At 63.4% G+C, this 113613-nt stretch carries 106 protein-coding genes, 3 pseudogenes and 1 riboswitch (1 of these 110 only partly in view); of the genes and pseudogenes, 49 read left to right on the top strand and 60 right to left on the bottom strand.

Annotated elements, in window-relative coordinates; translation table 11 throughout:
- Positions 1-3, top strand: the final stretch of a protein-coding gene (locus tag ANI01nite_RS03305) for an iron ABC transporter ATP-binding protein (RefSeq protein ID WP_066143314.1). 753 nt of this gene lie to the left of the window's left edge; 3 of the gene's 756 nt are visible here — the last part of the coding sequence; its start codon lies off the left edge, out of view; its stop codon occupies positions 1-3.
- A gap of 110 nt (positions 4-113) precedes the next feature.
- Here ANI01nite_RS03305 and ANI01nite_RS03300 read toward each other — a convergent pair whose 3' ends face one another.
- From ANI01nite_RS03300 to ANI01nite_RS03290, 3 genes are all read right to left on the bottom strand, one after another.
- Positions 114-707: a GNAT family N-acetyltransferase gene (locus ANI01nite_RS03300; protein WP_141356001.1), complete on the bottom strand. Its 594-nt coding sequence runs from the start codon at positions 705-707 to the stop codon at positions 114-116.
- Positions 708-757: 50 nt separating this feature from the next.
- Positions 758-1978 (bottom strand): MFS transporter, encoded by a 1221-nt coding sequence (locus tag ANI01nite_RS03295; protein WP_170214554.1) that lies wholly within the window; start codon positions 1976-1978, stop codon positions 758-760.
- A 139-nt stretch (positions 1979-2117) separates the two neighbouring features.
- On the bottom strand, positions 2118-2900 hold the full coding sequence (locus tag ANI01nite_RS03290; RefSeq protein ID WP_141355997.1) for a carbonic anhydrase: 783 nt from the start codon (positions 2898-2900) through the stop codon (positions 2118-2120).
- A gap of 229 nt (positions 2901-3129) precedes the next feature.
- Here ANI01nite_RS03290 and ANI01nite_RS03285 point away from each other — a divergent pair, with 229 nt between their 5' ends.
- The 7 genes from ANI01nite_RS03285 to ANI01nite_RS03255 all read left to right on the top strand — a co-directional run bounded on the left by ANI01nite_RS03285 (position 3130) and on the right by ANI01nite_RS03255 (position 10785).
- Entirely contained in the window at positions 3130-3765 is a 636-nt protein-coding gene (locus tag ANI01nite_RS03285) for a TetR/AcrR family transcriptional regulator (RefSeq protein WP_141355995.1), read from the top strand.
- Positions 3766-3769: 4 nt separating this feature from the next.
- A complete protein-coding gene (locus tag ANI01nite_RS03280; RefSeq protein ID WP_141355993.1) occupies positions 3770-5374 on the top strand; it encodes a carboxyl transferase domain-containing protein in 1605 nt (534 codons plus the stop codon).
- Positions 5375-5389: 15 nt separating this feature from the next.
- Positions 5390-7447 (top strand): ATP-binding protein, encoded by a 2058-nt coding sequence (locus tag ANI01nite_RS03275; RefSeq protein ID WP_141355991.1) that lies wholly within the window; start codon positions 5390-5392, stop codon positions 7445-7447.
- Complete coding sequence (locus ANI01nite_RS03270; RefSeq protein WP_073707079.1) at positions 7444-7968, top strand: MaoC family dehydratase; 525 nt, start codon at positions 7444-7446, stop codon at positions 7966-7968. The genes ANI01nite_RS03275 and ANI01nite_RS03270 overlap by 4 nt, the downstream gene beginning before the upstream one ends.
- On the top strand, positions 7961-8761 hold the full coding sequence (locus ANI01nite_RS03265) for an HpcH/HpaI aldolase/citrate lyase family protein (RefSeq protein ID WP_073707080.1): 801 nt from the start codon (positions 7961-7963) through the stop codon (positions 8759-8761). Before ANI01nite_RS03270 ends, ANI01nite_RS03265 begins: the two co-directional genes overlap by 8 nt.
- 33 nt (positions 8762-8794) lie before the next feature.
- On the top strand, positions 8795-9328 hold the full coding sequence (locus ANI01nite_RS03260) for a hypothetical protein (RefSeq protein WP_066143281.1): 534 nt from the start codon (positions 8795-8797) through the stop codon (positions 9326-9328).
- A 155-nt stretch (positions 9329-9483) separates the two neighbouring features.
- Positions 9484-10785 carry an MFS transporter gene (locus ANI01nite_RS03255; protein WP_141355989.1) on the top strand — a complete coding sequence of 434 codons (1302 nt, stop codon included), beginning with the start codon at positions 9484-9486 and terminating at the stop codon, positions 10783-10785.
- A gap of 93 nt (positions 10786-10878) precedes the next feature.
- On the opposite strand, the gene ANI01nite_RS03250 is transcribed toward ANI01nite_RS03255, so the two are convergent.
- The 4 genes from ANI01nite_RS03250 to ANI01nite_RS03235 form a co-directional block, all read right to left on the bottom strand.
- Positions 10879-11316, bottom strand: a complete 438-nt coding sequence (locus ANI01nite_RS03250) for a DUF6069 family protein (protein ID WP_141355987.1) — start codon at positions 11314-11316, stop codon at positions 10879-10881.
- Positions 11317-11414: 98 nt separating this feature from the next.
- A complete protein-coding gene (locus ANI01nite_RS03245; RefSeq protein WP_255314373.1) occupies positions 11415-11825 on the bottom strand; it encodes a DUF6069 family protein in 411 nt (136 codons plus the stop codon).
- A 157-nt stretch (positions 11826-11982) separates the two neighbouring features.
- Complete coding sequence (locus ANI01nite_RS03240) at positions 11983-12315, bottom strand: DUF202 domain-containing protein (RefSeq protein WP_141355983.1); 333 nt, start codon at positions 12313-12315, stop codon at positions 11983-11985.
- A complete protein-coding gene (locus ANI01nite_RS03235; protein ID WP_066143268.1) occupies positions 12312-12695 on the bottom strand; it encodes a YidH family protein in 384 nt (127 codons plus the stop codon). Before ANI01nite_RS03235 ends, ANI01nite_RS03240 begins: the two co-directional genes overlap by 4 nt.
- A 149-nt stretch (positions 12696-12844) precedes the next feature.
- On the opposite strand from ANI01nite_RS03235, the gene ANI01nite_RS03230 reads away from it, so the two are divergent.
- A complete protein-coding gene (locus ANI01nite_RS03230) occupies positions 12845-13891 on the top strand; it encodes an MBL fold metallo-hydrolase (RefSeq protein WP_141355981.1) in 1047 nt (348 codons plus the stop codon).
- Positions 13888-15237, top strand: a complete 1350-nt coding sequence (locus ANI01nite_RS03225; protein WP_141355979.1) for an MFS transporter — start codon at positions 13888-13890, stop codon at positions 15235-15237. Before ANI01nite_RS03230 ends, ANI01nite_RS03225 begins: the two co-directional genes overlap by 4 nt.
- Before the next feature lie 36 nt (positions 15238-15273).
- Here the strand turns inward: ANI01nite_RS03225 and ANI01nite_RS03220 are convergent, their stop codons facing one another.
- The 3 genes from ANI01nite_RS03220 to ANI01nite_RS03210 all read right to left on the bottom strand — a co-directional run bounded on the left by ANI01nite_RS03220 (position 15274) and on the right by ANI01nite_RS03210 (position 18785).
- Positions 15274-16200: a LysR family transcriptional regulator gene (locus tag ANI01nite_RS03220; RefSeq protein ID WP_141355977.1), complete on the bottom strand. Its 927-nt coding sequence runs from the start codon at positions 16198-16200 to the stop codon at positions 15274-15276.
- 91 nt (positions 16201-16291) lie between these two features.
- A complete protein-coding gene (locus tag ANI01nite_RS03215) occupies positions 16292-17521 on the bottom strand; it encodes an acyl-CoA dehydrogenase family protein (RefSeq protein ID WP_141355975.1) in 1230 nt (409 codons plus the stop codon).
- Between the two features lie 25 nt (positions 17522-17546).
- Complete coding sequence (locus ANI01nite_RS03210) at positions 17547-18785, bottom strand: acyl-CoA dehydrogenase family protein (RefSeq protein WP_141355973.1); 1239 nt, start codon at positions 18783-18785, stop codon at positions 17547-17549.
- Between the two features lie 48 nt (positions 18786-18833).
- A riboswitch (SAM riboswitch) is annotated at positions 18834-18924 on the bottom strand.
- Between the two features lie 216 nt (positions 18925-19140).
- On the opposite strand from ANI01nite_RS03210, the gene ANI01nite_RS03205 reads away from it, so the two are divergent.
- A complete protein-coding gene (locus ANI01nite_RS03205) occupies positions 19141-19497 on the top strand; it encodes an SdpI family protein (RefSeq protein ID WP_141355971.1) in 357 nt (118 codons plus the stop codon).
- A 107-nt stretch (positions 19498-19604) separates the two neighbouring features.
- On the opposite strand, the gene ANI01nite_RS03200 is transcribed toward ANI01nite_RS03205, so the two are convergent.
- The 3 genes from ANI01nite_RS03200 to ANI01nite_RS03190 all read right to left on the bottom strand — a co-directional run bounded on the left by ANI01nite_RS03200 (position 19605) and on the right by ANI01nite_RS03190 (position 23273).
- Positions 19605-20966, bottom strand: a complete 1362-nt coding sequence (locus tag ANI01nite_RS03200; RefSeq protein WP_141355969.1) for a GntP family permease — start codon at positions 20964-20966, stop codon at positions 19605-19607.
- Positions 20967-21257: 291 nt separating this feature from the next.
- Positions 21258-22319 (bottom strand): CdaR family transcriptional regulator, encoded by a 1062-nt coding sequence (locus ANI01nite_RS03195; RefSeq protein ID WP_141355967.1) that lies wholly within the window; start codon positions 22317-22319, stop codon positions 21258-21260.
- A 405-nt stretch (positions 22320-22724) separates the two neighbouring features.
- On the bottom strand, positions 22725-23273 hold the full coding sequence (locus tag ANI01nite_RS03190; RefSeq protein WP_141355965.1) for a hypothetical protein: 549 nt from the start codon (positions 23271-23273) through the stop codon (positions 22725-22727).
- A gap of 184 nt (positions 23274-23457) precedes the next feature.
- Here ANI01nite_RS03190 and ANI01nite_RS03185 point away from each other — a divergent pair, with 184 nt between their 5' ends.
- Complete coding sequence (locus ANI01nite_RS03185) at positions 23458-24306, top strand: SDR family oxidoreductase (RefSeq protein WP_141355963.1); 849 nt, start codon at positions 23458-23460, stop codon at positions 24304-24306.
- A gap of 15 nt (positions 24307-24321) precedes the next feature.
- Here ANI01nite_RS03185 and ANI01nite_RS03180 read toward each other — a convergent pair whose 3' ends face one another.
- Both ANI01nite_RS03180 and ANI01nite_RS03175 read right to left on the bottom strand, forming a co-directional pair.
- Positions 24322-25500 (bottom strand): glycerate kinase, encoded by a 1179-nt coding sequence (locus tag ANI01nite_RS03180; protein WP_141355961.1) that lies wholly within the window; start codon positions 25498-25500, stop codon positions 24322-24324.
- 254 nt (positions 25501-25754) lie between these two features.
- Complete coding sequence (locus tag ANI01nite_RS03175; protein ID WP_141355959.1) at positions 25755-26042, bottom strand: MarR family winged helix-turn-helix transcriptional regulator; 288 nt, start codon at positions 26040-26042, stop codon at positions 25755-25757.
- A 520-nt stretch (positions 26043-26562) separates the two neighbouring features.
- On the opposite strand from ANI01nite_RS03175, the gene ANI01nite_RS03170 reads away from it, so the two are divergent.
- The gene (locus ANI01nite_RS03170; protein WP_141355957.1) at positions 26563-28053 is read left to right on the top strand and encodes a SulP family inorganic anion transporter; all 1491 of its coding nucleotides are present in this window, start codon (positions 26563-26565) and stop codon (positions 28051-28053) included.
- A gap of 9 nt (positions 28054-28062) precedes the next feature.
- Here ANI01nite_RS03170 and ANI01nite_RS03165 read toward each other — a convergent pair whose 3' ends face one another.
- A complete protein-coding gene (locus ANI01nite_RS03165) occupies positions 28063-29103 on the bottom strand; it encodes a GGDEF domain-containing protein (protein WP_170214553.1) in 1041 nt (346 codons plus the stop codon).
- A 130-nt stretch (positions 29104-29233) separates the two neighbouring features.
- Here ANI01nite_RS03165 and ANI01nite_RS03160 point away from each other — a divergent pair, with 130 nt between their 5' ends.
- Positions 29234-29929, top strand: coding sequence for an EAL domain-containing protein (locus tag ANI01nite_RS03160; RefSeq protein ID WP_141355953.1), 696 nt, complete (start codon positions 29234-29236; stop codon positions 29927-29929).
- Here the strand turns inward: ANI01nite_RS03160 and ANI01nite_RS03155 are convergent.
- The 3 genes from ANI01nite_RS03155 to ANI01nite_RS03145 form a co-directional block, all read right to left on the bottom strand.
- Complete coding sequence (locus ANI01nite_RS03155; RefSeq protein WP_223308829.1) at positions 29891-30112, bottom strand: hypothetical protein; 222 nt, start codon at positions 30110-30112, stop codon at positions 29891-29893. The genes ANI01nite_RS03160 and ANI01nite_RS03155 overlap by 39 nt on opposite strands.
- The gene (locus tag ANI01nite_RS03150) at positions 30109-31548 is read right to left on the bottom strand and encodes a glycosyltransferase family 2 protein (protein ID WP_255314369.1); all 1440 of its coding nucleotides are present in this window, start codon (positions 31546-31548) and stop codon (positions 30109-30111) included. Before ANI01nite_RS03150 ends, ANI01nite_RS03155 begins: the two co-directional genes overlap by 4 nt.
- 168 nt (positions 31549-31716) lie before the next feature.
- Positions 31717-33330 carry an AMP-binding protein gene (locus ANI01nite_RS03145; protein WP_141355950.1) on the bottom strand — a complete coding sequence of 538 codons (1614 nt, stop codon included), beginning with the start codon at positions 33328-33330 and terminating at the stop codon, positions 31717-31719.
- Between the two features lie 608 nt (positions 33331-33938).
- Between ANI01nite_RS03145 and ANI01nite_RS03140 the strand changes: the two are divergent.
- A pseudogene (locus tag ANI01nite_RS03140) lies at positions 33939-34232 on the top strand (dioxygenase family protein); the annotation flags it as partial.
- Positions 34233-34331: 99 nt separating this feature from the next.
- Here ANI01nite_RS03140 and ANI01nite_RS03135 read toward each other — a convergent pair.
- On the bottom strand, positions 34332-34673 hold the full coding sequence (locus ANI01nite_RS03135) for a DUF1801 domain-containing protein (protein ID WP_254589239.1): 342 nt from the start codon (positions 34671-34673) through the stop codon (positions 34332-34334).
- A 208-nt stretch (positions 34674-34881) separates the two neighbouring features.
- Between ANI01nite_RS03135 and ANI01nite_RS03130 the strand changes: the two genes are divergently transcribed.
- Complete coding sequence (locus tag ANI01nite_RS03130) at positions 34882-35382, top strand: hypothetical protein (RefSeq protein ID WP_141355948.1); 501 nt, start codon at positions 34882-34884, stop codon at positions 35380-35382.
- A gap of 60 nt (positions 35383-35442) precedes the next feature.
- Here the strand turns inward: ANI01nite_RS03130 and ANI01nite_RS03125 are convergent, their stop codons facing one another.
- The gene (locus ANI01nite_RS03125; RefSeq protein ID WP_218024299.1) at positions 35443-35730 is read right to left on the bottom strand and encodes a Rieske (2Fe-2S) protein; all 288 of its coding nucleotides are present in this window, start codon (positions 35728-35730) and stop codon (positions 35443-35445) included.
- A gap of 237 nt (positions 35731-35967) precedes the next feature.
- On the opposite strand from ANI01nite_RS03125, the gene ANI01nite_RS03120 reads away from it, so the two are divergent.
- Together ANI01nite_RS03120 and ANI01nite_RS03115 are read left to right on the top strand one after the other, a co-directional pair.
- Positions 35968-37386, top strand: a complete 1419-nt coding sequence (locus ANI01nite_RS03120; protein WP_038992883.1) for an MFS transporter — start codon at positions 35968-35970, stop codon at positions 37384-37386.
- On the top strand, positions 37355-37780 hold the full coding sequence (locus ANI01nite_RS03115; protein ID WP_038992882.1) for a DUF1801 domain-containing protein: 426 nt from the start codon (positions 37355-37357) through the stop codon (positions 37778-37780). The genes ANI01nite_RS03120 and ANI01nite_RS03115 overlap by 32 nt, the downstream gene beginning before the upstream one ends.
- A 15-nt stretch (positions 37781-37795) precedes the next feature.
- On the opposite strand, the gene ANI01nite_RS03110 is transcribed toward ANI01nite_RS03115, so the two are convergent.
- Together ANI01nite_RS03110 and ANI01nite_RS03105 are read right to left on the bottom strand one after the other, a co-directional pair.
- On the bottom strand, positions 37796-38200 hold the full coding sequence (locus ANI01nite_RS03110) for a hypothetical protein (protein WP_141355946.1): 405 nt from the start codon (positions 38198-38200) through the stop codon (positions 37796-37798).
- A gap of 126 nt (positions 38201-38326) precedes the next feature.
- Positions 38327-39436: a hypothetical protein gene (locus ANI01nite_RS03105; protein WP_141355944.1), complete on the bottom strand. Its 1110-nt coding sequence runs from the start codon at positions 39434-39436 to the stop codon at positions 38327-38329.
- A gap of 401 nt (positions 39437-39837) precedes the next feature.
- Here ANI01nite_RS03105 and ANI01nite_RS03100 point away from each other — a divergent pair, with 401 nt between their 5' ends.
- From ANI01nite_RS03100 to ANI01nite_RS03080, 6 genes are all read left to right on the top strand, one after another.
- Positions 39838-40614, top strand: coding sequence for an electron transfer flavoprotein subunit beta/FixA family protein (locus ANI01nite_RS03100; RefSeq protein WP_141355942.1), 777 nt, complete (start codon positions 39838-39840; stop codon positions 40612-40614).
- Positions 40615-40628: 14 nt separating this feature from the next.
- Complete coding sequence (locus tag ANI01nite_RS03095) at positions 40629-41609, top strand: electron transfer flavoprotein subunit alpha/FixB family protein (protein ID WP_141355940.1); 981 nt, start codon at positions 40629-40631, stop codon at positions 41607-41609.
- Between the two features lie 5 nt (positions 41610-41614).
- The gene (locus tag ANI01nite_RS03090; RefSeq protein ID WP_141355938.1) at positions 41615-43483 is read left to right on the top strand and encodes a cytochrome b/b6 domain-containing protein; all 1869 of its coding nucleotides are present in this window, start codon (positions 41615-41617) and stop codon (positions 43481-43483) included.
- A gap of 102 nt (positions 43484-43585) precedes the next feature.
- The gene (locus ANI01nite_RS03085; protein WP_141355936.1) at positions 43586-44242 is read left to right on the top strand and encodes a class I SAM-dependent methyltransferase; all 657 of its coding nucleotides are present in this window, start codon (positions 43586-43588) and stop codon (positions 44240-44242) included.
- Positions 44243-44380: 138 nt separating this feature from the next.
- Complete coding sequence (locus ANI01nite_RS16630) at positions 44381-44542, top strand: hypothetical protein (RefSeq protein WP_161567510.1); 162 nt, start codon at positions 44381-44383, stop codon at positions 44540-44542.
- A 434-nt stretch (positions 44543-44976) separates the two neighbouring features.
- On the top strand, positions 44977-45438 hold the full coding sequence (locus ANI01nite_RS03080) for a DUF3817 domain-containing protein (RefSeq protein WP_141355934.1): 462 nt from the start codon (positions 44977-44979) through the stop codon (positions 45436-45438).
- Between the two features lie 292 nt (positions 45439-45730).
- On the opposite strand, the gene ANI01nite_RS03070 is transcribed toward ANI01nite_RS03080, so the two are convergent.
- Entirely contained in the window at positions 45731-47500 is a 1770-nt protein-coding gene (locus tag ANI01nite_RS03070; protein ID WP_141355932.1) for a plasmid pRiA4b ORF-3 family protein, read from the bottom strand.
- Positions 47501-47703: 203 nt separating this feature from the next.
- On the opposite strand from ANI01nite_RS03070, the gene ANI01nite_RS03065 reads away from it, so the two are divergent.
- The 5 genes and pseudogenes from ANI01nite_RS03065 (at position 47704) to ANI01nite_RS16625 (ending at position 50699) form a co-directional block, all read left to right on the top strand.
- On the top strand, positions 47704-48402 hold the full coding sequence (locus tag ANI01nite_RS03065; RefSeq protein WP_141355930.1) for a maleylpyruvate isomerase family mycothiol-dependent enzyme: 699 nt from the start codon (positions 47704-47706) through the stop codon (positions 48400-48402).
- Positions 48403-48495: 93 nt separating this feature from the next.
- Positions 48496-49551 (top strand): CobW family GTP-binding protein, encoded by a 1056-nt coding sequence (locus ANI01nite_RS03060; protein ID WP_141355928.1) that lies wholly within the window; start codon positions 48496-48498, stop codon positions 49549-49551.
- A gap of 356 nt (positions 49552-49907) precedes the next feature.
- On the top strand, positions 49908-50159 hold the full coding sequence (locus ANI01nite_RS03055) for a type II toxin-antitoxin system Phd/YefM family antitoxin (protein ID WP_038992858.1): 252 nt from the start codon (positions 49908-49910) through the stop codon (positions 50157-50159).
- A complete protein-coding gene (locus tag ANI01nite_RS03050; protein WP_128470932.1) occupies positions 50160-50414 on the top strand; it encodes a Txe/YoeB family addiction module toxin in 255 nt (84 codons plus the stop codon).
- Positions 50415-50481: 67 nt separating this feature from the next.
- Positions 50482-50699, top strand: a pseudogene (locus ANI01nite_RS16625) (Wadjet anti-phage system protein JetD domain-containing protein).
- A gap of 1066 nt (positions 50700-51765) precedes the next feature.
- Here the strand turns inward: ANI01nite_RS16625 and ANI01nite_RS03040 are convergent.
- The 4 genes from ANI01nite_RS03040 to ANI01nite_RS03025 all read right to left on the bottom strand — a co-directional run bounded on the left by ANI01nite_RS03040 (position 51766) and on the right by ANI01nite_RS03025 (position 56960).
- Entirely contained in the window at positions 51766-52602 is an 837-nt protein-coding gene (locus ANI01nite_RS03040; RefSeq protein WP_038992854.1) for a bifunctional allantoicase/(S)-ureidoglycine aminohydrolase, read from the bottom strand.
- A gap of 10 nt (positions 52603-52612) precedes the next feature.
- Positions 52613-53866 (bottom strand): DUF6986 family protein, encoded by a 1254-nt coding sequence (locus ANI01nite_RS03035; RefSeq protein ID WP_141355924.1) that lies wholly within the window; start codon positions 53864-53866, stop codon positions 52613-52615.
- The gene (aceB, locus tag ANI01nite_RS03030) at positions 53863-55494 is read right to left on the bottom strand and encodes a malate synthase A (RefSeq protein ID WP_141355922.1); all 1632 of its coding nucleotides are present in this window, start codon (positions 55492-55494) and stop codon (positions 53863-53865) included. The genes ANI01nite_RS03035 and aceB overlap by 4 nt, the downstream gene beginning before the upstream one ends.
- An 80-nt stretch (positions 55495-55574) precedes the next feature.
- Positions 55575-56960, bottom strand: a complete 1386-nt coding sequence (locus ANI01nite_RS03025; RefSeq protein WP_141355920.1) for an NAD-dependent malic enzyme — start codon at positions 56958-56960, stop codon at positions 55575-55577.
- Positions 56961-57178: 218 nt separating this feature from the next.
- On the opposite strand from ANI01nite_RS03025, the gene ANI01nite_RS03020 reads away from it, so the two are divergent.
- Positions 57179-57952: an IclR family transcriptional regulator gene (locus ANI01nite_RS03020; protein WP_141355918.1), complete on the top strand. Its 774-nt coding sequence runs from the start codon at positions 57179-57181 to the stop codon at positions 57950-57952.
- A gap of 56 nt (positions 57953-58008) precedes the next feature.
- Here the strand turns inward: ANI01nite_RS03020 and ANI01nite_RS03015 are convergent, their stop codons facing one another.
- Entirely contained in the window at positions 58009-59862 is a 1854-nt protein-coding gene (locus tag ANI01nite_RS03015) for an ABC transporter ATP-binding protein (protein WP_141355916.1), read from the bottom strand.
- 415 nt (positions 59863-60277) lie between these two features.
- Between ANI01nite_RS03015 and ANI01nite_RS03010 the strand changes: the two genes are divergently transcribed.
- Both ANI01nite_RS03010 and ANI01nite_RS03005 read left to right on the top strand, forming a co-directional pair.
- The gene (locus tag ANI01nite_RS03010) at positions 60278-60586 is read left to right on the top strand and encodes a type II toxin-antitoxin system Phd/YefM family antitoxin (RefSeq protein ID WP_174787664.1); all 309 of its coding nucleotides are present in this window, start codon (positions 60278-60280) and stop codon (positions 60584-60586) included.
- Positions 60583-61149, top strand: a complete 567-nt coding sequence (locus ANI01nite_RS03005) for a type II toxin-antitoxin system RelE family toxin (protein ID WP_141355914.1) — start codon at positions 60583-60585, stop codon at positions 61147-61149. The genes ANI01nite_RS03010 and ANI01nite_RS03005 overlap by 4 nt, the downstream gene beginning before the upstream one ends.
- 399 nt (positions 61150-61548) lie before the next feature.
- On the opposite strand, the gene ANI01nite_RS03000 is transcribed toward ANI01nite_RS03005, so the two are convergent.
- Both ANI01nite_RS03000 and ANI01nite_RS02995 read right to left on the bottom strand, forming a co-directional pair.
- Positions 61549-62373, bottom strand: a complete 825-nt coding sequence (locus ANI01nite_RS03000) for a hypothetical protein (protein ID WP_141355912.1) — start codon at positions 62371-62373, stop codon at positions 61549-61551.
- A gap of 117 nt (positions 62374-62490) precedes the next feature.
- Positions 62491-63531, bottom strand: a complete 1041-nt coding sequence (locus ANI01nite_RS02995) for a carbon-nitrogen hydrolase family protein (protein WP_141355910.1) — start codon at positions 63529-63531, stop codon at positions 62491-62493.
- A 191-nt stretch (positions 63532-63722) separates the two neighbouring features.
- Here ANI01nite_RS02995 and ANI01nite_RS02990 point away from each other — a divergent pair, with 191 nt between their 5' ends.
- Positions 63723-64610: a helix-turn-helix transcriptional regulator gene (locus ANI01nite_RS02990; RefSeq protein WP_141355908.1), complete on the top strand. Its 888-nt coding sequence runs from the start codon at positions 63723-63725 to the stop codon at positions 64608-64610.
- On the opposite strand, the gene ANI01nite_RS02985 is transcribed toward ANI01nite_RS02990, so the two are convergent.
- A complete protein-coding gene (locus ANI01nite_RS02985) occupies positions 64603-65499 on the bottom strand; it encodes a LysR family transcriptional regulator (protein ID WP_141355906.1) in 897 nt (298 codons plus the stop codon). The two genes, ANI01nite_RS02990 and ANI01nite_RS02985, sit on opposite strands and share 8 nt — an antisense overlap.
- A gap of 113 nt (positions 65500-65612) precedes the next feature.
- Here ANI01nite_RS02985 and mdlC point away from each other — a divergent pair, with 113 nt between their 5' ends.
- The 5 genes and pseudogenes from mdlC (at position 65613) to ANI01nite_RS02960 (ending at position 73109) form a co-directional block, all read left to right on the top strand.
- Positions 65613-67280 (top strand): benzoylformate decarboxylase, encoded by a 1668-nt coding sequence (gene mdlC / locus ANI01nite_RS02980; RefSeq protein ID WP_255314367.1) that lies wholly within the window; start codon positions 65613-65615, stop codon positions 67278-67280.
- 64 nt (positions 67281-67344) lie between these two features.
- Positions 67345-68712 (top strand): MFS transporter, encoded by a 1368-nt coding sequence (locus tag ANI01nite_RS02975; RefSeq protein WP_141355904.1) that lies wholly within the window; start codon positions 67345-67347, stop codon positions 68710-68712.
- A 66-nt stretch (positions 68713-68778) separates the two neighbouring features.
- Positions 68779-70257, top strand: a complete 1479-nt coding sequence (locus ANI01nite_RS02970; RefSeq protein ID WP_141355902.1) for an aldehyde dehydrogenase family protein — start codon at positions 68779-68781, stop codon at positions 70255-70257.
- A gap of 56 nt (positions 70258-70313) precedes the next feature.
- Positions 70314-71246, top strand: a complete 933-nt coding sequence (locus ANI01nite_RS02965) for a ketopantoate reductase family protein (protein ID WP_141355900.1) — start codon at positions 70314-70316, stop codon at positions 71244-71246.
- Between the two features lie 330 nt (positions 71247-71576).
- Positions 71577-73109 (top strand): annotated as a pseudogene (locus ANI01nite_RS02960) (cation:dicarboxylate symporter family transporter).
- Positions 73110-73297: 188 nt separating this feature from the next.
- On the opposite strand, the gene ANI01nite_RS02955 reads toward ANI01nite_RS02960, so the two are convergent.
- A complete protein-coding gene (locus tag ANI01nite_RS02955) occupies positions 73298-73894 on the bottom strand; it encodes a TetR family transcriptional regulator (RefSeq protein ID WP_141355898.1) in 597 nt (198 codons plus the stop codon).
- Between the two features lie 195 nt (positions 73895-74089).
- Here ANI01nite_RS02955 and ANI01nite_RS02950 point away from each other — a divergent pair, with 195 nt between their 5' ends.
- Together ANI01nite_RS02950 and ANI01nite_RS02945 are read left to right on the top strand one after the other, a co-directional pair.
- Positions 74090-75118 (top strand): aldo/keto reductase, encoded by a 1029-nt coding sequence (locus tag ANI01nite_RS02950; RefSeq protein WP_141355896.1) that lies wholly within the window; start codon positions 74090-74092, stop codon positions 75116-75118.
- Positions 75119-75193: 75 nt separating this feature from the next.
- Positions 75194-75988: a carbon-nitrogen hydrolase family protein gene (locus ANI01nite_RS02945; RefSeq protein WP_141355894.1), complete on the top strand. Its 795-nt coding sequence runs from the start codon at positions 75194-75196 to the stop codon at positions 75986-75988.
- A gap of 13 nt (positions 75989-76001) precedes the next feature.
- Here ANI01nite_RS02945 and ANI01nite_RS02940 read toward each other — a convergent pair whose 3' ends face one another.
- The 3 genes from ANI01nite_RS02940 to ANI01nite_RS02930 all read right to left on the bottom strand — a co-directional run bounded on the left by ANI01nite_RS02940 (position 76002) and on the right by ANI01nite_RS02930 (position 79304).
- A complete protein-coding gene (locus ANI01nite_RS02940; protein WP_141355892.1) occupies positions 76002-76877 on the bottom strand; it encodes an alpha/beta hydrolase family protein in 876 nt (291 codons plus the stop codon).
- A gap of 58 nt (positions 76878-76935) precedes the next feature.
- Positions 76936-78297: an APC family permease gene (locus ANI01nite_RS02935; protein WP_141356400.1), complete on the bottom strand. Its 1362-nt coding sequence runs from the start codon at positions 78295-78297 to the stop codon at positions 76936-76938.
- 341 nt (positions 78298-78638) lie between these two features.
- Positions 78639-79304, bottom strand: coding sequence for a TetR family transcriptional regulator (locus ANI01nite_RS02930; RefSeq protein WP_170214550.1), 666 nt, complete (start codon positions 79302-79304; stop codon positions 78639-78641).
- A gap of 111 nt (positions 79305-79415) precedes the next feature.
- Between ANI01nite_RS02930 and ANI01nite_RS02925 the strand changes: the two genes are divergently transcribed.
- A complete protein-coding gene (locus ANI01nite_RS02925; protein WP_170214549.1) occupies positions 79416-81059 on the top strand; it encodes an amidohydrolase in 1644 nt (547 codons plus the stop codon).
- A gap of 107 nt (positions 81060-81166) precedes the next feature.
- On the top strand, positions 81167-82195 hold the full coding sequence (locus ANI01nite_RS02920) for a Gfo/Idh/MocA family protein (RefSeq protein WP_170214548.1): 1029 nt from the start codon (positions 81167-81169) through the stop codon (positions 82193-82195).
- Here the strand turns inward: ANI01nite_RS02920 and galE are convergent, their stop codons facing one another.
- From galE to ANI01nite_RS02860, 12 genes are all read right to left on the bottom strand, one after another.
- Positions 82196-83158, bottom strand: a complete 963-nt coding sequence (gene galE / locus ANI01nite_RS02915) for a UDP-glucose 4-epimerase GalE (protein WP_141355888.1) — start codon at positions 83156-83158, stop codon at positions 82196-82198.
- Positions 83155-84342, bottom strand: coding sequence for a galactokinase (gene galK, locus ANI01nite_RS02910; protein WP_141355887.1), 1188 nt, complete (start codon positions 84340-84342; stop codon positions 83155-83157). The genes galE and galK overlap by 4 nt, the downstream gene beginning before the upstream one ends.
- Positions 84339-85448 carry a galactose-1-phosphate uridylyltransferase gene (gene galT / locus ANI01nite_RS02905; protein ID WP_170214547.1) on the bottom strand — a complete coding sequence of 370 codons (1110 nt, stop codon included), beginning with the start codon at positions 85446-85448 and terminating at the stop codon, positions 84339-84341. Before galT ends, galK begins: the two co-directional genes overlap by 4 nt.
- A gap of 66 nt (positions 85449-85514) precedes the next feature.
- Positions 85515-86459 carry an aldose 1-epimerase family protein gene (locus ANI01nite_RS02900; protein WP_170214546.1) on the bottom strand — a complete coding sequence of 315 codons (945 nt, stop codon included), beginning with the start codon at positions 86457-86459 and terminating at the stop codon, positions 85515-85517.
- Positions 86460-86552: 93 nt separating this feature from the next.
- Positions 86553-87734 (bottom strand): multiple monosaccharide ABC transporter permease, encoded by a 1182-nt coding sequence (gene mmsB / locus ANI01nite_RS02895; protein ID WP_141355882.1) that lies wholly within the window; start codon positions 87732-87734, stop codon positions 86553-86555.
- Positions 87731-89269, bottom strand: a complete 1539-nt coding sequence (gene mmsA / locus ANI01nite_RS02890) for a multiple monosaccharide ABC transporter ATP-binding protein (RefSeq protein ID WP_141355880.1) — start codon at positions 89267-89269, stop codon at positions 87731-87733. The genes mmsB and mmsA overlap by 4 nt, the downstream gene beginning before the upstream one ends.
- 93 nt (positions 89270-89362) lie before the next feature.
- Positions 89363-90532, bottom strand: coding sequence for a multiple monosaccharide ABC transporter substrate-binding protein (gene chvE / locus ANI01nite_RS02885; RefSeq protein WP_141355878.1), 1170 nt, complete (start codon positions 90530-90532; stop codon positions 89363-89365).
- Positions 90533-90707: 175 nt separating this feature from the next.
- Positions 90708-92219, bottom strand: coding sequence for an L-arabinose isomerase (araA, locus tag ANI01nite_RS02880; RefSeq protein ID WP_141355876.1), 1512 nt, complete (start codon positions 92217-92219; stop codon positions 90708-90710).
- Positions 92220-92226: 7 nt separating this feature from the next.
- Positions 92227-92943, bottom strand: coding sequence for an L-ribulose-5-phosphate 4-epimerase (locus ANI01nite_RS02875; RefSeq protein ID WP_141355874.1), 717 nt, complete (start codon positions 92941-92943; stop codon positions 92227-92229).
- Positions 92944-92968: 25 nt separating this feature from the next.
- Complete coding sequence (locus tag ANI01nite_RS02870) at positions 92969-94582, bottom strand: xylulokinase (RefSeq protein ID WP_141355872.1); 1614 nt, start codon at positions 94580-94582, stop codon at positions 92969-92971.
- Between the two features lie 163 nt (positions 94583-94745).
- Positions 94746-95747, bottom strand: a complete 1002-nt coding sequence (locus tag ANI01nite_RS02865) for a LacI family DNA-binding transcriptional regulator (protein ID WP_255314365.1) — start codon at positions 95745-95747, stop codon at positions 94746-94748.
- A gap of 532 nt (positions 95748-96279) precedes the next feature.
- The gene (locus ANI01nite_RS02860) at positions 96280-98019 is read right to left on the bottom strand and encodes a hypothetical protein (protein WP_141355868.1); all 1740 of its coding nucleotides are present in this window, start codon (positions 98017-98019) and stop codon (positions 96280-96282) included.
- 447 nt (positions 98020-98466) lie between these two features.
- Here ANI01nite_RS02860 and ANI01nite_RS02855 point away from each other — a divergent pair, with 447 nt between their 5' ends.
- Positions 98467-98949 (top strand): hypothetical protein, encoded by a 483-nt coding sequence (locus ANI01nite_RS02855; protein ID WP_170214545.1) that lies wholly within the window; start codon positions 98467-98469, stop codon positions 98947-98949.
- A gap of 173 nt (positions 98950-99122) precedes the next feature.
- Here ANI01nite_RS02855 and ANI01nite_RS02850 read toward each other — a convergent pair whose 3' ends face one another.
- The 4 genes from ANI01nite_RS02850 to uraD all read right to left on the bottom strand — a co-directional run bounded on the left by ANI01nite_RS02850 (position 99123) and on the right by uraD (position 102582).
- Positions 99123-100658 carry a nucleobase:cation symporter-2 family protein gene (locus tag ANI01nite_RS02850; RefSeq protein ID WP_141355864.1) on the bottom strand — a complete coding sequence of 512 codons (1536 nt, stop codon included), beginning with the start codon at positions 100656-100658 and terminating at the stop codon, positions 99123-99125.
- A gap of 75 nt (positions 100659-100733) precedes the next feature.
- Positions 100734-101657, bottom strand: coding sequence for a factor-independent urate hydroxylase (gene pucL, locus ANI01nite_RS02845; protein WP_141355862.1), 924 nt, complete (start codon positions 101655-101657; stop codon positions 100734-100736).
- Between the two features lie 4 nt (positions 101658-101661).
- Positions 101662-102018, bottom strand: coding sequence for a hydroxyisourate hydrolase (gene uraH, locus ANI01nite_RS02840; protein WP_038993376.1), 357 nt, complete (start codon positions 102016-102018; stop codon positions 101662-101664).
- Positions 102019-102087: 69 nt separating this feature from the next.
- On the bottom strand, positions 102088-102582 hold the full coding sequence (uraD, locus tag ANI01nite_RS02835; RefSeq protein WP_066142904.1) for a 2-oxo-4-hydroxy-4-carboxy-5-ureidoimidazoline decarboxylase: 495 nt from the start codon (positions 102580-102582) through the stop codon (positions 102088-102090).
- Between the two features lie 322 nt (positions 102583-102904).
- Between uraD and ANI01nite_RS02830 the strand changes: the two genes are divergently transcribed.
- A complete protein-coding gene (locus tag ANI01nite_RS02830) occupies positions 102905-103099 on the top strand; it encodes a hypothetical protein (RefSeq protein ID WP_141355860.1) in 195 nt (64 codons plus the stop codon).
- Positions 103100-103207: 108 nt separating this feature from the next.
- Here the strand turns inward: ANI01nite_RS02830 and ANI01nite_RS02825 are convergent, their stop codons facing one another.
- Positions 103208-103861 carry a TetR/AcrR family transcriptional regulator gene (locus ANI01nite_RS02825; protein WP_170214544.1) on the bottom strand — a complete coding sequence of 218 codons (654 nt, stop codon included), beginning with the start codon at positions 103859-103861 and terminating at the stop codon, positions 103208-103210.
- Positions 103862-104033: 172 nt separating this feature from the next.
- Between ANI01nite_RS02825 and ANI01nite_RS02820 the strand changes: the two genes are divergently transcribed.
- Entirely contained in the window at positions 104034-106307 is a 2274-nt protein-coding gene (locus ANI01nite_RS02820) for an ABC transporter permease (RefSeq protein WP_218024298.1), read from the top strand.
- A gap of 68 nt (positions 106308-106375) precedes the next feature.
- Here ANI01nite_RS02820 and ANI01nite_RS02815 read toward each other — a convergent pair whose 3' ends face one another.
- Both ANI01nite_RS02815 and ANI01nite_RS02810 read right to left on the bottom strand, forming a co-directional pair.
- On the bottom strand, positions 106376-106711 hold the full coding sequence (locus tag ANI01nite_RS02815) for a cupin domain-containing protein (protein ID WP_141355856.1): 336 nt from the start codon (positions 106709-106711) through the stop codon (positions 106376-106378).
- Between the two features lie 106 nt (positions 106712-106817).
- Positions 106818-107834 carry an AEC family transporter gene (locus ANI01nite_RS02810; protein ID WP_141355854.1) on the bottom strand — a complete coding sequence of 339 codons (1017 nt, stop codon included), beginning with the start codon at positions 107832-107834 and terminating at the stop codon, positions 106818-106820.
- Positions 107835-108033: 199 nt separating this feature from the next.
- Between ANI01nite_RS02810 and ANI01nite_RS02805 the strand changes: the two genes are divergently transcribed.
- A complete protein-coding gene (locus ANI01nite_RS02805) occupies positions 108034-108798 on the top strand; it encodes an SDR family oxidoreductase (protein WP_038992802.1) in 765 nt (254 codons plus the stop codon).
- A gap of 29 nt (positions 108799-108827) precedes the next feature.
- A complete protein-coding gene (locus tag ANI01nite_RS02800; protein WP_052253949.1) occupies positions 108828-109211 on the top strand; it encodes a nuclear transport factor 2 family protein in 384 nt (127 codons plus the stop codon).
- 3 nt (positions 109212-109214) lie between these two features.
- Here ANI01nite_RS02800 and ANI01nite_RS02795 read toward each other — a convergent pair whose 3' ends face one another.
- From ANI01nite_RS02795 to ANI01nite_RS02785, 3 genes are all read right to left on the bottom strand, one after another.
- Complete coding sequence (locus ANI01nite_RS02795; protein ID WP_038992801.1) at positions 109215-109664, bottom strand: SRPBCC family protein; 450 nt, start codon at positions 109662-109664, stop codon at positions 109215-109217.
- Positions 109665-109709: 45 nt separating this feature from the next.
- Complete coding sequence (locus ANI01nite_RS02790; protein ID WP_052253948.1) at positions 109710-109967, bottom strand: hypothetical protein; 258 nt, start codon at positions 109965-109967, stop codon at positions 109710-109712.
- An 85-nt stretch (positions 109968-110052) separates the two neighbouring features.
- Positions 110053-110514, bottom strand: coding sequence for a MarR family winged helix-turn-helix transcriptional regulator (locus ANI01nite_RS02785; RefSeq protein WP_141355852.1), 462 nt, complete (start codon positions 110512-110514; stop codon positions 110053-110055).
- Between the two features lie 169 nt (positions 110515-110683).
- Between ANI01nite_RS02785 and ANI01nite_RS02780 the strand changes: the two genes are divergently transcribed.
- Together ANI01nite_RS02780 and ANI01nite_RS02775 are read left to right on the top strand one after the other, a co-directional pair.
- A complete protein-coding gene (locus tag ANI01nite_RS02780) occupies positions 110684-111685 on the top strand; it encodes a pirin family protein (protein WP_038992798.1) in 1002 nt (333 codons plus the stop codon).
- Positions 111686-111702: 17 nt separating this feature from the next.
- Entirely contained in the window at positions 111703-112035 is a 333-nt protein-coding gene (locus ANI01nite_RS02775) for a GNAT family N-acetyltransferase (protein ID WP_141355850.1), read from the top strand.
- A gap of 10 nt (positions 112036-112045) precedes the next feature.
- On the opposite strand, the gene ANI01nite_RS02770 is transcribed toward ANI01nite_RS02775, so the two are convergent.
- Together ANI01nite_RS02770 and ANI01nite_RS02765 are read right to left on the bottom strand one after the other, a co-directional pair.
- Complete coding sequence (locus ANI01nite_RS02770) at positions 112046-112234, bottom strand: helix-hairpin-helix domain-containing protein (protein ID WP_066142870.1); 189 nt, start codon at positions 112232-112234, stop codon at positions 112046-112048.
- A gap of 13 nt (positions 112235-112247) precedes the next feature.
- Positions 112248-113613 (bottom strand): MFS transporter (locus ANI01nite_RS02765; protein ID WP_141355847.1); only part of this gene is annotated, 1366 nt, incomplete at its 5' end.

Below are 113613 nucleotides of genomic sequence, written 5' to 3'. Positions count from 1 at the left end.
TGAGTTCGCGAAATTTCAGTACAGCAAGACCCCATGACCGTCAGTGGTCACGGGGTCTTGCTGTGTCGCGGCAACTTTGATGAGGTTCCCATGCTAAAACTCGAAGAGCACCTTCAGCAGGAAGTCGAGTCCGTCCATTCCTCGGCCAACAGCGCATAGGCCATGGAATCCATCCATTCCCCGCTGCGGTGCAGACTGTCCTTGCGGCCATGGAATTCCTTGCGCATCCCCAAGCGCTCCATCAATCTCCACGATGGCTCATTGGCGGCGAAGCATTCGGCAGTAACCCGGTGCAGGCCCAGTGGGCCGAAGCACAGGCCGATGGCAGCACGGATGGCTTCGGTGGCGTAGCCCTTGCCGCCGTAGGCCGGGTCGAAGCTCCAGCCGAGGTTTCCCTCAACGCCTTTGGCACTCTGCTCAACTTCGCTTTGGCCCCAGCCATCCACGATATTCAGCATGACCGTGCCAATCAGCTCGGTCCCCTGGCCGGCATCCAGTTCCACGGCCAGATCCTTCAGCGGATAGTCCTTCGCGAAGAACATGGCGCGGAAATCTTCCAGTGTCCCAGGACCAGCGGTGATCCACTGCGTAACTTCAGCAAGCTGCCGGTAGCGCCAGATTGCTTCCACATCATCCGGCGTCACCCGGCGCAAGCTCAGCCGCTCGGTGCGTACCGGCCAGCTGATCTTCTTCAGCGCATCTTCCATGCTCCAAGCCTATCCGCAGGTATTCGAGATGAGCGCTAGTCGCGACCGCTTTACTGCACGTCCCCGTCCTCAGGTGATTTCTTTCCGCGCAGCACCGGCGAGCAAATCAGCACTATCAGACCCGCAATGGGGAAAACCAGCAGCGCCAGCCGCAACCCGACATTCTCGGCAAGGAATCCGACCAGTGGCGGCGAGAGCAAGAAGCCCAATCGCATGAGCCAGGAGACAATGCTCAGGCCAGTTCCCGGGGACAGGCCAGGGAGCTTGTCGGCTTGGTCCATTACCGCCGGGACCAGAGTTGCCGAGCCGAATCCAGCCGCCGCGAAACCCAGCAATGTGCCCGGCACGCTGGGGAACAGCAACGCCAAGCCCATGCCGAGCGCTATCAGCGCGCCGCCGAACTGGGCCATGCGGCGCTGTCCAAAGCGGTTGACCATCCCATCGCCGAGGATCCGGCCAACGAACTGGGCGCCAACCAAGGCGATGAACCCGCTGGCCGCCAGTGCCGCTGGTGCCCCGAGCTCGCCCAGATACAGTGTCGACCAGGAATTTCCGGCATCCTCGACCATCACTCCAGCCACGGAGATCAAGACCAAGGCGCTCATCATCAGCAGCAGCCGGCCGCGGGACCCTGCTGGGCGCGCGGTCCGGATGGCCTCGGCAGCCGGCGGCTCAACGGGTTCGATGGCCGCCTGCTCAGCCGACCGGGGAAGGCAGAATTTCAATGCGATCAGCGCCACCACGGCGAACAGCGCCATCGATATGCCCAAATGCACCGGCAGCGCCAGGTTCAGCTGAATCGCCCCGGCGGCCATCAATCCGCCAAGCACCGCTCCGACAGACCACAAGGCGTGGAAGGAGTTCAAGATCGAACGCCCATAACGCCGTTGCACCACCAGGCCGTGCGCGTTCTGCCCGACATCGGTAATCGAGTCCATGGCACCGCCCACGGCGAAAGCCAGCACCACCCAGGGCACCTCCGGGGCGCTGCCGGCGGCGAGCAATGCCGCACCGGTAGCCATCGTGCCGAAGACGGCAACTTGCGCGGAACCGAATCGGCGCACCAGCGTACCGGCGGCCAACCCGGCAAGGATCGCCCCGACGGGCCACGCCGTAACCAGCAAGCCGTAGCTTGCGGTGTCCAATCCCAGTTCCCGCTTCAACTCGGGAAGACGCGGCGCCATATTGGCAAAAAGCGCTCCATTGGTGAGGAACAGGGCAGCGACTGCTGCACGGGCGCGGGAGTTTGCACTGGATTCGGTGGCTGTCATGGGGCCTTTCACCGCAGCTGACTGCGGACTGATCACTGGCGAATGCTGCAATGGCATCCAGCGTCGAGAGTACCAGTGCCGCTGCGACTCAATGGCGGCACCGTGCCGATAAGCCCGGGAGTTGGATTTCTCCGGATGGTCAGCCCTCCAGCCAGCTCACCTCTCCGGTCTCCAGGTCGTAGACCGCCGGCACCACCCGGGTCCGCTGTTCTTCCACCGCCTTGCGGATGATGGCAGAGCGCTCGAGCAGCTGCTCAACCACGGCTCGGGCATTGGCCTGCACCACCGTGTCCACCGCTTCGCTTCCCGATCCCTCGACTCCTGCTGTGCGGGCTACGGGTGCAATCTGAGCTGCGAAGTCTTCCATCTCCCCGGGCAACTGCGGGTTCCCGGCATCTTTCTCCATCGCCTTCAACGTGCCCGTCACCGCGCCGCAGGCGGTGTGCCCGAGGATCACCAGCAGCGGTACCGAATACGGACTGGAGACAGCGAATTCCATGCTGCCCACCAAGGTGTCATCGAGCACGGCACCGGCTGTCCGGGTGACGAACAGGTCTCCAATCCCCTGGTCGAACAGGAGCTCGGGGGTGACGCGGGAATCCACGCAGCCGTGAATCAAGGCGAAGGGGCTCTGGTGCTCGGCTTGCTCGCTGCGCCGGTCAATTGCCTGGTTGGGGTGCTCCGGCTTGCCGGCGCAATAGCGCTGGTTTCCGGCGCGCAGCACCTGCAGCACTTCGTCGGGGGTCCGCGCGGGGTCGGCCAGATGCGCGCGGTCCGCGTCGGAGGCCTGCGGCGAAGCGCAGGCCGCCAGTCCGGCCAGGGCAATGAGCCCGGAGGCGCCGGCGAGCAGACCGCGGCGCGAAGGGCCGGTCGAGGTTGCATCGTTGCATTTGGGGGTTGCTGATTCGGGTTGGGGCATCATGCCTTCCTGTGGCGTCTGACGAGCTGAAAAGTCGGATTATCTATAGCTTGTTAGTAAATAACATCAAGCAGTCTAGTGTTATGCATTTGATTCATGAATAGCAGGCGTCATATTTCGGCGAGATTTAATATGCCGGCAACAGGAGGCTGTGATTGACACCACAGCCGTTCTTCGGTTGGATGGGGACTGTCAATCGATTGATTGGCTTTTGAGTCACAAGGTGGTGTCCATGGAACTTGGAAAGGTCCAGCAAGCAGCCGTAGCCTGCTTTGCCCAGCGCGGCTTCGCCGCCACGGGCATCCGCGAACTGGGCAGCGCCGTGGGACTGAACTCGGCCACCCTCTACCACTACGTCGGCGGCAAGGAAGACCTGCTGCTGGGCATCATGAACGACTGCCTGTCCGCCATGATCTCCGGCGCCAAGCAGGCGCTGGACGGCAGCACCGACCCGGTGCGCCAGCTTGCTTTGCTCGTCGCCTTCCACGTCGGATTCACCGCCACCAACCCCAGCACCGCACGCGTCACCGAATACGAGATGCGCGCGCTGTCGCCCGCCGCCCGCAAGCAGATGCAGGCGCTGCGCGATGCCTACGAGCAGCTCTTCGCCGACGCGCTGCAGGCCGGCGAGCGCCAGGGAAGCTTCAGCACCGCGGACCTGGGCATCGCACGCCTGGCACTGATGGAAATGGGCACCGGCGTCTCGCACTGGTACCGCCCAGATGGCCGGCTCTCGCTGGCCGAGGTGCAGCTGAACTTCATCTCCCTGGCCATGCGCATCCTCGCGGTACCCGACGAATTCCCGCTGCCACCGCAGCAGCTGCCCGTACCCCAGGTAATCGCCAGCGAACCGACCAGCAAGGACTGACTTCGTGAAGACCCTTTCCTCCCAACTGAACCCCGAGCAGTTCGAACGCAACGCCGCCGACCAGGCGCCGCTGCTGGCCGAACTGCATGAACGGCTGGAACGCGCCGCCCGTGGCGGTTCCGAGAAGTCCCGGCAACGGCATGTGGATCGCGGCAAGCTGCTGCCCCGCGAGCGGGTGGACGCGCTGCTGGATGACGGTTCGCCGTTCCTGGAAATCGCCCCGCTGGCCGCCGAGGACATGTACGACGGCGCGAGCCCCGGTGCCGGAGTAATTGCCGGCATCGGCCTGGTGCATGGGCGGCACGTGCTGGTCATCGCCAATGACGCCACGGTCAAGGGCGGCACCTACTTCCCGATGACGGTCAAGAAGCACCTGCGCGCCCAGGAAATTGCGTTGGAGAACAACCTGCCGTGCATCTACCTGGTGGATTCGGGCGGAGCCTTCCTGCCGATGCAGGACGAGGTGTTCCCCGACCGCGAGCACTTCGGGCGCATCTTCTACAACCAGGCGCAGCTTTCGGCGGCCAAGATCCCGCAGTTGGCAGCGGTGCTCGGCTCCTGCACTGCCGGCGGCGCCTACGTGCCGGCGATGAGCGACGAGACGGTGATCGTGCGCAACCAGGGCACGATCTTCCTCGGCGGCCCGCCGCTGGTGAAGGCTGCCATCGGGGAAATCGTCACGGCCGAGGAATTGGGCGGCGGCGACCTGCATGCCAAGACCTCCGGGGTGGTGGACCACCTGGCCGAGAACGACGAGCATGCGCTGATGATCATCCGCGATATCGTCTCCACCCTGCCGGCCAACCCGGCCCCCGCCTGGGGCATCGAGGGGCAGGTGGCCGAGCCGCTGTACCCGGGCAGCGAACTGGCCGGCGTGGTGCCGGTGGATGTCAACGCGCCCTACGACGTGCACGAGGTCATCGCCCGCATCGTCGATTCCAGCAAGTTCCACGAGTTCAAGGCCGAATACGGCACCACCCTGGTCACCGGCTTCGCGCGCATCCATGGCCACCAGGTGGGCATCATCGCCAATAACGGCGTGCTGTTCTCGGAATCCGCGATGAAGGGCGCGCACTTCATCGAGCTGTGCGACCAGCGCGGCATTCCGTTGCTGTTCCTGCAGAACCTCGCGGGGTTCATGGTGGGCCGCGACTACGAGGCCGATGGCATTGCCAAGCACGGGGCGAAGATGGTCACTGCGGTGGCCACCGCCCGGGTTCCCAAGCTGACCGTGATCATCGGCGGCTCCTTCGGCGCCGGCAACTACTCGATGTGCGGCCGGGCCTACTCCCCGCGATTCCTGTGGATGTGGCCGAACGCGCGGATCTCGGTGATGGGCGGGGCCCAGGCTTCATCCGTGTTGTCCACGGTCAAGCGCGACGGGATCGAGGCGGCCGGCGGCAGCTGGAGCGATGAGGAAGAGGAAGCGTTCAAGGCGCCAATCCGCGAGCAATACGAAACCCAAGGCAACCCCTACTATTCCACCGCCAGGCTATGGGACGACGGGGTCATCGACCCGGCCGATACCCGCCGGGTGCTCGGCCTGGCCTTGGATGTCTGCGCCCGCCAGCCACTGCCGGAGACCAGCTTCGGCCTCTTCCGGATGTAGTGCGAGGAAAGAACCATGACTGCCAAGCTCTTTGATACCGTCCTGATCGCCAACCGCGGGGAAATCGCGGTGCGCATCATCCGCACCCTGCGCCGCCTGGGCATCGAATCCGTCGCCGTGTACTCCGATGCCGACGCCGGGGCCCTGCATGTGTCCGAAGCCGACCGCGCGGTGCGCATCGGCGCGGCCCCGGCCAATGAAAGCTACCTGGATATCGACGCGGTGATCGCCGCCTGCAGGCGCACCGGCGCCCAGGCGGTCCACCCGGGCTACGGGTTCCTCTCCGAGAACGTGGACTTCGCCCGCGCCTTGGAAGCCGCCGGCATCACCTTCATCGGACCGCCGGTGAACTCGATCAACCTGATGGGCGACAAGATCCGCTCCAAGAACCATGTGCTCTCCCACCAGGTGCCGGTGGTTCCCGGCATCGCCGAACCCGGCCTGGGCGACGAGCAGCTGCTCGCGGCCGCCACGGATGTCGGCTTCCCGCTGCTGATCAAGCCCTCGGCCGGTGGCGGCGGCAAGGGCATGTTCGCGGTGGAATCCGCCGCGCAGCTGCCCGAGGCGCTGGCCAGCGCCCGGCGCACCGCGCGCAGCGCGTTTGGCGATGACACCCTGTTCCTCGAGCGGCTGGTGCGCAATCCGCGCCATATCGAGGTGCAGATCCTGGCCGACGCGCATGGGAACACCGTGCATCTGGGCGAACGCGAATGCTCCTTGCAGCGCCGCCACCAGAAGGTCATCGAGGAAGCCCCGGCCCCGCTGTTCGAGAACCTGGAGCACGGCGCGCAGATCCGCGAGCGCATCGGCGCCGCCGCGGTAGCCGCCGCGCAGTCCGTGGGCTACGTCGGCGCGGGCACCGTCGAGTTCCTGGTCAGCGACCAGAACCCCGACGAGTTCTTCTTCATGGAAATGAATACCCGCCTGCAGGTGGAGCACCCGGTCACCGAGGACGTCGTACGGGTCAACGGGGAAAAACTGGATCTGGTGCAGTGGCAGGTGCGCATCGCGGCCGGCCAGGCGCTGGACTTCACCCAGGACCAGGTGGGGCTGTGCGGCCATGCCATCGAGGCCCGGCTCTACGCCGAGGACCCGTCCTCCGGCTTCCTGCCTTCGGTGGGCACCGTGCTGCGCGTGAGCGAGCCGGAGAATGTCCGCGTGGATTCCTCGCTGCGCGACGGCTTGGAGATCAGCGCCCACTACGACCCGATGCTCTCCAAGCTCATCGCCTGGGGCGAGGACCGCACCGAGGCGCTGGTCCGGCTGGATCAGGCGCTGGCCGGCACCGTGGTGCTGGGCGTGCTGGCCAACAGCGAGTACCTGCGGCTGCTGCTGGCCGACGAGGATGTGGCCGCCGGACGCCTGGACACCAACCTGATTGAGCGGAAGCTGGACCAGTTCGCCTTCCGCCAGATCAGCGAGCGCGAACTGGCACTGGCGGCGCACCTTGAGGACCAGCGGATTCCTGCGGCGAAAACACCCTGGGGCCTGCGCGATGGCTGGCGGGCCCAGCATCGCCGGGCCAGCATCCAGTACTTCGATGCCGAGGCGGCCGAGGGCAAGACCGCGCTGCTCAGGGAACAGGATGCCAGCTTGGTGCGAGTAGGCGGCGAAGAATTCACTGTGCGCCAGGAACCGGATGGAACCCTGTCCGTCAACGGCCAGCGCACAGCACTCCAGCACGCCTTCGCCGAAGACGGCACGCTGTGGCTGTGCGAGGACGGGTGGACCGCGGCGGTGCGCAAGCTTTCCCGCGAAGAAGTCCTCGAACGCCACCTGGCCACCCTCGCCATCGAGTCCGGGACCTTCTCCCCGCATGTCGAATCCCCCATGCCCGGCACCGTGATCAGCGTGCAGGTTGCCGATGGCGATGAGGTCGCCGCCGGCCAGCTGCTGCTGAGCATCGAGGCGATGAAAATGGAACACCAGCTCCTATCCCCCGCCGATGGCATCGTGCGGATGACCGGCCTGAAGTCCGGGGATCTGGTCAAGGCCAAGCAGGTCGTGGCCACCGTGGAACCAACCGAGCCAACCGGCACAACCGAAGCGAAGCATCAGGAGCAGGACGCATGAGCGAGCAAACCCCCAACCGTGTCGAGCAGCGCGGCCTCTACTTCGACGAGCTGCAGCTCGGCGCCACCTACGTGCACAAGCCCGGACGCACCCTGACCGAAGCGGACAACGTCGCCTTCACGACGATGACCATGAACAACCAGGGCCTGCATCTGGACGCCGCGTGGGCTTCCACCCAGCCCTTCGGCAAGCCGCTGGTCAACTCGCTGCTGACCTTGAGCACCATGATCGGCCAGTCGGTGGGCCAGCTGACCGAAGGCACCATCGTGGGGCAGCTGGGCATCAACGACGTGAAGTTCCCGCACCCGATGTTCCACGGCGATACGCTCTACACCGAAACCGAGATCACCGCACTGCGCGAATCCAAGTCGCGCCCCGGCCAGGGACTGGCGTCCATGACGCACACCGGCCGCAACCAGCACGGCGACATCGTGGCAACCGCCACCCGCACCTGCCTGATGTGGACCAGGCAAGCGCACCAGGACTCACTGGAAGCCAAGGGGGAAAATACCGATGGCTAGCTTCCTGATGGGTCCTTCCCTGCTGTTCTGCCCAGCCGACCGGCCCGAGCGCTATGCCAAGGCGGCGCAGCGCGCCGACGCGGTCATCATCGACCTGGAAGATGCGGTGGCCCCCGCGAACAAGGACGCTGCCCGCAGAGCCTTGGTGGAGACCCCGCTGGATCCCGAACGGGTGATTGTGCGCGTGAACCCGGTGGACAGCGAGCACTTCGCCAAGGACTTCGAAGCGCTGGAGCAGACCGCCTACCGCACCGTGATGCTGCCCAAGTGCGAGTCCGCGGAGGATCCGTCCGCGTTGGCCGGATACGACGTGCTGGCGCTATGCGAAACTGCCAAGGGCATCACCAATGCCGGACAGATTGCCGAGGCGCCGAATGTCGTCGCACTGATGTGGGGCGCCGAAGACTTGATCGCCTCGCTCGGCGGCACCTCCTCGCGCGGAGAGGACGGCAGCTACCGCGAGGTGGCGCGGTTCGCGCGGTCGCAGGTGCTGCTGCATGCGGCCACCCACGGCAAAGCCGCCGTTGATTCCGTGTACCTGGACATCCCCGACCTGGAAGGCCTAGGCGCAGAGTCCCGCGATGCCAAGGCTTCGGGATTCGCGGCGAAAGCCTCGATCCACCCCAACCAGATGCCGGTCATCCGCGAGGCGTTTGCGCCCACCGAAGCGGAACTGGACCGCGCGAGGCGGATCCTTGACGCCGCCAAGGAGAACCCAGGGGTGTTTGCCTTCGAGGGGCAGATGGTCGACGAACCGCTGCTGCGCCAGGCCCGGGCCACCTTGGGCAGATAACCCGTTTTCCGCCATGCACTAAAGTGTGTAGCAATGACCGCCGACAGCTGGCCAACGGAGGTTCACATGGCTGTGGTGAAGAAACCCGGCGCCGATGCCCTGGTGTACTTCTGGTTTGCGATTTCACTAGCCGTGCTCGGCGTAGTGATCGGGCAAATCGGCGCGGTCATGATGCTAAACGGCACGTTGGAGCTGAACGTCCTGAACGTGACCACGCTGCACCTGGTCGCCTGGGGCTGCTATGCCGGAGCGGTGATTTTCACCATCGTGGTCATGCACAAGGCCCTGGCAATGCTGATCTATCTGGTGCACCACCAACGCCCGCTGCCTCCACGCAGGATGCCGGTGATCCGCGATGCCCCGGTCACCGCCCAGACTTCCGAGACGAGCCCAGTAAGCCACGCATCAGCTGGCCCGACGGATCTGGCGGATCCGCTGGGCAAGGATGAGCTGCCCTCCGGGTCCAAGCCGAAAACCTTCCCGCGGCAGGCGCTGGGTGCACTGCCCGCGCAGGACCGGTGGCCTCGCAACCGGCGCCAGAACTCCGGCAAAGGCGACCCCGCCTAGCGAACCCTGCGGCCACTGCGCTTCGGCAATTGCAGCAAGTCCCGGTAATGCAAGACGCTCCACAACCGGGGGAGTCAATATTTGTTCCACGGGTGTCATGAAGTTCAATGCCCGCCAAAGCCGGTGCAATGCTTTAAGCATCGTCTATAAGGAGCGTGCGATTGAGTTCCCGGAAGCCATCGCGGATCCACCGAGCGTGGCTGGTCGCCATCGTGACCACACTGGCACTCGTTGCCACGGCAGCTTTCCGCTCCACCACCGGAGCGTTCTTCGAACCGCTCGAATCCGAATTCGGCTGGCTCCGCTCCCAGCTGTCGACCGCGGTGACCATCAACCTGGTGGTCTACGGCCTGGCGGCACCCTTCGCCGCGACCTTGCTGGAACGCTATTCCATGCGCAAGGTGGCCGCCATTGCCCTGGCGCTGGTGGCTTCGGGCGCCGGATTATCGGTGTTCATCAGCCAAATCTGGCAGTTGTGGGTGCTGTGGGGCGTGCTGGTTGGACTGGGCACCGGGGCGATGGCACTGGTTTTCGGTTCCGTGGTGGCCAACCGCTGGTTCTCCGAACGCCGCGGCCTGGTGATGGGCATCTTCTCCGGCGCGAATGCCGCCGGCCAGTTGGTGTTTCTTCCGAGCATCGTGGTGATCATCGAGCAGTATTCATGGCGGATCGCTGCCCTGGTGGTTGCCGTTTTCGCGGTGCTGATCATCCCGCTGCTGCGCTGGCCTTTTGCCAACTCCCCTGCCGAAGCCGGGGTGCTTCCCTACGGCGGAACCGATGCCGTGGACACGCCGGAGGCCGAACCCCGGCAGGGTTCGATGGCCGCCGCGACGCTCAAGGCCCTGTTCTCGGCTTCGCGCTACCCGGCATTCTGGGTCTTGGCGATGACCTTCTGGATCTGCGGCTGGTCAACCAACGGCCTGGTACAGACGCACTTCATCCCTGCGGCGCACGACCACGGCATGCCGGCCACGACCGCGTCCGGGTTGCTGGCGCTGGTTGGCATTTTCGACATCGTCGGAACCGTGTTCTCCGGGTGGCTGACCGACCGCGTACGCCCGTGGCTGCTGCTTGCGGTGTACTACGCGCTGCGCGGGCTCTCGCTGCTGTTCCTGCATTCGCTGATGGGTCCCACCGTCGAGCCGCTGCTGTGGATCTTCATCATCTTCTACGGCCTGGACTGGGTGGCCACGGTGCCTCCTACGGTGGTGCTCTGCCGCCAGTACTTCGGTCCGGTCAAGGCCACCGTGGTCTTCGGCTGGGTCTTCGCCTTCCACATGATCGGCGCCGGCGCAGGTTCGCTGACCGCGGGGCTGTCGCGGGAAACCACCGGCAGCTACCTGGCCGCATGGATTACCGCCGCGGTGCTGTGCTTCGCGGCGGCCGGGAGCCTGCTGTTCCTGCCGCGCATGCGCAAGGCCTACGAGGATCCGCAGCTCGAACAAGTCGGGGTGTAACCGCACGGCACCACTGCGGCACATCCGTTTAACGCAAAGAACCTCGCAGAGCAGATCATTGCTGATCGTTCTGCGAGGTTTTGCGCATCAGGCTCAGGCCACTGCTACGTCCTTGGAAGGAACGTGCAGCTTCTTGTTGCCGTAGTGCACGGAGAAGAACCAGCCGATGCCGGTCACGATATGGATTAGGCTCAGGCCCACTGCGGTAGCTGCATCCGCTGCGTGCATGATCGGGAAGGCGATCGATGCGACAGCTATAACCAGGCCGACCCACTGCGCGATCTTGCAAATGCCCTTGCTTGCCCGTCCAATCAGGAAGACCACCAGGCCGAAGAACAGGATCGGGATCAAGGTGAACTGAAGCAGGTGGTCGAAGGTGACAACATCGGTTGGATTCGGACCGATCCGGCGGGATGCTCCAGCGGCGCCAGCCAGGAAGAAAATGATGACGTTCAGGTAGCTGGTACCCAGCGCACCGATAATCACCTGAATGAAATTGAATGGGCTGTTGGGCTGTCCCTGAGCCGTCATGGCACTCCTAGAATTGTTGAAAGTTCTCAACCATTCTATTCCTGACCGCCTGTGCCGCGGCTCTCAATAACCCGTGAGAACCGCGACACTTAGCATGGCTATATGTTTTCCAGCTCCGCGATCTCGTTGAACTTCCTGTTCGAGTAGTTCACCGCGATATACCAGGATGCCGCGACCACCAGGTGCATGATCGTCACCGTCAGGGCGGTCCCCCAGTCCTCGGCGAAGAACCACTGCACCACCGCCGAGGCCAGCACGACTGCAACGCCGATGACCTGGGCGATACGGCAGAACCCCGGCTTGGCCCGGCCAATCAAGAAGGTCAGAAACCCGAGCACGAGGATCGGCGGGGCGGTGAAGCGCACGATATGGATGAAATCCAGATTCTGGAACAAGCCGCCGGAGTACTCCATGGATGCGCCGATGACCCTGGCAATGAAATAGGCCAAGACACTCAGCGACATGGCCCCAAAAGCCGCAATCACCACCTGGGCGAAAATGAACGGCATCTTGAATCTAGCCTCAGCCTGCATCGCGAATCATCCCCTTTTACGGCGAATTCGAGCTGAACCGGTAGTTCCACTGTACGCCCGCTGGCGGCAAATGGATCCGGCGATTTTCCGATGCTTTCAGCAGCGGCATCAACGGCACGCGGTTGCACCGTGCTTAGTTCGGGCCGAGCACCAGGAACAGCGCATATCCGCCCAGCGCACAAAGCGCCAGCGTGGTCATCAGCACCGCAACCACGTCCGCCTGGACCTTCTCGTGCTTGACCCCGAGGGCCATGCGCCGATACCGCGCACGCTGCGAGAGCAGGATCCCCAGAGCCATCGACGAGGACACCGCGATCAGCAGGATCATGCCGATGCCGTAGTGCGGCAGCCAGCGCAGGAAAACAGCGGAGACCACGAGGAAGGAGACCATCGTGCGATTCCACGCGAAGATGGTCCGCTCGGGCTGCAGGCCCGCATCGGCGATCTCGACGGGTTCGTTCTTCACGAGCCGAGCGACCAGAAGATCATGACGATGGCCGCCAGCGAGGCGACCACCGCGCCGAAGGCCAGCAGCGGGACGATGGCGGGAATCGGCAGCGGGCGGCCGGTGCGCATGCTGCGTTCCACGCGGACCCAGCGCACCGCGGCCCCGGCGGCGATCAGGATGCCGACGCCGATCACCAGCACCGCCAGCCAGGTGCGCAGCGGCGACGGGAACGCCTCGGCGGCGAAGGCCTCCAGCGCTGTGCCGCCGGCAAGGAACGCCAATGAGGTGCGGACCCAGGCCAGGAAGGTGCGCTCGTTGGCAAGGGTGAAGCGCGGGTCGGGCTCGCTGCCGTGCGGCAGTAGCCAGCGTGAGATCCGGCTGCGTTCTGGCTCGGACATGACCCTCCTTGGTGTACGTCGATGCTATGAGCATACCCAACCAATCATCGGTGAAACCTATTTAGCTGGTTGATAAAAACAGTTTTACGGATGTGATCCAGCGCATAAGAATTGAATGCAGCACTTGAACGAAAGAAAGGGCGCATTCCATGGCCTCCACCAATCTCAATCCCCACGTCGTGACGCTGGGCACCGCCGGCGGTCCGCGCTGGTGGATCGGCGAGAACGCCGGCAAGCGCGCAGGCATTTCCACCGCCGTCGTCGTGGGCGACAGCGTCTATCTGGTGGATGCCGGAACCGGCGTGGGCAACCAGCTGATGAAGGCAGGATTCACCCCGGCTAACCTTCGCGGCATCTTCCTCACCCACCTGCATTCGGATCACACCATCGACCTGGCGTCGCTGGCCATCTTCGGCATGTTCACCCTGCCAGCCGGCAAGGCCCCGATCTCCATCATCGGCCCGGGCGACCGCGGCGCCCTGCCGCCAGCGTCGCCACGCGCCACCACCGCACCGCAGCCGGTCTTCGCGCAGAACCCGACCCCGGGCACCGCTTCGATGTTCGAGCACCTGATGCAGGCCTACGCCACTGATCTGAACGACCGCGTGATCGACGCCCTGCGCCCTTCCCCGTTGGACCACTTCATCGCCTCGGACATCGAGATCCCTGACGGCACCGGGTACCACCCGAATGCCAACCCGACCCCGGCGGACTTCGCGCCATTCGTGATCTACCGCGATGAGCTGGTCACGGTGACTGCAACCCTGGTCAAGCACCCGCCAATCGCCCCGGCCTTCGCCTTCCGCTTCGACACCGCAGAAGGCTCGGTGACTATTTCCGGGGACACCGCGCCGTGCCAGAACCTGGTGGCCCTGGCCCGGGATACCGACCTGCTGCTGCATGAGGCCATCGACTTCGACTGGGTGGAACGCGCGTACGGTTCGGTGGGCACCTTGGAAGCCCAAGCGTCAATGGACCACCACCGCGCTTCGCACACCTCGCCGGAACAGGCAATCGCGATTGCCCACGAAGCCGGGGCGCGCACCCTTGCGTTGCACCACCTGGTCCCCGGAACCACGCCCCTGGCAGTCTGGGAGGCCCACGCCGAGAAATTCTCCGGCACCTACCTCGTGCCCAACGACCTGGACACGATATCCTTTTCCCGCGTCACTAGTGAAATGGCGGCAGCACGATGAGCAGCACCCTTAACAACCGCAGCAGCGTGGAGGCACCAATGAAGGTCCCCTCGCTGAACTCCCCGCAGATGCGCCGGATCCTGGCTTCCAGCTTCATCGGCAGCGCGATCGAATTCTACGATTTCATCCTCTACGCCACCGCGGCCTCGCTGGTCTTCAACAAGGTCTTCTTCGTGGGACTGACCCCAGGCGTGGCAATCTTCGCTTCCTTCGCCACCCTGGCCGTGGGCTACCTGGCCCGCCCTCTGGGCGGCATCATCTTCGGCCACTTCGGCGACAAGATCGGGCGCAAGGGCGTGCTGATCACCTCGATGGCCATGATGGGCGGCGCCTCGACGCTGATCGGGCTGCTGCCTCCCACTGCCCAGATCGGCATGCTGGCCCCGATCGCACTGATTACCCTGCGCATCGTCCAGGGCCTGGCCGTGGGTGGCGAATGGGGTGGCGCCATGCTGATGGCTCTCGAGCACGCGCCGAAGGAACGCCGCGGCTTCGCCGCGAGCTTCGCGAACATGGGCGGCCCGGCCGGCGCCGTGATGGCTACCTTGGCGGTCTCCGCCGTCTCCATCATGCCCAATGAGCAGTTCCTGGCCTGGGGCTGGCGCATTCCGTTCCTGATCAGCATCGCGCTGGTGGGCATCGGGCTGGTCATCCGCCTGAAGGTCACCGAATCCCCGCTGTTCCTGGCCCTTGAAGACAAGGCCGAAGAGCGCAAGACCCCATTCATGGAGGTCATCACCAAGTACCCGAAATCGGTCATCCGCGGAACCCTGGTGGGCATGAGCTCCTACACCGTGCAGGGCCTGATGACCGTCTGGGCCATCTCCTACGTGGTCGAGGAAGTCGGTTTGGACCGCACGGCGGTGCTGAACATCAAGGCCATCGGTGCCGCACTGACCGTGGTGGGCATCTGGGTATCCTCGCGCTACTCCGACAAGCTGGGCCGCCGCCCGGTCATGATGGTCGGCATCCTCGCCGGCGCCATCGCCGCCCTGCCGATCATGTGGATGCTGGAACTGGGCCAGCTGTGGCTGTTCGCCATCGCCCTGTTCGTGGCCAACGGCATCATCCAGGCCTTCATCTTCGGGCCGTTCGGCGCGTTCACCGCCGAGCTGTTCCCCACCCGCATCCGCTACACCGGCGCCTCGCTGGTTTACCAGCTCTCCTCCACCGTTGGCGCAGGCTTCACCCCGATGATCGTTGCCGGCCTGGTGCTGCTCGGCGGCGGATCGCTGTGGATCGCCGGCGCCGTCTGGGCTGCCGCGTTCATTGTCGCCGCGCTGGCCATGCGCGGCATCAAGGAAGGCCGCGATGCCGACCTCGAAGCCGAGGAGATGAGCCACTAGCCTCCTGGCTGGCTGAAGCGCGAGGCCGGTTGGAACCTACGGGTTCCGGCCGGCCTCGCGCTCTTTCTCGGCCCCGGTTTCCTCGCAGAAATCCAGGAACGCGCGCAGCCGCAGGCTCGGGCGTTCCGAGGCGGTATAGGCCACGCAGATGTCGCTGACCCCGACCTCGCCTTCGATCTCCAGCACCGACAGCGGCAATCCGTCGTAGCTCAGGTTGACTGGCGGACGCTGCACCAGCACGGTGTAGCCCAGACCCCGGGCCACCATCCCGCGCACGGCCTCGAAGCTCTGCGAACTCCAGCGCACCTTCGGATCAAGGCCCGACATGCGCAGGTTCACCAGCTGGTTATCGCGCACCGTGGGAATGTCCAGGGAAACGAAATCGTCATCGGCCAGCTCGGCGAGCGCAACCGAGGTGCGGTCCGCCAGCCGGTGGTTGCCGCCTACCAGCACATAGGGACGGCCCGACATCACCCGGCGCCAGGAAACCTGCGGCAGCAGGTGGCGGGTATGGGTGAGCACCGCATCCAGGTGGCCCTTGAGCATGCGTTCTTGCAGCTCGGCGCCATCGCCTTCCACCAAGGTCACCTGCAGGTCCGGGTGGACATTGGTGAAGCGTTCGCAGATCACCGGGATCCAGAACGCTGCCAGCGAGGAATAGCAGCCGATCACCAGCGGGCCCGAGAGCTTGGTCTGGCGCTCGACGATCAGGTCCTGCACCTCTTCGGCATGGCGCACCAGCGCCCGTGAATCCAGCAGGAAGTCGGTGCCGACAGCGGTGAGCACCACCCCGCGCGCCCGGCGGCGCACCAGCAGCTGGGAGCCGACGGCGCGCTCCAGCTCGTCCATCGACTGCGACATGGCGGCCTGGGAAATATGGCACTGCTTCGCCGCCGCGGAAATGGAGCCGAGTTCCGCGACGGCGACGAAGTACTGCAGCTGGCGCAGGGTGTAATTGATCACCCACACAGTCTAGCCAGCGGGCGATTCTGCAGGCGCAAAACAACAGGCCCAGCATCGGCAAAGAATGCTGGGCCTGCTACGGAAATGGAAGCTACTTCGAGGCGCCGATCGACCACACGCGTGGAAGCTCGGTGCCGTTGACCGCCAGGTCGCCGATCAACCGCGCCTTGAAGACCCAGGGATTGTGGTTGCCCGCGGTTCGGGCATTGCGCCAGTGCCGATCAAGGTTCTTGGAAACGCTCGTCGCGCTGGCAGCCAGCGCATCGAAGGCATGGGTGATGGCATTGAGCACCAGCGGGGTGAGCACCACCTGCGCCTGTGCGCTGGCCAGTTCGGCCGCGTCATTGGCCGCTTCGTCCTCTTCTGCGCTCGCCTGGCCGGTGTGCAGCGCCAGCGCTGTTTCGTAGGCTCCCTGCAACGCCGCCGAAACGCGTTGAACCGTTGCCGCGGCGGCGAAGGATGCAGCGGAGACCTCGCCGATCACCTGCAGCAGCTGCGGGTCTTCGGCCGCCACATTGGCTGCGGCATGGCTGAAGGTCCGCTTGCGCGCTTTCAGCTCGGCGGCGAAGTCCCGCTCTGCCGCCTTGGCAGAGCCGGCCAGGACCGCCAGGAGCACCTGCTGGTAGAACGCGGTCTGGTACTTGAAACGGGTGTCGAAGTCGACCAGGTCTTCCTCGGCCACCACCGCATCGGTGAACGTGGAGGTTCCGGTGCCCGTGGTGCGCTGGCCGAAGCCATCCCAGTCATCGGCCAGCTCGACACCGGGCTGGTGGCGGTTGACCGCGGCGATCACGCGTTTTCCGGTGTCGGTGCGCTCGGCATAGGTGTCCAGCCAGTCAGCGAAAATTGAGCCGGTGGAATAGTACTTGGTTCCATTGATCTTGAAGCCGCCCTCGCCGTCCGGGGTGACCTTGGTGATCACGTCCCCGACCTTCACGGTTCCAACCTCGGTCCACGAGTTGCCCACCAGTTCCCCGGCAGCGAAGCGGGCCAGCCACTTGTCGCGCCCCGGGCCTTCGGCGGCGACCAGCCGATCCTCGACGAAGGCGAAGTGCGCGCGCAGCGCCTGGGCGATATTGGAATCAGCGGCCGCAAGATCCACGAACAGCTCGAAGAGCTCAGGCAGGGTCGCCCCGGCCCCGCCGTGCGATTCCGGAACCCGGACGGCGCCGAAGCCGGCGGCAGCCAGGTCCGCGACTGCCTGGTAGGGCAGTTCGCCGGTGCGGTCGCGTTCGGCAGCTCCCTGCGCGATGTCCGCGAAGAGCGGGGCAAAACGGGCTTTGAGCCCTGCAAGCCGAGTGCCAGTTGCAAGTACAGTCATCGTTGAATCCAATCCGTTCGAAATTCTAGGTGTAGAGCGAGAGCGGCTGGGATTCTCCGCGCAGGAAGTACGCGCCGACCTCGATTTTCTTGTAGTCCACCGGGTCATGCAGCGAGTGCGTGCGCACGTTGCGCCAATACAAATCCAGGCCCACCGAGCTCGCGGTCGAGGATGATCCGGTCACCTCGAAGATCCGGTTCGCCACCTCGACGCCAACCTCGGTGGAGACCACCTTGGCTTCGGCGATTTCCACTGCCAGCGCGGCCCGCTCGGGCTGGGTGACGTCCCCGGCCTTCGACAGCAGCGCATCGAATTTCCGGCCGAGCTTCTCGGTCAGTGCAGCCACCGCGGCGGTGCGGGCTTTGAGCTCTCCGACGGTCCGCTGGAAAATCGGATCCTGGGAGTAGGTGTCGGCCTGCGAGAACAGCCAGGCGTTCTTGCGGCCCAGCAGGATCTGCTTGCCGCGCTCCAGCGCTCCTTCGGCAATGCCCAGGTAGAAATTGGCGAAAGCCAGCTGGATGCCCGGGGTGAGCAAGGTGGACACCGGTTCGTCGGTGACGAATCCGAGCAAATCCTCGGCTTCAAGCCTGACGTTGTGGTACTTCAGCGAGTTGGATGCGCTGAGCCGCTGGCCCAGGTAGTCCCAGTCCTCAACGATTTCCAGTCCTTCGATGTCGCGGGGCAGCACGAAGGCGAGAATCTGCCCGTCGTATTCCCCGCCTTGGACCAGCGCGTTGATGACGATGACCTCGCCAACACCGGAACCGGTGGAGAACCGCTTGGCCCCGTTCAGCCGGTACCCATCCCCTTCGACGCTCAGCGTCAGATCCGGGTCAACCGGATTAACCGAATCGCCCCAGAGCCAGCCGCCTTCCACGGTGCGTTGCCACCATTTGCCTTGCGCTTCCGCCGGAGCATAGAAGGCAATGCCCGACTGGTTGATGTAGTGGTAGGCCAGCAGCTGCGCGATGGAGCCATCCGCCGCGGCCAGGATGCGGACCACGTCGAATGCCGTTTCCCAGTGGGCTCCTGCTCCGCCGAATTCTGCAGGCACCAAAAGGTTCAGCAAGCCGGCTTCGCGCAGCAGCTGCACCTCGGCGAATGGCTGCTGGTTCTTGCGGTCGCGTTCCAGGGCGTCTTGTACGAGCGTGCCTGCCACCTGCTGGGCAACTTCGCGCCACTGCTCCAGCTCGGTTTCGCTGGCGTTCCCGTAGTAGGGAACTCGGCGTAGTCCGGTGTCTTGTACGGTATCTTGCACTGTCATCTTCTTCTCCCTTGCGTTGCAGGTTCCGAAGGACGCAGGGTCCCTGCGATTCCATCGATCCTGGCGTTAGCACTACCTGCGGGATGCAGACTTGCTGCGGCGTCGCGGAGCCAGGTCTCTCAGCCGCTCTGGATGGGTTGTGCTCCGAGTCAACCACTGCCGGCAGCAGTCACGGAAGGGCACTGTCATGCGAGGGAACGGCAGGACAAAATACGTCATCTTCGAACCACCTGCTTGCCTGATCGATGGCTGCGCGGCCTTCATATGACACTTGCATGACGAAATTTGAACTCGGGAACTGCGCAGCTTCCGAATAGGATGGCTGTTCACGGCGAATAGGCAGGATAGGTGGAACGTGGATCCAGCAGGCGTCATCTCCTTCATGCTCGGGTTGCTGGCCATCACTTTGGTGGCAGCGCTCCTCGCACCCATGGCCCGGGATGGAAAGCTCGCGCGCAATGCGGCCATCGGCATCAGGACGCGCCACACCTTGGCCAGCAACGAGGCTTGGTTGGCAGGGCATCGGCGGGCTGCGCCGCTGGTGGCCGCGGCTGCATGGGCAGGCTGGGCCGCGTTAGCCGGTTCAGCGGTACTCTGCGTGCTGGGCCAGTTCGGTGTCGCCTTCGCCACGACCGGAGCCGGCTATCTGGCCATTATCGTGTTGCTAATGGTCTCGGCTGCCAAGGCGAACAAGGCCGCGCGGGGCGTCTAGCGGGCAGGACGTCGCTCTTCGGCTACCGCTTTCAGACACATCCTTAAAGCAACGGATCGCGCCATCGGCAGATGGTGCGATCCGTTGCTTGCTTAGCCAGCGTCCTGCTACAGCAGCACGGCTCCCAGGAGCATTACCGTCAGGAAGGCGGCGGTACCCTGAATGGCGGTCGCCACGCTCAAGGTCTTGTATGCGGTAATCACCGGAATGCGGCTGAGCTGCGACACGACCCAGAAGTAGGAGTCGTTGGCGTGCGAGACAACCATCGCACCGGCACCGACGGCCAAGACCGTGAGCACCATGCCCAGTTCCGAACCCAGACCCAAGGAGCCGAGCATCGGCGCGACCAGCGCAGAGGTGGTCACCATGGACACAGTGGACGAGCCCTGCGCGGACTTCAGCGCAGCGGCGATCAGGAACGGCACCGCCAGGCCCAAGCCCAGCCCGCTGAGCGAATCCGATAGGATCGTGGTCAGATCCGATGCTGCCAGCACCGCGCCGAAGCCCGCACCGGCACCGGTGATCAGCAAGATCGGGGCAGCGGTGCGCACGGCTTCATGCATCTGCTCATTGAAGTCCGCCAGCTTGCTGTCGCCGCTGAGCAGGAAGGTCGAGGAGATCAAGCCGAAGATCAGGGCGATCACCGGAGTACCGATGAAGGAAAGGATTTCCAGTGCAATGCCCTCGCCGAACGGGTGCGAAGGCAGCTTCGCAATCGAAGCGGCGCAGATCAGTACCAGCGGAACCACGATCGGCATGAATGCCAATGCCGGGCTCGGCAATTTGCCGAAGCTCGCGCGCAGCTGCCCGTAGTCGAGTTCGGAGATATCGTCATCGCCCTCGCTGGGCAACGGGGTCCACTTGGACTTGTTGAAACGGCTGGCGTAGGCCAAGCCTGCCAGCGCCGAGATGGCGGCAACAGGCAAGCCGACAGCGATGATCAGGCCCAGGTTATCGGCAACCCCGATGCTTTCCGCTGCGGCCAGCGGACCCGGAGTCGGCGGCACCATGGTGTGGGTTGCGTACAGGCCGGTCATCAGGGCGATGGATGTCGCCAGCGCAGAAACGCCGGTGCGCAGGGTGATGGCTTTGCGCAGCGAGTTGAGCACCACGTACCCGGAGTCGCAGAAGACCGGGATGGAAACGATATAGCCGATGATCGACAGCGTCAGGTTGGGGAACCGTGTGCCCAGGACCTTGATCAGCGCATCTGCCATGGAGATCGCGGCACCGGATTTCTCCAGGATCACACCAATCATTGTTCCGAACAGGATCACCAGACCGATGTTGCCCATGGTGCTGCCAAAGGCCGTGGTGACCGTCGAGGCCACGTCGGCCAGCGGAATCCGGTAGGCGAAGGCAGCCAGGATGGCGGCGCCAATGAGGGCGAGGAATGGGCTGATTTTCAAGCGTGCCGTGACCATTACGATGGCCACGACAAGGATCAGCAGAACAAGAAGTTCATACACGGCGGGTTGGCTCCTTTGCCAAAAACAGTTGTTCTCTGCTCCCGGCCCACGATGGCACAACCGGTGGATCAGCCCCGTCGGCAAAGCTGCTCAAAGCCTTGGCTGTTGGACTAGATACCTCCGTGCCGCCACGGAATTCGGGCGCAAAGATCGATCATCCTGCCAATACTAGAAAAACCCGCACCGATTACCTATGGGCACACGACCATATTTGCCCACTTTCGATTTGGGTCAATGTGTGCAAATATCCGGCTACTGCCACAACTGTCACCGCAACCCAGTTCCCGGGTCCTAGAAAATATGCAGCTGCCCCAAGGCCTCTCTGGCGTAAATCGCATGCTGGAGTTTCAGTGACTCGCTGGACTGCCGGATGTCCACACCGCTAATCCGGCCGATCCGCTCAAGCCGTTGAACCAAGGTGTTGCGGTGAATATGCAGGTCCGAGGCGGCTTGGCTCATCGATGCAGCCGTCGAAACCACCAAGAGGGTTTTGGCCTGTTCCTCATTGAGCTGTTGCGCCGGAGCGGCGGCATGTTCCAGGCTGCGCGCTGGGGTGCGGGCGATAGCCACCGCAATTTCCCGGCTCCACATTCCGCGCTGGGCATGGCGGGGCACGAGCGACGGGTACCCCATCAGCACGCGCAGCACTTCGGTTTCGGCCATGAGCTCCTCCGCAGTTTCCACCGGCATGGACACAAGGAAACGTTCCTCGTTCAAGAGTTCTTCAGCGAAAGCAGGCTCGTGGGCTGCGCGCAGCCTCCAGTACGCACCGGACAGGCTGATCCAAGACGTGCGGTGGTGCTCCTTGGCAGGTTCTTCGAGCAACGGATCCTCGACGCTTCGCGGGAGCCATGCTTCGATGCACTTCGGCCCGCGCAAGCCATGGGCAGCCAGCGAGCGGTCGATGACTTCGGGGGCCACGCGGCCTGCGATCAGCGCAGAAATGATGTCTCGGGCCTCGGTCTCGCGGCGCGCACTGCGCGAGTGCTCGTAGTCCTGGGCGAAGAGCAATTGCACCGTCAAGGCAATCAAACCGGCCAGCGGCTCCACCTCATGCGGAGCACCGGTCACGCCGACAACTCCGCACAGCTGGCCGTTCAGCGTCAGAGGGACATTGACCCCTGGCAGGGTTCCCGCGGAACCGTCAGCCTGGCTGACCCGGATGATGGCGTTGCGACTGATTGCCTCTGCGCTGCCGTCGTGGTGGGTGCCGATTCGCGCGGCATCGGTCGAAGCGATGATGACCCCGTGAGCATTCATGATGTTCACGTTGCGGTTGATGGTCGGAGCGATAGTATCAACGACCTTTTGCGCCAATGCGCTGGCCAGCCGAGGTTGCTCCTTTTGATTCATGTCTTCATCCTAGCCGCCACCTTCCATACGGACATGGAAGTCCAAAACAGCTGCTCAAGGTCCTAGGCTCCCACGCTTGGAGATGCTAGGCTCGCTGAAGCAAGTTCTCCCCACGAAAGGTTCATCATGAGTTCAGCTGTCAGCTACCTGACGGGGGGATTTTTGGTCGCTCTGCTCGTGACGTTCAATATGACCTGGAGCCAGCAGCTTCCGGGCCTACTCGGTTTCTCTGTGATTCTGCTCAGCTTCCTCGGACTGGCCGGTTGCATTGTGTACGCAACTCGGTTAGCTCCGAACACCAACAGCTAGAGACCGACTTCCTTCGAACCATGAATTCGCAAGCCACCGGCCAAGTCACAGCAGAATGGCTTTGCGGCCTGCGAATCATGGTCGACCAGTTGAAAGCTACTTGTTGTTCTCGGCCGCCGCGCGCTCTTTCTCAATGGCCTGCACCTGGACAACCAAGTCGGGGGCAAAGGCATAAAGTTTTCCATCGGCCTGGTGGACCCAGAACCGTCCGCAGAGATCCGTGGTATGCGTCTGGGCGTCGTCTGGCCACCAGTCCGCATCCAACGTTCTAGTTTTGGATATTTCGACTGCTGCCAGATCCTTGGTACGCGGATCGGAAGCGTAGGCCTTAGCCAATTCTGCGTCGGTTGGATCTCCGACTTTGCTCAGAGCGGTGCACTGGCCATCGTTGAGTTCTCCTTCGTAGTCCATCACGAAAATACGTTCGTTGCCTGTGTTGCGCTGCACCAGTTCGATATTTGTTCCGCCTTCAGGAACCCAGTTCGGCAAGAGGCCATCTGCCACAGCTTTGCTGGAGGATTCCGCAGTTCTAGTCGTTGACTCATCCAGCTTGTCCGACAACAGATCGCTGACACTGCATCCGGATAGCAGGAGTGCAGAAATGATGCTCAGGGAGCCAACGGCGAGGTACCTTTTCTTGTTCATGGTTCAATCGTAGAAATCCACCCGCGCAAGGACATCGGCAGACTGAGGTAACTCGGGGCAGCCGATCTCAACCCCTCGGCTGACACCTCACGCCGCCGAAGTCGTCCCAACGCTGGGGTATCGAATAGGGCGCGCTTCGCCTAGGCTGGCACTGGGCATTGCACCAGAGGGGAAGTGAGCAGCCATGGGGTCCACGCCAAGCATTGCAGTCACCGGCTCCACCGGAGCGCTCGGATCACTGGTGGCCCATCAGCTCGCCCACCGCGGGATCGCCCAGCGCCTGCTGGCGCGCACGCCGTCGAAGGCCCCGGAATTGCCCGAGGCCGAGGTGCGGCAATTCGACTATGCCGACCAGTCCGCCAGCGCCGAGGCCCTTGACGGCGTTGAGGTGCTCTTCATGGTCTCCGCTCCGGAAGGGCCGCAGCGGATGGATCTGCACCGTGCCTTCATCGACGCGGCCAGCAAGGCCGGGGTCACGCAGGTCGTCTATACGTCCTTCGCTGCCGCGGCACCCGATGCGCTGTTCACCCTTGCCCGCGAGCACCACGCCACCGAGCAATACCTGAAGGAGTCCGGGATGCGCTGGACTTTCCTGCGCGACAGCTTCTACCAGGACCTCATGCCGCACCTTGCCGGGCGGGACGGGGTCATCCGCGGACCGGCAGGCGAGGGCCGCTTCGTTCCGGTCGCCCGGGCCGACGTGGCGCGGTCCGCGGCCGCCGTGCTCGCAGATCCGGCAGAGCATGCCGGCGCCACCTACGAGCTGACCGGGCCGCAGTCCCTGGACATGGCCGATGTGGCACGCATCCTCAGCGAGGCCGGCGGCAAGCAGATCGTGTTCCACAACGAAACCATCGAGGAGGCCTACGCCTCGCGCGCGGTCTTCGGTGCCCCGGACTGGCAGCTGGATGCCTGGGTCAGCACCTATACAGCCATCGCCAGCGATGCGATGTCACGGGTGAGCAACCACGTCGAAATCATCACCGGCACCCCGCCGATGTCCCTCGGGGAATTCCTGCGCACGGCCGGCTGACCCCGAACGTGCAGGCTAGCGCAGGTAGGTGCGCGCCACGCTGAACGCGGTGCGCTCCACCAGGGACGGGGTCTGCGCGGAGAGTTCTGCCAGCGTTGCCGGCCCCGGGGCAATGGAATAAGCGGCCAAGATCCCGGATTCCTCCAGCTGCTCATCGGTCAGGTCCACCGACCCGGCAACCACGATCACCTCGGCGTTCTCGCCGGCTGCCTGCAGCACCCCGGAGACCACCTTTCCGTCCAGCGACTGCGAATCCAGGCGCCCTTCCCCGGTCAGTACCAGATCCGCGCCCTCGAGGATGCCGTGGGCGCCAAGCACTTTCGCCACCAAATCCCAGCCGGGGACCAGATCCACCTGGAAGTAGGATCCGAGGCTGATGGCCAAGCCGCCGGCCGCGCCCATGCCCGGCTGCTCGCGCAGCTTGCGCCCGGTATCGGCTTCCAGCACATCGGCCAGCCGGGCCAGGCCTGCATCCAGGAGCTGCACCTGCTCCTGGCTGGCGCCCTTCTGCGGACCGAACACCGCGGCCGCGCCCTTGGCGCCGAGCAGCGGGTTGGTGACATCGCAGGCGATCTGCCATTGGACGTTCGCCGCCCGCGGGTCAAGCCCCGAAACGTCGATGGAGGCCAGATTCTGCAGCACTCCGCCCCCAGCGGGCAGCTTCGCGCCGTCGGCATCCAGGAAGCTGGCACCAAGGGCAGCAAGCAGCCCGGTGCCGCCGTCGGTGGTGGCCGAGCCGCCCAAGCACAAGATAATCTGCGAGACGCCCAGTTCCAGGGCACGGGAGACCAGCGCGCCCAGGCCGTAGGTCGTTGCCTCCAGCGGCCTGCGTTCGACGTCGCTGACCTGCGGCAGGCCGGCAGCTTCGGCCGCTTCAACCACGGCGATCTTCCCGTCGGCCGACAGTCCCAGCCGGGACGCGACAGGGCGGCCCAGGGCGTCGGTGGTCTGTACGCTGATCGCTTCGGTGCCCCAGGCATCGATCAACGCTTCGAGGGTTCCTTCGCCGCCATCGGCGAAGGGCACTGCGGTGATCTCGACGTCGCGCTTGCGGCTGGCCGCTCCCTTGGCGAAGCCGCCGGCCAGGGCCGATGCCACTTCGCTGGCCCGCGCACTGCCTTTGAAGGAATCAGGCACGATGGCCACGTTCAACGGACGGGTCGCTGCGGGTGCTGGCTTCTGCGTTGGAGTCATGCTTCCCAGCATAAGGAGAAGCGGCTCGCGGGCCTATGGAAATTTGACCAAGTTTCGTGCCGGTCGGCCCGTGGATCTATGTGCATTTCGCCCAACGGCATTCTGTGTACCTTGCCTGTGCGGAAGCATCGAATATGCGTAGCTGAGCCAAAGGGACGGCACAGAATCCGCCAGTAGTGTTGTAAACACCTCTTGAAGGTGCGAGTGATGATCGTAGAAGTTCCCGTTGGATATTGCCCAACGGGAACTTCTCTTTAAGCCCTTTTGGCTTCGCTGTACTCTTCGATCGAGCTGTTGAAGCGATTCAGGTACTTGGCGAACTGCTCGATTTCCGCGCAGCTCCAATCCCCCAGGATCTGCTCCAGCGAAGCAATCGACTGCGCACGGGAATCCGACAGCCGCTCGGCGCCCAGCGCGGTCAGGCAGATCTTGCGGGCGACATTTCCCTGGGGATCGGCAATGCGTTCCAGGTATCCGTCCTTGATGGCCGCGGTCACCTGGCGCTGCAGGGTTGAATTATCCAGGCACAGGGCATGGCTCAATTCACCAGCCGGAGTTGCTGGCTAACCAGAAGCATCCTGCCCGATGCATGGCCTACGCGCAGTGCATGCTTATCGCATCCACAGACTGCCGCTCTAGAGTTGTAAGTACCTCATGAAGGTGCGAGTGATGACGCGGAAACTGGCACTGTCGGTCTTGCGACAGTGCCAGTTCCTGTATCCAAAACCATTCGCCTGCTTCCAGCAATTTTCGAAACCGCGAACTGCAGGCGGGTCATGGAAACTATTTCCGTCTACCGACGGCACAGTTTTCTCCAAATCTGCAGTCAGCGCTCAGCACCGGCATAGCTTCGCCTCCTATATTGGTAAATACCTCATGAAGGTGCGAGTGATGATCGAGAAATCCCGGCGAAGCAATTCGCCGGGATTTCGAATTTAAGCTTCCTGTTCGCCTCGTGTAGCGCAGATCTCCGACATCTCCGGGCGCAGGCATCCCCCGGTGCGATAACGTAGACGGGTTCCCACTTTCCTTCCCTGGGACACCTGACGAAACGGAGCCCCGGTGAGTACCGCGACCGCTGAATTGACGCCCCTGCAACGGCAGTCGGTGCTGCGCACCCTCAAGTCCCCGCGGCTGCTGAAAACCGAACTGCTCGCCGGCCTGGTCGTTTCCCTGGCACTGATCCCCGAGGTCATCGCGTTCACCGTGATCGCCGGGGTGGACCCGCGCGTAGGCATCTTCGCCTCCTTCACCATGTCGGTGGTCATCGCGATCACCGGCGGGCGCCCGGCGATGATTTCCGCCGCCGCCGGTGCGGTGGCACTGGTGGTCGCCCCGCTGGTGCGCACCCACGGAGTGGAATACCTCTTCGCGGCGGTGGTGCTGGCCGGCATCATCCAGGTCACGCTGGCTGTGCTGGGCGTGGCCAAGCTGCTGCGCTTCATTCCGCGCCAGGTGATGATCGGTTTCGTCAATGGCCTGGCCATCTCGATTTTCTGGGCGCAGATGCCCGAGCTGCGCAATGTCCCGTGGATGGTCTACCCGCTGGTGATCCTCGGCGTCGCCATCGTCTGCTACTTCCCGAAGATCACCAAGGCGGTCCCGGCGCCGCTGATCGCCATCGTGGTGCTCACCGCGATCACCATCTTCGCGAAGGTCTCCGTGCCCACCGTGGGTGACAAGGGGGAACTGCCCGACTCGCTGCCGGTCTTCCACCTGCCCGGCGTGCCGCTGAACCTGGAGACGCTGCAGATCATCGCGCCCTATGCGATCGCGGTGGCTTTCGTCGGCCTGCTCGAATCCCTGCTGACCGCCAAGCTGGTCGATGACATCACCGACACCCCGTCGAGCAAGACCCGCGAGTCCTGGGCGCAGGGCACCGCGAATATCGTCACCGGGTTCTTCGGCGGGATCTGCGGCTGCGCGATGATCGGCCAGACCATGGTGGGAGTGAAGGTCTCCGGCGGGCGCACCCGGATCTCCACGGCCTTCGCCGGCATCTTCATGCTGCTGCTGGCCGTGCTGCTCGGCGACATCGTCGCCCGGATTCCGATGGCCGCGCTGGTCGCGGTGATGATCGTGGTTTCGGCCACCACCTTCAACTGGCATTCCATTCGCCCGAGCACGCTGAAGATGATGCCCAAGAGCGAAACTTTCGTCATGGCCATCACCGTGGCGCTCACCGTGATCACCAGCAACCTCGCCATCGGCGTGGGCGCGGGCATCCTTGCTGCCATGGTGCTCTTCGCCAACCGCGTAGCGCATATGGTCACCGTGGACCGCAGCGCTACCGAAGATTCGGCCGTGTACAAGGTCAACGGCGAGCTGTTCTTCGCTTCCTCCAATGACCTGTACATGCAGTTCGACTACGCGCAGGATCCCGAGAAGGTCATCATCGACATGTCAGATTCGCATCTCTGGGATGCCTCGACCGTCGCCGCATTGGACTCGATCCGCACCAAATACGAGCACTACGGGAAGAGTGTGGAAATCCAGGGCCTGAACGAGGCCAGCCAGAAAATGCAGGACCGGTTAGGCGGCAAGCTCGGCTAGGGCCTGGACTCAGCTTTCCCCTGCGGACTTGCCGCGTTCGGCAGCACGCTGGCGCTTGGAGGCGTACATGTCCCGGTCGGCGCGCAGGATCATGGTGCTCAAGTTGTCATCGGCTCGGGCCTGTGCCGTTCCGAAGCTCCAGGCCAGCTTGGATGACCCTTCAATGCGCTCCATCAAGAGCTGCGCCTGGCCCTGGGTCGTATTGGGGAACACCAGCACGAATTCGTCTCCGCCCAATCGGCAGACCAGGTCTCCGGCACGGATCGAGCTGCGCAGATGCCGCACCAGCTCCTTCAGCGCACGGTCCCCCGCGTCATGGCCATCTTGGTCGTTGATCTCCTTGAATCCGTCCATGTCCAGCAGCGCCACAGCCAGCGGCCTGCGGTGCTTCCGCGACGCGAGCAAGGCGGGCTCGCCACGCGCCGACAGCCCGACGCGGTTCAAGGCGCCGGTCAGCGCATCAACCTGGGTTTGCTGGCGGAATCGGCGCTTGACGTAGTGGCCGACGAACATCCCAATGACTGTGAAGAAGACCAGGCTCAGCACGTTCAACGGACCGCTTTGGTGCTCGGTGCCTACGGCAGGGCCGAAGAACACCGAGTAGGGAATGGTGAAAGCCATGACCGGATAGATGGTCCACCGGGTGACCGCCGGCGGAAAGAGCCAGGACATATAGAGCGCGATGAGCGGAAATTCCTGGAGCCTGAAGACGATCTGCTCATGGTTGACCGAGAACCCCACGAAGACGACAAAGGCCGACAACTCGGCCAGGGCCCCGAGATAGGCAATCCACAGTGGAAAACGGTCAAGCAGCATCCACACGGTGATCACCATGGCCAAGGTCCCGGCAACCCTTGCCACCGCCAGCTTCTGGATGAGCGGAGAACTGAAATCATTGCCCAGGTTGACCAGATAGAACACCAGCAGGAATGCCGCCACCATCCCGGTGACAGCAACTTCCAGTCGCTCGATCCTGCGGAGCCTGGCTGGCAGCAGCCGGCTCCACCAGATTCCGTCATCGTTGGCCCGCCGGTTCCTTGTCCTGGGCATGCTGCTCCCGCTTCCTTGTGAATTCATCAGTACCGCGTATCCCTGGCCAGCTTCAGGGTAATATCACCTTCGTACCCAACAGCCTAACCAGCATCATGTTGCCAATCCGCATCGCCAGCCTAGGTGGACCATGAAGTTCGCATTCCAGCCCCTGATCAACCTGCGCTCCGACGCGTTGCTGGGCTTCGAGGCGCTGGCACGATTCAGCGACGGACGCCGGCCAGATGAGCACTTCGCCGAAGCCCGGGCCGAAGGCAATCTGCTGGCGCTGGAGCTGCGCGCCCTGGAGGGCATCGTCCACGCCGCCGAAGGGCTGCCCGACGGGCTGCTGCTCACCATGAATGCCTCAGGCCCTGCAATCAAGGCCTTCGCGCGCACTGCCCCGGAACTTGATCGCCGGCTGGACTGGGGGCTGGAACTGCACGAGCTGTCCGCACCGGAAGTTTGCGATGCGGCCCGGATCAATGCCGAAGAGCTCGGCTGCCTGCTGCTCGTTGACGATGCAGGCATCGGCTACGCGACAAGGGAGCGCATCCTGTGCTTGAAACCGCACATCGTGAAGCTGGACCGTTCGCTGTTCATCCACTACCTGGCATCGGCCGAGGCCCGCGAGCATGTGGACATCCTGCTGGCGGCCGCCCGCGAGATCAACGCCAAGACGCTGGTCGAGGGGGTCGAAACCGCCGAGCATCTTCAGCTCGCCCGCAGGCTGGACTTCGACTATGCGCAAGGCTTCTATTTCAGCCCCGGCATCGAGCTGGCGGACCTCCCCGCGGCGATGCATGAGCTACACGGACGCCTCGGGATCGATATTCCTGGTTTCTGAGCGGCGTTCGCGTCCCCGTGCGCTGCGGATCCGGATCACCGGCAGCAGCTTGGCCAAGCCCAGGACCAGATAGAGCACGGTGTTGATCGCGACGAACGAGGCGAGCACGGCGAACCAATCGCTGAGCAGCACGCTTTCGGGGAGAATGATTCCCCGCGGGATCTGGACGATGAGATTCATCATGAGATGTTTTCCTTCCGTGCGGCACCTGCGTGGTCGACATGCTTCCAATCCGCGCTGCGGGCAAAGGCGATATCCCCGACGCCCTTGAGGAATGCGAGATCAAGGAAGGCGTCGTAGACCAGCTCGGGAATCACCAGCGCGGCGACGATCCTCGCTCTCCAGCCGCCGTGCCAGACCGTGACCACGCGTTCGACAGCAAAGAGCGCGCCCAGCAGCATCCAGAACGGGAACCACACCCAGGTGTCCATGGAGATCAGCATGATGATCATCAGCGCGAAATAGCTGAACAGCGCGATCACGCCATAGCCGATGCCGATCTGCTGCGCCCAGTACCGGGAGGTCTGCGCGGTGACTCCGTACGCGCCCAGGTTCTCCAAGGCGCCACGCTGCCAGCGCAGCCGCTGCGCCCACAGCATCTTCCAGTTGGGCATCAGCTCGGTGACCACCGTGCAGTCCTGCGGCGACGTGGTCAGCGCGCCGAGGGTTTTCAGCGCGATGGTCAGCTCATTGTCTTCGGTCAAGGCCGCCGTGTCATAGACCTCGCCGGGGGTTCCCGGAAGCACGCTGCCGCGCGCAGCCGCCACCTCGCGCAGGGCCGAGGCGCGGAATACCGAGGCCGTGCCGGTGAGCACGAAGACCCGGCCGTCGCGGCGCGAGATTTCGCGTTGGTAGCGGGTGTATTCGTTGCGCTGGAATTGGCCGATCAGCCCGTGGCCTTCTTCGCCGTGGAACAACCCGCCCACCGCCATCAGCGCGCGGTCCCAGGTGAAGCGGTCCCTGGCGGTTGCCAAGAAGTCCGCGCCGATCTGGCTGTCGGCATCCATCACCATGACGCAGTCGTTATCGCCCATCCCGGGCAGGATGGCGTGCAGCGCCTGGTTCAGCGCCCCGCCCTTCTTGTGCTTGTTGTCCACCGATTCGAACACCTCGACCCCACGCTCGCCGGCGACCTGCACGGTCCGGTCGGTGCAGTTATCGGCAACCACGATGATCCGCGATGGCTTGAAGCTCTGCTCCTCCAGGGCCTTCAGGGTGTACGGCAGGGAGGCTTCTTCATTGTGCGCCGGAATCAGCACGGTCACGGTGACCGGTCCTGCGTAGACGCCTCGGGTGCGGGCCATCACCGCCTTGGGCGCCAGCGGCCGGCTCGATTTATCGATCGGCGTCCGGCGATAACGCCAGGTGACCAGACGCTCGCCCAGGACCACCAGCAGTACTAGGATCACCGCGGCGGCAACGGAGAAAACTAGGATCGACAAATCGGGCAGTTCGGAGCTGTAGAAGGTTGTCCAGAGCCTTCCGATGTGGACCTCGATCGGGTTCCACATGCCCACCGGGCGATCGGCGATGCTCAGCGCCCACACCAGCAGCGAGGCCGCGACAACCACGACCACGATCACAGCGATGCCCACTAGGCGGCTGAAATGCTTCTGCACGTACGCACCCCGTTCACGTAAGGATTTTCCTTGTCGCCTCCGAGGTTAGCCCACGGAAGCCACTTGGAAAACTAGCATGCAGGAAATTCCCGGACGCAGTATTTATGCTGAAGCTCACCTCCACCCAAAGCATCGCTGTGGCTTGATGCCCCGGCTGGCAGCAAGCGGCTACAGTTCAAGCCGTTTCGCCGCGTCCTCGCGCAACTGGTTCTTGCGGATCTTCCCGGTGACGGTGGTCGGGAAATCCTGCAGGATCTGCACGTAGGCGGGGATCTTGTAGTGCGCCAGATGCCCGGTGCAATACTCGCGGATCGCCGCCGCATCCAGCGGCTCGCGTCCTGCCTTCATGCGGATGCAGGCGCAGATCGCCTCGCCGTACTTCTGATCGGGCACCCCGATCACCTGCACGTCCTCGATGTCCGGATGCTTGTAGAGGAATTCCTCGATCTCCGCCGGGTAGATGTTCTCCCCGCCGCGGATCACCATGTCCTTGATGCGCCCGACGATCGTGCAGTAGCCGTCCTCGCGCATCACCGCCAGATCCCCGGTGTGCATCCAGCCTTCGTCGTCGATGGCTGCACGGGTCTTCTCCTCGTCATTCCAGTAGCCGAGCATCACCGAGTAGCCTCGGGTGCAGTATTCACCGGTTTCCCCGCGTTCCAGGGTTTCGCCGCTGGCCGGATCCACCACCTTGATTTCCACATGCGGGTGCACCCGGCCGATGGTGGAGGTGCGGCGCTCGAGATCGTCGTTGCCGCGGGTCTGGCAGGACACCGGAGAAGTCTCGGTCATGCCGTAGGCGATGGAGACCGCGCTCATCCCCATGTCATCGACGCAGCGGCGCATCACCTCGACCGGGCAGATGGAACCGGCCATGATGCCGGTGCGCAGCGAGGAGAGATCGTGGTCCTTGAAGCTGGGATGGTTCTGCATCGCGATGAACATCGTGGGCACCCCGTACAACCCGGTGCACTTCTCCTCGGCCACCACCCGCAGCGTGGTTTCGGCGTCGAAGCCCGGGGCCGGGATGACGATCGTGGTGCCCCGGCTGGTGCAGCCCAGGTTGCCCATGACCATGCCGAAGCAGTGGTAGAACGGGACCGGGATGCACAGCCGGTCATGCTCGTCCAGGTCGATCATGCCGGTGACCTGGTAGCCGTTGTTCAGGATGTTGCGGTGGCTGAGCACCGCGCCCTTCGGGTAGCCGGTGGTGCCCGAGGTGTACTGGATGTTGATCGGGTCCTCCGGCTTGGTGGCAGCCAGGCACCGGGACAGTTCCTCGTCGCTGATGCGCTCGCCTTCGGCCAGCAGTTGCTCGAAGTCCGCGGTGTCCACGTAGATAACGCGTTCAAGTTCAGGGGTGTCGGCGCGCGTCGCGTCCACCATCGCACGGTAGTTGCTGGTCTTGAATTCGGAGACCGCCAGCAGCAGGCGCACCCCCGAATGGTTGACCGCGTAGGCGTACTCATGGGTGCGGTAGGCAGGATTGACATTGACCAGGATGACGCCGATTTTCGCGGTGGCGTACTGCGCGAAAACCCATTCGGCGCAGTTCGGCGCCCAGATGCCCACCCGGTCCCCCGCCTGCAGGCCGGCGGCCAGCAGGCCCTTGGCCAGGCGGTTAATGTGCGCGTCCAGCTCGCTCCAGCTCCAACGCCGCCCCGTGGAAGCTTCGACCAGTGCCTCTGCCGGGCCGAAGCGGGCCGCCGTGCGTTCGAAGTTGGCTCCGATCGTCTCTTCGATCAGCTGCGGCTCGCTCTCGCCCTGGGCATAAGCCTTCATCTGCGTACCCCTTCATGGATCGCCTCGTCGGAATCTTCGCGGGCACAAAACCTGTGCCCAGCGTCACATTCACACCCTAGCCGCACCCTTTCCCGCTGCCAAGCACCGGCGCGACCTGCACTTTCAAGACTGAAGCCGCGCCCTGAGATCGGAGGACAGCTCGGTGAGGTACGGCAGGTTTTTCAGTCCCTGCAGTTGCATTGATACCCTGCTCCACCAGCAGGAGCGCATACTCGTGCTAGGAACGGCGTTCGCCCAGGTCTTCAATTCGCCCTCGTTGGGCAACAAAGCGCCCTCTAGATGCCCGAGCAGCTCTTGCTCGCTGAGCTGTCCGGCTCCGTTGAGGCTGATGGCGCATCCCCGGTCCCAGCGGATCGATACCCGGGTGCCATCGTCGAACTCGGCGAACTCGTCGACTTCAACGCCAACCTAGTCCCGGCTACCGGTCGACGACCAAGCGCCCCTGGGCGTGCACCTGGCGCCGACCGCGACAAGAACACCGTTGCTCCCGTTCCGCTTTACCCATGTTGCTGTCCGCGGCGCGACGCCGGCAGGACCATAAGCCATCTCTTCCATACCCCTCCCTGCCAGTGCGGCAATCCCATTCATACTTGATCAACACGATGCAGCCGGCTCCGTACCAGATTCCGACCGACGGCGCCTGCGGCCAGCTGATCACCGCCGCCGGTTGGCACGCTTGGCGCCCAGCCCACCTGCACCTGAAGGTTTCGGCACCGGGCCACGAGCTGCTCACCGCCCAGCTGTACTTCCCGGGCGACGCGCACAACGACGATGACATCGCCACCGCGGTGAAGCCGGAACTGATGCTCGACGTGCAGCCAGCCGAATCCGGCAACGGCAAGCAGGTCACCTACGACTTCGTGCTCGACCCAGTCAAGTAAGCCCCAGCGCGGCCAGGCAAGCGGAAGGCCTCGGCAGGAATGTTCCTGCCGAGGCCTTCCGTGCATTCGAACGGCTCCGGGCGTTGCCGCTGCCCTGGATCAGCCAGCCGCCTTTTTCACCAGCTCGCGGATCCTGTCTTCCGTTGCAGCATCCAGCGAGGTGATGGTCCACGCGACTGGATGCATGTGCGCGCCGTCCTCGTAGGCGGGATTCACCACCTCGCCAAAACCGAAGGCAACGAAGTCCTTGTCAGGCTTGATGTAGCAGACATCCTTGCCGTCCCGGACATAAAAGGGAAGTCCCCAGCGGACGATCGGCTCCAGCGACGGCGCGCTTTCCAGGATGATGGCATGCAGCCGCTCGGCAATCTCGCGATAAGGTGCTGGAGCCGCACTGAGCTTGGCCAGGACAGCGGCGTCGCCCTTCTTGGTGAAGATCATTTCTAGTCCCCTTATAGACAATTGGCGCTGCATGGCAGCGTTTGGTGATGTCGCTCGCGCGATCGCTGCGCTTTCCCGATCGGCACATAATGCACTTTACCGATTCGGGGCCTCTGCTTCACGGTCTTCTGCAATGCAATACCGGCACCCGACGCACGAGCTGCTAGTGATGCCAAGTATTTCGCTTGCACGCTGTTAGGCTACCGGCATGCGCAAGCTTCTAGCCACCTCCGGTGCCGCCGTCATCGCGGCCTACGCGGTTTACGGCGCACTGCTCATGAACAATTGGGCAGTGGTCGCAGCCAGTGGAATCCCCCTGGATGAGACCATCGTGCAGATGGCCGCCATGGACCAGGATTACGATTCGCTCGGAGGTTGGGTCTTCGCAGCAATCGGAATTGCCCTCGCCATCTCCTGGCTCGTTTCCGTCATCGCGTCCGGTCGCAAGTTGCCCGCTTGGGCCGCTATTGGGACATGGAGCCTGATCGTTGCTCTCGGCGCACCGGCCTATTTCTTCGCCTCCTTCGCCAACATGAACTCCGTGGGCGATACCTTTGCCGATTGGAACGCCGGCGCCGCTGCTGATCTGGAAGAGCCCCTATACATCGCCAGCATCCTCGCCCTGGCCTTGCTGGCTGCCATGGGAGTCCTTGGCCTCCGCGCGGCTTTGACTCGCCCGCCACGCCCTCTGGCTCAAGCAAGCAGATAAAACCACAGCCACTGCCCCATTCCCGGTACTGGGGATTTTCACCGGTATTCACGCGGATATCTATTCGCATAAACTTTCGTTGATCAGGGCGTTGAGTTCGCCCTGCTTGTTGCGCGAGATGATGATTGGCTGGCGGCCGATGTTGGTGGTGTAGTAGTCGCCGATGTTCGGGATCTGGGGTTCGTGGGCCAGGTACACCCAGTTGCCTTCCCAGATGTGCTTCATTTCCAGCTCGAAGATCCCTTTGTCGGTGAAGATATTTCGATTGGCGCGGAGCTCTCCGGTTTCCGGGCTGTCAACCAGGGCGTTATCCAGCAGGCTGGATACCTCGTTCAGGGTCTCGGTCATGGCGTGGTGTCTCCGTCCATTCAATGCTCGTCAAAAGGGGAAAACCGCTGCAGCCGGTTTGCATGGATTCAACCTTGGCAGAAAGTGCCCGCGGTCACACTCGGGCTATGCCTAAGCTTGGGCTAGGCATCTGACTACTATGTTTTCGATCGTCTGAGTCAACACCTGTTGCCTATCAATGCATCGGCGTATTCTTTGATACGAGCACCAGCCCACTTTTTGCAAAGCAGGCTCCCCATGCGCGATGAAGGACCCACGGATCATCCGCTGGCCGGCAGCGGCAACCCCGAGGTTCCGCCGCAGGGCCAGCGCTCATTCATGCACATTCTGGTGAATACCGCCGTTGCGAACCTCACCACCAGCTACCTGTGGTTCGCGTTGACCTTCTGGGTGTACCTGGAAACCGAGAACGTCATGGCCACCGGCATCATCGGCGGCGCGTTCATGCTGCTAATCTCCCTGTTCTCCATGGTTTTCGGGACCATCGTGGACAACCACCGCAAGAAATCGGTCTTCGTCTTCTCCGCGCTCATCACCGCGGTGGCCTTCAGCCTGGCCGGACTGATCTACCTCGTGCTGCCCACCGAAGACATCCTTGACATCGGCGGGTGGCAGTTCTGGATCTTCTGCCTGGTCATCCTGTTCGGCGCAATCGTCGAGCAGATGCGCGGCATCGCCCTGTCCACGACCGTCACCCTGCTGATCCCGGTCGAGCGCCACGCGAATGCCAACGGGCTGGTGGGCACGGTGCAGGGCATCGCCTTCATCGTCACCAGCGTGTTCTCAGGGCTGTCCATCGGGCTGCTGGGGATGGGGTGGACGCTGGCCATCGCCATCATGCTGGTGGTGATCACGATGCTGCACCTGCTGGGCATCTCCATCCCGGAGGAGGAGCCGGAAAAGGAGGAGGGGCGCACCAAGACCAGCGACCTGCGCCTGGGCTTCACCACGGTAATGGCCATTCCGGGACTGTTCGCCCTGATCATCTTCTCGATGTTCAACAACTTCATCGGCGGCACCTATATGGCGCTGATGGACCCCTACGGGCTGACCATCATGCCGGTCGAGGCCTGGGGCATCGCCTTCGGGCTGGCGTCCACCGGCTTCATCGTCGGAGGCCTGGCCATCGCCAAGTTCGGCTTGGGGGCCAACCCGATCCGCACCATGCTCCTGCTGGTGGCCGTCATGGGATTCCTCGGCGCGATCTTCACCATCCGCGAGTGGACCTGGCTGTATGTGCTGGGCATCTGGTTCTACATGATGCTGATTCCCGCGGTGGAAGCCTCGGAGCAAACGGTGATCCAGAAGGTGGTCGCCTTCCGCCGCCAGGGCCGGGTATTCGGCTTCGCCCAGATGCTCGAAGCTGCGGCGGCCCCGATTACCGCCTTCCTGATCGCGCCAATAGCCCAGTACCTGGTCATCCCGTTCATGCGTTCGCCCGAGGGCGATGCCCAGTTCGGCTGGCTGGTGGGGCAAGGCGAGGCGCGTGGCATCGCCTTGATCTTCCTGGCCGGCGGGCTGATCATGATTGTGGTGGCGCTGCTGGCCATGGGCACCGGCCAGTATCGCAAGCTGTCGGCAATTTTCCAGGCAGAATCGCCTGCTGCACCCGAGGAGGCATCACTTGCCAACAAGTCAGAAGACCCTTCCAACTGACGCCAGCGTTGAGGAGTTCATCGAGGCGGCAACCCCGGACAAGCGCCGGATTGACGGCCATGAGCTGGACCGCATCTTCCGCGAAGCCACCGGCGAGCAGCCGGTGATGTGGGGCCCGAGCATGATCGGCTACGGAAGCTATACCTATATCTCCCCTGCCAATGCGCGCACCACCGGCATCTGGCCCAAGACTGGCTTCTCGCCGCGCAAGGCCCAGCTGTCGCTCTATGGCCTGAAGGATCTGCCCGAAGGGGCCGAGCTGCTGCCGCAGCTGGGCAAGTACACCGAAGGAGCCGGCTGCGTGTACGTGAAGAAGCTGGAGGATATCAACCTGGACGTGCTGCGCAAGCTGATCGGCATTGCCGCCTCGCGGCAGGACGACCAAGCGCAATAGCGCGCAGATGTGGCGCTATCTGGCCAGTCGAGCTTTGCTCAAGCGCCTGAGGGCGACGCAGGAACCTGCGACTGCCCCCATCACAATCACTGCTGCGCCGGCGATGAGCGAGACGGCCATCGGCAGCTGCGGGCTGGCGGATTCGGGGAAGGCATCAAAGAGCAGAAGCGTCCAGAAAAAGCCCGGAATCACACCGGCCGCCAAGGAAACGAGGCTCAGCAACAGCGCATGCAGCCAACGGTCGCTGGCGCTGCCCAGCCATGCCATGACGGCGGCTATGGCAAGCCAAGGAAGCATCGGGAAGGCCAAGGGGAACCAGAGGCCGGGCTCAGCCCACCAGGCAGCTCCGGCGATCAAGGGATCAACGATCATCAGCAACACCGCGAAGAGGATTCCGCTGACTGCTGCGAGCCACCTCATGGGCCTTTCGCTCGTCCTGGCCACGGCAGGTCCGCCTATCTGCAACTAGAGCATTTCTTCTTGCCTTGCTCGGCACCCGCAGGGCCATAGCGCTGCGGGTGCCTTGAGCTGCCTTGCTGTACTGCTTTATTCGGCTTCTTCGAAGAAGACCTCAACCTCGGTGATGCCGGCAGAGATGACCGGAACCAGGCGCTCGTCGATGCTGTAGTGCTCGCCATCCTTGGCAATCAGGCCGTAGTCGGCCAAGGAATCCATGGCCGTCCGAGCTTCTGGCAGCACCTCATCGTAAATCTTCGGGCCGCAGTTGCGGCGCAGGCCTTCCAGGTCCCCTTCGCGTCCGGTGGATGCGGTGACCAGCAGGTTGCGCAGCACCAGGTAATGGGCTTCATCGCGCAGGGTGACATCGAAGGTCGGGTTCAGGTGCGCCTGGACACAGCCGACAGCCATCTCGAAGAGCAACTGCGCGCTGCCCGCTTCCTCGCCGGCCACCAGCAGGTCGTAGGCGTCCGGGTCGGTGCGCAGCACCGAGCCGTCTGACTCCACGACTGACATGCGCCCGGCACTCCAGATGTAATTGAAAGCCAGTGGCGCTGGACCGCTAGGGTCGAAGGTTTCAGCATCCAGGCCAACGGCGTTGAGCACCTTGGCGCGCGGGGCTTGCGCCTCTGCGGAGAAGTCTTCCATGTCCACGCCCTCGGCCAGCGCCTCTGCATAGGCCTTGACCTGGGTGAACAGCTTGGTTCCGCGCAGCAATTCGCACAGTTCCGCATCGCCTTCGGCGAAGCCGTTGAGGGTGTCTTCCAGCATCTCGCGCAGGGCTTCGAGGTTTTCCGCTGGACCCTGCCAGAGCTTGCGGTCATCGACGAAGTTGAAGTACTCCAGCCAGGTGGTGAAGATCGGTTCTGGCGCCAATGATTCCGGCAGGTTGCCAAGGTGCATGGCCAGGGTCTCGCCGAAGACATCGACGTCCATGTCGAACAGGTTGGAGCTGCGGGCGTTGTCGGCGTACTCGCCGGCAATCTGGCCGATGAGGTCCGACTGCATGCCCGCTGCCTGTGACGCCTGTTCGGCAGTGAACACAGGGACCTGCTCCGCGACCCAAGCCGTGTAGTCGCCGCGAAGCGCGTCGACCTGCGCTTCAGCCTGGATCTTGAACACGCTGCGGCCGCGAGCTGCCGCCTTGGCAGGATTTCCTGCGCCCGAATTCTTCTTGCCTTGACGCTTCTTGCTGGCCATGAGCCGTCCCTTAATTCCGAAATTGGTCTCTGGTTAAAGCCTACGGTGCCCACCCGGAACCGGGCGAAAAGCGCGATGCGGCTCACCTGCTCAGAAACGCGTTCGGATACCCCGCCGATCTGTAGACCATTTGTCCTTCAACGTGCTCACTTGCTGTTTTCTTGTCCACTTTCATTGACCATTGGCGCTTGATCCGACAAGATAAACAGCAGAGACGAATGTAGCCTACGACACAATACTTCGAGTTCTGCAGGATATCTGCGGCGGGGTCCAATAATGAACTTGGATTTCCTAGTAGTTTCGGCGGCGAGCATAGCCTAGGTCCGTGGAACTCGGAATCATGGATGGCTTCCGGCACTCGGAGGTTCGGGCGGAAACTGCTGCGATAAGAGGAGAAAATGATGAAGATCGCGGTTCTGATCAAAGAAGTCCCGGATACCGGAGAAGACCGCCTGCTGGATCTGGAGACCGGCCTGGCTGATCGCGCCGCTTCAGAAGTGGTGCTCGATGAAATCGGCGAACGGACCTTGGAAGTCGCGTTGAAGCACGCTGACGCGAATCCTGGAACTGATATCACCGTGCTGACCATGGGGCCGGAATCGGTCCAGGCCACCTTGCGCAAGGCCTTGGCCATGGGCGCCGCCGACGCCGTGCACATCAACGATGAAGAGCTGCTCGGAGCCGATCTGGTGCTCACCGCGCAGGTGCTTGCGGCGGCTTTGCGCCGGGGCAATTACGACCTGATCCTCACCGGCAACATGTCCACCGACGGTTCGGCCGGCATGCTCCCGGTGATGCTGGCCGAGCTGCTTGATCTTCCAGCGGCGACGTCCCTGTCCTCGGTGGACATTGCCGACGGCGCGATCAGCGGCTTGCGCGAGCTCGATGGAGCCGCGGCCAAAGTCAGCGCTCCGCTGCCGGCGGTCGCTTCGATCACCGAAGCATTGCCCGATGCCCGCTTCCCGAATTTCAAGGGCATCATGGCAGCCAAGAAGAAGCCGATCGAATCCTTGTCCCTGGCGGACTTGGGCGTCGAGGCGCTGCCGGCCGATACCGCGCGTTCCATCATGGTTTCGGTGGCCCAGCGCCCGCCGCGCAACGCTGGGACCATCGTGACCGATGACGGCGAAGCCGGCAACGCCTTGGCCGAATTCCTCGTCAAGAACAACCTGGTGTGAGCGGAAAGAGAACCATGACTGATTTTGCTGCTGATTCAATTCTCGTTTTCCTCGAGACCACCACTGCCGGAACGCTGGCCAAGAACCACGCGGAGCTGCTCGGTGCAGCCTCCACCGTGGGCACCCCGGTCGCCTTGGTGACCGCCCCGGCAGGATCCGTTGAAACCCTGGCGGAACAAGCCAGCCAGGCTGGTGCCGCGCAAGTGCTCACCACAGTTGTCGAGTCGCCGGTGCTGACCGCGCCGATGGCTGACGCGCTGCAGCAGGCCTTCGCCGTAGTCCAGCCGCAAGCGGTGATCCTGGGGCATACCCTGACCTCGCGCGAAGTGGCAGCACGCTTCGCGGTGCGCAACCGCTTGGCGCTCAGCGTGGATGCCCTCGGCGTTTCGCGCGATGACCAGGGAATCATCGCAGCCCACTCGATCTACGGCGGCGCGTACTCGACCCACAGTGCCCCGACCTTCGGCGCTCCGGTGATTACCGTGCGCGTGGGCAGCATCGAAGAGCGCGCCCAAGCCCAGCCGGCGAGCGCCACCGCACTGGAGGTCGCCGCAAGCGGCAAGCCGGAGATCGAGGTCAAGGAACTGGAAACTGCCGAAACGGCATCGACCCGTCCCGAGCTGCGTTCCGCGGCTCGCGTGGTTTCCGGCGGTCGCGGCCTGGGCAGTGCGGAGCAGTTCGATCTGGTGCACCAGCTGGCCGATGCCCTGGGGGCAGCCGTGGGCGCTTCGCGCGCCGCGGTGGATGCCGGCTACGTCGAGCATGCCGCGCAGGTAGGACAGACCGGTGTTGCGGTCTCGCCCCAGCTGTATGTCGCGCTGGGCATCTCAGGAGCCATCCAGCATAAGGCAGGCATGCAGACTGCCAAGACCATCGTTGCCATCAACAAGGACGCCGATGCGCCGATCTTCGAGATCGCCGACTTCGGTGTGGTCGGCGATGTCTTCAAGGTCGTTCCGCAGTTGATTTCCGCGCTTGAAGCACGCAAGGCGTAATTGCCATGACTGCACCTGAGCAATCCATCCGGCAGGGCTTGCCCCGTGTTGCCGGAGGCGAGCCCTGGCCCCCGGCCGAGCTGTTCGCTTCCGTGGCAGCCATCGCTGACGCAACCGTTGCGGAGCCCACGAAGGCTGAGCCAGTTGCCGAGCCCGTTCTCGAACAGCCCGTCAGCTCACCTGCTCCCGCCGAACCAACGCCTGCCGAAACACCTGCTGTTGCCGCGGCCAGCGCTGCGTCCGAGCAGACTGTTGCCGGCCAGGCACCAGTAACTGGATCGTTGCGCCGAGGCCTGCCACGAGTTGCAGGCGGCGAGCCATGGCCTCCTGCAGGAATTCCTGTTGCAGCGAGCGCTCCTGCATCTGCGTCGCAGCCAAAGTCGGCGGCTGAGCCGGCTTCCGAGCCGGCAACCACGCCGGTCGCTGAACCGGCGAAGACATCACCGGTTGAAGCGGCGCCGGCAGCCAGCGAACCAGTTCCCCCGGCGAATGCGGCACCGGCCGCGGCGAATTCCAGTGCAGATGCACCGGCAGTTCGCCGCGGACTTCCGCGGACCGCTGGTGCAGAAGCCTGGCCGCCAAGTTCATTCGTGGCTGCACCCGTAGCCGCAGCGGCCCCGGCAGCATCTGCGGAACCTGCGGAACCTGCGGAACCTGCGGAACCTGCAGCCAGCGTCCCAGAAAACGTTGCTGTTGCCGCTCCGGTTGCGCCAGCTCCCGTTGCTGAAGACGCCCAGGCCGCACCGGCAGAACCGGTTGACCAGGCATCCAGTGCGAAGGCCGATCCCTCGGCCACGGCAGATGAAACGCCACCAGCCCCTGCGCGTACCCGCATGGGCATGCAGCAGTCTGCGGCTCCGGCGGCGCCAGCAGTGGCGGCAGAAAAGGCATCTTCCGCAAAACCTGCAATCACCCCGAAGCCCCAGGCCTCGGCAAAGAGCAAGAAGGAAGCGGTCAAGCATGGTCCGCTGACCACCAAGCAGTGGGTGCTCGCTGGAATCGTCGGCGCGTTCGCCGCATTGGGCCTGGCCACTGCCGCGGTGCTCATTGCCCGCGGCATTGCCGGAATCGATGGGGTCGAGTCCTTCATGGAACGCTACCCGGGCGAATACCATCTGCCGGAATCAGCACCCATCGGCTTCCCCGGCTGGCTGGCATGGAACCACTTCTTCAACTTCTTCCTCATGGTCCTGATCATCCGCTCGGGCATGCTGGTCAGGCATCAAAAGAAGCCGCCTGCCTATTGGTCGTCGAAGCGCAGCCCGAAGGTGAGTATCAACCTCTGGCTGCACCAGGGCCTTGATCTGCTGTGGCTGGTCAATGGCTTGGTGTTCCTCGTGCTGCTGTTCGCCACAGGCCACTGGATGCGCATTGTCCCGACATCGTGGGAGGTCTTCCCGAATGCGATCTCGGCGGCCTTGCAATACCTGACGCTGGATTGGCCTACCGAAAACGGCTGGGTGAACTACAACTCGCTGCAGCAGCTGGCCTACTTCACCACCGTGTTCATTGCCGCTCCGGTAGCGGCGATCACCGGTTACCGGATGAGCGCATTCTGGCCCAAGAACATGCCAGCACTGACCAAGAAGTACCCGATTGAGGTGGCCCGAGCCCTGCACTTCCCCACCATGCTGTACTTCGTGCTGTTCATCCTGGTGCACGTGATCCTGGTGTTCTCCACCGGGGCGCTGCGCAACCTGAACCACATGTATGCGGCCCAGGGGTCCACCGATCCCGCCGCGTACGCGGATAACTGGGCCGGGCTGCTCTACTTCGCGCTCTCGCTGCTCGTGATCGCCGGTGCGTGGCTGGCCTGCAGGCCAATGATCCTAGCCTCCATTGCCCGCCTCTTCGGCAAGGTCAGTGCAAGGTAGAAACAATAGTTCTTGCCTCTGGCGCAAAACTGATCGCGTACGGGGCCCATCGTCAGTAATGTCTTCAATAACGGCCTTACTGACGAATGGGGAACACCAAGGATGAGCCACCACCACGAACACCACACCACGCAACTCGACGGCGTCGCCTTCTGGGAAAACCACTACGGCCAATCCGAGCGGATCTGGTCAGGCAAGGTCAACCAGGTCATCGAGGAATTGGTTGCCCCGTTGGACGCCGGCAAATCGTTGGACATCGGCTGCGGCGAGGGCGGCGACGTGCTGTGGCTGGCAGCCAATGGCTGGAAGGCTACCGGTGTGGATATCTCGCCCACCGCCGTGAAACGCGCCGCGGAAGAAGCCGCCAAGCTTGGCCTGGATGCGGAACAGGCCCGCTTCATCGCCTCGGATCTGGCCGCGTGGAATACCGGGGAGACCTTTGATCTGGTGACCTTGAGCTTCTTCCAGGCACCTTTCGAATTCCCCCGCGCCGACTTCCTGCGCAAGGCGGCAGCGCTGGTCGCACCGGGCGGCCATCTGCTGGCACTGTCCCACGCCTCCATGCCTTCCTTCGCCGGCAAGCCCGATCACCCGATGCCCGCGTTCCCCAGCCCGGAAGAGGAACTGGCGGCCCTGGAGCTGGACCCTGAGCAGTGGGAAGTGCTGTGCGCAGAGATCCGCGAACGCAGCATCATGGCACCGGACGGCAATCCTGCAACCTTGGAAGACTCCGTCGTCTTCGTGCAGCGCATAGCGTGAGGAATAGGCTCTGGCCGTGAAGCCGGTTGGCGCACACTGTTGGATTGCTCAAGGCTTGCTGGAAATGGAGCCATTCAGGTTTTGAAGTCCGATGATCCTTGCTAGGTTGGCAATCCAACCAACGAAAGGGATGGATTCATGACCGAGAACAACCCTGAAGCACTGCTGAACAAGGCAGAAGCCGAAGAGCCCGATACCATTTCCGACCCTGCATTGAATGACGAAGTTGGCCAGGACTGGACCGATGAAGGCGGTGCGACTCCGCATGGGGCCGCGCTGGACGGCCGCCCGGAAATCTAGGACCGGCTGCGCAAGCAGCTAGTTCGACAAGCGCCCCTGCTTATTGACACCACGGAGGCCGGACTGCAACTTTGCAGCCCGGCCTCCGTGGCGTTTTCATGACTAGCCCGGCAGGCACGGCAGCGATCATTCGGCTGAGCTGCCACGAGTACCGCAACACGCAAATCTCGACAATGAACTACACCCGGATGCCTCGTTCACCCATGCCATCGAGAACGCAACGCCAGCGCGTGGGCGAATTGCCGAGCCGGACTGCCACGGGCATCTCGTCCGACGGATATTCCGTTGCTGGCGGGTTGGCTTCTTATCGCCTCTGGCTTGGATCAAGGCCTGCCCCACGTTCAAATGACGCGCACAGGCATGACCGCTAGACTCGGATGGGTTCTGAATTGAGAACCGGTTAATTCGCAATTCCGAGGGACAGAAATCGAGCAATGTCACCACGCACCCTATTCCGCATCGTTGCCCGGGCCGAGGCAGTCACCTGGACGCTGCTGATCATCGCCATGCTCCTGAAGTATGCCGTGAAGGTGGGCGATTGGCCCGTTTCGATTGCCGGATTCGTGCACGGTTTCGTCTTCCTCTCCTATGTCGCCACCGGCGTGCTGGTCGGCATCAACCAGCGCTGGAGCAAGCGATCCATCGTACTGGCCGCGGCCACCTCGGTGGTCCCCTACCTGACCATTCCTTATGAACGCCGCCTGGAAAAACAGGGACGGCTGGAAGGCGAATGGCGCACCACCAAGAGCGACCACCCCGACGATGACAAGTGGATCGACACGCTGTTCCGCTGGATGGTTGGCCGCCCAGTTCTGACTGCCGTGACCGCCGTCGTGATCGTCGCACTGATCTTCACCGTCATGCTGATCATGGGCCCTCCAGGCGGCCGCGCCTAGCACAGGCTCCTCAGGCAACGACGCTCCAGCGACAATGAAATTGATGGTGGAGGTCGAGGTCCTGGAGACCGTGTGCCGGCACATCAACGACCACATGGTGACCTTCTACGCCCGCGCACCGGGCGGCTGGGACATCGAGTACGGCACCGACGGCATGCTCGTGGACGAAAACTACTACACGTTTGAGGAGATCGCCGAGGAAAGCTCTTGCAGCTACTCGCACCAGGCAAACCGCCCTGCCCGATTCATGCAATTGAATCGAGCAGGGCGGTTTGGCGTGCCCCTGCAGTTCCTAGAACTCGAGCTCCAGGTGGGCGTTGATGTGTTCTTTGCTGAAATAGGCCGGATCGACTTCGTCTTCCTCATCGTGCCCGAAGCCGAGGAGCCACTCTGCCACTTCCTCGTATTCCGGGTCCGTCGGGTCCTGAAGAATTTCCAGCTTGGCTTCCCAGCCGCCGACCCCGCCGCTGTCCTCCATCGGGGCCATGCGCCGGCCGCCGGTGCAGCGTGGCAGCTGGCCGCCATCAGCATCCAGGATCTTCTCGACGTCAATGCGGATTTCCCAGCCGTCGCCGAAGTCGTACATGTAATCCAGGCGGTCTTTTTCCTTCTTCAGCAGCGAAGAAACCAGCGTTTCCGCTTCATTCTCCTCGTAGTCCATGTCGTCAATTTCTGGACCATATGAGGTTCCGCCGAAACCGCCCTCGTAGAAGATGTGCAGGTGCCCGTCATACCAGTCGAAGCTCGCCTGGATGATGTCGTGCAGGTCGCCGAGATTCAGGTCCATGGGCACGAGCACACGTCGCCAGATCGGCGGTTTGGCCTCCTTGAGGGTCAGCTTCAGCTGCAGCACCTTGCCGGTGTAGGGTTCCTCGCGCTTCAGGCGCTTCGGCTCGTCGCTCTCCGGTCCGAACAACGCGTCGAGCTCCGCATCGTCGAATTCATCTCCGTCATCGAGCAGGTCATTCTCAACGTCGGTAATCGCGAGCCGGACAATAGTCGGCACGGTGTAGGCTTCGCCCTCTTCGAGAAGGCCGAGCGAGCTCAGTTCTTGCATGTGCACGTGCGCTGTTTCCCAAACCTCTGGAGACCATTGTTCATCGCGCGGGGCATCCACGCGATGCGGGGAGCCGTCGATTCCCGCGACGATCCAGAAGGCGGCCAGCCCCCAGGCCTGGATGCTGGCTTCCTCCATGCCCTCAGGCTTTTTCATGAACAAGTCCAGGCAGGCTTGGATGAAGTAGAAATTCACCTCGAAAGCGTCGGCATCCTCATGCTTCATGATGTCTTCGTGCATCAGACCGCGTTCAGGCTTGCCCTTGTCGGGCAACTTGATGGCATTGACTGATTCCAGCGCTGTGAGCACTACCCCCAACACCACGGGCCGGCGCGATTCATCGACGCCCGCAGGCATGTGATCGGCGAGCGCTGTTGCAGCAGTTTCCAAGAATTCGCCGACCGGCATGCTGCCCCACAGCTTCTTGCCTTCGCCAAGGACCCAAGGCAAGGCAGCACGGGCCAGCTTGCTGATCGGCATGGCCGCAATCTCTGCCAGGGCAGCCTGCGAAGCTTCATCGGATGCCATGATCTCGTCAATTTCATCGTTGTCGCCGAATGGATCATGGGCTTCCAGTGCCTCCAGGAACCACTCCAGGCTTTCGTCTTCGCGCTCCCACAGGCCTGAATCGCGCAGGAACTCTGCGTAGTCCGACCAAGCCATGAAGATCATGGTTCCCAGTCCGTTGGCAGCAGCTTCGGGATCTTCGGCTTCTTCGAATTCAAGCATTGAACTGAGCACTGCAAGCAGTTTTGGCGGGTCGAAATCGGTCACCTTGTCCAGGCCGACAACTTCGGCATAGATGCCCAAGGTTTCACGCACCGTGGCAAGGAGCATCATCGTCATTTCGGGATCATCCCGGTATTTGGCGGCCCACTGCACGAACTGCCCGGTGAGCGCGTCCAGGCCTCGCCCGACCTTCACGCGGTCCATGGAGACGACGCCCGCTTGCAGGCGTGCCGGATGCCCCTGCTTGGGCTTCTGCTTCTTCTTTTTCTTCGCCATTGGACTGCTTTCCTGGTCGTTCGCCTTTACTCCCAAGGCTACGTGGCTGCCGGTTGCTGGAGAAGGATGCCGGACGCGTGTTTTTCCAGATCAGAATTGCCCGAGCAGCTGGTGCCCAAACAGTGCGCATATGAATCGAGTCGCATTCAGTATCTATGTCGTAACCAGTGCGGCTTCAGCGCCCGCGTTGGTAGGGTGACTTCATGATCAACACTGCCCGCCTGCACTCGGACCTGTCACGACTCAGCCGCGAAACCGCGATGATGTCGGCCACGATCGAGACCCTGTCCACCGAAGAAATGGCTGCCGCCTCGCTGTGCGAAGGCTGGAGCCGTGCGCATGTCATCGCGCACCTGGCCTCCAACGGCCGGAGCCTGGTCAAGCTCATCGATTGGGCCACCAGCGGAGAACCGCAGGAGCTCTATGCCTCGCGTGAGGCCCGCGATGCGGAGATCAATGAGCTGGCGGCCCTGCCGCGCGAGGAACTGGTCAAGAAGTTCCAGGACGCTGCCGCCTACTTCGCCGAGCAGTGCGAACGGCTCAGCGGCGATTTGGCTGTCGAAGAGGTGGATCTGCACGGCAAGATCATTCCGGCGACCTCCATCGTGGCGCTGCGCATCGCCGAGGTGGTCATCCACCACCACGATCTTGATACCGCCTGGACCATCGAGGAAGCCGATCCGGATTCCCAGGAGAACGCCGTCGAAGCCGCCGTGCGGACCATGCGCGTGAAGAACGCCCCGGGCATGACGCTGGTAACCGAAGAGGGCGACGAATGGGTCATCGGCGACGGCGCGCTGAAGGTGCGCTCGGACCGCGAAGGCCTGATCGAATGGCTGGCCCGCGGCCAGGCCCGGCATATCGAGGCCGACGGGCCAATTCCGGCATTGCCTGCCTGGTAGCCGCCTTCTGCAAGGCGTGTCAGCACGCGGCAACGGTTGGACGAACGAGGAGAATGGGCTCGGCCCGCCTGTCGATCTGAAAAGGAGCCGGCATTGATCCCTGTCATCGTGCTCACCGGATATCTGGGGGCAGGCAAGACCAGCCTGCTCAACCGCCTGCTGACCCGCCCGGGCACCCGGGTAGGGGTCATCATCAATGACATCGGCAAGGTCAACGTGGATACCGGGCTGATCACCGGCCAGATCGATGCGGCCGAATCCATTGCCGGCGGCTGCGTCTGCTGCCTGTCCGACAGCAGCGGCCTGGATGAGCTGCTGGAAAAGCTGGGCCAGCCGAAGCTGCGCCTGGATGCCATCATCGTGGAGGCCAGCGGCGCCGCCGACCCGATCAACGTGGACCGGCTGCTGCGCTTCGGCAAGGCCCACGGGGTGCGCTTCGGCGGCATCATCGACGTGATCGACGCGGTGGAGCATGAGCACACCGTGGATACCGCGGCCATGGCACCGGCACGATTCAACGCGACCAGCATGGTGGTGGTCAACAAGCTGGACCGCATTGCCCCGGAGCACCGCGACGCAGTCCTGGACAGAATCAGCGGAAGGATCCGGGACGTCAACCCGCACGTGGCCATCATCCCGGCCTCGCACGCCGCCATAGACCCTGAGCTGGTATTCGACATCGCCTTGGACGAAGACCCGATCGACGAGCTGCCGTTGGCAGCCGCCTCCCGCCCGCACCACGACCACGAGCATGCTCCGCACGCCAACGCGGTAACGGTGCGCTGCCTAGAGCCGGCAGACCCGAGAGCCGTACTGGATCTGTTGGAGAACCCGCCGGCCGCGGCCTACCGGCTCAAGGGACACGTGAAGCTGCGCACCGCTGACGGCACGCAACGCTTCCTGGTCAACATGGTGGGCCGGCAGATCCATTTCGCGGAAGCCACCGCCCATAGCGACCCGGCCGATGACGCGCTGGTCGCCGTGGGCATGGGACTGGATGAAGCAGCAGTCGGCGCCGCATTGGCGGCGGCCTTGGAACCAGCACGCGAAGATCCTTCCCCGAGAAATCTCACCCGGTTGGAACGGCGGCTGATCTTGAGCAGCGATGCAGCAGATGCCGCGGACGAGCCTGCTGCTGAAGGGTTCTAGCTGGTGCGGGGCTGACGTTAGCAGGTTGGCATCGAGGGCATCTACGGCCCTCGGTCTCACTCGACTCGAAAATTTCCACGTCTGCCTGAGCCACCTAAGAGTCCGCCGGCAAATGTCAATGTGAACCATGCTGCAACACTGGCGACGACCTCAATCGCCAAGGAACATGCCTGACTTGGCCGTTAATTACGCTGGACTTACTGGAGATGTTACACGCCTATTGGCGCGTTCCCTTAGCGGCGGCGCCGCCCCTCACGGCGCAGTTGCACGGGGCTTTCCAGTCGGACGGGCACTTCCCCACACCGCAGTTAAGTCGCACCATTAAGTGGTACGGCAAGTAGTGGAAGGAGTCCGAGATGTCCATCAGTGCAAGCGAAGCCCGCAAGACGCTCTTTCCATTGATTGAACAAGTCAACGATGATCGCCAAGCTGTCGAAATCGTGTCACGCAAGGGAAATGCTGTTCTCATGGCAGCAGATGAATACGCAGCATGGCAAGAGACCGCGTACCTCTTCCGCTCGCCAGCCAATGCCCGGCGGCTCTTGGATGCCTACGAACGTGCACGGTCAGGAATAACAGAGACCCACGAACTCGACTGGGACGAATAAGTGCGGCTCGTCTGGGATCGGGCAGGATGGGACGACTACGTCCACTGGCAAACGGCCGACCGGCGCGTACTCAAGAGAGTCAACACCTTGATCGAAGCATGCCTTCCGGATCCCTTCCAAGGGATTGGAAAGCCCGAACAGCTGAAATACGGGGCCTCCGGCTCATGGTCCCGTCGGATTACCGACGAACACCGACTGGTCTACATCGTGATCGAAGAAGACTTGATCATCCTTCAAGCCCGATACCACTATTGAATGGCGTCCGGCCGTACTAATCGTAGAAAACCTGCAGACGCTGCTGTCCCTGCCCGAACCGCCCGGGGTGGTTGCGCTGCACGGCGGCGGTTACGACGTACGCTATGTGCTCCGATTCCTTGGGTGGTGCGTATCGAGGTGCTGTACTGGGGCGATGTTGATCTGGATGGACTGGCAATCCTGGCGTCATTGCGCAGCGTGCGGCCCGATGCCCGATCAATGATGATGGACCCCGGAACACTCCAGCGCTTCGCGCAGCTGGCGACACCCCATGCCAAGGGCTGACCCGGGCGGCGTCTGCAGAATTGCTGCCCAACGAGGTCGGGGCCTACGAATTATTGCGCATCCAAGGCGGACTGCGCCTTGAGCAGGAACGCATTCCCGGGGACCCTTCGTTGGCCACGTTGGGCATCGAACTAGGGGGGGCGACACCCCTCGGGTCTTCCCCCCCGGCGGCACAGAAGCGCGAGGTTGAAACCATAAATTTTCACTCACACCACCGCACGCACATGTGGCGGCTGATCTTCAGCGGATAGCCGGAAAACGGCTTGCTTTGGAGCGGCGAACCGACGTACCTGACCGCTCTGGACTGGGCGGGGAGGTCACCACGACGGTGCGCACCACAACTGGAGACCTGGCCGTAGCGGAGCAACATTTAGTTACCAACAATTAGCTGGACAGATCTCAACTATTACAAGCGACGGCCCTTGATCCCTTGAATCACGCGGATTTCCTGATCTTCGGGGAGCACAACAATTACAGATTTCAGTTCCAGCAATTACAGATAGCGGATGTTTTCACCGATTACGGGCACGCAAATGATTCATCCTGCTGCTCCTGTCCACTGGCGAACGCTCGGGTCAGGTCATCGATCCTGTGGAGCATCAACACATGATCTCAGCAGAAGCGTAGCGCCAGTCCGAATTTGCCGGCAGAAAGTCGAACCCGTATCCATGTCTTTCCTGCTGACACAACTAAAGTGCTGCCCACGCCTGTCGTGCATGACCTCCACTTTGGAATCGTCCAACGTTGGACGATTTCATGCTCCTCACGGGTGCAGAGATAAGCCCCCACTCCCAGGACAGCCAACGTTGGCTGATTTCGCGCTTCCCTCGCCTGCCCGGATGCCAACCGATATTGCCGATATTTGTGGTGCATGGGACCTGATAATCGTTTGGCTCTCAGGCAACAGCCGGAACCCAAAACCGGAGGCCGCATCCCGCGCGACCCGGCCGTCAGCCCACCATGTCCGAGCAAAGGAAACATCACTGGAACATGAAATGGACACGGTGCGCCGATAGTCGGCGGGTCGGCGCGGGGTGCGGCCCCGGCAGTCTCTGGAAATGAACGCTTACAACGCGATCTGGCGGTTCTGGTCCTTGTAGAGCAGGTAGCGGAAGTTCTCCGGCCCACCGGCGTAGCAAGCCTGCGGGCAGAAGGCGCGCAGGGACATGTAGTCCCCGGCCTCGACCTCGACCCAGTCGCCATTCATCCGGTACACACCCTTGCCTTCCAGCACGTACAGGCCGTGCTCCATGACATGGGTTTCAGCGAACGGGATGGATGCACCTGGTTCAAAGGTCACGATGTTCACGCCGAAGTCGAAGGCCACATCCTCGGGATCCAGCATGCGAGTGGTGCGCCACTTGCCATCGGTGCCCGGCATCGGGCCAGGCTCGATGTCGCGTTCGTTGCCCACAACCGGGCCCGGAGCCGCGACGCCGGCCAGGACTTCGTAGCGCTTGCGCAGCCAGTGGAAGCTGGTGGTCTCGGTACCGTCATTGCGTGCCGACCAGGTGGCGCCGGCCGGCAGGTAGGCGAAGCCGCCGTCCACCAGCACATGCTCGGTGCCCTCGATGACCAAGGTCAGCTGGCCGGTGAGCACGAAGATGAATCCCTGCACCTCGGCCTGCGGTTCCGGCTTCTCGGCACCGCCGCCGGGGGCGACTTCCACGATGGACTGGGCGAAGGTGGTAGCCCCGCCGGCCACCGGGCGGTTCAGCACCCAGGCGCGGGTGTTGGTCCACTCGGGGAAGACGCTGGTGACGATGTCGCGCAGCACGCCCTTGGGGATGACCGTGTAGGCCTCGGTGACGATGGCGCGGTCGGTGAGCAGATCGCTCTGCGGCGGGTGGCCGCCGAAGTTCGAGTAGTAGGACGAAGAGTTCTGGATGGCAGGAACAGTCATGGTGTAGTCCTTAGGCGTGGGAGCGGTTCAAGGCGATCGCCTCGAGTTCGGGCAGGGTGATCTGGGCCAGTTCGGTGACCTCGTCGGCGGTGACCGCACCGCAGGCGACCCCGCGGTGGATGTAGCGGGCCAGGGCACGCGCGGTGGCCGGCTCGTCCATGATGGCCGAGTTGATCTGGTGGACGTAGTTGCGCAGCCGGGTGCCGGCGGCCTGCAGGCCCTCGCGGAAGAAGGCGAAGGTGGCCAGGTAGCGGGTGACCAGCTGGTTCTCGTGCATGTCCCAGCCCTGGTAGATGCCCCGGGTGAGGTGGCGGTTGACCAAGCGGGCGTGCAGCGCCCACGCGGCGGCGACATTCTCCGGGTCGCCGGCGGGCAGGATGTTGGTGGAGCCGTCGGACAGTTCCACACCGGTGCCGGCCACGGCAACCTGCATGACGTCCTTGGCGAAGTCGGCGACCGGATGCTCCATTGACTGGTAGCCGGCGGCCACGCCCAGCGAGGCGGAGTAGTCGTAGGTGCCGTAGTGCAGCGAGGAAACCCGGCCCCTGCCGGCATGGATCAAGGTGGCGACCGGGTGGCTCCCATCCGCGGCGATGATCACCTGCGGGGTTTCCACCTGGACCTCGAAGCGGATGCGCCCAGCTTCCAGGCCGTGGGCTTCTTCCAGCTTCTCGGCCAGCAGGACCATGGCTTCGACCTGGTCAACGGTCGTGACCTTCGGCAGCGTCAGGCGCAGCCCCTCGGGCAGGGGGCCGTTGGCGACCAGGCGCGAGATGAACAGGTCAAGGGTGCGGATGCCGCGGGTCCGGGTGGGGGCCTCGAAGCACTTGAAGCGGATGCCGATGCAGGCCGGGGCCTTGCCGACGGCTACCGCCGCGGACACCGAGTCGGCCGCGGCAAGCACTGCTGCGTCCTCCTCGGCATCCGTGCGGTTGCCGTAGCCGTCCTCGAAATCGAGGCGCAGATCTTCGATGGGTTCGCTTGCCAGCTTCGCTGCCACCAGTTCGCCCAGGCGTTCGGGCTCGGCCAGGTCCAGCGTGGCAGCCAGCTGGGCCAGTCCGGCGGCGTTGCCGGCAGCGGCCAGGGCGTTGGCGCCCCAGGCTGCCGGCAGATCGGCGCTGTACTTGTCCCCCGGGACATATACGGTGTGCACCGGCTGGCGGGCCCCGGTTTCTCCCGGGTAGGAGGTTTCCAGCAACCGGTCGGTGGCTGCCAGCTTGGCTTCTACGCTGGCAAGCGTGGACTCATCGAAGGTGTTGCTCATGGCTTGGTCACGTATTCCTTTTCCAAGAGTTCGTAGGCAGGGGTGGTGAGGAAGTCCGCGAAGTCCTCATCCTTGCCGCTGGTCAGTTTCGCGATCAATTCTGCGGCCGGCTCGTAGTAGGCGTTGAAGTGCTCTTCATTGTCGACCTCCGAGCGCAGGCGTTCAACCTCTTCGGCCAGAATGCCTGCCACCAGTTCCGCGGTGATGGTGTTGCCGGTGTCGGCGGCGACCACCTGGTTGCGGATCTGCTGCCAGATCTGCGAGCGCGAGATCTCTGCGGTGGCGGCGTCTTCCATCAGGTTGTGGATGGCGACCGCGCCGTTGCCCGACAGCCACACGGCAGTGTAGGCCACGGCCACGTAGAGGTTGGCGCGCACGCCGGCCTCGGTGACATCGCCGGGGGCGCTGGCCACGTCCAGCAGCTGGGCTGCGCTGACCTCGACCTCTGGGCGCTGGCGATCGATCTGGTTCGGCTTCTCGCCGAGCTTCGCGTCGAAGATCTCCTTGCACAGCTCGACCAGGTCCGGGTGGGCCACCCAGGAGCCGTCGAATCCGTCATTGGCCTCGCGGGTCTTGTCTGCGCGGACCTTCTCGAAGGCGGCGGCGGTGACCTCGGGTTCACGACGGTTCGGGATGAACGCGGCCATGCCGCCCATGGCGAAGGCCCCGCGCTTGTGGCAGGTCTTGACCAGCAGCTCGGTATAGGCGCGCATCATCGGCGCGGTCATCGACACGGCCGAGCGGTCGGGCATGATGAACGCTTCGCCGGCTTCGCGGAAGGTCTTGATGATGGAGAAGAGGTAGTCCCAGCGGCCTGCGTTCAGGCCCGAGGCGTGCTCGCGCAGCTCGTAGAGGAACTCTTCCATCTGGAAGGCGGCCGGAATGGTCTCGATGAGCATGGTGGCGCGCACGGTGCCGTGGGCGATGCCCAGCTCGGCCTGGGCGAAGGTGAAGACCTCGTTCCACAGGCGCGATTCCAGGTAGTGCTCCATCTTCGGCAGGTAGTAGAACGGTCCCTGGCCGGATTCTGCGAGCACCTTCGCGTTGTGGAAGAAGTGCAGGCCGAAGTCCACCAGCGCGCCCACGGCCGGCTTGCCGTCGATGAGCACGTTGTTCTCCGGCAGGTGCCAGCCGCGGGGGCGGACCACCACGACAGCGCGCGGGGCGTCGGTGCGCAGCGCGTAGGACTTGCCGGTCTTCGCATCGGTGAAGGCCAGGGTGCCGCGGGCGGCGGCCGAGAGGTTGGAAATCGCGTCGATGACGTTGAACCAGCTCGGGGTCGAGGCATCTTCCAGGTCTGCCAGCCAGACCTTGGCGCCGGAGTTCAGCGCGTTGATCGCCATCTTGGCCGGGGAGGCCGGGCCGGTGATCTCCACGCGGCGGTCCTTGAGCGCCTCGGGCGCTTCGGCGACTTTCCAGTCGCCGGTGCGCACGGCTTCGGTCTCCGGGTCGAAGTCGATGGACTTGGCGGCGGAGAACTGCTTGCGGCGCACGCCGCGGGCGGCGAGCAGCTCGTCGCGGGTGCCGGAGAACTTCTGGTGCAGCTTCTCGATGAAGGCCAGCGCCTCGTCGGAGAGGATCTGCTGGGCATCGGCGACATCGGGGATGCTGGTGATTTCAATACTCATGGGTTGTTCCTTAACCTCTTGTGCTCTGTTCCATTGAAAGGGTGCGTTGACATGCACCCTTGGGTCTTGCTGCGCAGCGCCTACTTGGCGGCGGCTGCGTCCTGCACCGCCAGTGCGACATCGGAGGCGACCTGTGGGTCGAATACCGACGGGATGATGAATCCTGGGTTCAGCTCTGATTCGCTGACTCGGGCGGCAATGGCATCCGCGGCGGCCAGGAGCATGGCGTCGGTGATCTCGGTGACGCCTGCATCCAGCAGCCCGCGGAAGAAACCTGGGAATGCCAGGACGTTGTTGATCTGGTTCGGGAAGTCGCTGCGCCCGGTGGCGACCACTGCGGCGTGGCGGCCTGCAATCTCCGGGTCCACCTCGGGATCCGGGTTGGCCATGGCGAAGACGACGGCGCGCTCGTTCATCGCGGCGATATCCGCTTCGTCCAGCACGTTCGGGGCCGAGACGCCGATGAAGACATCCGCGCCGACGACGGCTTCCTTCAGGGTGCCGGTGAAGTTCTCCGGGTTGGTGTTCTGAGAGAGCCAGATGCGGTGCGCATCGGTGTAGCTCTCGTTGCGGCTGATCGCGCCGTTGCGTCCGCAGGCGATGATGTTCTTTGCGCCGCGGGCCATGAGCAGCTGGATGATCGCGTTGCCGGCCGCGCCGACACCGGAAACCACGATGCGCAGGTCCTCGATCTTCTTGTCCACGACTTTCACCGCGTTCAGCAATGCGGCCAGCGTGACAATTGCGGTGCCGTGCTGGTCGTCGTGGAAGACCGGGATGTCCAGCTCCTCGCGCAGCAGCGCTTCGATCTCGAAGCAGCGCGGGGCGGCGATGTCCTCGAGGTTCACCCCGCCGTAGACCGGGGCCAGCGCCTTGACGATCTTGATGATCTCCTCGGTGTCCTGGGTGTCCAGGCAGACCGGCCAGGCATCGACGTCGGCGAACTGCTTGAACAGCGCGGCCTTGCCTTCCATGACCGGCAGGGCCGCGGCCGGGCCGATATTGCCCAGGCCCAGCACAGCCGAGCCGTCGGTGACCACGGCGATGGTGTTGCGCTTGACCGTCAGGTTGCGCGCGTCGGCAGGGTTCTCTGCGATGGCCATGCAGACACGGGCGACACCCGGAGTGTAGGCGCGGGAGAGGTCGTCGCGGTTTCGCAGGGCCACCTTGGGGGTGACCGAGAGCTTGCCGCCCAGGTGCATCAGGAAGGTGCGGTCCGAGACGTTGCGCACGCTCACGCCGTCGAGGTTATCCAGTGCAGCGCGCACGGTCTCGCCGTGGGCCACGTCGGTGGTGTTGCAGGAAACCTCCACCACCATGTGGGTGTGGTTCGACTCGGTGACATCCAAGGCCGTGATGTGCGCGCCGGCCGAGCCGACAACGCCGGCCAGTTCGCTGGTCGCGGTAATCGACGCAGGGGTCTGGACGCGAAGGGTGAGTGAATATCCCGGGCTTGGTGCTGCCATCTGATCCTCCTGTAAAAGTTTTCCGTATAGTGGATACTATTATCCTCAAAATGAAAATGCAAGAGTGTTTTGTGGCGCGGGGCACGATTTTTTGACGGCTTAATATCGGATCGTGGAAGAAATGGCCGATTCTGCGCTATTCTTGGGACAAGGATTTCGCATCGTAGAAGTAATGCGCAGTCCGTTTCCGAAAACCATTGCCTGCACAAGGAGCAAAGATGACGCAGACTGCCAGCAAGTCCACCACCGGCGGCGTCCAGTCCGTCGAACGCGCTTTTGAGCTCCTGGAAGTCATCGCGCGGGCCGGCGGCGAAGCGGCGCTCAGCGAGCTGGCCGCCGATACTCCCCTGCCATTGCCGACCATCCACCGGCTGCTGCGCACCCTGGTGGGCGTGGGCTACGTGCGCCAGCTGCCCAATCGCCGCTACTCGCTGGGCCCGCGGCTGATCCGCCTCGGCGAGGTCGCCAACCGCCAGCTGGGCGCCCTGGCTTCCCCTGCACTGAAGGAACTGGTCGCGACGCTGGGCGAATCGGCGAATATCGCCGTGCTCGATGGCGATATGGTCACCTACATCGCCCAGGTCCAGTCGGCGCACTCGATGCGCATGATCACCGAAGTAGGGCGCCGCGCCATGCTGCACAACTCCGGGGTCGGCAAGGCCGTGCTCTCGGTGCTCGATGACGAGCGCGTGCAGCGCCTGGTCTCGCAGGCGGGCATGCCGCCGAAGACCGCCAACACCATCACCACCCTGGGCAAGCTGTTCACCGATGTCGAGGCCACCCGCGAGCGCGGCTACGCCGTCGACGAGGAAGAGCAGGAATTGGGCGTCCGCTGCATCGCTGTGCCGGTTCCGGGCGCACCCACGCCGATGGCCATCTCGGTCTCCGGCCCGGTCACCCGCGTTGACGACGAGTTCACGAAGAAGGCCGTTCCGGTATTGCAGGAAGCCGCCCGCGAGCTCGGCCGCCAGCTGGTGGCAGCCGCCGACTAGGCAGGCGGCAATTCCAGCTGGTACCTGATCACCTCCGGAACCGCCGAACCGGCGCGCTACTGCGCGAACTGGGTGGCGTGCAGCTCGCTGTAGCGACCGCCCAATGCCAGCAGCTCGCTGTGCGTGCCGCGCTCGAGAATTCGTCCGCCCTCCACGACCAGGATCTGGTCCGCGGAGCGGATGGTCGACAGGCGGTGGGCGATGATCAGCGCGGTGCGGTTTTCCAGCGCTTCGCCCAGCGCCGCCTGCACCGCGGCCTCGTTCGACGAGTCAAGCGCGGCGGTGGCCTCGTCCAGGATGACCACCTGGGGAGCTGCCAGCAGCAGCCGGGCAATGGTCATGCGCTGGCGTTCGCCGCCGGAGAGCCGGTAGCCGCGCTCCCCCACCACGGTGTCCAGTCCATCGGGCAGGGCGGCGATCACCGGCTTGAGCCGGGCGCGCTCCAGCGCCTCCCAGATCTGCTCATCGGTAGCTTCCGGACGGGCCAAAGCCAGATTGGAGCGGATGGACTCGTGGAACAGGTGCCCGTCCTGGGTGACCATGGAGACCGCCCCGCGCAGCGAGTCCAGCTTGAGCTGGCGGATGTCCTGGCCGGCTAGTTCGATGCTGCCCGAGTCCACGTCGTAGAGGCGGGCAAGCAGCGAGGCGATGGTGGATTTGCCGGCGCCGGATGACCCGACCAGCGCAAAGGTCTGTCCCGCGGGGATCTCGAAGTCGATATCGTGCAGGACCTCTTCGCCGCCGCGGGTGTCAAGCACTGCGACTTCTTCCAGCGAAGCCAGCGAAACTTTGTCCGCGCTCGGGTAGGAGAAGTTCACGTGGTTGAATTTCACCGGCACTGCGCCGGCCTCAAGCCGGCGGGCATTCGGCGCATCGGCAATCAGCGGCTGAAGGTCCAGCACCTCGAAGACGCGGTCGAAGCTGACCAGCGCGCTGGTGATTTCCACGCGGGCGTTGGCCAAGGCGGTCAGCGGCGTGTAGAGGCGGGTGAGCAGCATGCCCAAAACCACCACGTCGCCGGCTGCCAGATCGCCGCGCACCGCATACATGCCGCCCAGTCCGTAGACCAGCGCGAGGGCCAGGGCAGCCACCAGGGTCAGCGCGGCGACGAAGTAGAACTGGCGCATGGCCATCTTCACGCCGATATCCCGCACCTTGCCGGCACGCAGCGCGAACTGCTCGGACTCGTCCTTGGGGCGGCCGAACAGCTTGATCAGGGTGGCGCCGGGTGCGGAGAATCGCTCGGTCATCTGGTTGCCCATGGTCGCGTTCAGCTCCGCGGATTCACGGCGCAGCAGGGCCACGGACTTGCCGAAATGGCGGGCGGGCAGCAGGAAGATCGGCAGCAGCACCAGCGCGATCAGCGTGACCTGCCACGAGGTGGTGAACATGACGCCCGCGGTGAGCACCAGCGCCACGGTGTTGGAGACCAGGCCGGACAGCGTTCCGGCGAAGGCTGACTGCGCGCCGATGACGTCGTTGTTCAAGCGGCTGACCAGCGCACCGGTCCGGGTGCGGGAGAAGAACGCCACCGGCATTTTCTGCACATGGTCGAAGACCGCGGTGCGCAGGTCATAGATGATTCCCTCGCCCAGGCGCGAGGAGAACCAGCGGACGACTACTGAAACCACGGCGTCCAGAATCGCGATCACCGCCATGAGCAGCGCCAGGTTGACGATCGTGCGGATGCCGGATTGCGCGACAATCTCGTCGACCACCCGTCCCGCGAGCACCGGGGTGATCACGGCCAGCACGGCGGCCAGGATGGAGAAGATGACGAAGACCAGCAGGCGGGACTTGTAGCTGGCGGCAAATTTCAGCACCCGCTTGGGCGTGGTGGGAGCGTAGGCCTTGCCTTTGTCTCCCGACAGCTTCCATAGCGAATGCCAGGCGGCGCTTTCCATGCTCATTAGCGAGTGCTCTCAATCCTGCTGGAGTTAAATCGGTGGGACGCTTGAACCCAATGATCTCAGTAAGCGGACCCCGCCTCTACGTAGGCAAAGCTTACGTCCCGGTCTGATTGCATGAAAGAACTTCCTTGCCGGCGGCAGCAAGATCACGCATGGAGCCCCTGGCAATTCCAAGCCCGCCCTCAGTGCATGAGCTGGCGTGCTCAGTATAGAAAGTGAGGAACTCAGTGTGAGGCCGGCAGCCTATTGACCATGAACGACAAGCTTTAAACGAACAACTGTAATCGCCGTTAGCCAACATGAAATGAATTACCGGCCTGCGCTCATCGTGCTGATAAATGCTGAGGCTCCCAAGCCGCCGAACGGGAACTAAGCAGACATTGAAAATCTAGGTAGAAATCTATATAGTTTTTGCATGATTACCATGAGCATCACCGAAGCTTCCCGTTCCGGCCTTTCAGCGTTGGTGGCGGCCGCTGAAGAAGGCCACGATACAGTCTTGTCGCGTCACGGCAAGGTTGTGGCCGAAGTGGTGTCAGCCAAGGAAATCGCTCAACTACGACAGGACCGGGAGACACTTCGCGACGCCGCATTGGTTATGGCACGCTTTGCCACCGATAGCGGTGCACGCACGACCCTCGATCAAGCCTTGGAATTCTTCAACTTGGACCGCGCAGAGTTGGAGGCAGAAAATGCCAAAGAAGCTAAGTCAGGGGATTCGTGAGTCAGCCTCGAGACCGGCTGTGTATTGTTCGGCTAACTGAAGACGCAGTGTCCGACCTGCATCGCCTTCACAAAAAAGACCCCCGGATCGTCCGTGCCGTGTTCAAGAAAATGCTGCTTCTGGAACAGTCGCCTGAAGCCGGTGAACCACTGCTTGGAGCCCTGGTTGGTTTTCGCAAGCTAGTTGTCGGTGACCGGGATTGGCGCATCGTTTGGCGCATCACCGAGGATGCCTCCGGTATACCCGTTCTTGATATCTCGGAAATCTGGGCTGTGGGCGCCCGTTCAGATGGCGAAGTCTACGAGGAGCTCACCTCACGGGTTGCACGCATGGGCAACAGCCCGAAAATTCGACCTTTGAAGGACGTCATCATCCAAATGGGTCGGCTCTACGAATCAGTTGAGGCAACGGCCGAGCCAGCCCTCGCATCACCCCTTCCCGAATGGATGATCAGTGCATTGAAAGATCAGCTGCACTTGTCTGATCCGGAAATCTCAGAGCTCAGCGAACAACAAGGCCAGCAAAGACTAATTGAGCACTGGTCCGGACATAACGGTAGCTGAATCCCCGTCTGGCACGCTTCGAGCAACTTCAATGGGATATGCAGAAACTAGGTGGAGCACTCTGATACCCAGCTCTGCCGACAGATCACAAGTGATAGTGGCATTAGCGACGACCCATCGTCAGCGTCGAATCATGTTCACGACTTGTATCTTTTACTGAATCAAATTGGATCACGACTGTTTTCGAAGCAAGCAACAATTCCTCTGCAATTAGAGGTCTCCAATACCGCAACCGTGTCTGCGGCATTAGCAATTTTTGGCATGCCTCCTCCTACAAATGTCCGTTCCGGACACAGGGAATCGAACGATCGCAGAACACCGGAGGACGGCTCATCTGAATTTCGCGAGTACAGGCAAGCCGTGCACCTTCCGTAAGTTCAATACGCCAATGCAGGCTCGCTAGACGCGCGTAAGTAAGGTGGCCCGCACTTGCAGCAGCCCGTCATAGCGGCTTATCGGTGCATTCGGATCATACAGGTTGAAGCGCTCCACGTCCGCTTGCGCGCCTTCGGGGCGCACATAGCGCACATCGACAACGCCCAGGGTCGCGGCGTACTCGAAGAGCAGGGCCATCAGGTAACGGCGGTCCACCACGCCAGGGAAGTCGGAGTCGGCGTAGCCCAGCGATCCATACTGGGGGTGCTCAATGTAGAACTTCCAGGTAGCCCGTTCCTTGCGCGCACTGGTGAACGGCGCCACCGCGGTCACCTGATCGAAAAGTCTATCGATCTCCACGAACTCGTCGACCGCCAGCAACTCGATAGCCGTGGACGCAGCCCGGCGGCGCGTACCCAGCGCGGATAACACATGGGCGCTGCGTTGACCCTTGATTTGTTCCAGTCGCGCGAGCTCGTCGATGATGCCCTTGGCCACCCAACGCTCCCACAGCGCGCGCAGGACCTCGTCTGGATCTTTCGTTCTGGCGGCACGTCCGCGAGCGGTCAATGCGAGCTTCGGCCCGTTGGCGAGCCCGCCGGCTTGCAGCAGCAGCGGCCACGCGAAGGCCTGTATTTCATGGTCCGGATAGAAATCCCCGCCCTCAAGCACCTGGGCGATAGCGCGCTGGGAGGCTGCCGACGGGCGGCTCGTCGACTCACTGCAACGGATCTTGCCTTTCTCGACCAGGGCGAGCACTGCGGCGAGGTTGGCGCGGGCGGCGGGGAGCATCGCACGAGTGCAGGCAAGCATGAAATCAGCATAGTCGCCGTCTGGGAGACTCCCCACAATCTCCAGAGACTACAATCAGGCAAACGCTTGGATCCGCATGTTTTTGCGGTTCCAAGCGTTTGCATCCAATAACCTAAGATGAGCCAGGACCTGGCGGCAAGCCGCTCGGCTGGGCTACTGCTGGGCGGAGGCCAGTTCTGACTTGGACGGCTCCGTGCCCACAGCCTCGATCGCCTCCGAGACGGCGTTGCGCGGCTCGGCCTGCGCGCCGGTGCGGATGACCGGGTCGCGCGGGGCGTCGTTGAAGAGCAGCTGCGTCACGTCCGGGCGGGCATAGTGCCCGGCCGGGTCGACGGTGTTCTTCGCCAGGTCGATCTCGGCCAAGTCCAGGTCCGCATAGACGATGCCCTCGACCTGCGGATCCAACGGCTCGGTGATCATCGCCGAGTGCGGGCCGTAGACGCGCGCGAAGCCGCCACCTCCGGTGTACACCGGGGTGGGCTTGCCCTCGGCCGTCGGGAATTTCAGTGCCCCGTCATCGGACATGATCTGGGTGGAGGCGATGACGAACGCGCTGCCTTCCAGGGCGTACGTCTGGGTTGCGGCCATGATCGACTCCGGGCTCAGGGCAGGGACGTCGCCCAGGATCCCCAGGCAAGGCCAGCCGGCCACGTGGATCTGCTCGTTCTGGGCGTACATGGCGTACTTGGTCAGCGGCTGCAGATGCTCGAAGCACTGCAGGGCTCCGAGCCGGCCCACCGGCGTGGGAACCACCTTGATGCTGCTGCCGTCGCCCTCGCCGAACAGGGTGCGTTCGGCGTGGGTCGGCTTCAGCTTGCGGCGCAGTTGCAGGATGCCCCCGTCCGGGCCGATCACAGCCTGGGACATGTACAGCGAACCGCCGTCCTTCTCGCTGAAGCCCACAACAACGGTGATCGAATGCTCGCGGGCGGCATCGCGGATCGCTGCCACCTGCGGGCCGTCCAGCGCCACGGAATTGGCGTGGTAGCGGGCCACGAACTGCATTTGCTCGTAGACCGGGTAGGACCAGAGGAACACCGGGTATCCCGGGATCCAGGTCTCCGGGAAGGCCACCAGATCCGCTCCCCCGGAAGCTGCTTCTGAAATCAGCTGCAACGTCTTCTGCGTCGTCCCGTCGATGTCGAGCCACACCGGCTCGGCTTGTACTGCGGCAACCCGTATCAGCTTGCTCATCGTTGCTCCTATGATAGATGGACAGTGATTCAAATCTATGAGCTGGATCGCATTCATGCATTGACGGTTTCTGCACGGCCACCGGCTTTTCCTGCAGATTCCGCCACGGAGGCAGTCCATCGATCGGGTTGCGGGGCCGGAGGTAGGCAATACCAGGAACAACAGTCACCGACGTCTTCGAATGGCAGCGCGTGGCCAGCGAGGCTTTCGTTCCGCTGCTGTGCTCGGCGGACGAGCCAGGCTTCGTCGCGCATTTGGAGAACCTTGCGCTCTCCGGCGGGGTGAGCGTGTCACATGTGCGCGCCGGCCCGTTGAGGATCGAGCGCCCGGAGAGGCTGGCACGTCAGGACACGGGCAACGACATCCTGATGTCAATCCAGCTGCATTCCACCGGGGCGGTGCTGCAGCATGGGCGTGAAGCGTCCCTGTCCCCCGGCACCGCGGCCATCTACGAGAGCAATCGCCCCTACTTGCTCGACCAGCCGGACCCCGGCCAGGAGCTGCTCGTGGTGCGCGTCCCGCGCGGGGCTCTGGGCCTTCCGGACCGGATGGTCTCCGAACTATGCGGACGGAGGATCGACCAGTCCGTGCCGGGGATGTCCGCGTTCCTCGGATACCTCCGGGGCTTGATGGCCACGCAGAATGCGGTGGGCGTCGAGGGGTTGGCGGCCCTGGGGCCGCTCAGTTCCGAGCTGCTCACCTTCGCCCTGCGCGCTTTCGCGCAGGCCGGGCACTCAGGCTGGGACAGCGACCGCGCCCTGCTAGAGGCGGCACGCCAAAAGATCCTCCAGGAACTTGCTGATCCAGGGTTGAATGTGGAGCGCTTGGCACAAGCGGCCAATGTCTCGGTCCGCAAGCTGCACGCGGTGTTCACCGCAGCGGGGCAGACCCCGGGTTCGGAGATCCGCAGGCTACGCATGAACAAGGCAATCGGGCTGCTCGCGACGCGCCCGCACTCGGGCCAGAGCATCGCGTCGATCGCGCTGGTCTGCGGTTTCCGCGATGCCTCCACCTTCACTCGCGCCTTCACCCGCGAATTCGGCTGCACCCCGACGCAATGGGCGGACAACCCTACCTAGCGCTCAGCGCCCGCTTCACCAGCTCGCTGAACCAGCGCTGGGCCTCGCTCTGCCGGGCGGGCGGCAAGTGGTACAGCGAGACTTCCATGGCCGGGATCGGCAGCGGGAAGGGCAGGACCTGCAGGTTGGATGATTCCATCATCTGCTCGGCGGCCAAGCGCGGCACCACGGCAAGCGCCTCGGTTTCGTGGACCACCGTCGGCAGCGCGGCGAAGCGCGAGATCCTCAGGACATCGCGGCGTTTCAGTCCGGCCCGGTCCGCGAGGATCTCCGGGATGTCGTGCCCCACCTCCGAGGTCATCCGTATATGCGATTCGCGGGCGTATTGCTCGGTGCTCAACGTACACTGGACGCGCGGATGATCCGCAGAGGCGATGACCACGTATTCATCCTGGCGCACGATCGTGCGTTCCAGCCGGTCAGTGGAGATCAGCGGGCTGAGGATGGCAGCATCCGCGTCGCCGCGGACCAGAGCGTCGGCCACCCGGGAAACCTCCAGCGGCTCGACATCCAGGCGGACTTTCGGCGCCTGGCGGCTCAACGCCCGCATGATCGGCGGCAAGAAACTCAGTTCGCCAATATCCGAAAGCCACAGCGTGAAGGCGTTCTCCGCGTTCTGCGGGGCGAAGGGCATTGACCTGACCGTGGCCTCCGCAATCTGGGTCAGCCCACCTTTCAGGCGCGGATACAGCATGTCCGCGGTATGCGTCGGTTCCATGTACCGGCCGGAGCGGATGAACAATTCGTCGCGGAACTGCCGTCGCAGGTTTTTCAGGGTGTGGCTGACCGTCGGCTGTGTCAGCTGCAGCACCTCGGCCGCTCGTGTGACGCCCCGTTCCTCGTACAACACGCAGAAAGTCTTGACCATGTTCAGGTCGAAATCGTTCATGATCACCGCCAATAGAAACTGTCTATGATTCTATCGATATTATTCGTTGGTTTTTGTGTGAGCTGCGTCATTACGGTTATACCGGCAAGCCCATCACGAGAATCCCGGAGGCAATGATGTCCCTGACCAATGAAGTCGACCGCCACGCAGAAACAGCTCCCTCGCGCGTCTGCCCTGCCCCGGAATCCGTGACGTCGATCCGCGAGTTCACCCACGAGTTCATGATCGCCCAGGGGCTCACCAAGGTGTTCGGGAACCCCGGCTCCAACGAGCTGCCCTTCCTGAAGGGCATGCCCGCCGAGGTCCAGTACGTGCTGGGCCTGCATGAGGGCGTCGTCGTGGGCATGGCCGACGGCTTTGCCCAGGCCTCGGGCAAGCCGGCCCTGGTCAACCTGCATGCGGCCTCCGGCACAGGCAATGCCATGGGCGCGCTGACCAATGCCGTGTACTCGCAGACCCCGTTGGTCATCACCGCCGGCCAGCAGGTGCGCGAGACGATCGGGCAGGAGTCGTTCCTGTCCAACGTCGACGCGGCCTTGCTCACCCGCCCGCTGACCTCTTGGAGCATGGAACCCGCATGTGCCGCCGATGTTCCACGCGCCTTCGGCCAGGCAGTCTGGGAGGCAACCACCGGAACCAAGGGCCCGGTCTACCTGTCGGTTCCCTATGATGATTGGGACCAGCCTTCCTCCCCGAACGACCGGCACCTGCTCGCCCGGAGCGTCACCGAGGCCCGCTCCCTGTCGCAAGAGCAGCTGGACCGCCTGGTGCGTCGACTCGATCGAGCCGACCGCGTGGCCCTCGTTCTGGGCTCGGCGGTGGATACCGTGAACGCCTCGGATGACGCCCGAATCCTGGCCGAACGTCTCAACGCGGACGTGTGGGTGGCTCCGTCGCCTTACCGCCTGCCCTTCCCGAACCGCCATGGCCAGTTCCGCGGTGTACTCCCGGCAGCCATCGCCGGGGTCAGCGAGCGGCTCAAGGACTACGACCTGGTGCTGGTCCTCGGCGCCCCGGTCTTCCGCTACCACCAGCACTCGCCCGGCCAATACCTCGCCGACGGCGTCGAGCTGGTGCAGATCACCGAGGAAACCGGTGCCGCCACCCGGGCGCCCTTCGGCGAGGCGATCGTGGCAGACGTGGCCGGCGCGCTCGCGGCGCTATCCGGCAACGTCGCCGCACGCCCCAACTCCCGCTCCGGCAGCTGGCGCGAGAGCACCCCGGCGCCGCAGGCCCAGGACGGCATCTTCCACCCGGCCAAGGTCTTCGAGCTGCTGCGCGAGAACGCTCCCGGGAACACTGCGTACGTGGTGGAATCCACCTCGACCAACGAAGCCTTCTGGGACCAGATGGACCTGCGCCTGCCTTCCTCATACTTCTGGCCCGCCTCCGGCGGCCTGGGCTTCGGAATGCCGGCCGCAGTTGGAGTCCAGATGGCCATGCCTCAGCGCCCGGTCATCGCCGTGATCGGCGACGGCTCGGCCAACTACGGCATCACCGCACTGTGGACAGCAGCGCACTACAACGTCCCGGTCACCTTCATCATCCTGAAGAACGGCACCTACGGCGCCCTGCGCTGGTTCGCCGACCTCCTGCAGGTCGAGGACGCCCCGGGCATGGACGTGGACGGCATCGACTTCGCTGCCCTGGCCCGTGGCTACGGCGTCACCGCCACCACCGTCGCCTCCGAAAAGGCGTTCATCGACAGCCTGTCCCGGGCCGCCAGCAGCGGACGACCGCACCTGATCGAGGTCGCCACCTCGCTTACCACCCCGCAGTAGCTGTCCGGGCGCAGCCCGTGTCCCTTTCCCCTGTTTATCGCCACGAGTGACTTTGGAGTATCCCATGAGCACCACCCCGATTAATCGCGTTGTCGACACCGCGAAATTCACCCCCGCGCACCTGCGGGTCGTCCTGCTTTGTTCCCTGCTGATGATCGTCGACGGCTACGACATGATCTCCTACGGATCCGTGGTCGGAAAGCTGATGCAGGACTGGGACATGACCACCGTCCATGCCGGCTGGCTCGGCTCGGCAGCCTTGGTCGGCATGCTCATCGGCGGCATGTTCATCGCCCCGCTGGCAGACCGCTTTGGCCGCCGCCCGGTGCTGATCGCCTGCCTGATCGGTTCGGCGCTCGCGTCGCTGGGCTGCGCGCTGTCTGTAGGCTTCTGGTCGCTGGTCATCTTCCGCACTCTGGTCGGCGTGGCCATCGGCGCACTGGCCCCGAACTTCATCGCATTGGTTGGCGAATATGCGCCCCGCCGCTCCAAGGCCCTGCTCGTCTGCCTGGTCTGCAGCCTGTACTCGCTGGGCGGCATCATCGCCGGCCTGCTGGCCATGGTGATGATTCCGGCCTTCGGCTGGCGCAGCGTCTTCTTCCTGGCCACCGCCTCGATCCTGCTGGTGCCGTTGATGTTCAAGCTGCTGCCCGAATCCCCGGAATTCCTGGCACGCCAGGGCCATCGCCGTGCTGAATTCGAGGCAGTCGTGCGCGCCATCGCTCCGGACGTGGATCCGTCGCAAGTCACCTCCGTGGAACAGGCCGAGACGCCCAAGGCCCCAATCAGCGAGATTTTCCGCCACGGCAACGCCGTCAACACCGTGCTGATCTGGGTCGTCTTTGCCATGACCATGCTGCTGAGCTACGGGTTGAACACCTGGCTGCCCACGCTCATGTCCACCGCTGGCTATCCGGTCAGCTCCGGGCTAGGCAAGCTGGTGCTGCTGAATATCGGCGGACTGGTCGGAGCCATCGCGGCCGGTTGGCTGGCCGACCGGTGGGGCATCAAGCAGGTCATCCTTGCCTACCTGCTGCTGGCCGCGATCTCCCTGGCCTGCCTGGGATTCAACCCGGACCCCTTCGTGCTCAATACCCTGCTCGTCGTGGCCGGCGGCACTACCGTGGGCACACTGGCCGTGATCCACGCCCTGGCCGTGGAGTACTACCCGTCGCTGGTGCGTTCCACCGGCATCGGCTGGGCCGCCGGCATCGGGCGCATCGGCGCTATCAGCGGCCCAATTCTCGGTGGCGCCCTCTTGGGCCTGACGCTGAGCTTCCAGCAGAACCTTCTAGCCATCGCGGTCCCCGGCGTCATCGGCGCTCTGGCCATCGCCCTGGTCCGGATGAACCGCAGCAATTCCGCCCGCCAGGCGGCCACCGGGGCCGACCAGCAGGATCCCGTCCCGCTGGGCTCACCGGTCGCCGACTAGCAACTTTTCGTTCATACCCGAACATGCAATCCGTCCGTGACGGATCCGATTAAAGGAGAAACCACCATGACCACCACCGCCGCCGGACAGGCCGAAGCCACCTTTGCGGGCCAGGACCTCCAGAACCAGTTCATCGCCGGGCAATGGCGCCAGGGCCGTTCGTCCCGCGTGCTGACAGACATCAACCCCTTCGATGACTCGACAGTGGCCGTCATCGCGCAGGCCAGTGTCGAGGACCTGGAGGAAGCCTACACGTCCGCCGAGGATGCCCAGGCAGCCTGGGCTTCCACCAGCCCGGCCGAACGCGCCGGAATCATCCGCCGCGCGGCCGAGATCCTCGAGGAGCGGCGCGAGGAGATCGTGCACTGGCTGGTCGCCGAAGCCGGCTCGACCTTGCTGAAAGCCAACATCGAGGTCTCCCTGGCCGCGGGCATCACCATGGAGTCGGCCTCCTTCCCGACCCGTGTTCATGGCACCATCATGCCGTCTAACACCCCGGGCCGCGAGACCCGCGTCTACAAGAAGCCGGTGGGCGTGATTGGCGTAATCAGCCCGTGGAACTTCCCGCTACACCTCTCCCAGCGATCAGTGGCTCCGGCGCTGGCCCTGGGCAACGCTGTAGTTCTCAAGCCGGCCTCCGATACCCCGATCACCGGTGGTCTGCTGCTGGCACGCGTCTTCGAAGAAGCCGGCTTGCCCGCAGGCGTGCTGTCTGTGCTCGTCGGTTCCGGTTCGGAGATCGGCGACGACTTCGTCGCACACCGGGTCCCCCGGCTGATTTCCTTCACCGGGTCCACCCCGGTGGGCCAGCATGTGGCCCAGGTAGCGACCAGCGGCGAGCACCTGAAGAAGGTTGCACTGGAACTCGGTGGCAATGCCCCGATGGTCATCCTGGATGACGCAGATCTGCACAACGCTGTGGAACAGGCCATCACCGGTGCGTTCCTGCACTCGGGTCAGATCTGCATGTCGACCAACCGCATTATCGTCCAGGCCCCGGTCTACGACGCCTTCGTCCAGAAGTTCACCGCTGCGGCCCGGCAGGTGCCCTTCGGCGATCCATCGGCCGAGGGCACCTTGGTCGGGCCGGTAGTTAATGACACCCAGGCGGCGGGGCTGCAAGCCAAGGTCGACGAGGCGTTGCGCGCGGGTGCCACAGCAGTGGTCAGCGGCGAGATCGACAATCGCATGGTGCCGCCGCATGTCTTCGCGGATGTCACCCCGGACATGGACATCGCCCGCGAGGAGATCTTTGGACCGATGGTCGCCGTTTTGAAGGCCGACTCCGAAGAACATGCCCTGGAACTGGCTAATGACCACGTTTTTGGGCTCTCCTCCTCGGTGTTCACACAAAACCTTGAGCGCGGCGTGGCCTTCGCACAGCGCATCAAGGCTGGCATGAGCTACGTCAATGAGATGACCGTCCAGGACGAGGCCCACATTGCCTTCGGCGCCGAGCGCAATTCCGGTCTGGGCCGATTCAACGGCGAATGGGTCATCGAGGAATTCACCACCGACCACACCATCGGCGTCAAGCGGATCTGACAAGTGGCCTCCGGTCTCGGAGACGGGTCACTCACGACCAAGAAGGGATACATGACATGAAGATTGCGATCGTGGGCTCGGGTGCCATGGGGCAGCTCTTCGGAGCAAGGCTTCAGCTTGCCGGCAACCAAGTGGTCTTTTTCGACACCCAGCAAGGCACCATCGACGTGCTGCGTTCCAAGGGAATCACGCTGGTTGACGAACTGGGAAGCGAGCACGTGCCGGTGACCATCATGCGTGCGCAGGATGCCACCGAGCCGTTCGAGCTCATCATCATCTTCACGAAGGGCCTGCATACCCGGTCCGCCGTAGAATCGGTGCGCCACCTTGTCGGCCCCGCGACGCTGGGCCTGACCCTGCAAAACGGGCTGGGACATGCCGAAACCCTGGCAGAGGTCTTCGGCAAGCATCGCACCCTGGCCGGAGTCACCGACTTTCCTGCTGACCCGCGGGAACCAGGGATCATCGGCACATCCACGCGAGGTACGGTGCGCATGGGCTCCATCTGGGCCGAGGATGCCGGCCGCGAGGTTGCCAGCGTTTTCAGCCAGGCGGGCTTGAATGCCGTCCAGGAACATCAGGTACTTGTCCCCATCTGGGAAAAGGTAACCTTCAATTCCGCGCTCAATACCCTTTCGGGAGTCACCGGCCTGACGGTTGGCGGCATCGGCGCCTCGACCACGGCCCGCCAGATCGTGGAACAAATCGTCGAGGAGTGCAATCTGGTCGCCCAGGCGCAGGGGGTCCGCATCAGTGTCGAACATGTCACGGAGGCACTGTCCAATGCATTCGAGCATCACATGGAGCACAAGACTTCCATGCTGCTGGACCGCGAGGCAGGCCGAGCCACCGAAGTCGATTTCATCGGAGGCGCCGTCGCGGACCTCGGACGCAGCCTAGGCATTGCCACGCCCGTCCTGGACACACTATGCCAGTTGATGCGCACGGTCACCGAGCTCCCGAAGAAGGATGCGGCTCTGGCTTCCTGAAGCCCGGGATTTCGAACGCAACCAATAGGCCCAGCCAACTTGCCCCTCGGGAATGATGGCTGGGCCTAATGGTTCCTGCACCCGACGAAGTCCGCACTTGCTGCAGCGAGACTCCACCGGGATTCCGAATTTGCCGGTCGAATGCCTCGTGACCAGGTCGGCATACTCAACAATCACCGCCGGGTAGACCGCATGAAATCCCTGGCCATTCCATGATCCAGAACGATACTATTCCGTATTTCGAAATTATCTTTTTGCATTGCTGAATACTGTGACGTGGCCTACAGTTGACACCATTCAAGCCCCAGGCACATATCTCGGAGCGAGCCAATCCTCAGGAGCAGCCATGGAAATCAAACCCGCAGACGACTTCCGAGTCGCGGAACCAACCCCAAGAGGCCTTTCTATACTTCTTTGTTCTTCCAGCTTGGCGTTGCAATCGTCTCCGGCGTCTTGATCGGCCACTTCTTGCCGAAGATTGGATCCGAATTGCGCCCGTTGAGCAACGGATTCATCATGCTGATCAAGATGACCATCGCCCCGCTGATCTTCCTGGTGATCGTGACGGGCATCGCAGCGGTGGGTGACGTCAAGGCAGTGGGACGCGTCGGCGTCAAGGCCTTGCTCGACTTCACCTGCGCCACGGTCTTCACCCTGGTCTTCGGCCTGATCATTGCCAATGTCTCCCAGCCAGGTGCCGGATTGAGCATCGACCCGTCAACTCTCGACACCGGCGCCATCGAGGAGAAATCCGGGGAGGCCAAGGGCGCGGCCGACTTCATCCTGTGAATCATTCCAGTCAGCGTGATCGGCGACTTCGCCGAAAACAACCTGCTGCAGGTGCTGTTCTTCTCGGTCTTCTTCGGCGCGGCCATCGTCGTGGTCGGCCAAGAACGCTGTGCACCGCTGCTCGCGGCGTTCGAGAACATCCTGGAACTGATTTTCAAGTTCATGAGCTGGGTCATGCGCGTTGCACCCCTGGGTGCCTTCGGCGCCATGGGTTTCATCATCGGCCAATACGGCATTGAGACACTGGGCACCTACGCAAAATTGATTCTTGCCTGCTACGCCGCAGCCCTGCTGTTCATCGGCATCATCTTCCTGGTCGCCTGGGGATTTGCCCGGGTTCCGCTCTGGCAGTTCATCAAGTACACCCGTGAGGAATTCCTGCTGGCCTTGGGCACCGCATCGACAGAATCCGTGATGCCGAGGATCATGGCCAAACTGACCGATGCCGGATGCTCCCGTGCCACCACCGGTCTGGTGGTTCCGACCGGATATTCCTTCAACCTCGATGGCGCAGCCATCTACTTGTCCATCTCGCTTCTGTTCCTGGCCCAGGCGTTCGGGCACAACCTCACCTTCGGCCAGCAGCTCGCCGCGCTGGGCATCCTGCTGCTGACCTCCAAGGGCATGGCAGGCGTCCCCGGATCCTCGTTCCTGGCTTTGTCGGCGACTGCCGCCGCCCTGGGCATCTTCCCGGTGGCCGGCGTGGCCCTGCTGCTGGGCGCAGACCGCATCATGGATTCGATGCGCGTCACCGTGACCCTGCTGGGCGACTGCGTAGCAACCTTCGTGGTTGCCAAATGGGAAGGGCAGTTCGACCGAGAGGCGATGAAGCGTGCTTTCGCCGGCGAAATCACCAATGAGGACTCGGCCTGCATGCTCGGACGCGATGAGGAATGGGAAACCATCGAGGCCGAACGCATCGCCCAAGGCGGCCAGCCTTCACCGAAGTTCGGCGGCGGCCCCTCCCCGGATGCCCTGTCCAAATTCGATATGAAGCCCGCGACTGAAGCCGAAGCGGCTGCGGCCACGCAGAATATCCACCCCGATGACGAACGCGCAGAAGCGCGCAGTTGAGGCAGCTACATTGCCAAGCAGGGCAACTGCGGGGAGCCTGAGCACAGAGCGGCCGGGTGCACTGGAAATACTCCAGTGCACCCGGCCGTTCCATGCTCCAGCAGCCGCACTCGCCTGATGGCGGTCTTCGCTGGATGGTGCTCCATCCGGAATCCGTAGCCACGATCACGCCATTGGTCCTGGTCCTGCTAGCGTCCGACCGCCCAATTGTCATCGATCATGGCGGCGAAGTCGAAAGCCTCGTCAAGGATCTCGCGCAACGTGCTGCCGGTGCTGCCAACCCAGCGGTCCAGCGCATGGTCGTACAGGGACAAGCCCAGAAAGGCGGCGGTTTCAGCCAGTCGCTGGTTCGTGCAGAACGGCAAGAGCGCCTGGGCCAGCGCCACCTGCTGCTCACGCAGCGATTCCTGCCAGCTGGCCCGCAACGCAGGGGTGCTCCTGATCAATTCAATGCGGCTGATCATTGTCGCCGGATCCTTTTCAGCGAACTCCACTGCCGACTCAAAGCTGCGGCGCAGGAGCTCGAGCAAGCTTTCTCCTGGATGCGAGGACACGGAGCTGGGCATGCCGGAGAAGTGCCCGGTCATGGAACGCAGCGCTGTAACTACCGCATCCTCTTTCGAGGAGAAGTAGCGGAAGAACGTCGCGCGGGAAATTCCGATGGCTTGGGCTGCCTGCTGGACGGTGACGCTCTCCACTCCTCGTTCAGCGAACACGGCATAGGCCTGTTCCGCCAACTCGGCTTTCATCTTCTCACGAACTCGATCGCGAACCACGCTGCCCATGGCAAGAATTTTACTCTGAGATCAATTCACGAAAGCGAGACTCAGTCTCTTTATGCAAGTCAACAAGAGATCTTGAAGGGCGTGTCGCAGCGGAATCGGTTCACGGGGCTCAATATTTCCTCGAACATGGGGCCATGCCGTTTCCGCTTCGCTAGGCTCGGGTACAGAAAAAACCGACTATGGATGAGGACAAGCATGGCACAGCAGATTCCAAACCGCATCGACCTTGGCCAAGGGCTGGAAACCACGGCGCAGGGTTTTGGCTGCATGTCGCTGAGCGGTCCCTACGGCGCGGCCGACGATGCCGAATCCTTGCGCACCCTGAACCACGTCATTGATCGCGGCGTGACGTTCCTGGATACCGCCAACATCTACGGCGATGGGCACAACGAAGCCCTGCTGTCCCAGGTGCTGAAAACCCGACGGGACGAAGTCACGCTGGCAACCAAGGCGGGTATCGTCCGCCCGAAGAACCCGGGAGATCCACGCGCCAACGGCGACCCCGCCTTCATCAAGAAATGCATGGACGAGAGCCTGCAGCGCCTCGGCGTGGACCACGTGGACCTGTACTACTACCATCGCGTGGATTCCCGGGTCCCGATTGAGGAGACGGTCGGCGCCTACAAGGAGCTGGTCGAAACGGGGAAAATCCGGCACATCGGATTATCCGAGGTGACCTCCCAAGAGTTGCGCCGAGCCCATGCCGTGCATCCGATTTCCGCGATCCAGATGGAGTACTCAATTTTCAGCCGCGACATCGAGCGCTGGCTGCTGCCCACCGCCAGCGACCTGGGCGTGGGCCTGGTGACCTACGCGTCGCTGGGCCGCGGATACTTCACCGGAGAAGTGGATTCACTGGAACAGCTGGAGGCCGGGGACATCCGCCGCAACTTCCCGCGCTTCGAGGCATCCCGCATGGAGCACAACCAGCTGCTGCGCCAAGTCATCAATGATGTGGCCGAACGCGAGAACATCTCCACCGCCCAAGCATCGCTGGCCTGGGTCTATGAAAAGGCCCGCGTATTCGATGTGGCCGTCTCGCCGATTCCGGGGACCCGCTTCAGCGCGCACTTCGATGACAACCTGCAGGCACTGGATGTCCGCTTGTCCGCGGAATCCCTGTCGGCACTGGATGCCTTGGCCGCCCAAGTGGACGGCGAGCGCCAGAAGGACGTGATGTCGGTGTCCAAGGGCCGCGAAGAGGTCCAGATGGCCCAGATGTAGCTTCGCTGATCGCTACTGCGTAGAGTCGTGAGCGTAGCGCATCGCCACCCGTTCGCCACAGGAAAGGACTATCCCATGAGAATCGCTTTGGCGCAGGTGCTGAGCACCGCTGATCCCCAGCGCAATCTGGTGACGGTGCGCGATCATGCCCGCCAGGCGAAGGAGGCGGGGGCAACGCTGGTGGTCTTTCCCGAGGCGATGCAGGTGTCTTTCGGCCATGATCTCGCCAAATACGCGCAGGCTCTGGATGGCCCCTGGGCTACGCTGATTCGCCAGCAGGCGCGGGAGATCGGCATCACCATCGCCGCGGGCATGTTCACCCCCGGCGAGGGCGGACGGGTACGCAACACCTTGCTGGTCGCCGGCGACGGGATTGATACCCACTACGACAAGATCCATCTCTATGATGCCTTCGGCTATGCGGAGTCGGATTCGGTGACGCCCGGTCAGTCCCCGGTGCAGTTCAAGCATGAGGGCACGATCATCGGGTTGGCCACCTGCTATGACCTGCGGTTCCCGCGCTTGTTCACCCGCCATGCGCAGGCTGGCGCGGCGATCTGCATTGTCAGCGCTTCGTGGGGCCAGGGCGAAGGGAAGGCCGAGCAGTGGACCACCCTGGCTCAGGCCCGTGCCCTGGATTCGACGACCTTCGTGGTGGCGGTGGACCAGGCTGATCCGCAAAGTGTTGGCCGCACGGTCACCGGCACGGCGCCTTTAGGCGTCGGCCACTCGCTCGTGGTGGATCCGCTGGGGCGGATCATTGCCCGGGCCGGTGCGGAGCCCGAGCTGCTGGTCGTGGACCTGGATCTCGACCAGGTCGAGGTCGCGCGCAAGCAGCTGCCGGTGCTGGCCAACGAGGTCGACCTGTAGCCAGTCGGCTCGCTCAGCGTTTCCGGCCCTCCAGCCAGTCCAGCAACTCTGGCCAAGCGGCTTCCCCGACCCCGCGCCGCATCAGCCCGTGATGCCCGATCGCTGGTACTCCGAGCTCATCAGGTGTGCAGGTCCGGCGCTGGACCGTGGCCGAGACCAGGTGCCCGGTCAGCTGGTCCATCTGCCGCGGCGAGGCCCACAGGTCATCGCTGGCACCGACGGCCAGGATGGGAATCCGGGTTCGGGCTGCGCGTTCCCGGGCCTGCATGCTCGGGTCATCGAAGAAGTAGTTCGGCTTTTTGATCCAGCGGCTCCACTCCAGCAAGGCAGCCGTCGGGATGTCCTCGCCCAACCCGAGTTTCTGCCCGGGCATGTAGCCCATGGTCCGGCTGAGTACTGGGCCCAGGACGTTCAGTATGGCGGTGACGCGAGCGCGTTCCTGCCACGGGGTGATGGTCCGTGAAGCGGCCACATGGCTGGAGACGATGACCGTTGCTGACAGCGCTTCGGTGCCGTAGTCCAGGATCAGCCCATGCCCTCCGACGCTGTGGCCCACTGCGTAGTGAGGGGGGCCGGGGAAGTTCTCGGCCGCCCACCGCGCGACGGCTGGGATATCCTGCTGGATCCAGTCGCGCATCCGGATGCCGCGCAGCTCCCGAGGCGAACCGGACAGCCCGGTGGCACGATAGTCGTAGGTCACCGCAAGCAGGCCGGAACGGGTAGCCAGTTCAGCAAAGGCTCGGTAGAAGCGTTGCGGTGTGGCGGTAGCCGGATGAATCACCAGCACGCCTCTCGGGACTCCTGCTGGCTTGAACACCGTGGCCTGGACGCTGTCCTTGGCGGTGACGAGAATGCGCACTGATTCGCTGGTGATGCTCTGAAGCTGCATACCGCCATCGTAGCCAGATGTTACTGATCAGTAAACGGGCTTTTCGCGGCACAGGATACTAATCAGCAAGATCCAGCATTGGTGCTTTACGCTTGAATCCACCAGTCACGTAGGCGAGATACACCAGGCCCAGCCCGATCCAGGCCAAGCCGATCACCAGCGAGAGAGCACTGAGGCTCGTCCATAGCCAGATTGTCAGCGCCAGGCCAATCAGCGGAAGCACCAGATAATTGACCGTAGCCGCCATTCCGCGTTGGCGGTGGGCCAAGAAGAAGTACTTGATCACAGCGAGGTTCACTGCAGAGAAGGCGACAAGTGCGCCGAAGCTGATCATCGCGGAGACCATTTCCAGGCTCGCGAACAGGGCGGTCAGCGAAATCAGGGAAACAATGATGATCACGAACGTCGGTGTCTTGAAGCGGGGGTGCAGGTACCCGAAGACCCGTCGGGGAAGGACGCCGTCGCGTCCCATGCTGTAGAGGATTCGCGACACAGATGCCTGCGAGACTAGTGCCGATCCCATTGCGCCGCAGATGAATCCAGCGGTGAAGAAGATGGAGAGGAATTGGCCGCCCGCTGTGAAGACCACATCGATGGAGGCCGAATCCGCGTTCGCGAATTCATGGCTCGGGTAAACCAAATGCGAGAGGTAGGCCAGGGCCACGAACAGGAAACCGCAGATCAAGGTCGTGAGCAAGATGGCGCGCGGCAAATCGCGCTTCGGATTGCGGGCTTCCTCGGCGAATGTCGTGATCGAGTCGAAGCCGAGGAAGGAAAGGCAGAGGATCGCGGCGCCCGCGGCCAGTGAAGCGAATCCGCCCGCCTCCCCGGAACCGCGCAATGGCGCGAAGAGATCAACGGTGGCCTGCCCGCGGAGGTAGGCAATGGAGAAGCCGACGAACAGGATGATGAACAGGAACTGGAAGCCGATAATAACGATGTTCGTTCTGGCCACAGATACAATGCCAACGATATTAAGGACTGTCACCAGCACCATCCCAGCCAGCATGAAGGCCCAGGGCGGAATCGCCGGGAAGAACTCGTTGAGGTAGATCCCCAAGAGCAGGTAGTTGATCATGGGCAGGAAGAGGTAATCCAACAGAAGCGCCCAGCCCGCCATGAAACCGATGTTCGACCCGAAAGAGCGCTGGGTGTAAACGTAGGCCGATCCGCCTACCGGGAAAGCCTGCGACATCAGGCCGTACGATCGTGCCGTGAAAAGCATCGCGACCAAGGTGATTGCGTAGGCCACCGGCAGCCGCCCGCCGGTAATTTCGGTGACAATGCCGTATGTGCTGAAGATGGTTAGCGGCACCATGTACACCATGCCGAACAGCACCAGGGCAGGCAGCCCGAGCACCCTGTTCATCTGCGCGGGTGGTTCCGCTGCGCTTCGCACGCCTTGCTGGACCTGCTTCATCACGGCTCCTTCAATTGCCCCATCGCCACTCCATGACGAGTCAGACCTTCCAAGGGCATCAGTACTCACTGCCCTAAATAATGAATATCGTTCACTTAATGTAGTGACATAGCTCACCACTGGCAAGGGGGACTTGCCCGCAAGGCGGTGTTTCCAGCAGGTGAACCGGGGTGAATATTTGCCGCGAAACCCGCGCGCGCAAGGCGGATCACTCGCATGACTTGGAGCTTATTAGTCAGGGCAAGAGGTGAAGGTATCCGACTTCAGAAGCGCCGGCGGACCAAAATAAATTTATATTATTAATTTCAAGGAAACATCCGTCTGCAGAAGCCAACGAGCGGCTAGGACCGGGAGACTTCCCGCTCGACCGCGGAAATGATCGCCCGGAGCCCGAACTCAAAGGATTGGTTGCTGACGCTGGTGCGAGCCTGCCGCGCATAGACCTCGCCCAGTTCCATTACCTCGACGTGGCTGCTGCGGACAGTTCCCCGGTCGCCTGCCGGCACGGTGGCAACATGTGCCCCCGGGGCGACGATATCCAAGGCTGCCCCGACAATCAGTGATTCGATCGCCACCATGACCATGAGAATACGCGGCACGGCCACGCCGGCGCGGCGCAGGATCCGGCCCATTTCCTCATAGATGACACCGGATTCCGATTCCTCGGAAATGGGCGTGGCGACAATCAATTCCACTGCCGCGGGAACCCGGAGCAACGCTTCGCGGAAGAGCACCGCGAAATGGAACAGCGCTTCGGTCCACGGCAAATCAGCCAGCATGTTCCGCTCAATGGATCGCACCATGTCGCGGCGCATCAGGTTCACCAGGTGCTGGCGGTTGTCCACGTGGTTGTAGAGCGCAGGCGTACGCACACCCAAGGAGCGCGCCAGGCGCCCCATGGAGAACTCCTCTGGCCCGGCTTCTTCAAGCAGGGCAAAGGCCGCATCGACAATGCCCTGCTGGGTCAGGATCGGCGTAGCCGGCCGGCCGGCGACTCTTTGCGACATGAAAACCATCCTGCGTCGTGGGTTAATCCGCTTCCATCCAACCATGGACAGCTGGCTCGGCTCCGTTTAGACTCAAAAATAATTAACGCTATTAATTTAAGGAGACGAATGATGACCGGTCCGCAGACTGTGCTTTACGCAAGGACCATCCACACACTGGCCCAGGAGCACCCTGCCAGCGCCTTGGGGATCACCGATGGCCGTATCTCGCATGTAGGCACCAGGGAGCAGGCCCAAGGCTGGATCGCAGACGGAACGACGGTCATCGACTATGGCGAAGCCGCGATTACCCCGGGGCTAGTAGATGCGCACATCCATCCGGTCTTCGGGCAGTCGGTGGCCCGAGGCGTGTTTCTCGGCGATGCCAGGACGCTCGATGAAGCCAAACGCCTCATCGCAGGGCATGCGCAGGCCTGTGCTCCCGGGGATGTGGTGCTCGGCCATGGACTGAACGTGGCGATCTTCGGCACCGCGGAGCCCAGCGGGCAGTTCCTCGACGAGGCCGCCCCGGGACGGGCCAGCTATGCCACCTGCTTCGATGCGCATTCGGCCGTGGCCTCTTCGGCGATGCTCGAGCGCGCGGGCATCGACGGCAGCGAGTGCTTCGCCGACGGCTCCAGCGTCGTAGTGGACTCCGATGGCCGGCCCACCGGCTTCCTCCGGGAATTCGCGGCCATGGCGCTAGCCGAAAAGGCCCTGCCGGTACTGGGCATCGACGACAAGGTGGAAGCCGTCTACCGGCTGCTGCGGGAGATGGCGGCCAGCGGGCTGACCGGCGGAGAAATGCTGGATCTTGCCGACCCCGATTCACTGGAGATCTTCCGGCGCATGGAGCTGCGCGGCGAATTGCCGATCAAGCTGCGCATCGCGCCGTGGATCATGGCCAGCGATCCGGCAGAAACCCTCGACCAGCTCATCGCGCTGCAGAGCGAACGCGGGCGCCGCTGGCAGGTTCGCGGCGCCAAGCTGATGATCGACGGGACGGTGGACAATGGCACCGCCTGGCTCTACGAGCCAGACACCGAAGGCGAATCCACCGAATCCCTTTACCGGGATCCACGCCGCTATGTGGCCAATCTGCGCACCCTTGCCCAGGCAGGCGTAACCACCACGACCCATGCCATCGGCGACCAGGGCATAGGTTTCGTCATTTCCGCCATCGCATCGCTGCCCCGCAATGGGCTTCGCCACCGGATCGAGCATCTCGAAGAACTCAACGACGAGGATTTCGCCCGGCTCAAGGCTTCCGGGGCCACCATCAGCATGCAGCCCACGCATTGCACGCACTTTGTCCGCGCCGACGGATCTGATGCCTGGTCCCGGCGGCTGGGCCAGCATCGCGCAAGCTTCGCCTACCGCCTGCGTGATGTCAAGGATGCCGGCATGGTGCTGGCGCTGGGCTCCGACTGGCCCATTGCCCCCTTCGATCCGCGGCTGATCATGGCGGACGCGCAGACCCGCAGGCGCACCGAAGTGCCCGGCAGCGACAGCGTGCAGCCACGACATCGCTTGTCGGCTCGCGAAGCGCTGGAAGGCTACACCGTGAACGTCTACGAAAGCACCGGTGCCACCGGCGGCCGCTTGGAAACCGGGATGCCCGCGGACCTGACCATCTTCGCAGCAGATCCGCTGTCGGTATCCCCGGAAGAGCTAGGCACCCTGGCCGTGCTGGGCACCTATGTCGATGGCCGGCTGGTGGATCTGGGAGCCGAGCTTCGGTCCGTCGACGCGCAGCCGGCGAGCGCGGGCCAGTAGCGGGGCAGACGCCTGCTGCCTGGCAGCTGGCATGGCTCTTCCACCAGGGCCATCCTCCGCTTAGGGTAGAAACAGCCATCTGACCTTGCCTGCCATCGGAGCCTGACGTGCCACTAGCCTTGCCCGAATCCACACTGCCCCATCCCTCCTCCGCTCCCGCGCTGAATTGGGGCATTCTCGGGCCGGGGTGGATCGCCTCGCAGTTTGCCCAGTCGCTGAACAACTTGACCTGCAGCCGGATCGGAGCCGTCGGTTCGCGCACCTTGGCCCGCTCCGAGCAGTTCGCGCGCACCTACGGGGATGGGCGAACCCGGGCCTGCGGCTCCTACGATGCGGTGCTCAGCGACCCTGCGGTGGATGCCGTCTATATCGCTGTCCCGCATAGCGGCCACGCGGACCTGGCGCTGAAGGCCATCGCCGCTGGCAAGCATGTCCTGGTGGAGAAGCCGATGAGCCTGAATGCCCGGCAAACGGCCCGGCTCATCGAGGCGGCAAGGGCTGCCGGGGTGTTCGCCATGGAAGCCATGTGGTCGCGGTTCCTGCCGATCGGCAATGTGCTGTCGCAGGTCATCGAGTCCGGAATGCTCGGGCAGGTGATCACCATCCAGGCTGATTTCGGCGCCAGGTTCGAGGTCGACTACAGCTCGCGCATCTACGACCCGGCGCTGGGCGGCGGGGCCCTGCTGGATGTCGGCATCTATCCCATCGCCTTCAGCGCCATGGTCTCCCCCGCCAAGCAGCTGCTGCACGCTTCCGGGCGGATGGCCCCCACCGGTGTCGACGCATCATTCACCGCGGTGCTGGCCAATGAGGACGGCTCCACGGCAACGGTGTTCAGCAGCATCGAGACCGATTCGCCGCAAGGCGCATGGATAGCCGGCACCGAGGGAACGCTGGAGCTGCAGCGCCCGATCTGCTGCGGTTCCGGGCTGGTGCTGCGCAGTGCCGACGGAAAGCTCGCCGGCAGCCGCGAGTTCGCCGAAACCTCGCCGGCTGCCGGCTTGGGCTTCGAAGCGGCCCACGTAGCCCGGTGCATCGCCGATGGATTGACCGAGTCGCCGGTCATGCCGCTGGACGAGTCGCTGGCGATTGCCCAGACCATGGATGCGATCGCCGCAAGACTGCGCACCGGCTAGTCAGCGGCGCTGCGCCGAGGCCTCCCAGGCGCTGTGCACCATCTGCGCCAGGCTGTGGCGCATCCTCCAGTCCAGGTCGCGGGCGGCCAGCTTGCCGTCGGCAACGATGCGCGCCGGATCGCCCGGACGGCGGGCTTCCTCAATAGCGGTGAAGCCGATGCCGGTCACCTCGGCGACCGCGTCCATGATCTGCCGCACCGAGACGCCATCACCTGAACCCAGGTTGTAGACCGGCTCCAACGCCTCGCCCGCCTCCAGCTTCCTGGCGGCCTGGACATGCGCCAGCGCCAGATCCGCGACATGCACGTAGTCGCGCACGCAGGTGCCGTCTTCGGTGTCGTAATCGGTGCCGAAGATCTTCGGGGACTTGCCGGCATTCAACGCCTGGAACACCAGCGGGAACAGGTTGTGCGGGCTCGCGTCATAGAGTTCAGCGCTGCCCGATCCAACCACGTTGAAGTAGCGCAGCGAGGTGTGCTTCAGCCCGGTAGCCACCGCCTGGTCGCGGATCAGCCACTCCCCCACCAGCTTGCTCTGGCCATACGGGGATTCGGGGAAGGTGCCGGTGGCTTCGGTGACCACATCTTCGGACGGGGTGCCGTAGACGGCCGCCGAGGAGGAGAAGACCATATTGTGCACGCGGGCGGTGGCCATCGCTTCGAGCAGGTGCGCGGTGCCGGTGGCATTCTGCTCGAAGGCCAGCAGCGGGTGCTTCACCGATTCTCCGGCGTACTTGTAGCCGGCCAGGTGGATGACCCCGGTAACCTCGTGGCGCTTCATGATTTCCACGAGCTTTTCGGTCTGCAGGATGCTCAACTGGTAGAACGGCACCTGCTCGGGAACGAAGGAGCGCACCCCGCTGGACATCGAGTCCACGACGACCGGTTCGAACCCCGCCGCCTGCAGCGAACGCACCACGTGGGATCCGATATACCCGGCTCCGCCGGTCACTAGCCAACTCATGCCCTGCCTGCTCCTTCATCTGCAATGACGGTGAAAATGGCCGGCTCGACATAGCCGGCGTGGTCAAAGGCCTCGCGGACGGCCTGGCTGACCGGCTCGATCCGCTCGCGCTTGACCAGGGCAATGGCGCTGCCGCCAAAACCGCCACCGGTCATGCGGGCCCCGCCCGCCATGGCGGCCTCCACCGCGGCGTCCAGTTCCTCGCTGGAAATCTCGTAGTCGTCGCGCATGGATTCGTGGGACTGGCACAGCAGCTTGCCTACCGCGCCCAGGTCCGAGGCGCGCAACGCGGCAACGGCATCGAGCACCCGCCGGTTCTCGGTCACGATGTGCTTGGCGCGGCGCCGGGCCACCGGGTCGGCGATGGCCTCCAATTCCGCGATGCTGTGCACTTCCCGCAAGGATTCCACCCCCAGTGCCGCGGCGGCCTGCTCGCAGTTGGCACGGCGGGCGGCATAGCCGCCATCCACATGCGAATGCTCGACGCGGGTATCGATGACCAGCACCACCGCGTTGTGCTGCGCCAACGGCAACGGCACTGCCTGCGTTTCCATGGAACGGCAATCCAGGAAGAGCGCGTGCTGGGCCTGGGACATCAGCGAGGCGCTCTGGTCCATGATTCCGGTCGGGGCGCCCACGAATTCGTTCTCGGCCCGCTGGGTCAGCTGGGCCATCTGCACCTTGGTCAGCTGAAGGCCGTAGAGGTCATCCAGCGCCACGATGGTCGCCACTTCCAGGGCATGCGAGGAGGACAGCCCGGAGCCCACCGGGACATCGGAGTCGACCATCAATTCCAGCCCGCCGATGCGCACGCCATCGAGCTGGTTCAGCGCCCACAGCACGGCCGCCGGGTAGGCGGCCCAGCCGGGCACCGCCCGGGGCACCAGCTCATCGACTGTGATCGAGGTGATCGGCAGCTCGCCGCCTGCCCCGTAGGTGGAGGCGAAGTCCAGCACCTGGCTCCCCGGATCCAGCTGCGATTTGCGGCGCACCGCCACCAGCGCGTTCTTGTCGATGGCGAAGGGCAGCACATAGCCCAGGTTGTAGTCGGTATGCTCGCCAATCAGGTTCACCCGTCCCGGGGCGCGCCAGATGCCTTCGGGCCGGTGGCCGTAGGCTTTGGCGAACTTCTCCCGCAGGGCATTGACCCGTGCCGCGGTTTCCCCGCTTCCGCTACGGCTCATGGCATGACCTCGCGCAGCCGGGCGGCGGCCTGCTCGGCCGGGACATCGTTGATGAAGGCGCCCATGGCGGCTTCCGAGCCTGCCAGGAACTTCAATTTTCCGGCCGCCCGGCGCGGGCTGGTCAGCTGCAGGTGCAGCCGAGATGCCGCACGGGCTTCCGGTTCCAGCGGGGCCTGGTGCCAGGCGGCGATATAGGGGGTGGGGGTGTCGTACAGCGCGTCGAATCCGCGCAGCAGGTCCCGGTACATCACTGCCAGTTCGGCTTTCTCGCCGTCGTTGAGCGCTGCGAGATCCGGCACGTGGCGGTGCGGGACCAGATGGGCTTCCAGCGGCCATCGGGCGGCATAGGGCACGAACACGGAGAAGTGCTCGCCTTGGCGCACCATGCGCGTGCCTTCATTGCGCTCGAAGTCCAGGATGTCTTGCATCAGGGGGCGTCCGGTCTTCGCCAGGTGGGCCACCGCCTGGCCGGCCATCTTGGCTGCGGTCGGGGCCAGGTACGGATAGGCGTAGATCTGCCCGTGCGGATGGTGCAAGGTCACCCCGATATCCTGGCCGCGGTTCTCGAAGACGAAGACCTGCTCGATGCCTTCCATCGCGGACAGGGCGGCGGTGCGCTGCGCCCAGGCCTCGATGACGGTGCGTGCCCGGGCGTCATCCAGCGAGGCGAAGGAGCCGGTGTGCTCGGGGGTGAACACCACGACTTCGCAGCGACCGTAGGCCGGGGCGGGAACCTGCACCGGTGCGGCGGCCGGAATCGAACCCAGTGCCGGGCCGAGCGACGGGAAGCGGTTCTCGAAGACCACCACGTTGAAGTCCTCGGCCGGGATTTCGCTCACGCGCCCGTTGCCACTGGGGCATAGCGGGCATTCTTCCTTGGGCGGCAGGTAGGTGCGCGACTGGCGGTGGGCGGCGACCGCCACCCAGTCTCCGGTCAGCCGGTCGTAGCGCAGCTCGCCGGGTTCCCTGCGCGGATCCAGCGGCCGGGTGTCGGCCGCCGGTTCGGGCAGTGCGGTGTTGGCATCGGCGAAGAAGATCGCTTCGCGGCCATCGGCCAGGTGGTGCACCCGGTGGGCTGCTTCATATGCTGCGGAGCCTTGCGGCATGGCCATCTCTCCCATGGGCTAGTGGTGGTGCAAATAGGTAGGCGGCGCGGCGGGCGCGCCTGCGGGTTAGCTCGGCTGGACCGGGCCGATCAGCCAACTGGCTTCGCAGCTGGCGCCCGGGGCAAGCGCGATGACGTCTTGGCCGGAGTTGAAGCCGCCGGGCGGGCAGGTCATCGGCTCGATGGCCAGCCCGGTGCGGTCAAGCGCCGGGTCATCGCGGTCAGCGGTGTGGATCTGGACCCACGGGCAGGCCGCATCCCAGCTGATCTGCGCGCCGACGCCCGCAGCGTCGGTGATCGATGCGCTGAACAAGCCGTCCGCGCCGGCGGCCAGGGAAGTGTAGGCATGATCGATGAAGAGGTCCCCGATCGGCTTCGGGGTGCGGAAATCCAGCTCGGTGCCAGCCACCTGAACCACCTCCTGCGGCAGCAGGCGCGCACCTTCGGTGAGCTGCACCTTGCCGGCTGGCAGGGTGAAAGTCCATTCATCCGCCTTCTTGCCCGGTGCGACCAGGTAGGCGTGCGAACCCCAGGCGAAGGGCGCGGTACCGTGCCCGAGGTTGGTGGCGGTGGCGATGGTGCGCAGCCCGCCGGCTTCCAGCCGGTAGTCGATCACCAGCTGCACCTCATAGGGGTAGCCGGGGCTCGGGGCGATCACGGTGCGCAGCTGGGCGAAGTCGGCGCGGTGCGCGGTGATCTCGAAGCTGGTATCGGCCACCAGACCGTGCAGCGCGTGGCCGCGCTCCGGCTCGGTGATCGGCAGCTGCAGCTCCTGGCCTTCCCAGCGGTAGGACCCGTCGATCACGCGGTTGGGCCAGGGAGCCAGGATCGCTCCGGAGAACACCGGGCGCTCACCGCGCGGATCGAAGGCGCGCACCAGCGGGCGGCCACCGTAGTCCAGGGACACCAGTGTGGCACCCACCGTGGCCAGCTGCGCGGTGAAGCCGTGGGCTTGCAGCGTGAGCACCGTTCCGTTGGCGGTGTCCTGCTGCGGCATTGATTGGCGATCCATTTCGTCATCCTTCGTGCTGTACTGGGAAACCATCGGGCATGGGCGGGCCCTCCCGCCATCGCGTGCGGGAGGGCCGTGGCAGCAAGCCGCAGCCTAGTTGCCGGCGCCTGCGCGGCGCTTGTTGTAGATGTCGAAGGCCACTGCCAGCAGCAGCACCACGCCCTTGACGATCTGCTGGGTGGAAGCTCCCACGCCCATCAGCTGCATGCCGTTGGACAGCACTGCCATGACCAGGCCACCGACGATCGCGCCGGTAACCCGGCCCACGCCGCCGGTAGTCGAGGCGCCGCCGATGAAGCAGGCCGCGATGGCGTCGAGCTCGAACATGTTGCCGGCACCTGGCTGGGCGCCGTTGGAACGCGAGGAGAAGACCACGCCGGCCACGCCGGAGAGCAGGCCCATGTTGATGAAGATCCACATGTTGATGCGCTTCACGTTCACGCCTGAGAGCTTGGCTGCCGACAGGTTGCCGCCGATGGCGTAGACGTGGCGGCCGAAGACGGTCTTGGTGGTCAGCACGTGGTAGCCCAGGATCAGGGCGGCCAGGATGATCAGCACGATCGGCATGCCGCGGCTGGTGGCGATCTGCCAGAAGAACCAGAGGATGATGATGCCCGTGATGATGTTCTTGGCCAGGAACATGGCCATCGACTCGACACTCTGGCCGTACTTGGCCCGGCCTGCGCGGTTGCGCCACTGCGAGTAGAAGAGCCCCACCACGGCGATCACGCCGATGATCACGGTGAACAGGTCGAAGCCGTTGCCGCCCAGCAGGCCGTTGAGGAAGCCGCCGGCGATCTGGCCGTATTCGCCGGGGAACGGCGAGAGCGAAACGTTGCTGAGCACCTCGTAGGTCAGGCCGCGGAAGAGCAGCATGCCTGCCAGCGTCACGATGAACGCGGGAATGCCCACGTACGCAACCCAGAAGCCCTGCCACAAACCGCACAGCGCGCCCACCGCAATGCCGGCGAGCATGCCTGCCCACCATGGCATGTCGTTCTTGATCACCAGCACCGCGGAGACCGCGCCGGTCAGGGCGACCAGTGAACCGACGGAAAGGTCGATGTGCCCGGCCACGATCACGATGATCATTCCCAGTGCGAGGATCAGCACGTAGGAGTACTGCAGGATGATGTTGGTGATGTTGATCGGGCTGAGCAGCAGGCCGTTGGTCAGGATGGTGAACAGCACCACGATGAGCACGAAGGCAATGTAGATGCCCGAGGTGCGCAAGTTCTTGGTGAAGATATCCTTCAGCTCGTTTGTGATGGTCATCGGGTGCTTTCCTTCTCGATGGTCATGAGTTCCATGAGGCGTTCCTGGGTGGCTTCGCTGCGCGGCAGCTGGCCGGTCATCCGGCCGTAGGCCAGGGTGTAGATGCGGTCGCAGATGCCCAGCAGCTCGGGCAGTTCGGAGGAGATCACCAGCACTGCCTTGCCGGCCGCGGCCAGCTCGTTGATGATCGTGTAGATCTCGTATTTGGCGCCGACGTCGATGCCGCGGGTGGGCTCGTCGAGGATCAGCAGCTCAGGGGCGGTGTGCAGCCACTTGCCCAGCACGACCTTCTGCTGGTTGCCGCCCGAGAGGTTGCCGACCTTCGCCATGACATTGGGGGTCTTGATGCGCATGGACTTGCGGTAGTGCTCGGCGATCTGGATTTCCCTGTTGCCATCCACGAAGCCCTTCGAGGAGATCTTGCCCAGTCCGGCCGCGGTGGTGTTCACGCGGATATCCTCGATGAGGTTCAGGCCGAACTTCTTGCGGTCTTCCGAGACGTAGGCGATGCCGGCGCCGATGGCCTTGCCCACCGTGGAGGTGTCCACCGGCTTGCCGCCCATCAGCACGGTGCCGGTGATGTTCCGGCCGTAGCTGTGGCCGAAGATGCTCATCGCCAGTTCGGTGCGCCCGGCGCCCATGAGCCCGGCAATGCCGACGATTTCGCCGGCGCGCACGTCGAGGCTGGCATGCTCCACCACGGTGCGCTCCTGCTGGACCGGATGCTGCACCGACCAGTCGCGCACCTCGAAGACCACGTCGCCGATCTGCGGCTCGCGCTGCGGGTAGCGGGCGGAGAGCTCGCGGCCGACCATGCCGCGGATGATCCGGTTCTGGTTGGAGGCGGGGTCGGCCATGTCCAGGGCTTCGATGGACTGGCCGTCGCGGATGATGGTGGTGGTGTTGGCGATGTCCTCGATCTCGCCGAGCTTGTGCGAGATGATGATCGAGGTGATGCCCTGCTCGCGCAGTTCGCGCAGCAGGTTCAGCAGGTGCTCCGAGTCGTCGTCGTTCAGCGCGGCGGTCGGCTCGTCCAGGATCAGCAGCTTCACGTTCTTGCTCAGCGCCTTGGCGATTTCCACCAGCTGCTGCTTGCCGACACCGAGCTGGCCGACCGGGGTGACCGGCAGTTCATCCAGGCCCACGCGGGCCAGCAGGTCGGCGGCGCGATGGTTGGTTTCATTCCAGTCGATGAAGCCGCCGCGGGCGGTCTCGTTGCCGAGGAAGATGTTCTCCGCCACCGACAGGTACGGCACCAGGGCCAGCTCCTGGTGGATGATCACGATGCCCTGGGCTTCGGAATCCTTGATGTTCGAGGCCTTGAGCTCCTCGCCCTCGAAAATGATCTGGCCCTCGTAGCTGCCGTGCGGGTAGACCCCGGAGAGCACCTTCATGAGGGTGGATTTGCCGGCGCCGTTCTCGCCGCAGATGGCGTGGATCTCGCCCTTGCGAACCGAAAGGTTGACGCCGTCCAGCGCCTTGACTCCGGGAAAAGTCTTGGTGATGTCCTGCATGTGCAGGATCGTGGTGTCCATAGTGCGCATGTCCTTGGTGTGTGCTGTGAGCGGTGAACCGCGGTGGCGTGAGCGCAGGATGCCCTCCCGCCACCGCGGTTGCTGCCTGCGCGGCTACTTGGCCTGGCCGGCCTTGACTTCCTCGGCGGTGTAGTACCCGGAGTCGACCAGCAGCGAGGTGATGTTGTCCTTGACCACGATGTCCGAATCCAGCAGGTAGGAAGGAACGACCTTCTTGCCGTTGTCGTAGCTTTCGGTGTCGTTCGCTTCCGGCTCGCCGCCGCCGGCGTAGGCCTTCACGGCCTCGACAGCCTGGGTGGCCAGCTTGCGGGTGTCCTTGAAGATGGTTGCGTACTGCACGCCATCGTCGATCAGCTTCACCGATGCGATTTCAGCGTCCTGGCCGGAGATGATCGGCAGGCCGTCCTTGATGGACTTGCCGTAGCCGGCGTTGGACAGTGCGGTGATAATGCCGCGGGAGATCCCGTCGAATGGCGAGAGGATGCCGTCGATCTTGGTCTTGCCGCCCTGGTAATGGGCGGTGATCAGGTCTTCCATGCGCGACTGGGCTTCTTCCTGGCTCCAGCGCAGGGTGGCGGCCTGCTCGATCTTGGTCTGGCCGGACTTGACCGTCAGCGTGCCGTCGTCGAGGTATGGCTTCAGGGTGTCCATGGCGCCCTTCCAGAAGAAGTGCGCGTTGTTGTCGTCGATCGAACCGGCGAAGAGCTCGATGTTGAACTTGCCCTTCTTGTCGGTGCGCTTGCCCTGGTCGTCGGCCAGGCCCATGCCGGCCAGCAGCGAGGTGGCCTGCTGGACACCGACGTTGTAGTTGTCGAAGGTGACGTAGAAGTCCACGTTCTCGGTGCCGTTGATCAGGCGGTCGTAGGAGATGATCGGGATGTTCTGGTCCGCGGCGGCCTGCAGCTGGGTGGACAGCGCGGTGCCGTCGATGGAGGCGACCACCAGGATGTCGCTGCCCTTGGTGATCATCTGATCGATCTGCTGCTGCTGGGTGGGGATGTCGTCATTCGCGAACTGCAGGTCGACTTCGAAGCCGGCTTCTTCCAGCTGGGACTTGACCGCTTCACCGTCGGCAATCCAGCGTTCGGACGTCTCCGTTGGCATTGCGACGCCCACCTGGATGTCCTCGGGGGCGGTCGATTCCCCGCCACCAGCCCCGGCTCCGCCTCCGGCGCCGCTGCCGCTGCAGGCTGCCAATGCGCCGACCAGTGCGAGCGATCCCATGGTCGCCACGGCTTTGCGGGTCCAATTATTCCATGCCATCTTTTCCTCCTTGAAAGGTTGCCATATCTGCGAATGAGACTGGACTCACACTATGTTAGCGCTAACACAGTGACTTCGACCACCCTCTGATGAAAATAAATTAAGATTCCTTACCCAGTGGTCCTGCGCGCCCAGCACAGAGCGCGCAGAGCCCGGGAAAGGGCCTGCCTGGCTGCTAGAAACCCTGCGCCAAGCGGTAGTAGCTCTGGTTGACGCGGATCTGCTGCGCGAAGTTCCGGCGCGTGGTCTCCTCGTCGATGACCAGCAGCTCGGCACCGGCGATCTCCGCGAAGATCTCGAAGGCCTCGATGCCTGCGGCGGTGGACATCACCGTGTGGTGCGCACCGCCGGCGGCAAGCCAGGACTCGGCAGAGATATTGAAGTCAGGCCGCGGGCTCCAGACCGCGCGGGCCACCGGCAAGTTCGGCAGGTCAGCCGGCGGGGTCACCACATCGACCACATTGGCGGTCAGCCGGAAGCGCTCGCGCATATCGGCCATGGACACGACCACCGCGCCCTCGGCGGCATCCGCGCTGAAGACCATGCGCACCGGATCCTCGCGGCCGCCGATGCCCAGCGGGTGGATTTCCACCCGCGGCTTCGAGGTGGTCAGCGACGGGCAGACCTCGAGCATGTGGGCACCGAGGATCAGCTCCTTGCCGGGGGTCAGGTCGTAGGTGTAGTCCTCCATCAGCGAGGCTCCGCCCGGCAGGCCCTCGCCCATCACCTTGGCGGCACGCACCAGCACCGCGGTCTTCCAGTCGCCCTCGGCGCCGAAGCCGTAGCCCTTGCCCATCAGGCGCTGCACGGCCAGGCCCGGCAGCTGCTTGAGCCCGCCGAGGTCCTCGAAGTTGGTGGTGAAGGCCATGGCGCCGGCCTTGGACAGGAACGCTTCCAGCGCGATTTCCTGGGCGGCGGCATAGCGCAGCGACTCGTGGCGGGCACCGCCGGCACGCAGTTCGGGAACCACGTCGTACTCGCGCTCGTACTCGGCGACCAGCGCATCGATGCCGGCTTCGGCCACGGCCTTCACGGCCTCGACCAGGTCATTGACGGCCCAGGTGTTCACCGAGACGCCGAAGCGGATCTCGGCTTCGGTCTTGTCGCCCTCGGTCACCGCGACATTGCGCATGTTGTCGCCAAAGCGGACCAGCTTCAGGTTCTGCACGGCGTTGAAACCGGCAGCGCCGCGGATCCAGGTGCCCACGCGGCGGGTGACCGCGGGATTGGAGACGTGGCCGACCACCGTGGTGCGCGCGGCGCCCAGGCGGGTGGCCAGGTAGGCGTATTCGCGGTCGCCGTGCGCAGCCTGGTTCAGGTTCATGAAGTCGAAGTCGATCGAATCCCACGGCAGTTCGACATTTGCCTGGGTGTGCAGGTGCAGCAGCGGCTTCTGGAGGGCCTTCAGGCCGTTGATCCACATCTTCGCCGGGCTGAAGGTGTGCATCCAGGTGATCACGCCCAGCACGTTCTCATCCGAGTTCGCTTCCAGCATCGCGCGGCGGATCGACTCGGAGTCCTTCAGCACCGGCTTCCAGATGATCTTCGCCGGGACATCGGCGGACGCATCCAGCGCCTGCGCCACCTCGGTGGACTGCTGCGCCACCTGGCGCAGGGTGTCCTCGCCGTACAGGTCCTGGCTGCCGGTGAAGAACCAGATTTCCTTGTCGTTATATGCCTTGGCCATGATGTCCTTACTGTCCGTAAACGTTCTGGTAGCGCTCGTAGAGCGAGTCGATTTTCGCGGGGTCGATAGGCTGCGGGTCCCCGAGCTGCTGGGCGATATGCACAGTGCGGGCCACTTCCTCGCACATCACCGCAGCCTTGACTGCAGCCCTGGCATCCTTGCCGATGGTGAATGGCCCGTGGTTGGCCATGAGCACCGCGGGGCTGCGGGATTCGCGCAGCGTAGAAACAATGCCGCGGCCAATCGAGTCGTCGCCGATGATGGCGAAAGGGCCCACCGGGATTGGTCCGCCGAATTCGTCAGCCATCATGGTCAGCACGCAGGGGATGTCCTCGCCGCGCGCTGCCCACGCGGTGGCGTAGGTGGAGTGGGTGTGCACCACGCCGCCGACCTCCGGCATGTGCTCGTAGGTGTAGGCGTGGGCGGCGGTATCCGAGGATGGCGCATGCTCGCCCTCGAGCAGCTGGCCATCGATGGTGCACACCACCATCGATTCAGGGGTCAAGTCGTCGTAGGAGACCCCCGACGGCTTGATCACGAAGAGGTCTGAGCTGCCATCGGTGATCTGCGGATGGCGCACGCGCTGGGAGACGTTGCCTGCGGTCCAGACCACCAGCTCGTAGCGCGGCAATTCGGCGTGCAGGCTGGCAACGAGCTGCCGGACCGCAGCCACCTCATCTTGCATCGATTGCGGGTAATCCGCCAGTGACTTGAACTCACTCATGTTTTCTTGGCTTTCTGCTGGAAACTTACAGGGCGGTGATGGCCGCACACTGAATGGCCAAACCGGATTCATAGTTCTGCAGCCAGGCGTTGTAGCCGGCCACATCTTCAGGCAATGGGGCCGCGCCCTTGGTCTTGGCCTCGGCGAAGACCAGCTCGTCCAGATAGGAATCCAAGCTGGCCTGCGGGTTGGCTTCGATGAACTGGCGGAAGCTTGCCAGCACCGCGATGCCCCACGGCCCGCCGTGGCCGGCAGTTTCCGAGACGCTCACTTCGGTGTCCAGCGCGGCGGCCAGGAAGCGCTGGGCCACCCCGGCGGTGCGGAAGATGCCGCCATGGGCATTGAGCTTTTCCACCCGCACGCCCTGCGCGGCCAGCACCTTCATGCCCAGGCTCAGGGTGGCGAACATGCCGTAAACCTGGGCGCGCATCAGGTTGGCCAGGGTCAATGCGGAGTCCGGGGTGCGGATGACCAGCGGCCGCCCTTGCTCCAGGCCGGTGACCGGCTCGCCCGACAGGTTGTTATAGGCCAGCAGGCCTGCCCCGTCGGCCTGGCCGTCCAGTGCCGAGCCGAGCAGCGCCTCGAAGATGCGGTCGCTGGAGGCATCCACGCCCAGCGCCTTCGCGAACTGGCCGAATACGCCTGCCCAGACACCGATCTCGCTTGCGCCGTTATTGCAGTGGACCATCGCGACGCTGTCGCCGGCCGGGGTGGTGACCACATCGATTTCGTGGTGCACTCCGGCCAGTGGCTTCTCCAGCACCAGCATCGCGAAGATCGAGGTGCCGGCCGAGACGTTGCCGGTGCGCACGGCCACCGAGTTGGTGGCCACCATACCGGTTCCGGCATCGCCTTCGGGCGGGCAGAACGGGGTGCCGGGCTGCAGCTGGCCGGTGGGATCGAGCAGGCGGGCTCCGGCTTCGCTCAGGTTTCCTGCCGCCGCGCCGGCTGGCAGGACTGCCGGCAGCAGTTCGGCCAGGGTGCATGTGGCCTGGTAGGACGCTGAGATCTCGTCGAAGGCGTCGAGCATCGCGGCGTCGTAGGTGCCGGTCGCAGTGTCGATGGGGAACATGCCCGAGGCATCACCGACGCCCAGCACTTTTTCGCCAGTGAGCAGCGTGTGGACATAGCCAGCCAGGGTGGTGAGGTGCCGGACCTGCGGCACATGCTCCTCGCCATCGATCATGGCCTGGAAGTAGTGGGCAACGGACCAGCGCAGCGGGATGTTGACACGGAAGGCTCCGGTCAGCCGCTCGGCGGCCACCTGTGTGTTGGTGTTGCGCCAGGTGCGGAAGGGAACCAGCAGATCGCCGTCCTGGCCAAAGGCCAGGTAGCCGTGCATCATGGCCGAGACGCCCATCGAGGCGAAGGTACTAGGCGCAACGCCGTAGCGCTGGCGGCAGTCGGCCAGCACGGCGGCGAAGCACTGCTGCAGGCCGGAGTGGATAGCGTCCAGCGAGTAGGTCCACAGCTGGTCTTCGAACTGGTTCTCCCACTGGTGGCTTCCGCTGGCCAGCTGCTGGAAGTCCGGGCCAATCAGGCTGGCCTTGATGTTGGTGGAGCCCAGTTCGACGCCGAGCACGGTTTGGCCGCTGGTGATGAGCTGGGCAGCAGTAGCATCCTGGGGCGCGGTGGCCATGAAATCTCCGTCCTGAGGCCCAGCTTGTGGGCAGCGTCTTCGCATCGCCAGCAGCCCTCCGAGGAATTCGGAATATTGCCGGCAGGAACTTCGAAGTAATGTTAGCGCTAACATTTCGTGATGCGCAACACCCGCTGTCGAGATGCGGGCAACTAGAACAGAATTACTGGGACTTCGGCGGAGCCGTGCTTGCCCGCATGACCAGCGTTGGAGCAATCACCTTTGGAGATTTATCGGCGGTGTCGCCTTCGAGCAATTCCGTGAGTGCCGCATGCCCGACGTCCCTGAATGGCTGCCGGACAGTGGTCAGCGATGGAATGAGGAAATTCGAAATCTGCAGATCGTCGAAACCGATCACCGAGACATCGGTTGGCACATCCAGCCCGACTTCCCAGAAGGCGCGCAGGATGCCAGTGGCGAGATAGTCATTCGCGGCGAAGACTGCCGTCACTTCCCCGACGCGCACCGAGTCAACCAGTCTCTTGCCCGCCTCGTACCCGCTGGGCGCCAGCCATGATTCGGCGGGCACTTCAATAATCGGCGCCTTGGCTTCGAGCATTTTTTCCTGCCAGCCGATTTGCCGCTCGGTGGCGTCGAACCAGCCGGTTGGTCCGGAGACGTGGGCGATTTTGCGATGGCCTAATGCCAGGAGGTGTCCGGTAGCCAGGCGTGCGCCTTCGCGCTGGTCTACATAGACGTAGCGGGCCGGATCCGAAGCGGGAACACTGGTGCGGGCGGCGACAACCACCACTGGGATCTTGAGCGCCGCATCATCCAGGGCGTCAATGACCTTTTCGAACGGCGCGACCATCACCACGCCGTCAACTCCTTGGTCAACCAGGTGGTTCAAGGCTTCGGTTGCACTGTGAGCGTCGTAGCGATCCAATGCGGTCACGCTGACGAAATAGCCTTGCGCGCGGGCTGCTGCTTCGATGGCCAGCACAGTTGACTGCGGTCCAAAGAACTCGCTGCCGATGGTCAGAATCCCAATGGTGCTGGAGTGCGATGTTGCCAACGCACGGGCAGCTCGATTGCGGCGATACCCGAGTTTGCGGATTGCTTCCATGACCTGGTCGCGCGTTCCGGACCTGACATTGGGGTGGTTGTTGAGCACTCGGGAGACAGTCTGGTGCGACACCCCTGCCACGGCCGCTACATCCGCCATTGACGGTGGCCTTTTATCTGGGTGCCCTTCACCGGGCTGAGCAATGTTCACATCGGTCATTATTGCAAAAACCGGCGGTTTGGCTACTGCCACGCCGGGTAATCCGGGGCCTTATGAACCCATCGAGGTGGTATTTGACGTGGTGGACATATATCTTTGCCCGGGAACTTATCCGCTAGATTGCGGGGGTTCTCCCCCAGCTTTTCCGGAGGGGGAAGGTTTACTTGCTATGAATCAGTGGCCTCACTTCAGCCTGACAGACAGAGTGATCCGGTCTGATCTGTTACCGATGTCCTGAGACAGAAGTGTCACCGGTGTCTTGAGACATCACACATTTAAAAAGTAAGTATGTGGGACATGATTCGAAAGTGCCGTCATTCGATTGTGCTCGGAGGTAGCCAATAGTTCATCGAAGGACGGGCAACTTCATCCCCGTATTGGTCATGAGGTTACATCGTCCGTCTTGAGTCGGGCAGGGCGTAAAAGCCGACAACCACGTGAACACGTAGTTGTCGGCCAGTCGCTGACGATGCTACTTAACCGAAGAAGTTGAGGTCTTCGAGGCGTAGCCCTTCTTACTTCCGGTGACCTTCACGTAGACAACCTTGCCCAGGTCCCGCGAGGTCACCTTGTAGGTCGACTTGGTGGCTTTGCTGATCGGGGCGCCAGAACGGTACCACTGGTATTTGTATTTCTCGGGTTTCGGACTCCACGAACCGGGTTTGGCTGTCAGTTTCGAGCCAACCTTCATCTTGCCCGATACGGATGCTCCCTTCTTTACCGTGAACTTCGCCTTGGCTACCTTCTTGGTCTTAGCAGTGGTGCTTGTCTGGGTTGCAAATCCGGGACCGCTGGCGGTGACTCGGACGCTGATATTCCTGCCTGTATCGGACAGACCCAGTTTGTAGGTGGTCTTCGTAGCGTTCTTGATGGTCTTGCCATCACGCAGCCACTGGTACCTAAACTTTCCCGGCTTGGTGGAACGGGTGCCAGGATTGACCTTCAGTGTTTGTCCATAGACTGTCTTGCCACTGATACGCGGCGCTTTAGTGACAGTGTATTTTCCCTTTGTGACCCGGGAGGTGTCATACGAGGTATGGACAACCGGGTACATTCCAGATTTTGAACCCGTTACCGAATAAGCGAGGCGTTTGCCCAAATCCGCAGTGGTTGGCGTGTAGGTGGACTTGGTGGCGCCATTGATTCTCTCCCCTGCGCGAAGCCACTGGTATTTGAGCTTTACACCTGACGGCGCATTGGAGAACTTCGCAGTGAGCTTCTTCCCTACCTGCGCCGAGTCAATCCGCCCCAGTTTTAACAGGATTGGATCCTGGACAGTGAAAATTCTGGAGAAGGTTTCCGTTGTGCTTTGCCAGTATTCTGTTTCGCCCCAGTACTCATGATGCGTTGCTTTGACGGTGAGCTTTTTGCCGGAGTCTGCCTTGCTCAGCTTGTAAGCGCAGCCGCCTGAATCTCCACTTTTTGATTTTTGGACTACTGTGCTGCCGCGGCTCCAAGTGCAATTGGTTTTCATGGCGAAGCCGGTGGAGGTTTTGCTGCCTGCAGCAGTCACCCAAGTACCGACGGGAACCGTAGTTGCCGACGGATTCAAGATTGAAGCTTCGCCGAAGGGGGTATAGCTAGCCTGTAGCTTTCCCGTACCCAGCCATGACAATTCTTCATATGCAGAGACAACATATTGTTCACCGACATGGATGTTGTACTGCAGGCTGCGCCCGTCTGCCTTGTGCTGGCCCTCGTAGTATCCATCCAAGAAGCGAATATGCGTTGCCCTGGGGGCAACGAAAGTATTAAACCCCACCTGCTTGACTGGCGGATCTGTCCATCCGTCGTTCGTAAAGTAGTCTCCGATTTCCAAGCTGAAAGGTTCGCCGTCGAAACCTCTGAAGGTTTGAAGCTTGAATTCAGTACCTGCCAGCACACGGACTGGCTTCGTGTCGAACGTGATTTCCAGTTGTGCTAAAGCTGGTGCGTTCAAGAATTCTCGTAAGTCCACGTCAATCGGACCGTTGTACGCCAGACGGTTTAGCGCGGTCATGCTTTTCAGAACATCACCCTTAATTGGCGCGTTCTCCAAGCTCAAGTCAGTGATGGAAGTATTGCCATGCACTGCTTGCTGGTCGTCTCCAGTGCAAACCGCGCTGCTGCCTTCAACGGTGCAGTCCCCCATGCTGGCTTGCGCCGGCACTGCCATAAGTGGACTGATTCCCAGAGCAATGCTGAGGATCAGAGCAGATAATTTAGTTTTCAATTTTCCCCAAATGCTACGACGCGAGTATCGAGACGAATTTTATCCTGCACTTAGAAAAGTGGGTATTACTGTTTGTTAGTAGCCTGGTCTTTCAGGATAGTCATATCGTGTTTTTCCTAGTCTCTTTCTTTCAATTAAGTGGGGACTTACATCATCCACCTGACAGGCTCCATGATTCATCCGGTGGACTTTGAACCGCAGCCACGCGGCCAGCATGTGCCGGTTGGGGAACAGGAAACTGTATTCACACTAGCCGCGTGGCGCAGGTCATGTGTCATCTAAATGGAGGTCGTCCCATCCCAACACAGGCTGGCGATGCAGGTGAGCCGGCAGAGCAATATTGATTCTGCAATCGTGCCATTAAAGATAGGCCCGCCATTGTCCGAAGATGGCAGGACCTGGTCGGCGAATGCAGATCAACGCCATGCGATGGCCTAATCTGGGCCTATGAACCGCCTTCAACTGACGCATCCCTCGGAACTCCTGTTTCCACTCTTGGTGCGCGGAACAGCAGCCGGCATCCTGGTGGCCGCCATATGCGTCACCGCTCTCGAACTCCCTGGGCCTGCAGGCTATGCGACCATCACATTCATGTACGGCCTGCCCTTCGGGGCGCTGCACGGGCTGCTGGTTGCTGGCGGGGTCTATGCAGTGCTCGCCTTCCGTCATCATCGAAGCTCCGCAGGCGTCATGCAGCGGCTGGTTCCAACAGCCACCGCAACGGCGGCACTCCTCTGCATTCCTGCAGGCATCCTGATGGCCCTGCTCATCGGCGCGGAAAACGCAGCCTACCTGCTGCCAGCCGCTGCACTAGACGCCTCGGCTGCGGCGGTCACCGCCTCGTGCACGCAGTCGGCGATACGCGCCGTTGAGAAGAAACTCGATGCAGGACGCCCGGAACCGAGTCCTGGTCGCCTGGCTCGGGCGTAGGAGGTTCCCAGCGCTAGGCGCACTGCTGTGGACCAATCCAACGAGGTCTTGAGCCCACCACGGGCGAACGCCCGCAGGCTCTCGGGCCTGCGGGCGTTCGCCTCGCTCAGGATGGATCCTTGTCCATCTCGTCGCGGTCGTTCTTGTCCTGTTCGGGCTCTGCCTGCTCCGGCTTAGTGTTCCGGGCTCCCGGCAAGCCTGGGTACAGGCATCTCGATGGCCCCTGTCTGGATCTGCTCGAACTCATCGGGCGTGACTACAGGAATCTCGTAGCCTTCCTTGTCGATGAGCTTGCCGCCCACGTAGTGGTCGCCCTCGAGCAGTCCGCAGATCTCCTCGGTCTTGACCATCCGCGGCGGAGCTGCCGAGAAGACTGATGCATTCTTCGTGTTTCCGAACTTGAGCTCGTTGAACAGCAGGTTCAGCAGCACGGCCATCACGGCTGCCGAGGAAATTCCGGAGTGGAAGATCGTCTCGAACCAGGTGGGGAAACCTGCATAGAAGTCGGGCTTCACGATCGGAATGCAGCCGAAGGCAATCGAGGCGGCGACAATCACCAGGTTCATGCCGTCGTACTTCACCTTGGACAGGGTCCGGATTCCGGAGGCGGCAACGGTGCCGAAGAGCACGATGCCAGCACCGCCGAGCACCGGGGTGGGGATGGCCGCGACCACGCGGCCGAGGATCGGCAGCAAGCCGAGCACCACGAGGATGCCACCGCCGGCAGCGACCACGAAGCGGCTGGTGATTCCGGTGATGGCCACCAAGCCGACGTTCTGCGCGAAGGCCGACTGGGTGAAGGTGTTGAAGATCGGGGCTACCGCGGAGGAAGCCATGTCGGCGCGCAGGCCGTCGGCAATGCGCTTGGAATCCACCTTCGAGCCGGCAATCTCGCCCACCGCGAGGATGTCAGCGGTGGTTTCGGTGAGGATCACCAGCACCACGATGGTCATCGAGATGATGCCGCCGATTTCGAAGACCGGCATGCCGAAGGCCAGCGGTTGCGGGAACGCGAAGATCGCGCCGTGGCCGACCTGCGAGAAATCAGCCATGCCCAGCAGCGCGGCGGCCACCGTGCCCAGCACAATGGCCAGCAGGATCGACATGCGGGAGATCGCGGCATTGCCGACCTTGGAGAGCAGCAGCACCACCAGCAGCGTTCCGGCGGCCAGGCCGATGTTGGCCAGCGACCCGTAGCCCTCGGCCTTGGCGTCCCCGCCCATGGCCCAGTTGGCCGCGACCGGGGTCAGCGAGATGCCGATCATCGTGATGACCACGCCGGTCACTACCGGCGGGAAGAATCTGATGATGCGGGCGAAGAACGGCGCTATGAGGAAGCCGATCAGCGCAGCGACGAGCACCGCGCCGAAGACCGCCTGGATGCCGCCACCGCCATTGACGATGGCCACCATGGTGGCCACCGAGGCGAAGGAGGTGCCCTGGACCAGCGGCAGCTGCGCACCGAAGAACGGGATGCCCACGGTTTGCAGGATGGTGGCCAGCCCGCCGACAAACAGGCAGCAGGCGACCAGCAGGCCGATTTCGTCCGGAGCCAGCCCTGCGGCGTTGCCGATGATCAGCGGCGGGGCGATGATTCCCCCGTACATCGTCAGGACATGCTGCAAGCCATAGGCAAAGGACTTCCCCAGCGGAAGCTTGGCGTCCTCGGGACGATTGCCTTTGATAGATTCATCTTGTGTAGCGCTCAAGGCTGACCTCCTACGTCAGTCGCTGCCAAAGGTGTGCCGGTGTGCCAGCACCGGCACACCTTCAACGCTGTTCGTTTAGATAAATGCCGGAATATTTGCCCAGATCGGGTGATTCGCCTCGGTGCCTTCGCGGGTGATCGTCGCTTCGATCAGGCCGTACGGGCGGTCAGCCGCGAAGAAGACCTCGTTCGGGTTGTCCTGGCCGAAGACCTCGAGGTCCACCAGGAAGTGGTGCTTGTTCGGAAGCGACATCTTGATCTCGGCGATTTCCGGATGCGCTTCGAGCACTGCCTGCCCCATCTGGAACATGGTCTGCTGCAACGCGTACGAGTGGGTGTCGGCGAAGCGGGTCAGCAGCAGCTGGCGCACCGAGGTGTAGACCGCGTCGAAGTCGATGCCCTCGGCGATGGCCTGCTCGGTGTAGCGCCAGCGCGCGGTCACGTCGGTGGCCAGGATGCGGTCGGTGGTTTCCTTCAGTGTCGTGTACTTGTCCCGCGGGAAGCCGTGGAATTCGCTGCCCGTGGACTTCAGCACGGTGAGGTCTTCCAGGCCTGCAACGATCGACTTCTTGCCGTCGGCGCCGATTTCCAGCACGGCGGTGCGGAACTCGGACTTGTTCTGCGAGAAGGCGTGGTCGTGGTCGTTGATGCGGTCCCAGAAGAACTGCTGGGCTGCCCAGCGGCCACCGGTGATCCAATCGAATTCCCCGGTGAAGTGCTCGCCAAGCTGCACCAGGAACTCCTCGATGGCACCCACGCCGTTGCGGGCCAAGCCATAGACGGTGTTCTTCTGGGTGTCGGTGGCGACAACGCGACCATTGTCGCCATCCTGGTGCGCGGCGGTGAAGTCGCCGTGCAGCTGGCTGGTGACGTTCAGATCCTGGATCTGGTGGCGAACCGTGTCGCGGGTGATCTTGACCAGGCGGACTTCGGCCTTGCCGTACTGGTTAGAGCCCAGCACAATCTTGGTGTCTGCTGGGGCGGTGATTTCGGTAGTCATGGTTCTAACTTCCTCGGTACGTGGAATATGCAAACGGGCTGATAAGAAGAGGTACGTGGTAGTGCTCGTCGACGTCATTGACGAAGAAATCGATGCTTACCGCGGGGAAGAAGCTTTCCGTTCCCTGCTTCCCGAAGTAGCCGCCGGTCTCAAAGGAAATCCGGTAGCGGCCGGCTTCAACCTGTACCGGTCCGAGGTTTTTGATGCGGCCATCGGCATCCGTGGAACCTGAACCGATTTCTTGCCAGCCGGATGCCGTCTTGGCTTCCAGCGTGGCCTTGACACCGGAGGCAGGCCTCCCGGTCCCGGTGTCGAGTATGTGGGTGGTGATGTGGCTGCGTTCGCCGTTGCCATCTGCCATGTTCATCTCCTGGCTGTCGGAGGGATAAGGGGTCGGTAAATGCGCGGGGTGTGCACCCCGGGCATTGGCTTAGTTGTCCACCGCGTTCTGCAGCCGCAGCAGCGCGATCTGGCGCAGCTGCTCGGCAACCTCAAGAAGTTCTTCCTGCTCGCCATTGGCCAGCCGGCGTTCGCATTCGGCGAGGATTTCTTCGGAGCTGCGGCCAGCGGCGCGGATGAGGAAGACCCGGTTGAAGCGCTGCTCGTAGGCCTTGTTGGCCGCGGCCAGGCGTGAGGTGACATCGCCATCAAAGTCCAGGCCTGCCTGTTCGCCACGCGAGAGGTCGGCTTCCTTGCTGCTGCCCTGCGCTTGTTCGCCGATGCGCGGGTGGTGCGCCAAGGCGGCGGCGATTTCCTCGCGGTTGAAGGGGGCGACGTCCTGCAGCGCATAGCTGGAAAGCTCATCGAAGCTGTTGAAAGGACGGGCGGAAACAAGTGCATCGATCCAGCGGTCGACATCCACGCAGGGGCGCAGGACATCTGCCGCCTCGGCTGCGGGCAATTGATTGAATACGTCTAGTCGCATCGGGTGATCAGCTCTTTTCAAACGGTCGTTCTTTCCACGGACCTTGGCTGAACACCCTTACCACCGAAGGAGACTTCGGCTTCGACTCGATGCTGGTTTCGTGGAACCTTGTGCCACCACTGTAATCCACCTCACAGCGTCGCCGTCAAGTCAAAGCCGGAAAATCTTTAACAAGTGTGATTTATGAAAGTTTTCCGCATTGCGGATAGAAAATTTTGCGCCCAGCTATTGCCAACAATCCACCATGGTGCACATAATGGTTTCGCAAGGCAAAACATAATTTCCATATTATGGAAATAGAGAATCGCGAAGGAGGGTCGCAATGACCGCTATCAACACTGGCAAGATCAACTGCTCACCGGAGGGCCAGCGCCTCGTTGCCACCACCGACGCGTTGCGCACCGGGCTGTTCCAGCCTATCGAAGGCCTGGATCCCGATATCGCCCGCCAGCCGCGGATCACCCGCGAGGTCTCCTCGCTGTTCAGCCGCCTGTTCGGCCAGCACCAAGGGCGCTAGGCGCTCCTCAAGACCACGCAGAGGCCAACCCCTGAGGCGTCGGGACCTGGCCTCTGCGTTTTTTAATTCGGCCTTCAATGCCGGAGCACCGCAGCATGGCAGCTTCCGCTACCCCTCTGCGAATCCCATGAAATCGGCCGGTGCAGTGCTTGGCGCCGCCAGCATGCCCACCATGGAATCAACCAGGAAGTAGCCCACGGACTCCCAGTTGCCCCGCTGCCTGCCCTCGTTGACCGTGCGCTCGTACTGCGCGCATAGCCCCAGGAACATCGGACCAAGGATCAGCGCACGCGATTTGACCACCATCTCGGGAATGCCCTCGAATTCCTTAAGCTCCCGGCCTTGAGCCGCGGCACCCAGCACCTCATCACGCAGGCTGTCGCCAACGATCGATGGCAGGTCCGGGTGCAGGCGCGCTTGGAAGAGGAATTGCGCCCGCCAGGATGGCCTGCCCAATGCATCAAAGGAATACACCCAGGGAAGAGCCTGCACGGTGACCAGTTCGCGCAGGCTGGCTTGCGGCCCACCAGCGGCTGATGGCAGCGCAGCACGGCAGCGACGCATGTCAGCCAGCGCCCGTTGCAGCATGGCTTCCAGCAAATCCTGGCGGCTCCCGAAATGGTATTTGATCGCCGAGTGGTTGGCAGTGCCGGCATGTTCGGCAATTTTCCGATTCGATACGGCATCAATCCCATAGCTCGCGAAGAGCTCTTCTGCCGCATCGAGCAGAACCTCCCGTGCTTTTTCCCCGTGTCGGCTCACCGCCCCGCCTTCCCTTTCGTCACCGCACCCAGGTGCCAAGGCAGTGAACCTCGGCACAATTGTAGATAGTTTTACGCCATGTGGCGTAAATTGGTTGTCAGTATTCAACTAATAATCTTGCCGGGGTGCCGCGCATCCCGCCGCTGACCGAGAATCCAAGGAGCATGCGTAGTTGAGCAACGACGCCGCAGTCACTGAAAACCCGCCGCCCTCCCGCAGGGCCAAGCACGAGAAGCAGCCGCTCTCCGAGCAGGAAGCGGCCGCCAAACGCGCCAAGGCCGAGAAGATCGGCAGGACTGTAGCAGTCTTCATCATGCCATTGATGATCGTGGGCATGATGATTTGGGGCTACCTCGGAGCCATGCACCAGCAGGAAGCCAAGAACATGCCGGTGGCCATTTCCGCCACCAGCACTGAGAAGGCAGAGGACTTCGTCCGCACGCTCGAAGCTGGCAACGGGGATGCAGTTGACCTGCGCATTGTCGATTCGCCGCGCGAAGCCCGCGAGCTGGTCTATGACCGCGAAGTGACAGCCGCCGTTGACCTCGACGGCAAGACCGCCACCATGTACACCGCAAGCGGTGCAGGCGTCTCCGCATCGTCGGCCATCAAGGCCGTGCTCACGCCGGTGGTCCTGGAAGAGGGTCTTGAGCTGGTGTCCGAGGACCTGAAGCCGCTTCCGGCGGATGATTCCATGGGCATGGGCGCCATGCTGCTGGCCACCGCGATGATTACCGCCGGCTACATGCCGTGGTCGCTGGCCTACTCGAACTCCCCCGAGCTGCTGCGGCGCCGCAGGGCGCTGCCGCTGCTGGGCGGATGGTCGATCCTGCTCTCGGGACTGGGCATCCTGGTCGGCGGCCCGATCCTCGGCGTGCTCCACGCAGCCACCATCCTGCCAGCGTGGGGCACCTTGGCCCTGGGTGTCTTCGCCGTGGGCGCAGGCCAGCTGCTGCTGACCCGCATCTTCGGTGCCATGGCTGTCATCCCGGGCATGTTCCTGTTCATGGTGCTGGGCCAGCCGGCCTCCAATATGGGAATGTCGGTCTACATGCTGCCGAAGATCTTCCCGTTCCTGCACCAGTTCCTGCCGATGCCGGCCCTGGGCGAAGCCATGCGTTCGGTGCTGTACTTCGATGGAGACGGTGCGGGCGTGCATATCCTGATCCTTGCCGGCGGGGCCGTGGCAGCGCTGCTGCTGGTCGCCCTGATCGATGCGCTGCGCACCGCCAAGGGCAAGAGCGATATCCCGACCCAGATCAATGTCCCTTCCCTGCATGGCGGCCCGCGCCCGAAGAACAAGGCCTGGCGCTACATCACCCTGGGCGCGGTGCCTTTCGCCATGATCGCCATCATGCTCAGCTCCATGCTTGGCGCCATGCAGACCCCGGCTCCGCGCGAGATGCCGGTAGCGGTCGTGGGTTCCTCCATGGAGCAGGCCCAGCAGACGGTGGATTCGCTGAAGGAATCCATGGAGGACAAGTTCACCTTCACCGCCATGGACAACGCCGGCGACGCCCGCTATCTGGTCGAATCCCGGGAACTGGCCGGAGCGTTCGTGCTGCCATCGAAGCAGGATCCCGAGGCAACCATTTACACCGCCCAGGCTTCCGGCAACGCCGCCTCGCAGGTAGTTGTGCAGGTATTCACCCAGATCAGCCAGGCCCAGGACATGTCCGTGGACCACCGGGAACTGGCGCCGCTTCCGGAGCACGACAATATGGGCACCGTGGTCATGTATCTGGGCATGGGTTGGGTGATGGCAGGCTTCATGGTCATCATGGTGGGTTCCACCGCGGCACCGCACCTGCGCCCGCTGCAGAATCTGATCCCGCTGGTGGCCGTGTACTCCGCCTTCATGTCAGCCGTGCTCTACCTGATTGCCGGACCGTTCACCGGTGCGGTCGAGGGCCGCTTCTGGCAGTTGTTCGGCACCGGCATGCTCGCGATCTTCTCGGTGGCCATGCTCACCACCGTGTTCAATCGGCTCATGGGCATGGTCTGCCTGCTCCCGACCATGCTGATCGTGATGTTCCTGGGCGTCCCGGCCTCCAACGGCGCACTGTCCATCTACATGGAACCGCGCATCTTCGCCATCCTGCACGACATCTTGCCGATGCCTGCGGCCGTTGAAGCGATCCGCGCGATCATCTACTTCGACGGGGCCGGCCTCTCGTCCCATCTGGTGGTCCTGGGCATCTGGGCCCTGGCCAGCCTGGCGCTGACCCTGGTCATCGACCAGCTCAAGCCGGTGCATGCCGAAGCCCACCCGGTGTCCGCCGAAGAGCTCGCGGCCCTGCAGGGCCGCCAGCGCGACGCCAAGGCGAGCGAAGCCGCTGCATCGGCCGATGGCATCGATGCCGAAGCCGGGGAACTGGCTGACGCGCAGGCCGCGGCCGGCGCAAGCGCCAACGAAGACCGGGAGAAGCACGCGGTCAGCGTCTAGCCAGTCCTCCTCCCCCGGCAAATGCGGGCCAGTCCATTGATGTGGACTGGCCCGCAGTTCGCTTCCGCCTAGCGATCGGTCTTGGCCACCGTGAGCAGCACGCTGGAATCCTCGGTAGCGCTGATTTTCAGCCGCCCTTCGGGCAGCACGATCAGATCCTGGCTGCGCCCCTCCCACTGGTTGCCCATCGATGAGACGGTGACCCTTCCGTCGAGGACCAGCAGTGTCGCTTCGCCGGGATTCGCATGCTCCTGCAGCTCGGTGCCGGCCTTGATCCCGATGACAGTTTGGCGCAGCGTGTGCTCATGGCCTCCGAACACCGTGCTGGCGGCGCGGCCATTGCCGGCGTTCTCGGCATCGCGCAGCTGGGCCCGGGCGATGGCGGTCAGCGAAAACTTCATCATTCAATCCCTGCATCTCATCTCTGCGGCTGGAAGCTCCTCGCCGGTTGGCATGTGGTGCTACCAGCCTGTCCCCGGTCGGGGCAAAGGTCAAGGACTGCGCGGAAGGCTACTTCAGCGCCAGCTGCGCCAGCACCGGCAATGCTATGACCGACAGGACGCAGGTGATGACGATGGCTACCGCGGTCGGTTCGCCATCCCCGGTGTCGTTTTGCGCCATGATGTAGGCGGTCGCGCTCACCGGCATGGCCGCCATGAGCACCGCCGAATTGAACCAGATGCGGTCAAGCTCAGGGGCGAAGGCAAGCAGCATGGCCACCACCAGCACGGGGAATGCCACGAGCTTGCCCACGACCATGGTGGCGATGGAAATTTTCGCCCAACGGGCTGCTGGCGCGGTACCGTCCGCGGCCGCCGGCGCCCGGCGCCTGGAACGTGCTCGGTCAATGGTCCGCTTCAGCGACATGCCGATGACGAAGAGCGCGCCCGGAGCAGCCGCGGCGGCCACCAGGTCGATGGTGTCGTCCACCGGCTGCGGCACCGGCACTGCGAAGATTGCTACCGCCCCGCCGACGAGCATCGCCCAGGTGACCGGGCTGCAGACCAGGGCGTTGCGCACGGTTCGGGCAATGCGCGCAGCACTGGCCTTGTGCTCTCCTCCGCCTGCGTGGGGCAGGACGATTTGGGCGAGGATGGGGAACCCGACCATGAAGATGATGTTGTGGACCAGTTGCCCCATGCCCGCCGCGAAACCGGCTTCGGTTCCCATCACGCCCAGGACGATCGGGATGCCCAGATACGAGACGTTGCCAAAGCTGGTGGCCAGCATGCCGGCGAGCGCCCGCGCCCGGTCTGCGCGCAGCAGATAGCGGAAAGCCAGCCAGCTGATTAGCGCGAACACGAGTGCCGAGACGATGCTGATCCACAGGAATGCGAACGGCACGCCGTCGCTGATGTCCGCCCGGGCCACCACCTTGTAGAGCAGGGCCGGCAGGGCGACATAGAAGACGAATACGTTCAGTGCTGGTTCCACGTTGGCCGGGAACTTGGGAGCATGGCTGGCGGCGTAGCCGATGAGCATGACGAAGAACAGCGGCAGCACGCCATAAAGCACGTCGAGGAACACAAGACTCCTTCGGGGATATTCGGCCCGGATTGCGCGAATTGGCCACTTCAAGGTTAGTAGCCGGCCAGGCTGATCCGGGAAACGCGGCCGGGGATGCGACGCAACATGCAGAAGAAAACTGGGGTTTCGCGGCCCGAATTCCTAGGATGGGACCACGCGCCTCACCCTAATGCCGTTGAGATTTCCGCAAGGAGAATTGATGTCCCAAGCATCTAACGCCCCGCACGCCCCGCGCACCATCGTCATCACCGGTGCAGGATCAGGCATCGGCCGCACCACCGCCCGCCTGCTGCTGGAGCAGGGATGGAATGTGGTGCTCGCCGGGCGCACCGCGCAGAAGCTGCACGAGACGGCGCAAGGACATGGCTCCGCCCTGGTGGTCCCCACCGATGTCAGTGATCCGCAGGCCGTGGATCAGCTGTTTGCCGCAGCCGCCGAGCGTTTCGGATCGGTCGACGTGCTGTTCAATAATGCAGGGATCTTCGGTCCCCCGGCAGCCATCGACGAGCTGGACCCTGCCCAGTGGGATGAGGTGTGCCGGATCAACCTCACCGGAGCCATCAACGCCGCCCGGGCGGCGTTCACCCACTTCAAGGCGCACGGCGGGGGACGCATCATCAACAACGGGTCGATTTCGGCGCAGGTGCCGCGCGTGAACTCCGTTGCCTATACCGTCACCAAGCACGGCATCGCCGGCCTGACCAAATGCCTTGAACTCGATGGGCGCGAGCACCGGATCAGGGCCACCCAGATCGATATCGGCAACACCGCCAGCGACCTGCTCGATGATTTCGGCGCCACCGAGGGAGCCTTGCAGCCCAGTGGACATCGGCTCGTCGAGCCGACCTTCCCGCTGGCCGAAGCCGCTGAAGCCGTTGCATACATCGCCGGAGTTCCATTGGGCACGTCCATCAACCAATTCACCATCACCGCTGGCGGCATGCCCTACATCGGGCGAGGCTAGGCCGCGGGCATCATCGAGGAGGACCGGGCATGGAAGTTGAGACCCCGGCGACCTGCGGCAACGCCCCGCGCCATCAGATCATCATGGGGCTGCTGGCTGCGCTGCACGGCAAGGACCTGGCAGAACTGCGCCAGTGGCTTGCCGAGGATGTGGTGTGGGAGTTCCCGGGCGAGCAGGCCCTGCATGGACGCGACGCGGTGGAACAGTGGGTCCAAGCTCGCCCCGAGACCAGCAGAGTGCTCTTCCTGAGCATCCTCACCCACGGCAAGGAAGGCAGCGCGGACGGGATCTTCACCAGTGGCGGCAGGGAAACTCCCTTCAGCCACGTGCTGCGGTTCGCCTCGGCCGGCAAGGCAGCGAAGCTGGTCGGCGTGCGCAGCTATTTCGCCGCTTCTTCCGCTGCTGCGCAGTAGGGCCTAGAAGTATTCTGCCAGCAGCGCTTCGAGCTTCGCGAAAGCCGAGTGCCATGCCTGGGTGCTAGACTCGATCACCTCATGCGGCAAGGGGGTTTGGGTCAGCGTGAGCATGGTCTGGCCGGCGAATTCCTTGAATTCGATGCGGGTCTCGATTACCAGGTCCAAGGTCATTTCGTGCGGGCCGTCGGCGCTGGCCAGGCACTCGTACTCGTCGAAGGCGGTCAGCACCGCCTTGAGCGGCACCCTGGCTTCCGGGTTCCCTGCCTGCACCATGTTCAGCTCATGCCGGCCGCCGACCTTGGCTTCGAAGACGACGGAATCTTCCTCGACCAGCCAGCCCTCCGGCCCCCACCATTGGGCGATGATTTCCGGTTCGACAAAGGCAGCCCAGACGGCGTTCTTCGGTGCGGAAAACTGCCGGGCGACTACAAGCTCAGTCATCGATTCCATGGGTTCAATTCTATCGCGGCCCGCTTTCGGGCTCAGCTGCGCGGGCTAGCCTTGCGGGCGGCGGGGCTCCATGCGGCTCACGGTGTACAGCGTTTGCTCATCCGGCAGGGTTCCGGCGGCTTCATGGGCGCGCATGACCTTCATGGCGCGATCCCATTTGATGCGTTCGCGCGGGCTGGCCAGGACGCGGCGCTCGGCGGGACCGAAGATCGACAATCCCAGGTACTTCAGGCGCCAGAAGATACGGTAGCCGACGCTCAGTCCGGTGGTATCGGAAATGATCGGCAGGGGTGATTCATCCATGATCGTCGTCCTCTTCGGTCATCTGACGTGCAAGTGCTGGCACATCAATCATACGTCATTAGTTGGTGCACCAACTAAATTGGGCCTAGCTCTTCGGAGCGTTCGCACCAGCGGCGATCATGCGGTCCAGGATGCTGCGCAGTTCCAGGACATCCTTCTCCGAGAGGGCAAGCCGGGCCATCATCTCTCGGGGCACCTGCACCGCTTCGGCACGCAGCGCTGCGCCCTTCTCCGTGGGCTGGATGACCACTGCCCGCTCATCGTCCGGGTTCTTCGTCTTGGCTACCAGCCCGGCGGTTTCCAGCCGCTTGACCAGCGGCGAGAGCGTTCCCGGATCCAGATGCAGGTGCCCGCTGAGGGTACTGGCACTCATCGGTCCCAGATCCCAGAGGGCCAGCATCACCAGGTACTGCGGATGAGTCAGCCCCAGCGGATCCAGCACGGGCTTGTACGCCGAGATCACCGACCGCGAGGCCACGGCCAGGCCGAAGCAGACCTGCTTTTCCAGCTTGAGAAGATCTTCGTCGCGAAGAATTGCACTGTCCACGTTGCTGCAAGCTCCTTGAAAGACGCCTAATACCACTGCATCGATCGTACCCCGGCCGAAAACTTCGCTGCCGGGCCCAAGCCCGCGCACCGGAAAGGCATGGCTTCCGGCGACATGGAAAATAGCGGATCGAGTAGTCAAAACGGGCCGCAGTGAATAGCCTTGGCCTATGAGCAATCTCGAGCAGAGTCCGCAGGAGATCGACTGCCATGCACTGCGCTCCGGGGCAGAGGTTGAAATCCTCGAGCCACGCGAAGTGCCGCTGGGCGGCCCGCGGGCCATGACTGTCTTCCGCACGCTGCCGCAAAAGCAGCGCAGCCTGATTGGCGCCTGGTGCTTCCTTGACCATTACGGTCCGGACGACGTCAAGGTCACCGGCGGGATGAACGTGCCCCGGCACCCGCATACCGGATTGCAGACCGTCTCCTGGCTCTTCACCGGCGAGATCAACCACATGGATTCTGCCGGCTTCAAGGCAACCGTGCGCCCGGGCGAGGTCAACCTGATGACCGCCGGCCACGGAATCAGCCATTCGGAGATCCTCACCGAGGACACCACCATCCTCCACGGCGCCCAGCTATGGACCGCGCTGCCCGATCATGCGCGGGACATGGAGCATACCTTCGAGAACTACCGCCCGGAACCGCTGACTGCCGAGGGCTGGTCGCTATCGGTATTCCTGGGAACCTACGCGGTAGCTGGGCAATCTTCCGCCTCCCCGGTGAAGACCCACACCGAGCTCGGCGGCGCGGAATTGCGCCTCGAGCCGAATACCGAAATCCACGTCGTGGTTCCCGAGCACCATGAGCACGGGATCCTTTTGGACTCCGGCAGCCTCGAAGTCAACGGCCATGAGCTCGCCCCGCGCGATCTGGGATTCGTGCAGGCCGGGTGCAAGACCCTGCACCTGAGGTCCGGCGACCAGCCGGTGCTGGCACTGCTCATCGGCGGTGAACCGCTGAAGGAAGACATCCTGATGTGGTGGAACTTCGTGGGCCGCACCCATGAGGAAGTCCTCGCCTTCCGCGCGCAGTGGCAAGCCGAAATCGGGGCGGAGCCCGGGGACGCCTCCGAGGACCGCTTCGGGCCATTCCCGCCTGATACCCCGGCAGCCCTGCCGGCCCCGGCGCTTCCTACCGTTCGCCTTCGCCCGCGGGTGAACCCAGCCTAGCCACCAAGGAGCTTTCCATGAGCGATATCAAGCCAGTTTTCCTGCCCGAGCGCCAGCGTTTCGCCCTCGATGATGACGGGAAGATGATCGGCGCGGCGCACTACCGCGATTTCGACGGTTCAGAAGGAGTCGAGCGGATTTTCTTCCACACCACCGTGGATGAGGAATATGGCGGGCAAGGGCTGGCCGGCATCATGGTGAAATTCGCGCTGGAGAACACCATCGCCAGCGGCGCCAGGATCGTTCCGGTCTGCCCGTACGTGAAGGCCTACGTTGCCAAGCACACCGAGTACGCGAAGCATCTGGTGAAACCGGAAAAGCACCATCTGGAGATCCTGCCGCGCGGCTGATCCGGGCAGTTCAAGGATTCATCTCCAGGCCTCGCGCGGCCAGCTCTTCGCTCAGGAGGCGGATGGCTTTCGGACCCACGCCGTGCAGTGCGAGCAGCGCCGCGGCGCCGGCCTGCCCCGCCTGCTCGAGGCTGGTGATGCCGGCCTGCTCGAAGGCCCTGGCCGCGGGGTTGCTGGTTTTCGGAAGCTCGGTGCCCATGACCCCAGCGTAGTCAGGCTGCCGGCCGCGCAACAGCTTTGGTGCGCGGCGAGATCGCGATCAGGACGAGCACCAGCAAGAGGCTGAAGCTGAATACCGAGATGAACCCCATGCCGGTGGCGGCCATTGCGAAGATGACCCCTCCGATGGCAGTGACCCCGGCATTGCCCAGGGAGTCGGCCACGGTCATTGCCGATGAGTTGAATCCCTGCTCGTCCTTGGCGGACAGGGCCAGCATGTTCACGTTTTGCCTCGGGAAGATCATGCCCATGCCGAAGCCGCCCACAGCCCATCCGCAGACCAGCACGAGCACCGGCGGATGGAAGACCGCGGTAGCCAATGCAGTTGAAATCGCTATGCAGCCGGCAATCGCCCCCACGGTGATGCAGGTGGAGGATTCCACCTTCTCCCCCAGCTTTCCCTGCAGCCATGAGCCCACCGACCAGCACAGTGCCGACGCCGTCAGGATCAGGCCGGCCCGGTCGGGGCCCAAGTGATAATCCTCGCGCAGCAGGTAGGGCAGGTAGACTTCCACGCCGAAGAAGGCGCCAGCAACGAGGATGCGGGTCATGATGGTGGACGGCAGTCCCCTGGCCAAGCTGAATGTGCCCTTGGGCAGCAGCGGGCGAACCGCGGCCAGGGCTACCGCCAGCGCCAGGATCAGCCCGAGCAGGGACCAGCGGCCCTGCGCATTTCCGAGCAGGTTCATGCAGATGACAGACAGCCCGGTCAGGCCGGCCAGCACCAGCCGCTTGGCGGAAATCGGCCCCAGGTCAGGATTGCGCGTCGAGCTCAACGACTTCAATGCCGGCACGACCCCGCAAAACGCGAGAACCACCAGCACCGCCACTCCGGAGAACACCCAGCGCCAGCCGAGGTGCACCGCGATCAGGCCTGCCATCCAGGGGCCGATCATCGCCGGGATCACCCAGGCGGTAGCGAACAGGGCGAAGATCTTCGAGTGCAGGTGCCCGGGGTACGCCCGGGCAATAAGCACGTAGATGGCGACGGTGATCGCGCCACCGCCGATTCCCTGCAAGACGCGCCCGGCAATCAGGGCCTGCATGTTCTCGGCCGAACCGCAGATCAGCAGCCCAACGCAGAATACGGCAACGGCGATGAACAGCGGGTGCTTCGGCCCCCACCGGTCGGTGACTTCTCCGGCGGCCACCATCCCCAGCATGCCGCTGGCGATCGGTGCGGCAAAGGCCAGCGCGAAGTAGCGTTCACCGTCCAGCAGCTCGCTGACCAGCGGCATCACCGTCGTCACGGCCATGGATTCGAAGGCGACCAGGAAGACGAGCACGAACATGCCAAGGGTGGTGGCAAGATACTGCGGAGCATAGATGGTGGACTCGGCACGCTCGGTTGATTGGCTA

It is taken from the genome of Glutamicibacter nicotianae (assembly GCF_006539525.1).
Classification (GTDB): Bacteria; Actinomycetota; Actinomycetes; order Actinomycetales; family Micrococcaceae; genus Glutamicibacter; species Glutamicibacter nicotianae.
The sequence above is the reverse complement of the archived record's forward strand: the minus strand, read 5'-3'. Positions and strand labels throughout refer to the sequence as shown.

Bases quoted from the DNA above. Each gene is read 5' to 3' on its own strand.
- ANI01nite_RS03160 (WP_141355953.1), top strand. From the start codon at position 29,234: ATGAAGTTCGCATTCCAGCCCCTGATCAACCTGCGCTCCGACGCGTTG.
- ANI01nite_RS02935 (WP_141356400.1), bottom strand. From the start codon at position 78,297: ATGAAGCAGGTCCAGCAAGGCGTGCGAAGCGCAGCGGAACCACCCGCG.
- ANI01nite_RS03125 (WP_218024299.1), bottom strand. From the start codon at position 35,730: ATGACCGAGACCCTGAACGAGGTATCCAGCCTGCTGGATAACGCCCTG.
- mmsB (WP_141355882.1), bottom strand. From the start codon at position 87,734: ATGACCATCACAAACGAGCTGAAGGATATCTTCACCAAGAACTTGCGC.
- ANI01nite_RS03155 (WP_223308829.1), bottom strand. From the start codon at position 30,112: ATGATGAATCTCATCGTCCAGATCCCGCGGGGAATCATTCTCCCCGAA.
- ANI01nite_RS03210 (WP_141355973.1), bottom strand. From the start codon at position 18,785: ATGACAGTGCAAGATACCGTACAAGACACCGGACTACGCCGAGTTCCC.
- ANI01nite_RS03135 (WP_254589239.1), bottom strand. From the start codon at position 34,673: ATGATCTTCACCAAGAAGGGCGACGCCGCTGTCCTGGCCAAGCTCAGT.
- ANI01nite_RS03110 (WP_141355946.1), bottom strand. From the start codon at position 38,200: ATGAGGTGGCTCGCAGCAGTCAGCGGAATCCTCTTCGCGGTGTTGCTG.
- ANI01nite_RS03055 (WP_038992858.1), top strand. From the start codon at position 49,908: ATGTCCATCAGTGCAAGCGAAGCCCGCAAGACGCTCTTTCCATTGATT.
- ANI01nite_RS02940 (WP_141355892.1), bottom strand. From the start codon at position 76,877: ATGCAGCTTCAGAGCATCACCAGCGAATCAGTGCGCATTCTCGTCACC.
- galT (WP_170214547.1), bottom strand. From the start codon at position 85,448: ATGCCGCAAGGCTCCGCAGCATATGAAGCAGCCCACCGGGTGCACCAC.
- ANI01nite_RS02995 (WP_141355910.1), bottom strand. From the start codon at position 63,531: ATGAGCAAGCTGATACGGGTTGCCGCAGTACAAGCCGAGCCGGTGTGG.
- ANI01nite_RS03145 (WP_141355950.1), bottom strand. From the start codon at position 33,330: ATGAAGGCTTATGCCCAGGGCGAGAGCGAGCCGCAGCTGATCGAAGAG.
- ANI01nite_RS03065 (WP_141355930.1), top strand. From the start codon at position 47,704: ATGATCAACACTGCCCGCCTGCACTCGGACCTGTCACGACTCAGCCGC.
- ANI01nite_RS03190 (WP_141355965.1), bottom strand. From the start codon at position 23,273: ATGAACAAGAAAAGGTACCTCGCCGTTGGCTCCCTGAGCATCATTTCT.
- ANI01nite_RS03300 (WP_141356001.1), bottom strand. From the start codon at position 707: ATGGAAGATGCGCTGAAGAAGATCAGCTGGCCGGTACGCACCGAGCGG.
- ANI01nite_RS02950 (WP_141355896.1), top strand. From the start codon at position 74,090: ATGGCACAGCAGATTCCAAACCGCATCGACCTTGGCCAAGGGCTGGAA.
- ANI01nite_RS02900 (WP_170214546.1), bottom strand. From the start codon at position 86,459: ATGGATCGCCAATCAATGCCGCAGCAGGACACCGCCAACGGAACGGTG.
- ANI01nite_RS03015 (WP_141355916.1), bottom strand. From the start codon at position 59,862: ATGAGCATGGAAAGCGCCGCCTGGCATTCGCTATGGAAGCTGTCGGGA.
- ANI01nite_RS02770 (WP_066142870.1), bottom strand. From the start codon at position 112,234: ATGGGCACCGAGCTTCCGAAAACCAGCAACCCCGCGGCCAGGGCCTTC.
- ANI01nite_RS03080 (WP_141355934.1), top strand. From the start codon at position 44,977: ATGTCACCACGCACCCTATTCCGCATCGTTGCCCGGGCCGAGGCAGTC.
- ANI01nite_RS03230 (WP_141355981.1), top strand. From the start codon at position 12,845: ATGGCCTCCACCAATCTCAATCCCCACGTCGTGACGCTGGGCACCGCC.
- ANI01nite_RS03120 (WP_038992883.1), top strand. From the start codon at position 35,968: ATGCGCGATGAAGGACCCACGGATCATCCGCTGGCCGGCAGCGGCAAC.
- ANI01nite_RS02965 (WP_141355900.1), top strand. From the start codon at position 70,314: ATGAAGATTGCGATCGTGGGCTCGGGTGCCATGGGGCAGCTCTTCGGA.
- ANI01nite_RS03010 (WP_174787664.1), top strand. From the start codon at position 60,278: ATGATTACCATGAGCATCACCGAAGCTTCCCGTTCCGGCCTTTCAGCG.
- ANI01nite_RS02790 (WP_052253948.1), bottom strand. From the start codon at position 109,967: ATGGATGAATCACCCCTGCCGATCATTTCCGATACCACCGGACTGAGC.
- ANI01nite_RS03105 (WP_141355944.1), bottom strand. From the start codon at position 39,436: ATGGCCAGCAAGAAGCGTCAAGGCAAGAAGAATTCGGGCGCAGGAAAT.
- ANI01nite_RS16630 (WP_161567510.1), top strand. From the start codon at position 44,381: ATGACCGAGAACAACCCTGAAGCACTGCTGAACAAGGCAGAAGCCGAA.
- ANI01nite_RS03270 (WP_073707079.1), top strand. From the start codon at position 7,444: ATGAGCGAGCAAACCCCCAACCGTGTCGAGCAGCGCGGCCTCTACTTC.
- ANI01nite_RS03275 (WP_141355991.1), top strand. From the start codon at position 5,390: ATGACTGCCAAGCTCTTTGATACCGTCCTGATCGCCAACCGCGGGGAA.
- ANI01nite_RS03235 (WP_066143268.1), bottom strand. From the start codon at position 12,695: ATGTCCGAGCCAGAACGCAGCCGGATCTCACGCTGGCTACTGCCGCAC.
- ANI01nite_RS03085 (WP_141355936.1), top strand. From the start codon at position 43,586: ATGAGCCACCACCACGAACACCACACCACGCAACTCGACGGCGTCGCC.
- ANI01nite_RS03165 (WP_170214553.1), bottom strand. From the start codon at position 29,103: ATGCCCAGGACAAGGAACCGGCGGGCCAACGATGACGGAATCTGGTGG.
- ANI01nite_RS03185 (WP_141355963.1), top strand. From the start codon at position 23,458: ATGGGGTCCACGCCAAGCATTGCAGTCACCGGCTCCACCGGAGCGCTC.
- araA (WP_141355876.1), bottom strand. From the start codon at position 92,219: ATGGCCAAGGCATATAACGACAAGGAAATCTGGTTCTTCACCGGCAGC.
- ANI01nite_RS02780 (WP_038992798.1), top strand. From the start codon at position 110,684: ATGAGCAATCTCGAGCAGAGTCCGCAGGAGATCGACTGCCATGCACTG.
- ANI01nite_RS02955 (WP_141355898.1), bottom strand. From the start codon at position 73,894: ATGGGCAGCGTGGTTCGCGATCGAGTTCGTGAGAAGATGAAAGCCGAG.
- ANI01nite_RS03260 (WP_066143281.1), top strand. From the start codon at position 8,795: ATGACCGCCGACAGCTGGCCAACGGAGGTTCACATGGCTGTGGTGAAG.
- ANI01nite_RS03040 (WP_038992854.1), bottom strand. From the start codon at position 52,602: ATGACTGTTCCTGCCATCCAGAACTCTTCGTCCTACTACTCGAACTTC.
- pucL (WP_141355862.1), bottom strand. From the start codon at position 101,657: ATGACTACCGAAATCACCGCCCCAGCAGACACCAAGATTGTGCTGGGC.
- ANI01nite_RS02795 (WP_038992801.1), bottom strand. From the start codon at position 109,664: ATGGAATCGATGACTGAGCTTGTAGTCGCCCGGCAGTTTTCCGCACCG.
- ANI01nite_RS02805 (WP_038992802.1), top strand. From the start codon at position 108,034: ATGTCCCAAGCATCTAACGCCCCGCACGCCCCGCGCACCATCGTCATC.
- ANI01nite_RS02855 (WP_170214545.1), top strand. From the start codon at position 98,467: ATGAACCGCCTTCAACTGACGCATCCCTCGGAACTCCTGTTTCCACTC.
- mmsA (WP_141355880.1), bottom strand. From the start codon at position 89,269: ATGGACACCACGATCCTGCACATGCAGGACATCACCAAGACTTTTCCC.
- ANI01nite_RS03090 (WP_141355938.1), top strand. From the start codon at position 41,615: ATGACTGCACCTGAGCAATCCATCCGGCAGGGCTTGCCCCGTGTTGCC.
- ANI01nite_RS02870 (WP_141355872.1), bottom strand. From the start codon at position 94,582: ATGGCCACCGCGCCCCAGGATGCTACTGCTGCCCAGCTCATCACCAGC.
- ANI01nite_RS03035 (WP_141355924.1), bottom strand. From the start codon at position 53,866: ATGAGCAACACCTTCGATGAGTCCACGCTTGCCAGCGTAGAAGCCAAG.
- ANI01nite_RS03290 (WP_141355997.1), bottom strand. From the start codon at position 2,900: ATGATGCCCCAACCCGAATCAGCAACCCCCAAATGCAACGATGCAACC.
- ANI01nite_RS02925 (WP_170214549.1), top strand. From the start codon at position 79,416: ATGACCGGTCCGCAGACTGTGCTTTACGCAAGGACCATCCACACACTG.
- galE (WP_141355888.1), bottom strand. From the start codon at position 83,158: ATGAGTTGGCTAGTGACCGGCGGAGCCGGGTATATCGGATCCCACGTG.
- ANI01nite_RS02975 (WP_141355904.1), top strand. From the start codon at position 67,345: ATGAGCACCACCCCGATTAATCGCGTTGTCGACACCGCGAAATTCACC.
- uraH (WP_038993376.1), bottom strand. From the start codon at position 102,018: ATGGCAGATGGCAACGGCGAACGCAGCCACATCACCACCCACATACTC.
- ANI01nite_RS02865 (WP_255314365.1), bottom strand. From the start codon at position 95,747: ATGGCGGATGTAGCGGCCGTGGCAGGGGTGTCGCACCAGACTGTCTCC.
- ANI01nite_RS03100 (WP_141355942.1), top strand. From the start codon at position 39,838: ATGAAGATCGCGGTTCTGATCAAAGAAGTCCCGGATACCGGAGAAGAC.
- ANI01nite_RS02945 (WP_141355894.1), top strand. From the start codon at position 75,194: ATGAGAATCGCTTTGGCGCAGGTGCTGAGCACCGCTGATCCCCAGCGC.
- ANI01nite_RS02815 (WP_141355856.1), bottom strand. From the start codon at position 106,711: ATGATGAAGTTTTCGCTGACCGCCATCGCCCGGGCCCAGCTGCGCGAT.
- ANI01nite_RS03095 (WP_141355940.1), top strand. From the start codon at position 40,629: ATGACTGATTTTGCTGCTGATTCAATTCTCGTTTTCCTCGAGACCACC.
- ANI01nite_RS03025 (WP_141355920.1), bottom strand. From the start codon at position 56,960: ATGGCAGCACCAAGCCCGGGATATTCACTCACCCTTCGCGTCCAGACC.
- ANI01nite_RS03265 (WP_073707080.1), top strand. From the start codon at position 7,961: ATGGCTAGCTTCCTGATGGGTCCTTCCCTGCTGTTCTGCCCAGCCGAC.
- ANI01nite_RS03225 (WP_141355979.1), top strand. From the start codon at position 13,888: ATGAGCAGCACCCTTAACAACCGCAGCAGCGTGGAGGCACCAATGAAG.
- ANI01nite_RS03070 (WP_141355932.1), bottom strand. From the start codon at position 47,500: ATGGCGAAGAAAAAGAAGAAGCAGAAGCCCAAGCAGGGGCATCCGGCA.
- ANI01nite_RS02830 (WP_141355860.1), top strand. From the start codon at position 102,905: ATGACCGCTATCAACACTGGCAAGATCAACTGCTCACCGGAGGGCCAG.
- ANI01nite_RS03020 (WP_141355918.1), top strand. From the start codon at position 57,179: ATGACGCAGACTGCCAGCAAGTCCACCACCGGCGGCGTCCAGTCCGTC.
- ANI01nite_RS03285 (WP_141355995.1), top strand. From the start codon at position 3,130: ATGGAACTTGGAAAGGTCCAGCAAGCAGCCGTAGCCTGCTTTGCCCAG.
- ANI01nite_RS02970 (WP_141355902.1), top strand. From the start codon at position 68,779: ATGACCACCACCGCCGCCGGACAGGCCGAAGCCACCTTTGCGGGCCAG.
- aceB (WP_141355922.1), bottom strand. From the start codon at position 55,494: ATGAGTATTGAAATCACCAGCATCCCCGATGTCGCCGATGCCCAGCAG.
- chvE (WP_141355878.1), bottom strand. From the start codon at position 90,532: ATGGCATGGAATAATTGGACCCGCAAAGCCGTGGCGACCATGGGATCG.
- ANI01nite_RS02985 (WP_141355906.1), bottom strand. From the start codon at position 65,499: ATGAACGATTTCGACCTGAACATGGTCAAGACTTTCTGCGTGTTGTAC.
- ANI01nite_RS02875 (WP_141355874.1), bottom strand. From the start codon at position 92,943: ATGAGTGAGTTCAAGTCACTGGCGGATTACCCGCAATCGATGCAAGAT.
- galK (WP_141355887.1), bottom strand. From the start codon at position 84,342: ATGAGCCGTAGCGGAAGCGGGGAAACCGCGGCACGGGTCAATGCCCTG.
- ANI01nite_RS03245 (WP_255314373.1), bottom strand. From the start codon at position 11,825: ATGCCGTTCATTTTCGCCCAGGTGGTGATTGCGGCTTTTGGGGCCATG.
- ANI01nite_RS03215 (WP_141355975.1), bottom strand. From the start codon at position 17,521: ATGACTGTACTTGCAACTGGCACTCGGCTTGCAGGGCTCAAAGCCCGT.
- ANI01nite_RS02930 (WP_170214550.1), bottom strand. From the start codon at position 79,304: ATGTCGCAAAGAGTCGCCGGCCGGCCGGCTACGCCGATCCTGACCCAG.
- ANI01nite_RS03250 (WP_141355987.1), bottom strand. From the start codon at position 11,316: ATGACGGCTCAGGGACAGCCCAACAGCCCATTCAATTTCATTCAGGTG.
- mdlC (WP_255314367.1), top strand. From the start codon at position 65,613: ATGATGTCCCTGACCAATGAAGTCGACCGCCACGCAGAAACAGCTCCC.
- ANI01nite_RS03195 (WP_141355967.1), bottom strand. From the start codon at position 22,319: ATGAATCAAAAGGAGCAACCTCGGCTGGCCAGCGCATTGGCGCAAAAG.
- ANI01nite_RS03130 (WP_141355948.1), top strand. From the start codon at position 34,882: ATGCGCAAGCTTCTAGCCACCTCCGGTGCCGCCGTCATCGCGGCCTAC.
- ANI01nite_RS02775 (WP_141355850.1), top strand. From the start codon at position 111,703: ATGAGCGATATCAAGCCAGTTTTCCTGCCCGAGCGCCAGCGTTTCGCC.
- uraD (WP_066142904.1), bottom strand. From the start codon at position 102,582: ATGCGACTAGACGTATTCAATCAATTGCCCGCAGCCGAGGCGGCAGAT.
- ANI01nite_RS02800 (WP_052253949.1), top strand. From the start codon at position 108,828: ATGGAAGTTGAGACCCCGGCGACCTGCGGCAACGCCCCGCGCCATCAG.
- ANI01nite_RS03180 (WP_141355961.1), bottom strand. From the start codon at position 25,500: ATGACTCCAACGCAGAAGCCAGCACCCGCAGCGACCCGTCCGTTGAAC.
- ANI01nite_RS03295 (WP_170214554.1), bottom strand. From the start codon at position 1,978: ATGACAGCCACCGAATCCAGTGCAAACTCCCGCGCCCGTGCAGCAGTC.